Source organism: Enterobacter sp. SGAir0187 (assembly GCF_002952735.2).
GTDB classification, from domain to species: domain Bacteria; phylum Pseudomonadota; class Gammaproteobacteria; order Enterobacterales; family Enterobacteriaceae; genus Enterobacter; species Enterobacter quasiroggenkampii.
The window spans coordinates 2,969,387-3,081,547 of record NZ_CP025034.2 but is presented as its reverse complement, the minus strand read 5'-3'; the positions used below and the strand labels follow the sequence as shown (position 1 = coordinate 3,081,547).

The window sequence follows — 112,161 nt, the reverse complement described above, 5'->3', positions numbered from 1 at the left end:
TAGTCGTCGGCATCGTGATCGGTGCTGTGGCCATGCGTTTCGGTAATCGCAAATTGCGTCAGCAGCAGTCACTGCAGTACGAACTGGAAAAGAACAAAGCCGAGCTGGAAGAGTATCGTGAAGAGCTGGTCAGCCATTTTGCCCGTAGCGCCGAGCTGCTGGACAACATGGCGACCGACTATCGTCAGCTGTATCAGCATATGGCAAAAAGCTCCAGCAGCCTGCTGCCGGAAATGACGGCGGAAACCAACCCGTTCCGCAACCGTCTGGCAGACTCTGAGGCCGGTAACGATCAGGCGCCCGTTCAGATGCCTCGCGACTATTCAGACGGCGCGTCCGGCCTGCTGCGCGGCGGTGTAAAACGCGATTAATCGCACAACCTGAATTTATTTTACGGGCGCAGCGATTGCGCCCGTCCTTTCTTCATGACCCCAGCTATCATTTAGTTAAACACCTCATTGTTCAGCGGTTTAAAATTCAATAACATCAACGTGTTTTTGGGGCCGTTTTTCCTTTATTCCAGGTTACGAGAGTCAACATCGATGAAGAAAAAAAACCAGCTGTTGAGCGCTATCGCGTTAAGTGTCGGGTTATCTCTCTCGGCGTCCGTTCCTGTATTTGCCGCCATTCCCTCCCAGGTGCCTGGCCAGGCGGCCATTCCAAGCCTTGCACCCATGCTGGAAAAAGTGTTGCCTGCGGTCGTCAGCGTTCAGGTTGAAGGCACGGCGGTACAAAGCCAACGCGTCCCTGAAGAACTGAAGAAGTATTTTGGCGATGAGTCTCCCGACCAGCAGGCCCAACCTTTTGAAGGCCTGGGGTCTGGCGTCATTATCGATGCGGCAAAAGGCTATATTCTGACTAACAATCATGTCATCAGCCAGGCCGATAAAATCAGCGTCCAGCTAAACGATGGACGCGAATTTGATGCCAAACTGATTGGCGGCGATGACCAGAGCGACATCGCGCTGCTACAGGTGCAAAACCCGAGCAACCTGACCCAGATTGCCATCGCGGATTCCGACAAACTGCGCGTCGGCGACTTTGCCGTCGCCGTAGGCAACCCCTTTGGCTTAGGGCAAACCGCCACCTCCGGGATCGTCTCCGCGCTGGGACGCAGCGGCCTCAATCTGGAAGGGCTGGAAAACTTTATCCAGACCGATGCCTCAATCAACCGCGGGAACTCCGGCGGGGCATTGCTCAACCTTAACGGTGAGCTGATTGGGATCAACACGGCGATTCTGGCCCCGGGCGGCGGCAGCATTGGGATCGGTTTTGCGATTCCCAGCAATATGGCCAAAACGCTGGCACAGCAGCTCATACAGTTCGGTGAAATCAAACGCGGGCTGCTGGGTATTAAAGGTATGGAGATGAGCGCGGATATCGCAAAAGCGTTCAACATCAACGTACAGCGCGGGGCGTTTGTCAGTGAAGTGCTGCCTAACTCCGGCTCGGCAAAAGCAGGTATCAAATCGGGCGATGTGATCGTCAGCCTCAACGACAAGCCGCTGAGCAGCTTTGCCGAGCTGCGCTCGCGGATAGCCACCACCGAACCCGGCGCCAAAGTGAAGCTGGGTCTGATCCGTGACGGTAAACCGCTGAACGTTGAAGTGACGCTGGATAAGAGCACCTCCTCCTCTGCCAGTGCGGAGCTGATCGCCCCGGCGCTGCAGGGTGCAACGCTGAGCGATGGACAGCTGAAGGACGGTACGAAAGGCATTCGCATCGACACCGTAGAAAAGAGCAGCCCTGCCGCTCAGGCCGGGTTGCATCAGGAAGATATGATCATTGGCGTAAACCGCAATCGCGTGCAGTCCATTGCCGAACTGCGCAAGGTGCTGGAGAGTAAACCGGCGGTTATTGCCCTGCAGGTCATGCGCGGCAATGAGTCCATCTATATACTGTTGCGCTAAGCATTTGCGACCCGGACATCACCGCTGCGTGTGATGTCCGGATAACTCATGTTATGCTGCAAATCGTTCCTTTTTTAACGACACGCGCATCATGCTTTTAAAGCTCTTACGTTCTATTGTCATCGGTTTGATTGTCGCTGGCCTGCTGCTGCTGGCGCTGCCGTCTTTACGTCAGTTCAATAAACTGTCGGCTCCCCAGTTCGATAGCACGGATGAAACACCGGCCACCTATAACCAGGCCGTCCGCCGAGCCGCACCTGCCGTGGTTAACGTCTATAACCGTGGCCTGAATACTTCAGCCCACAACCAGCTGGAGATCCGCACCCTCGGCTCCGGCGTGATCATGGACGAGCGCGGCTACATTATTACCAACAAGCACGTGATAAACGATGCCGACCAGATCATCGTCGCCCTGCAGGATGGCCGCGTGTTTGAGGCATTACTCGTTGGTTCTGACAGCCTGACCGACCTCGCCGTCCTGAAGATTAACGCCACGGGCGGTTTGCCGGTCATCCCGATCAACCGTAAACGTACCCCGCATATAGGCGACGTCGTCCTGGCGATTGGTAACCCTTACAACCTGGGCCAGACCATCACTCAGGGGATCATCAGCGCGACCGGCCGTATTGGTCTGAACCCCTCCGGGCGGCAGAACTTCCTGCAAACCGATGCCTCCATCAACCACGGTAACTCCGGCGGTGCGCTGGTCAACTCGCTGGGCGAACTGATGGGCATCAACACCCTGTCGTTCGATAAGAGTAACGACGGTGAGACGCCGGAAGGGATCGGCTTTGCCATTCCGTTCCAGCTGGCGACCAAAATTATGGATAAGCTGATCCGCGACGGACGCGTGATCCGCGGCTATATCGGTATCGGTGGCCGCGAAATTGCGCCGATGCATACCCAGGGTGGCGGTATCGATCAGATCCAGGGCATCGTGGTGAACGAGGTGGCGCCAGGCGGTCCGGCGGCCAACGCGGGGATTCAGGTCAATGACGTCATTGTGTCGGTCAACGGCACGCCAGCGGTTTCTGCGCTGGAGACGATGGACCAGGTGGCAGAAATTCGCCCGGGCTCTATCATCCCAGTTGAAGTCATGCGCAACGATAAGAAACTGACGCTGCAAGTCACCATTCAGGAATACCCGGCAACGAACTGACAGGCATAAAAAAACGGAGCGATAAGCTCCGTTTTTTTGCCGGGAGACGGTTCGTATTACTTGTTAACGAACTCTTCACCCAGGGTGATATCTTTCTTCAGCGTATCCAGCATGCCTTCCATCGCGTGTTGTTCAAACGCGCTCAGCTTGCCAATGGATTTACGCTCTTCGATACCATTTTTACCCAGCAGCAGCGGCTGAGAGAAGAAGCGAGCGTGTTCGCCATCGCCTTCAACGTAAGCGCATTCAACAACGCCTTTCTCGCCCTGCAGCGCGCGAACCAGTGACAGACCGAAACGTGCAGCCGCCTGGCCCATAGACAAGGTTGCAGAACCGCCACCCGCCTTCGCTTCCACCACTTCGGTGCCCGCGTTCTGGATGCGTTTGGTCAGGTCAGCCACTTCCTGCTCGGTGAAGCTTACGCCTGGGATCTGCGACAGCAGAGGCAGGATGGTGACGCCAGAGTGACCGCCGATGACCGGCACTTCCACTTCTGTTGGCTGTTTGCCCTTCAGCTCAGCAACGAAGGTGTTGGAGCGGATGATATCCAGCGTGGTTACGCCGAACAGTTTGTTTTTGTCGTAAACGCCCGCTTTCTTCAGCACTTCTGCTGCGATAGCAACGGTGGTGTTCACCGGGTTAGTGATGATACCGATGCACGCTTTCGGGCAGATTTCGGCAATCTGCTGCACCAGGTTTTTCACGATGCCCGCGTTGACGTTGAACAGGTCTGAACGATCCATGCCTGGCTTACGCGCCACGCCTGCAGAAATCAGCACCACGTCGGCACCCTGCAGTGCAGGACGCGCATCTTCACCGGAGAAGCCTTTGATTTTTACAGCAGTTGGGATGTGGCTCAGGTCAACCGCCACACCTGGGGTTACTGGAGCAATATCGTACAGGGAGAGTTCTGAGCCTGAAGGCAGTTGGGTTTTCAGTAGTAGGGCAAGCGCCTGGCCGATACCACCAGCAGCGCCGAGGACTGCGACTTTCATCCTAAACTCCTTATTATGGTTAACTTAAGTATCTGTAAATCCGTTGCGGCGACCATAATTCAGCAAGTAAATAATTACAATTTTCGTAGCTAAAGAATTTGAGGTCACGCGACTTTATCTCTCTTCAGAAGGCTATCTGACGACAGACGGCGACGAATTAAGAGGTGGTTACAATACACCCTGCCCCGCCACCAAAACAACATCATTTTGATAACATTTAATTTACTTTTAAGCTTATTTGCGCGGCGTGACCCAGGCATGTTTTCTGATAACGAAATCTGATAAAATCACTCCCTTTCATAACATTATTTCAGCCTGGCGCTGAGTAGATAATTTGCATAAAAATTCATCCACATGCATAATAATGTTGTTTCTATCGTCATATTCCGGGTGACTTATGCGAAGCTCGTCTAAGCAAGAAGAATTAGTCAAGGCGTTTAAAGCGCTACTTAAAGAAGAGAAATTCAGTTCTCAGGGAGAAATTGTTCAGGCGCTGCAGGAACAAGGCTTCGATAACATCAATCAGTCGAAAGTCTCCCGCATGTTAACGAAATTTGGCGCGGTGCGTACCCGTAACGCCAAGATGGAGATGGTCTATTGCCTGCCGGCTGAACTTGGCGTGCCGACCACCTCCAGCCCGCTGAAGAATCTGGTTCTGGATATCGACTACAACGATGCCGTTGTGGTGATCCACACAAGCCCTGGAGCCGCACAGCTGATTGCCCGCATGCTGGACTCGTTGGGTAAAACAGAAGGCATCCTCGGGACTATCGCCGGCGATGACACCATCTTTACCACGCCGGCTAGCGGTTTCTCCGTTAAAGATCTCCACGAAGCGATTCTGGTTCTGTTCGAACAGGAACTCTAATCCCCTTTCCCCGCAGCGCCGCTGCGGGGATCGTTCTGCCCCCACGCCGTTTCCCCCTCTTTTCCACTGCCCCTGACTTTGACAAATAGTGCTTTTTACCGCCCATTAACATTCATCTGGTGAATGCTAAATCAAAAAATCGCACAAAAAATCAAAAGCTGATATCCATATGATTTTATTAGATATAACCAACACAAATGCGCGAAAAACACCCACTATTATGCAATTTGGTTATAAAAAACAGAGTGGTTAACACGTAATAACAACAGAAACCATTAGTCTGGTATTAATTTTTACCGTTATTAGTGTATACTTGATTTTGTGATGAGGGTCACGAAACAAGACCCCACTAAAAAATTCGACGAGGTAAAAATCATGAAAATCAAATCAACTGTAGCGGCGCTGAGCGTCCTGTCTGTCCTGTCATTCGGTGCTTTCGCGGCTGACGCTATCAATGCTGATCAGGCGCAATCACGCGAGACCATCGGTACGGTTTCTGTCGGCGCGGTCGGCACATCGCCAATGGACATGCGTGAGATGCTGAACAAAAAAGCGGAAGAAAAGGGTGCGTCATCCTACCGCATCATCGAAGCGCGTTCTGGTGCTCACTGGCACGCCACCGCTGAGCTGTACAAATAAGTTTGAGCAATAACTGAAAACGTAAATCTCCACTCAACGGCACCAGGCATAAAAATAGCGGTTCAACCCTTCTCGCCGTTGAGCAAAAACCCTATTCAGGAGTAAAGACTATGAAAACCAAATTGATCATCGCAACCCTCGGTCTGGCATCTGTTCTCTCTTTCGGCGCAAGCGCAGCCGTACAGCAGGTGAATGCCGACCAGGCACAAAATCTGCAGCCTATGGGCAGCATCTCCGTGACGTCTGTTACCGGCTCTCCGATGGATATTCGTCACGAACTGGCTGCCAAAGCTGAAAAAGCAGGTGCCAGCAGCTATCGCGTCACCGAACTGAATCAGGGTGACCACTGGCATGCAACTGCAGAACTGTATAAATAAACCCTCGTCGTATCTCATCATACGACTTGCCCCTGGCCTCATGGTCAGGGGCTTTTTTCATTCAGTGACGCGCGTTAAAACGCAGCTGCCCTTCCAGCTCTTCTTCCGCTTCATCGAACAGTAATATCAGTGCGCCAAAGCGTCTGCGCAGCTTATCGGGCAAATGGATGAACTCAATTTCCAGCGGTAGCGGCAGCAGACTCCCGGTCACCACGTCCCACAGCGTATCCAGATTCGTCACGCTTTCCCGTTCAAGATCAAACACCCGGATAAATTCGCGGTAGAAGTCTTCCTGACTGTCGATCTCGTCAAAATCAAACGTATAGGTTTTCATTGCCAGCCACCCAGTCCAGGCGAGCGGCAGATGCCGCCCAGTCTATTATAATCCCCCGATGTGAAGGGTTTTCACTTCCAGGTACTCTTCCAGGCCCAGCACGGAACCCTCACGACCCAGGCCTGACTCTTTTACGCCGCCAAAGGGCCCCAGCTCCGTGGAGACGGCACACTCGTTAATGCCGATCATCCCACTCTCGATGGCCTGGGAAACGCGGAAAACACGTGAGAGATTCTGGGTATAGAAGTAAGCCGCCAGCCCATAGGGCGTGTTGTTGGCGCGCTGGATAACTTCATCTTCCGAGGTGAAACGGAAACATGCCGCAACCGGGCCAAACGTCTCTTCTTCTGCCAGCTTCATGCCTTCATGGCAGTCGCCAAGCACGGTTGGCATCCAGAAGTTCCCGCCAAGCGGATGGGGCTTACCCCCTGCCAGTACGGTTGCCCCCCGTGAAACGGCATCATCGACATGCTCACGCACTTTGTCGACCGCAGCAGATTCAATCAGCGGCCCGACAACAACGCCCTCGTCAAGGCCATTCCCCACCTTGAGCGCCTTCACGGCATCGGCCAGTTTATTCACAAACTTGTCGTAGACGGTTTCCTGAATATAAAAACGGTTTACGCTGACGCAGACCTGCCCGGCATTGCGGAACTTGTTGGCAATCGCCCCCTTCACCGCCGCGTCGATGTCTGCATCCTCAAAAACGATATACGGGGCATTTCCCCCCAACTCCATCGAGACTTTTTTCATGGTTTCGGCAGCATTACGCACCAGCGTTTTGCCGACGGAGGTCGAGCCGGTAAAGGAGATTTTACGCACGTCGCGGCTTGCCATGATCGCATCGCTGATTTCATGCGTATTCCCGGCCACGGCATTGAGCACGCCGTCGGGCACGCCAGCCTGTTTTGCCAGGGTAAGCAGCGCAAAAGCACTGAGCGGCGTGTTATTGGCCGGTTTGATCACACCGGTACACCCTGCAGCCAGCGCCGGGCCTAACTTGCGGGTGAGCATGGCCATCGGGAAGTTCCACGGCGTTATCGCCGCGACCACGCCAACGGGTTCACGGGTCGCCAGAATGCGCGAGCCGGGTTTGATCGGCGGAATAATTTCACCGTTCGCGCGCTTGGCCTCTTCGGCAAACCACTGGATAAAGCTGGCAGCGTACTCCACCTCGCCTTCGGCCTCTTTCAGCGGCTTACCCTGCTCGGTGGTCATTAACTGCCCGAGCCAGCTTTTATTCTCAATGATCAGTTCGTACCAGCGATAAAGAATCGCCGAGCGCTCTTTTGCGGTTTTGGCACGCCAGGCCGGAAAGGCTTTGGTGGCCGCTGCGATAGCGTCTTCGGTTTGTGCTTTACCCGCTTTGGCGACTTTCGCGATGACTTCCCCGGTTGCGGGGTTAAGCACATCGAAGGTCGTGTCCAGCGTTTTCCAGATTCCGTTGACCAGATAACCGGTCTGAAAAAGGATGTGATCCTGAAGCGCCTGGGTCGTCATGTGTCCTCCCTTCCTGAAATGTAAGAACGTGCTGGAATAAGTATAGCCACAAAAAAACCGACGCTTTTGGCGTCGGTTTTTTTACTTCGGTCAGCTATCCGTGAGGGCATTCTGGTAGCGATGCAGCATAAACACCAGCCGTCCTACCGGCTCGGTCACCTGTGGCGGCGCTTCCCAGGTTTTAAGCTTCTCCTGGTAGATATCCAGCTCTTCAAGCAGTTGCGTAAAGTAGCGACGTCGTTTGTCATCACTGCTGGCGGAAAGCACGTGGTCAGCGGTACGACGCAGCTGGCGGTGCCAGGCAGACAGATCGTCGTTGATCGGCACCGGTGCGTTACGCAGACGCTGGTGTGCAATGATCATGGTCAGCGCCAGCCGGAACTTGCCGATATCGCCCGGGAACTTGTTCAGCAGTAAAAACAGCTGCTGGTAGAGCGCGGGCAGATGGTTCTCTTTACGGCGCGCGGTGTTGGTTGTCATCGACGACACGGCGGCCGACACAAACTGGTTCAACAGCACGCGGCCCGTTCTTGCCTGCGAATTATCGCGGACCAGCAGAATCACCATCATTGCCAGGAAACAGCCCACCAGCTGACCTAACGCGCTGTCGAGGAACTGGCTGAAATGGAAGGTCATCGGGTTATCGAGCACGATGATGTTAATCGTACTCGCCAGCGCCCCCAGCGATCCCAGACGTCGCTTTTGCACTTCAATGCCGATAAAGAACGCCATTACCGCCAGGCTAATACAGAGCAGCAGCATGCTCTGCTGCGTCGACGGGATGATGACCAGAAAGTAGAGCGCGCCTATCGGCAGGGCGGCGATGGTGCCGTAAAGGAAATCGATGGCGACCATACGCGGATTAGGCAGACGCATCGCCAGCGCGGTCACGACGGCAATCATCACCATCGCGCCGCTGCCGGACGTCCAGCCTGTCCACAGCCAGAACAGCGTGCCGAGCATACAGGCAAGCGTCGTACGCCAGAAGTTAACCATCGCGTGATGGCGCTCGGCGGATTCCGCCTTGATCACCACTTCGCCCTGCAACACCTCTTCTTCCGCCGCGCTGATTTTGGTATTCCCGATCACGCCGCGTTTCAGCAGCAGGTAGCGCGTCGCGGCGCCGACCCAGGTGTAGATGGTTACCGGCGTGTCGCGCTCCCCTGTCCAGGCGATAACCCTGCGCATACGCTTCAGCTGCTTGTGCACGTCCTGCACCGTTTCCACCGGCTCGGCGAACAGTTCGCGGAAGGTATCGGTGACCGCTTCCGGCCGGGTGTTCTGAATCAGATAGGTTTCACATGCCTGGGTAATCAGCGTTAACGAGACCGTATTAAGGGCTTTCAGACGACGGTTAGCGCGGGCCCAGCGTGACGACTCCATATTAAGATTGCTGCGCATCCCCTCCAGCGCCTGCGTGCGGCGAACCAGCCCGCTCCAGGCTTTATCCACCTCTTCGCTGTCGCCGTGCTTGATGCAGAGCTGCATCAGCTGGTACTGAGCGACAATCAGCGCGTCAAGCTCACGGTCGACTTCCTGCTTGATGGAGCGCGGGGAGAACAGCAGGTCCGCGACAATCGCACTCACGATACCAATGACAATTTCGCTGCATCGCTCCACCGCAAACTGCGGAGCCAGCAGCGGCTCGGACTGGATGGTGATGATAATAATCAGCGCGGTATAGCCCGCCAGCCCCCAGGCGTAGGAGTTCTCCACTTTCACCAGAGACGAGATCCAGGTGCAAAAGCCCGCCCAGATACAGCACACCATCAGCATCAGCAGCGGCGTGCGGATCATCAGAATAATAATGGTGAGCGCCGCAAAACAGCCGATAAACGTCCCGATGATACGCAACATTCCGCGATAGCGGATCGCGCCTGAATAGGGTTCCCCACCCGCAGCAAAGGCCGGGCCCGCCGCGACAATCGCAGCCGTCAGCACTGCCCAGCGAGGGGTTTCAAGCTGGAAGTGAAAGCCAACAAACAGCGCCAGCACAATGGCACACGCCAGCTTCACGGCGAAGCGAATGTGCTGGCTGGCGATGGAAAAGATGCCCATAGCGATTAACCAAACTCGCGCAGACGGTGGGCGATTTTACGGAAGAACGAGTCCTGGCTGGCATCCCGATCTTTTTCACCGGTAATCACCACTGTCGCCGTGGTACCCGCAGGCCACAGGTTGCCCTGCTGTTCGTCCAGATGGATACGGACCGGCACGCGCTGGGCCAGACGCACCCACTCGAGATTGGAATCCACCGTTGCCATCCCTTTTGCATCGTTCGAACTGCTGGAGTTGGTCACCCCTGCGGCGACGCTGTCGACGGTACCTTTAAACACGCGGTTGCTGCCCAGCGGCGTGATTTCTGCCCGGTAGCCCGGACGTACGCCTTCCAGCTTGGTCTCTTCCATATAGGCGAGTACGTAGAAGGAGTTCTGTTTCACCAGCGCCACGGCGGTTGAGCCACGGGTAATAAACTCCCCGGCATAGACGTTAAGGTTGGTCACCCAGCCATCAGACGGCGCGCGGATCACGGTACGCTCCAGATCGAGCTTCGCCAGATCGCGCGTTGCTTGTGCTTTCGCCAGCTGGTGCAGCACGGTTTGCAGCACGTTGTTGGACTGGTCAATCTCTTCACGGGACATTGCCTGAACACCAAGCTGGTTACGACGGCCAGCTTCGCGGCGTTTCTCCGCAGCCAGCGCCTGGTAATAGGCCACGTCCGCTTCCGCCTCTTCCAGTGCTTTCTGGTAACGAGGCTGGTCGATGGTGAACAGAACCTGATCTTTTTTCACCAGTTGGTTATCGTGAACGTTGACCGCCGTGATAAGACCGGCCACGTCAGGGGCGATCGCCACCACATCGGCGCTGAAGCGTGCATCACGCGTCCACGGTGATTCGGTGTAATAGACCCAGGCGCGGAAAATAGCGATGAAGGCGAGGATAACCAGCGCCATGGTGATGGCAGTGCGGGAGATTTTTCTTGTTAGCGTTTTCACATCAACCTCAGACAAACATGCGCGATATCAGGTAGAACAGGCAGCAATACAGCGCGGTATTGAACAATGCAGGGTGCCAGACGAAATCGTAGATCCCGGTAGGGACCAGCACCTTGCGCACCAGCCAGAAGATCGCCAGTGATAAAAGAAGCTCGAAAAATATCGGTGGGAAGGACAAACCGAACACCACGATAACGGGAAACAGACTCATGTTGACCTTGATTAGAGAGAGTGCAGGCTTCAGAATTTTTGAGCGCACGCCATCGCAGGAGAGCAAGAAACGCCGGGCGAGAATGGCGCAGCCGTTATGTAATAAATAATATATTAACGTAACTGTTATGCTGTTATCTATAATATGTGATCTAAATCACTTTTAAGCCAGAGTGAACAATGGAACGTTTAAAACGCATGTCAGTCTTCGCCAAAGTGGTTGAACTGGGCTCCTTTACCGCCGCGGCACGCCAGCTTCAGATGAGCGTCTCATCCATCAGCCAGACGGTGTCTAAACTGGAAGATGAGCTTCAGGTCAAGCTGCTCAACCGCAGTACCCGCAGCATTGGGCTGACGGAAGCGGGCAAAATTTACTATCAGGGCTGTCGCCGTATGCTGCTGGAAGTGCAGGATGTTCACGAACAGCTCTACGCCTTCAACAACACCCCCATCGGCACGCTGCGCATCGGGTGTTCTTCAACTATGGCACAAAATGTTCTCGCTGCCATGACGGCGGATATGCTGAAAGAGTATCCCGGGCTTACCGTTAATCTGGTGACGGGTATCCCTGCGCCGGATCTGATTGCCGACGGTCTGGACGTGGTGATCCGGGTCGGTGCGCTGCAGGATTCCAGCCTGTTTTCGCGTCGACTGGGCAGCATGCCGATGGTCGTCTGCGCTTCGAAGAGCTATCTGGCCCAGTACGGTGTGCCGGAGAAACCCGCCGACCTCACCAACCACTCGTGGCTGGAGTACAGCGTGCGGCCCGACAATGAATTTGAGCTGATTGCCCCGGAGGGGATCTCCACCCGACTGCTGCCGGAGGGTCGGTTTGTCACCAACGATCCGATGACCATTTCGCGCTGGCTGGTGGCCGGAGCCGGGATCGCCTACGTGCCGCTGATGTGGGTGATCAACGAGATCAACAGTGGCGTGCTGGAGATCCTCTTCCCGCGCTACCAGTCCGATCCGCGTCCGGTGTACGCCCTGTATACCGAAAAAGACAAGCTTCCGCTGAAAGTCCAGGTGTGTATCAACTATCTGACCGAGTATTTTGTGGACGTGGCGGAGCTGTTTCAGGGGATGCGGGGAAGAAGGAAGGAATAATCGATTTATCCCTGAAAGTATATGAGCGATGAATATTTCCGGGATAAAACCCCTCTGCATTCTGGAATATTCCTTCGCCACTATCAGGAATAGCTAATTGACACTACCACCGCCCGCCCTTTACTTTATAAACAGTCTGCTGTTCAGACTGTTATTAATTTGTTGCTGATATGAATAATAAAATGTATTCCGCAGGATGACGTTAAACAAGGAAAAGAAATGAATCTATTTGAACAAACACCGCCTTCACGCAGGCGCTATGGACTCGCCGCGTTCATCGGTTTAATTGCAGGGATTGTCTCCGCGTTTGTCAAATGGGGAGCCGAAGTACCGCTTCCGCCACGCAGCCCCTCCGACTTATTCACTGGCGCATGTGGACCAGAGCAATTAATAAGAGCCGCAAGCCAGATTGACTGTTCCCGCAATTTTTTAAACCCTCCCTATGTATTTTTACGCGACTGGCTGGGCGTTGTTGACCCTAACGCAGCAGTTTATACATTTGCCGGACATATATTTAACTGGGTCGGCGTGACGCATATTATTTTCTCAATCGTCTTCGCTGTTGGCTATTGTGTCGTGGCTGAAGTCTTCCCGAAAATTAAACTCTGGCAGGGTTTGCTGGCGGGTGCGTTAGCTCAGCTCTTTGTGCATATGATCTCCTTCCCGCTGATGGGGCTGACGCCACCGCTCTTTGAGCTGCCGTGGTATGAACACGTTTCAGAGATCGTAGGCCATCTGGTCTGGTTCTGGTCGATCGAAATTATTCGTCGTGACTTGCGTAACCGCATCACTCACGAGCCGGATCCGGAGATACCGCTGGGTAACTTACGTTAAAAAAAAGGCGCTACATCAGTAGCGCCATTTTTTTATGCCGATTCAGGTCAGGCTGTACCACCTACCGTCAGGTTGTCCACTTTCAGCGTTGGCTGGCCCACGCCCACCGGCAGGCTCTGGCCCTCTTTACCGCAGACGCCCACGCCGTTATCCAGTTTCAGATCGTTACCGACCATGGAGATCTGCTGCATGGCTTCTATACCGGAGCCAATCAGCGTCGCACCTTTCACCGCTTTGGTCACTTTGCCCTTCTCAATCAGGTACGCTTCTGAGGTAGAGAAGACAAACTTACCGGAGGTGATATCCACCTGCCCGCCGCCAAAGTTTGGCGCAAAGATACCGTAATCAACGGATTCGATAATCTCCTGCGGCGTGGATTTGCCCGGCAGCATATACGTGTTTGTCATGCGCGGCATCGGCAGGTGCGCGTAAGATTCGCGACGTCCGTTGCCCGTCGGCGCGACGCCCATCAGGCGCGCGTTGAGTTTGTCCTGCATGTAGCCTTTCAACACGCCGTTTTCAATCAGCACATTGTACTGACCTGGCGTACCTTCATCGTCGATAGCCACCGAGCCACGACGGTCAAGCATGGTGCCGTCATCCACCACGGTGCACAGCTCAGAGGAGACGAGTTGCCCGATCTGACCGCTGAACACGGACGTCCCGCGACGGTTAAAATCCCCTTCCAGACCGTGGCCCACCGCCTCGTGTAATAGCACGCCAGGCCAGCCGGCACCCAGCACAACCGGGAATGACCCCGCCGGTGCCGCGACGGCATTCAGATTCACCAGCGCCATACGCACGGCTTCTTTTGCCCACGCGTCAGCGCGCGCTTCACCGTCAACGTCGCCCAGGAACCAGTCATAGCCAAAACGACCGCCGCCGCCGCTTGAGCCGCGCTCGCGTTTGCCGTCCTCATCGACCTGCACGCTGATGGAGAGGCGCACCAGCGGACGGACATCAGCCGCCAGGGTACCGTCGGTTGCCGCCACCAGAATCAGTTCATACACACCGCTCAGGCTGGCAGAAACTTCCTGCACGCGTTTATCCGCCGCGCGGGCGACTTTGTCCACGCGACGCAGGATATCCAGCTTCTCTTCACGGCTCATGCTCTGCAGCGGATCGATGCTGGTATAGAGCGCAGAGTGCTGCACTTCTCCCAGCGTTTTCACACGCCCATCGCCGGTATCACGCACAATGGTGCGCGCCGCCTGCGCGCTCTGCTCAAGTGCGGCGAGGCTAATCTGATCCGCATAGGCAAAACCGGTTTTCTCGCCGCTGACGGCGCGGACGCCGACGCCCTGGTCAATGTTGTAAGAGCCATCTTTGATGATGCTGTCTTCTAAAACCCAGGATTCGTGATAGCTCGACTGGAAATAAAGGTCGCCGTAGTCGAGACGGCGTTCGGTCAGTTGACCAAGAATGGAGAACAGGTCCTGATGGCTCAGGCCGTTCGCTGCGAGCAAATGTTCACTTACCAGGTTCAGACTCATCGTATTGCTACTCGTTCGTTGCCGCCCGTGGCGGTATAAAGATCGTATTTATTGAGAGTGAGGCAATTACCTGCCCACGTCAAATCATTGCTGTGCATCTTTGCGCGGCTGGCGCAGCACCTCGTTAATCTGCGGTTTATCCACCGGACCGGTAATGCGGTAGCGCAGAATGGAGACCTTGCTCCAGAGTGGACCCAGCACTTTACTGGCGGCAAATACCGCCGCACCGACTATCGGGTTCACCACAAAGGCCGCCGCAACGCCCACGCTTGCGGAAATTTCCGGCGCCACCACGGCTTCCATATCCAGTTCGCGACGCACGAGGTTAACGGAGCCTTTCATGGCGATATCCGCTTCAAGGCCATCCACCAGCGTGTCGTCCGTGTGCAGAACGCCGTCCTTGATCCACGCCGTACTGCGGATGGAATCGTAGTAGAACCCTTCGCTGAAGGTATCGCTGAAATCGAAGCGCAGCTTGCGCAGCAGCGCATCAAAGCTGAGGAGGCGCAGGATCTGCCCGGCGCGCCCGGTGCTCACGTCGGCGATCTCACCTTTGCCGAAGTGGGTTTTCAGAATGCCGTTAAGCGAGGCCTCATCCGGCTTCCACGGGGCGTCGCGCCAGTGAAGATCGTAATTAACGTCAAATGACGAACCGCGCAGTGGCGTGCTGATGCCAAAGAAATTGGCTGCTGCATCCAGTTTGTTGCCTTTAATGTCGCCCTTGAGGGACGTCCGCTGCTCGCCCGGATTATTCACCCATTCCCCGCCCGCCGTCATGCGGCCGAAGCCGGTATCAACCAGGCCGCCCGAGAGCGTAAGCGTGTTTCCCTGGATGGCAAAATCACCGTCGATGCGGCCATATTTCTGCCCCCACAGCCAGCACTCTGCACAGCGCAGCTGGAGATCGGGCCAGCCGCTAAAATCGACGCGGGAGATTTGACCCAGCGGCGACGTCGCAGCCGGTTTGTCTTTCCCGCTCGCGGCGCTTGCCGGGTTGTAGTAGAGGTAGCGGATCGCCGCCTGCCACGGCGCGTGATTGCGCATGGTCAGCGTACCGTTGATCTCTCGGCCCTGGGCTTCCACCTTCGTACCGTTAGCGCCAGGCTGTGAGACAATGCTCAGGTTGTTCCACTGCTGCCCGCCGAGCATTAGCGACGGCGTGCGTACGGTAATGGCTTGCGGGAACTGGGCGGTTTCATCGACGTTTTGCCCAACGCCTTTCTGGAACAGCGCCAGCCACTCTGCACCGTCCATCGGCGGAAGATTCAGCTCAATGCCCGCCTGCTCCGGCAGCGGTGGCGTGGAGCGGCTATCCGTCGTCCAGATGGCTTTGTCGAGGGTGAGCTTGCGGTTAAGCAGCCAGCGGCTGTTGAAATGGTTCGTCCCGCCCGCGCTGCCGGTCAGCGCGAAGCTGTTCAGGTTGCCATCCACGTTCAGCTTCACCGGCAGCGGCTGTCCGGCCTGTTTATTCAGCGGCGCAGGCAGCTGGCTGTGAAGGTTTTTCAGATCGCCCGTGATGTCGACCTTGTACTGGGCACCCGCGTGATAAGGCAGGTCGATTGCCACTTTACCTTTCCAGGCGACCGCGCCCTCCACGGCCCCCTCAATCGGCTTCGGCAGGACATCCATTCGCGCTGGCTGCCAGTTGCCATCCAGATTGACGGCCACCTGATACGCCTTTTCACCCTCAGTGGTCGTGAAGTCGATATTCACGGGCTGATTAAACCAGCTGGCGGTAAGCGGCTCGCTCTTCAGGTTACCGTTCTCAAAGCTGAACTGCCCGCTGAGATTTTTCAGGGTGCTCTCAAGGGGTTTGATGAACAGACTGTTATTCTTCAGACGGACGTCGCCTTTCGCGGTGGTCATCTCACCGTCCAGCGGGATATCAAGATGTAAGCGAGCATTCACATCGCCATCAAGCTGGAGCTGCTGAAGCGTCGCGGCCAGCGACTCTTTGAGAGGGGTCTCTTCAAAGTACGGTCCCACCGCCTTGCCGGGACCGTTGATGTCGGCATCAATCAGCAGCTTCTCTTTTGAGTAGTCCGGAATGTTGGCCGTCAGGTTGCTGGCCGTCACGCCGCCCAGCGCCACGCTGTCGGACTTCATCCACAGGCCGTCATTGAGGAAATTAAGTTCGATATCCAGGTTTTTCAGCGCGGGCCAGCCCGGCTGGAACGCGAAGGTGGCGTCATGTAGCGGCACCAGAACCTGGAACTGACCTTCATTATGTTTGTACGGGAACAGATGGGGATTACCGCCGTAAACCAGCGTGGCATTATCCGCCTGACCGCCCTGAATCGCACCGCTCAGATAGTCTACCAGCGCTTTCCCCATCAGGTTTTCCGGGAAATAGCGCCAGGCCTGTGAGCCGTCATCGGTACTGATCCCGGCCAGAATCCCCAGCCACGGCTCATCCCCTTCAGGCTGCAAATAGCGGAAATCGCCGCGCGCATGCACCGCTTTCGCTTTGACGTCGATATGCCGCCCATCGAGCTGAAAACCCTTATCGTTACGTAGCCAGTTAAGCACTGCGTTGCCCTGTTCGATTTCCAGCGGCGCGCGGAAGACCGTCTCGTAAGGCATTTTGGCGTCGTGCATATCAACCGTCAGCCTGCCGTTCTCCACACTGCCTTCCAGCTTGCCGCTAAAGTGCTCCGCACCCGGCAGCAGCTTCCACTGCTTCCAGGCAAGATCTTTCCATGTCGCCTGGAAACGGGTTTTTTCCGTCGCCTGAAGCGGAATATCCAGCGCCAGAGAATCAATCTTTCCGCTCGGCTGCGTAGCCAGCCAGATCTCGCCCAGGTCAGGAGAGAGCTTTGCCGCCATCGAGCGCAGCCCTTCAATAGCGGCCAAATCCAGGTTACTGGCACGGATGCGCAGCTCGTCGCTGCGTTTACTGGCCGTGCCGCCAACGTCCTGCTCCGGCATCCAGGCCAGCGTCAGCGCACCGCGCGGCCACGGCTTGCCGTCCATCGTGATGCGCGTATCGGGAATGGCAAACTGCCAGCCCTCTTTCTCCTGCGTCACGTGCGCGGTGAGGTTATCGACGGAAAGCTGATGCTGCTGGTTTTCACCTTTCCAGCTCGCGCCTCCCTGCTTGAGCCAGATATCGCCGCTGGCAAATTCGCCTTTCGTCAGGGTTAACCAGCCTTCAAGGCTGAAGCGGGCCGTTTCCAGCTGCATATTTTGCTGTAGCCAGTCGCCCAGCCACGGCTTGACGTCCACATCGTCGGCCTGCAGCCAGACTTTGCCGTTATTTAACAGGCCGTCATCGTCGCGCAGATCCATGCGCACCTGCATCACGCCGTGCTGTCCGTTCAGGCTTGAGAGATTGACCTGCCCCTCGGCGCGGTGCCGATCCTTACCGTTGAGCCAGGTCAGCTGCGGGATCGCCAGCTCGGCGCGCTGACCGGAAAGGGTAATAAAGCTCACTTCGCTGTCGCGCAGATCGAAATGATCGAACTGGCGGAGGAAAAGATCGCTGAAGCGGTTGGCTTCAAGCCCCTGACCGCTATCGCCGCCAGACAGCGGCGTATTGGTCAGGAACTGGAGCTGATAAAAGGTGAGATCGCGAAACTGCCAGCGCAGATGCAGCAGGCTTTGCCAGACGTCCAGCGCCAGGGTCACGCGTTTGATTTTCAGGTAGCCGCCATCTTTCAGGCGGGCGTTGATATCCCGGACATCGAGCGTCGGGCCAAAATTCTGCCAGTTAGCGCTGACCTGGCTGACGTTCACCGGCACGCCGGTGGTGGATTCGATTTTCGCCAGCAACTGCGGACGCCAGCTGTCCAGATGCGGTAAAACGAGGCGTAGCCCGCTCACGAGCAACGCGACAATCACGACCAGCGTTGCCCCTATAAGCAATAAAATCCCCGGCAATCGCCTCACGCATCTCTCCTTGTCAGCATTCGTCACGCAGCGTACTGCGCTTACATCATCACGACGTCAAACTGCTCCTGGTTATAGAGCGGTTCAATTTGTACTTTTACCTGTTTGCCGACAAAGATTTCCACTTCCGCCAGCGCGTGTGACTCTTCGCCTTTCAGCGCTTCAGCCACCGCAGGGGAAGCATAGACCAGAAAACGGTCGGAGTCGTAGGCATGATGCACACGCACAATTTCACGCATGATCTCGTAACAGACGGTCTCAACCGTCTTTACCGTTCCGCGTCCATGGCAGGTCGGGCATTCATTACACAGCACATGCTCCACGCTCTCGCGGGTACGCTTACGCGTCATTTCCACCAGCCCCAGCTGTGAGAAGCCGTTGATGCTGGTTTTCACGCGATCTTTACTCAGGGCCTGCTCAAGCGAGTGCAGCACGCGGCGGCGATGGTCTTCATTACTCATATCGATGAAGTCGATGATGATAATGCCGCCCAGATTGCGCAGACGGAGCTGGCGCGCAATGGCCTGCGTGGCTTCGATGTTGGTGTTGAAAATGGTGTCATCGAGATTGCGATGGCCGACGAACGCACCGGTGTTGATATCGACGGTGGTCATCGCTTCGGTCTGATCGATGATCAGATAGCCGCCGGACTTCAGCTCAACCTTACGCTCCAGCGCACGCTGGATCTCGTTTTCGACATCATAGAGATCGAAGATCGGCTGACGCCCGGTGTAGTGCTCCAGCAGGCCTGGCATCTCCGGGATATATTCGGCGGTAAACTCCAGCAACGCTTCATACGTCAGGCGAGAGTCCACGCGGATGCGGTCGAGCTGCGCGTCGGCAAAGTCACGCAGAACGCGCTGCGCCAGCGCCAGCTCACCATAGAGCTGATAGCGGGTCTGGTTGCGTTTTTTACGCTCCATCACTTTTGTCCAGACGCGCTTCAGGTAAGCCGCATCCGACGCCAGGTCCTCCTCGCTGATCCCCTCCGCGGCGGTACGGATGATAAATCCGCCCTGTTCATCGCAGTAGGCGCTGACCACTTTTTTCAGACGCTCGCGCTCGCTTTCGCTCTCAATACGCTGTGAGACGCCCACATGCGACGCGCCAGGCATAAAGACCAGATAGCGGGAAGGTAAGGTGATATCGGTGGTCAGACGGGCGCCTTTGGTACCGAGGGGATCTTTCACCACCTGCACCATCAGATCCTGTCCCTGACGCACCAGTTCAGAAATGTCGCGCACGGCAAACTGCTTTTGCTCTTCGCCCGCGACGCACTCGGTGTGCGGCATGATATCGGAGGCATGTAAAAATGCCGCCTTATCGAGTCCAATATCTACAAAAGCCGCCTGCATACCCGGTAGTACACGACTGACACGACCTTTGTAGATATTGCCTACTATTCCGCGCCGCGCTTCACGCTCAATATGAATTTCCTGAAGAATGCCACCATCAATATAGGCCACACGGGTTTCCGATGGCGTTACGTTTACCAACAATTCAGCCGTCATAATTATCCCTTCCCTCACGCAGTGAGTTAAAATTGCTCAGCAACTCATACGTTTCCACCAGCGGTAAGCCGACTACGGCGTGATAGCTGCCATGAATCTTCCTGACAAAACAGCCACCCAGCCCCTGAATACCGTATGCACCTGCTTTATCCATCGGTTCACCGCTGGCAATATAAGCGGCGATGTCGTCGTCGGTAAGTACTCTGAAGGTCACTTCCGTCACCACCAGGCAGTCCAGCACGTGCTGGCGATCGGCCAGCGCGACGGCCGTCATCACCTGATGCGTTTGTCCGGACAGCTTGCGCAGCATGCGCGCTGCATGATCGGCGTCGTGCGGTTTCTCCAGCACTTCACCGTTCAGGATAACGATGGTATCTGCCCCCAGCACAGGGAGATCGCGTGGCACACTGGCCACGCCCGCCTGCGCTTTCTCCCGCGCCAGACGTGACACGTACTGGTTAGCACTTTCGCCCTCAGCACGTTGTTCTTCAATGCCGGTCACGATGCGTTCAAAAGAGACCCCTAGCTGCGTCAGGAGTTCCTGACGGCGCGGGGAGCCGGAAGCGAGATACAAAGACGTCATAGAAACCTTTTATTGCACAGCAAACTGCTGGCGAACCTTACGCATCAGCAGGAACAGCCATGGCCAGAGCACACCGTTTACTACACTACTCCAGAACACTTCCGGTCGGAAAGAGACGTTGATCACTAAAAACTCTGCCCAGAAAACAACGATATCCGCAGCGAGCGACAACAACATCACAACCAGGGCCTGTTGCCAGAGCGCAAGGTTACGGAAGAGCTGGAATTTGAGTGCGACGAGGTACGCAATAATGCTCATGGACAAGGCGCGCACACCCAGCGTTGAGCCGCTAATGAGATCCAGTATGGCACCCATCACAAAACCTGTGCCGACATTTACGCGATGCGGCAGGGCAAGGATCCAGTAGAGCAAAATGAGCAATACCCAGTTTGGCCGGAAAACGAGAATGTCATCCGGCCATGGCATCACTTGCAGCAACAGTGCAATAAGAAACGAGAGCCAGATGACCCAGCGTCCCTGGCTACGATAGCTTGCCACTACTGCCCTCCCGAAGAGAGTTTAGGCGGTGGCGGCGCATCCGGCAGCGGCTGCGTTAACCCGGTTGCCGGCGCCGGGACTGGCGCAGGCGGCCCCATGGAGTCCGCAGGCGGGAGAACCTGCGGCATCATCTGCATCAGACGTTCATTTGCCACACGATGCACCTCTTCAGGCGTCATCGGGTTAGCCCCGTTACGATCGGCGCCCCACAGCAGCAGCAAATAGCGCAGACGCTGCAAACCGGCGGTTGGACGCGCCTGAATCACGGTATAGGCACGCTGCGTATCCAGCTTCACCGAAGAGACCACCGCAACCGGATAGCCTTCAGGGAAGCGGCCACCCAGACCGGAGGTCACCAGCACGTCGCCCACGCGGATATCCGTATTGGCCGGCAGGTGTTCCAGCTGCAGGTCATCCGTACAGCCGTTCCCGGCCGCAATCACACGGATGTCGTTGCGCAGCACCTGGATCGGCAGCGCATGCGTGGCATCACAAATCAGCAGCACGCGGCTGGTCAGTTTGGCCACGGCAACCACCTGGCCCACGACGCCTTTATCACTGATAACAGGCTGACCTTCATACACCCCGTTGACGCTCCCTTTGTCGATCACAACCTGATCGCTGTAAGGGTCGTTCACGGTGGAGATCACCTGAGTGACCATTTTCTGCTCATCCTGACGCAGCGGCGAGCCGAGCAGTTCACGCAGACGCGCATTTTCCTGCTTGTATTGCCCCAGCATCAGCAGTTCGCTGTTTTTCAGCAACAGTTCCTGACGTAATGCCCGGTTTTCGAGTTCGAGTTGGTCACGTGAAGACAGCGTTTGAGAAACGGAGTCGAGCAGTTCACGGGGACCATTGGATATAAAGTAGAAAGGACTGACGGCGGTATCCATGTACGTTCGGATCTGGCTGAACGTACCGAGGCGGCTATCGGCAATAATGACCCCAAGCGCAACCAGAACCGCCAGAATGAGGCGAAACTGTAGCGATGGGCCACGGCTAAAAATTGGCTTCATAGGCTATGCGTATTCTCGCGTCAGAGAGAAAGGGTAGCAAATTGCTACCCTCTCAAACTCGACTACTCTTCGCTGAACAAATCGCCGCCGTGCATGTCGATCATTTCCAGCGCCTTGCCACCACCACGGGCGACGCAAGTCAGTGGATCTTCTGCAACTACGACAGGAATACCTGTCTCTTCCATTAACAGGCGGTCGAGGTTACGCAGCAGCGCACCACCACCGGTCAGAACCATACCGCGCTCGGAGATATCGGACGCCAGCTCTGGTGGGCACTGTTCCAGCGCGACCATTACCGCGCTCACGATACCCGTCAGTGGTTCCTGCAGTGCTTCCAGAATTTCGTTGGAGTTCAGGGTGAAACCGCGTGGCACACCTTCAGCCAGGTTACGGCCACGCACTTCGATCTCACGCACTTCATCGCCCGGATACGCAGAGCCGATTTCGTGTTTGATACGCTCTGCGGTGGCTTCACCGATCAGAGAGCCGTAGTTACGGCGTACATAATTAATGATGGCTTCGTCGAAGCGGTCACCACCGATACGTACGGAAGAGGAGTACACCACGCCATTCAGAGAGATAACGGCCACTTCAGTGGTACCACCACCGATATCCACCACCATGGAACCGGTCGCTTCAGACACTGGCAGACCTGCACCGATTGCCGCCGCCATTGGCTCTTCAATCAGGAATACTTCACGCGCACCAGCACCCTGGGCAGATTCACGAATTGCGCGACGCTCTACCTGGGTTGCGCCAACCGGCACACACACCAGAACACGCGGGCTTGGACGCATGAAGCTGTTGCTGTGAACCTGCTTGATGAAGTGCTGAAGCATTTTTTCAGTCACGAAGAAGTCAGCGATAACGCCGTCTTTCATTGGGCGAATAGCGGCGATGTTGCCAGGGGTACGACCCAGCATCTGCTTCGCGTCATGACCCACAGCGGCCACGCTTTTCGGCGAGCCTGCACGATCCTGACGAATGGCCACAACGGAAGGCTCATTCAATACGATGCCTTGTCCTTTTACATAAATAAGGGTATTCGCAGTACCCAGGTCAATGGACAGGTCATTGGAAAACATGCCACGAAATTTTTTCAACATACTAAGGGATAATCCTGAAAGCTGGGGCGGAAAACAAAATCCGCTTACTTTACCAACCACACGCAGCAGCGACAAGGCGCAAAAATCATCTGCAACGGTGAAAATTTGTGCAGTACGTTTCCTGATGTTACAAAATCATCCCCTGACTCCCTCAGGGCTGAGTAAACAGTAGCGTTCCCCACTGACGTTTGTAACCCGTTAAGGTCGTTCACTGGCTTTTTGCTCGACATACTCAAAGCTACAGGCGCGATATTCTACGTGAAAACAGCGTAAACGGCAGGTCAAACAGAGTATCTTTGCAAATATTTTTTCACGTTGGTGTCAAGCGGTTGAGAGGCAGCAAAAAAATCCCCCTGACCACCCATGACACCGCGCTCTGTTAACATCTGCCATTCCCCTCTGGAGCGCACGCCCGTAGCGAATACTTGTGTTCGCGTTCCCTTGCATGCTTCTACCAGGCTCTGTACCAGCAGCTGGTTTTCCGTACGCTTCTCAATATTCCTTACCAGCCCTGGATGTAGCTTTAATAACTCCACATCCAGCGCCTTAATCCAGTCGGTACTGACCAGCGTTAAACCTGCCTGCGTCACCGCGACACGCGCACCGAGCGCATTGATCAAACGTACCACCGGACGTAACCGGCTGATGTGTTGACCTACATCAGCCTCAGCAAGTTCAAAAATAATGCGTTTGCGTTGCGATTTTTCGCATTGCATTAATGTATCACGCAGCCAGCGCTGAAAACGCGGGCGTATTAATGACTCCACGGTGACCTGCAGCGCCAGGCTCTCTTCAGGCCAGAATGATAAAAACGGAATCAAACGGCTAATTTGCTGGCGGTCATACTCTTCGGACAGACCAAATTGCAGGACCATCGGCAGATATTCCGCAGAAATAACCTCTTCCGTACCGTCAAAAATACGACACATCAGTTCACGGTGATGAACGTTGCCGTTTTTCATGACCGCGGGTTTTTGATAAATACGCGGTCCGCCGCGACTCAGCATTTGCTCAATCAAAGTACGCCAGCGCACGTTACCGCGCCCTTTTTCCGGCAGGGAGTCATCATACACCGCCCATCCGTTCGCGCCCTGCAACACGGCGTTGCGGGTGGCCGCTTCCGCATGCTCCATCACCTGTTCTGTGGATTGTCCGCCACGCCAGGCGCAGATCCCCATGTGGACCATATCGTCCCTGTCGAGCATTTTGCTCTGCGGCAGCGCATCCACCGCCTTCAGCAGCTGGCTGGCGATGCTTTCTGACTCTTTCAGCGTTCGGTGCGGCAGCAACACGGCAAAGTCGCTGCGGTGATAGCGGGCCAGCAGCGCACCCGGGTAGCGCATAATAAAGGTGGAGAGCAGGTTGATCAGCGTAAAGAGATTTTCTTCCGCAGCCCGCTGTCCCCAGGTGTCGCGCAGGAGATCGAAATCAGGCAGGCGAATCATCATTACGACCCCGTGCGTCCCCACTTTTTCCGAATCGTCGAGCAGCGTGGCGAGTTGATTATCAAAGAAGAGGCGGTTGTTCAGGCCAGTTTTATTATCCTGGGCGGCATAGGAGCGGATCAGCGAATCCATACGGCTGCGCTGGTCGCTGGCAAACTGGATTTCCGAGAGCAGCGTATCCAGCGCGCTGCTGGCGCGTGACGGCCATTCGTGGACGGAACCACGCACCTGCGGGCCGCGCTCACCGTTAAGGATCCGCACGGAGCGCATCTCCAGCAGCTCCTGTCCGGAGAGCTGGCGGCGCAGCCAGCGGACCGCGAGAAAGATCAGCAGGACGATGAACGCCACCGCCACGGTGAGCGGCGCGGTGGTCATCATCGAACGGAAATAGCTGGCCATCGGATCGAGGTAGACCATGTGGATGGTCATCCCCGGATTTTTCAGGGAATGCACCGTCACCTCCCGGTACTGGCTCACCACGCCCGCAGGCCGGTAGCTTCCCGGCCGTTCATGGCTTAACACACGATGCTTTCCCTGCTGAATGTCGATTTGAACAATATCAACAGGTACCATCAACTCATCGAGCTCACGGGTGAGCGCCGGTAGCGGCGTCGTCAGCAGACGCGTATCAATCACCGACGCGACGGACTGTACCCGGTTGACCAGTTTGTCCTGAATGGCGTTGTAAAAGCTCAGAGAGCAGCCCAGAAGGGTGACAAAAATGGTAAGCCCCGTCAGCAAGGTGATAAAAGCTGAGAACTTCGTCGTTAATCGCATCCTTGAGATTACTCCGTGGGTTGATGGGGTAGCGAGTAAGCGCTAACTTGCATTTCAAATGCGGCATACTACCAAATCGGGTGTATCTGGCAATTTATTGCGTTAAATCGGCACTGCGTTTCCCTGAGCGAGTATAGTCTTCAGAAATTATTTTCCAATCATATGAGTCGAGAGGACCCCGTATGCAGGCTTTGATCTTAGAACAGCAGGACGGCAAAACGCTTTCCTCAGTGCAGGCGGTAGAAGAGAGTCGTCTGCCGGAAGGCGAAGTAACCGTCGACATCGACTGGTCCAGTTTAAATTATAAAGATGCGCTGGCCATTACCGGTAAGGGTAAAATCATCCGAAATTTCCCTATGGTGCCAGGTATTGATTTCGCAGGCCGGGTTCATACCAGCGAGGATCCGCGCTTCCACCCGGGCCAGCAGGTGCTGCTCACCGGCTGGGGCGTAGGTGAAAATCACTGGGGCGGGCTGGCCACGCAGGCGCGCGTGAAGGGCGACTGGCTGGTGCCGATGCCGAAAGGCATGGATGGCCGCAAGGCGATGATCGTCGGCACGGCAGGCTTTACCGCCATGCTGTGCGTGATGGCGCTGGAAGAGGCGGGTATCCGCCCTGAATCGGGCGAAATTGTCGTCACCGGTGCCAGCGGGGGCGTGGGGAGCACGGCAGTGACGCTACTGCACAAACTGGGCTATCAGGTCGCGGCGGTTTCCGGTCGTGAAAGCACCCACGATTACCTGCGCCAGCTCGGTGCAAACCGCATTCTCAGTCGTGACGAATTCGCTGAAACCCGTCCGCTGGAAAAACAGGTCTGGGCAGGCGCGGTAGATACCGTCGGTGATAAGGTGCTGGCAAAAGTCCTGGCGCAGATGAACTACGGCGGCTGCGTGGCTGCCTGCGGACTCGCGGGCGGATTTGCCCTGCCCACCACCGTGATGCCATTTATTTTGCGTAACGTCCGCCTGCAGGGTGTGGATTCCGTGATGACCCCAGCGGCTCGCCGTGCGCAGGCATGGGAACGTCTGGTACGCGATCTGCCGGAATCTTTCTATACCCAGAGCGCAACGGAGATAACCCTCAGCCAGGCGCCGGAATACGCCAGTAAGATCATGGACAACCAGTTCCACGGTCGTGCGCTGGTGAAAATCGCCTAATCTTCAAATTTTCGTGACATATTCGCGCGAATCCCTCTCCTCCGTCATGCTTAGAAAAACGCATGACGGAGGATGCCATGAAAAACCGAAAACTGACGGAAGCCGACGTAACGTCTGAGTCTGTCTTTATGTTACAGCGCCGCCAGATCCTGAAAATGCTTGGCATCAGCGCCACCGCGCTCTCGCTCTCGCCAGCAGCACACGCCGACCTGCTCGACTGGTTTAAAGGCAACGATCGGCCGAAGGCCCCTTCCGGCGCCCCGCTCACCTTTACGAAACCCGCCCAATGGCAGAACAAACTCGCGCTTACGCCAGAAGATAAAGTCACCGGCTACAACAACTTCTACGAATTTGGTCTCGACAAGGCGGATCCTGCCGCCAACGCCGGTAGCCTCAAAACCGATCCGTGGACGCTGAAGATTGATGGCGAAGTGGCGAAACCTCTGACGCTGGATCATCACGATCTGACCACCCGTTTCCCGCTCGAAGAGCGTATCTACCGTATGCGCTGTGTGGAAGCCTGGTCGATGGTGGTGCCCTGGATTGGCTTCCCGCTGCATAAATTACTGGCGATGGTTGAGCCCACCAGCAACGCAAAATATGTCGCCTTCCAGACGCGCTATGCGCCGGACGAGATGCCTGGACAAAAAGACCGGTTTATTGGCGGCGGGCTTGAGTATCCGTATGTGGAAGGGTTACGCCTCGATGAGGCGATGCACCCGCTTACCCTGCTGACCGTCGGCGTGTACGGCAAGGCGCTTCCACCTCAGAACGGTGCCCCCATTCGTTTAACCGTACCGTGGAAATACGGTTTCAAAGGAATTAAGTCCATCGTCAGCATTAAGCTCACCCGCGAGCGCCCGCCGACCACCTGGAATCTGGCGGCCCCGGACGAATACGGTTTCTTCGCCAACGTGAACCCGCATGTGGATCACCCGCGCTGGTCGCAGGCGACCGAGCGGTTTATCGGTTCCGGCGGTGCGCTGGACGTAAAGCGTCAGCCCACGCTGCTGTTTAACGGTTATGCGGACGAAGTGGCCTCGCTGTACCGTGGCCTCAATTTACGGGAGAACTTCTGAGTGCGTTTAACGGCAAAACAGATTACCTGGCTGAAAGTGCTTCTGCATCTGGCCGGGCTCCTTCCTTTTATATGGCTGTTCTGGGCCGCCAGCCAGGGGCTATTTAGCGCCGATCCGGCCAAGGATATCCAGCATTTTACCGGTCGGATGGCTCTGAAATTTTTGCTGGCCACCTTGCTCGTCTCGCCGCTGGCGCGCTACGCTAAACAGCCACTATTGATACGCACCCGTCGGCTGTTAGGGCTATGGTGTTTTGCCTGGGCGACGCTGCATCTCACCAGCTATGCCCTGCTGGAGCTGGGAATTAACAATCTGGCACTGCTTGGCCGCGAACTGGTGACACGCCCTTATCTGACACTGGGTATTGTGAGCTGGGTGATTTTACTGGCGTTAGCGCTGACCTCCACGCAATATGCACAGCGAAAACTGGGCAGGCGCTGGCAGCTGCTGCACAACTTCGTCTATCTTGTCGCGATCCTCGCCCCTATTCATTACCTGTGGTCGGTGAAGATCCTCTCCCCGCAGCCAGTCCTGTACGCACTGGCCGCCGTGGCGCTTTTAGCATGGCGTTACAAGAAGTTCCGCCAGTGGTTGCGATAGTGCGCGAAACTGTGCGTTTTCCCGCATATTCCCCGTCAACCGCAAATCTTTTTCGGATAGCGGTTGATAATCTTCCCTGATAAGACCAGTATTTAGCTGCTAAATGCTACGAAATCGTTATAATGTGCGACCTTGGTTCGCCTGACAGCGGTTTTAAGCCTCTGAAAAGGTGACATTTGCGTTTCGAAGGTATATTTTGTTTTTTACCCGAAAATCGCAGGAGATAGCGGCATAATGACTGATAAGTTCCATATCTTAGTTTTGAACGGACCGAACCTGAACATGCTCGGAACCCGTGAGCCTGAGAAGTACGGCACGCTGACATTGAGTGAAATTGTTAACCGTCTGGGAACGGAAGCAGCGTCACTGAATGTGGATTTGGATCATTTTCAGTCGAATGCGGAGTACGCAATCATCGACCGTATTCATCAGGCTAAAGACAATGTGGACTATATCCTGATCAATCCGGCCGCGTTTACGCACACCAGTGTTGCTATCCGCGACGCACTGCTCGCGGTGAGTATCCCGTTTATCGAGATCCACCTGAGTAACGTGCACGCCCGAGAGCCGTTCCGCCACCATTCGTATCTGTCAGATATCGCTGCTGGCGTTATCTGTGGACTGGGCGCAGACGGCTATTCATACGCTTTACAGACAGCGGTAAAACGCTTGTCACAATCACACTAAACAAGAGTACGGAACCCACTCATGGATATTCGTAAGATTAAAAAACTGATCGAGCTGGTTGAAGAATCAGGCATCTCCGAACTGGAAATTTCTGAAGGCGAAGAGTCTGTACGCATCAGCCGTGCAGCCCCAGCCGCTAGCTTCCCGGTAATGCAGCAGGCTTATGCTGCGCCAGTGCAGCAGCCTGCGCTCTCCGCAGCCGTTGCGCCAGCAGCAACTGAAGCCGCACCTGCCGCTGCAGCAGAAATCAGTGGTCACATCGTACGTTCCCCAATGGTTGGTACTTTCTACCGCACCCCGAGCCCGGACGCGAAGGCGTTCATCGAAGTGGGTCAGAAAGTCAACGTAGGCGATACCCTGTGCATCGTTGAAGCGATGAAAATGATGAACCAGATCGAAGCAGACAAATCAGGTACTGTGAAAGCGATTCTGGTCGAAAGTGGTCAGCCGGTTGAATTTGACGAGCCGCTGGTCGTCATCGAGTAACGAGGCGAACATGCTGGATAAAATTGTTATCGCCAACCGCGGCGAGATTGCTCTGCGTATTCTTCGTGCCTGTAAAGAACTGGGCATCAAGACTGTCGCGGTGCACTCAAGCGCGGATCGCGATTTAAAACACGTATTGCTGGCGGATGAGACGGTCTGTATTGGCCCGGCTCCGTCCGTAAAAAGCTATCTGAACATCCCGGCTATCATCAGCGCCGCTGAAATCACCGGCGCGGTGGCAATTCATCCGGGTTACGGCTTCCTCTCTGAGAACGCCAACTTTGCTGAGCAGGTTGAACGCTCTGGCTTTATCTTCATCGGCCCGAAAGCCGACACCATCCGCCTGATGGGCGACAAAGTGTCTGCGATCACTGCGATGAAAAAAGCCGGTGTACCAACCGTACCAGGCTCTGACGGCCCTCTGACCGACGACATGGATGCTAACCGTGCTCATGCTAAACGCATTGGCTACCCGGTTATCATCAAGGCGTCCGGCGGCGGCGGCGGTCGCGGTATGCGCGTTGTGCGCAGCGATGCTGAACTGGCGCAGTCCATCTCCATGACCAAAGCAGAAGCGAAAGCCGCTTTCAGCAATGACATGGTGTACATGGAAAAATACCTGGAAAACCCACGCCACATCGAAATTCAGGTTCTGGCTGACGGTCAAGGTAACGCGATCTATCTGGCTGAACGTGACTGCTCTATGCAGCGTCGTCACCAGAAAGTGGTCGAAGAAGCGCCAGCGCCGGGCATTACTCCGGAACTGCGTCGCTACATCGGCGAGCGTTGCGCTAAAGCGTGTGTCGATATCGGCTATCGTGGAGCGGGTACCTTTGAGTTCCTGTTCGAAAACGGCGAGTTCTATTTCATTGAGATGAACACCCGTATTCAGGTTGAACACCCGGTTACCGAAATGATCACCGGCGTTGACCTGATTAAAGAGCAGCTGCGTATCGCAGCCGGTCAGCCTCTGTCCATCAAGCAGGAAGAAGTTGTGGTGAAAGGCCATGCGGTAGAATGCCGTATCAACGCCGAAGACCCGAACACCTTCCTGCCAAGCCCGGGTAAAATCACGCGTTTCCACGCACCGGGTGGCTTTGGCGTGCGCTGGGAGTCTCATATCTACGCCGGTTACACCGTACCGCCGTACTATGACTCAATGATCGGCAAGCTCATCTGCTACGGCGAAAACCGTGACGTGGCGATTGCCCGCATGAAGAACGCCCTGCAGGAGCTGATCATCGACGGTATCAAAACCAACGTTGATCTGCAGATGCGTATCATGAGCGACGAGCACTTCCAGAATGGTGGAACCAACATCCACTATCTCGAGAAGAAACTCGGTCTTAACGAGAAGTAAGACTGCGCGCGCACGAAAAGGCCGGATTATCCGGCCTTTTTTATTTCTGGGGCCTGGAAAGCCTCATCATGTACAATCCCCGCTTTCTTCATCCACAAGGGACAAAAAATGGACAAACGTTTTGTTCAGGCCCATAAAGAAGCGCGCTGGGCGCTGTGGCTGACCCTTCTCTATCTCGCCGCATGGTTAGTAACTGCTTACTTACCGAGCTCAGCCTCCGGTATCACCGGCCTGCCGCACTGGTTTGAATTGGCCTGCCTGCTGGTTCCGCTGGTGTTTATCCTGCTGTGCTGGGCAATGGTGAAATTTATCTACCGGGATATTCCGCTGGAGGACGATGATGCAGCTTGAAGTCATTCTGCCGCTTGTCGCTTACCTGCTGGTCGTATTTGGATTGTCCATTTACGCCATGCGCAAAAGAACGACCGGTGCCTTTCTGAACGAGTATTTTCTCGGCAGCCGTTCGATGGGCGGCGTTGTGCTGGCAATGACGCTGACCGCGACCTATATCAGCGCCAGCTCGTTTATTGGCGGCCCCGGTGCGGCCTACAAATACGGGTTAGGCTGGGTTTTGCTGGCGATGATCCAGCTGCCTGCCGTCTGGCTCTCGTTGGGCATACTGGGTAAAAAATTTGCCATTCTGGCGCGCCGTTACAAAGCCGTAACGCTCAACGATATGCTCTTTGCCCGTTACCAGAGCCGCTTGCTGGTGTGGCTGGCGAGCTTGAGCCTGCTGGTCGCGTTTATCGGTGCAATGACCGTACAGTTTATCGGCGGTGCGCGTCTGCTGGAAACGGCGGCCGGCATCCCTTACGAGACAGGCCTCATCATCTTCGGGGTAAGCATCGCGCTCTATACTGCGTTTGGCGGATTCCGCGCCAGCGTGCTGAACGATACGCTGCAGGGAATGGTGATGCTCATCGGTACGATCGTTCTGCTGGTGGGGATTGTCCATGCGGCGGGTGGACTCACTCACGCGGTGGAAACCCTGGAAGCGATTGACCCGAAACTGGTCTCGCCGCAGGGCGCTGATGATATCCTCTCTCCGACCTTTATGACCTCATTCTGGGTGTTAGTCTGCTTCGGAGTAATTGGTCTGCCGCATACCGCCGTGCGCTGTATCTCCTATAAAGACAGCAAAGCCGTTCACAAGGGCATCATCATCGGGACGATTGTGGTCGCGGTCCTGATGTTTGGTATGCATCTGGCGGGGGCATTAGGGCGCGCGGTAATCCCCGATCTTACCGTGCCGGATCTGGTGATCCCGACGCTGATGGTCAAAGTACTGCCCCCCTTTGCCGCCGGGATTTTCCTCGCTGCGCCAATGGCCGCCATTATGTCGACCATCAACGCTCAGTTACTGCAAAGTTCCGCTACGATCATAAAAGATCTCTATCTGAACCTGCGCCCTGAGCAGGTTGAAAATGAACGTCGCCTGAAGCATATGTCGGCGGCGATTACGCTGGTGCTAGGCGCGTTGCTGTTGTTAGCCGCATGGCGCCCGCCGGAGATGATCATCTGGCTGAACCTGCTGGCGTTTGGTGGGCTTGAAGCGGTATTCCTGTGGCCGCTGGTGTTAGGGCTCTACTGGGAGCGTGCAAACGCGGCGGGCGCGCTGAGCGGCATGATTGTCGGCGGTGTGCTGTACGCCGTCCTCGCAACATTTAAGATTCAGTACCTGGGCTTCCATCCGATTGTGCCTTCGTTACTGCTAAGTTTACTGGCGTTTGTGGTGGGGAACCGTTTTGGTCAGCCCGTCCCACAGCCCGCTATGATTTCTACTGATAAATAAAGAGTTTTGCCATGCCGTGGATCCAACTAAAACTGAATACAACCGGCGCGAACGCCGAAGAGCTGAGCGATGCGCTGATGGAGGCCGGCTCGGTCTCTATCACCTTCCAGGACACGCATGACACGCCGGTCTTTGAACCGTTGCCGGGCGAAACCCGCCTGTGGGGCGATACTGACGTGATTGGCCTGTTCGATGCTGAAACCGACATGAAAGAGGTCGTCGCGATTCTGGAAAACCACCCTCTGCTGGGCGCGGGCTTTGCGCACAAAATCGAACAGCTGGAAGACAAAGACTGGGAACGCGAATGGATGGATAACTTCCACCCGATGCAGTTCGGCAAACGTCTGTGGATCTGCCCAAGCTGGCGCGAGGTTCCTGATGAAAACGCGGTTAACGTCATGCTCGATCCGGGTCTGGCGTTTGGTACCGGCACCCATCCAACGACCTCCCTGTGCCTGCAGTGGCTGGATGGTCTCGATCTGGATGGTAAGACGGTGATCGACTTCGGCTGTGGATCCGGGATCCTTGCGATTGCCGCCCTGAAACTGGGCGCGGCAAAAGCTATCGGGATCGATATCGATCCGCAGGCCATTCAGGCCAGCCGCGACAACGCCGAGCGTAACGGCGTTTCCGATCGTCTGGAGCTGTATCTGCCGGATGCACAGCCAGAAGCCATGAAAGCCGACGTGGTGGTCGCAAACATTCTGGCGGGCCCACTGCGCGAGCTGGCTCCGTTAATCAGCGTGCTGCCCGTTGAGGGCGGTCTGCTGGGACTTTCGGGTATCCTGGCAAGCCAGGCGGACAGCGTGTGTGAAGCCTACGCCGATCTTTTCGCTCTCGACCCGGTGGTGGAGAAAGAAGAGTGGTGCCGCATCACCGGCCATAAAAAATAAGCATTTGGCGTGGTCCTCTGACCACGCCTTTCTCCCACTGATAATCCTCTCTCCCTCTGCCATTCTTCGGTAAAATAACCACACAAATCATGTTGATTTGTATTAAAAAATTCACCGGAAGAATATGATGAAACACATTACAGGCAAGGCAGCGCTGTTTGCGCTGAGCATGGTTTCGGCTTCAGCATTTGCGTCACACTGGAGCTACGAAGGGGAAGGTTCACCGGAACACTGGGGTGAACTGGACGAGGCCTACAAGACCTGCCAGAGCGGGATGAACCAGTCTCCGATAAATATTGATTCGACCGCTAACGCCCATCTCTCCCCGCTGCAAACACACTACATTGATGGTCCTGTAACGCTGACCAATAATGGCCATACCATTCAGGCTAGCGAACAGGCTGACACCCGTGACACCATCACTCTGGACAAGCAAACCTGGACGCTCCAGCAGTTCCACTTCCATGCACCAAGCGAAAACACCGTGCACGGCAAGAAGTACGCGATGGAGATGCATCTGGTACATAAAAACAGCGCGGGTGAGCTGACCGTGGTAGCCGTCATGTTTGATAAAGGGGCTGTGAATCCGGAGCTGGATAAGCTGTGGAGCGTGATGCCGCAGCAGGCTGAACAGAACGTCTCCATTGAGAAGGAACTCAACCTGAACAAGCTGCTGCCGAAGGTGAAAACCTACTGGCGCTTTAGCGGATCTCTGACCACGCCACCGTGTTCTGAAGGGGTCACCTGGATCGTGCTCAAACAGCCGTTAACCGTCTCAGCAGAACAGCTTGAGAAATTTACCCATACCATGCATCACGATAATGACCGTCCGGTACAGTCTCTGCATGGGCGCGTTGTGGTCGAATAATGCCCATCCAGAGGTTTGAGATCATGTACTAAAATGCGACGCAGATCGCAAAGAAGAGGGAAAATCTGCTGCTAAAAACAGCAGATTATCCCGCTGAGGTAAGCCGTTTATTCAGAAATGATGAGAAGTTACGGGAAATTGTAAGCGCCCATAAAATAGCCATTCCCACATAACATAATGATTTAAATAGTGAATAATTCTTAACGGAAAGATTGGGCGGCGATTCCTTGATCTACAACAGTGGATTGTTCAAAGTTTGGCCTTTCATCTCGTGCAAAAAATGCGTAATATACGCCGCCTTGCAGTCACAGTATGGTCATTTCTTAACTCATGCGCATCGGACACCACCAGCTTAGAAATCGCCTGATCGCAGCCCCTATGGCAGGTATTACCGACCGGCCGTTCAGGACGCTGTGCTATGAGATGGGAGCCGGTTTAACCGTATCCGAGATGATGTCGTCTAACCCGCAGGTTTGGGAAAGCGATAAATCCCGCCTTCGGATGGTGCACATTGATGAACCGGGTATTCGCACCGTGCAAATTGCCGGAAGCGTGCCTGAAGAGATGGCAGATGCCGCGCGTATCAACGTGGAAAGTGGTGCCCAGATTATTGATATCAATATGGGGTGCCCGGCCAAAAAAGTGAATCGCAAGCTTGCAGGTTCAGCCCTTCTGCAATACCCCGACCAGGTGAAAGCTATCCTGACGGCGGTTGTCAGCGCAGTGGACGTTCCTGTTACGTTAAAGATTCGCACGGGTTGGTCGCCGGAACACCGTAACTGTGTAGAGATTGCCCAACTGGCCGAAGACTGTGGCATTCAGGCCCTGACCATTCATGGACGCACGCGTGCCTGTTTGTTCAACGGTGAAGCTGAATACGACAGCATTCGGGCAGTTAAGCAGAAAGTTTCCATTCCGATTATCGCGAATGGCGACATAACTGACCCGCTTAAAGCCAGAGCTGTGCTCGACTATACGGGAGCTGATGCTCTGATGATAGGACGTGCCGCTCAGGGAAGACCCTGGATCTTTCGGGAAATCCAGCATTATCTGGACACTGGAGAGCTGCTTGCTCCCCTGCCTCTGGCAGAGGTTAAGCGCTTGCTTTGTTCGCATGTTCGGGAACTGCATGACCACTACGGTCAGGCGAAAGGGTACCGAATTGCGCGTAAACACGTTTCCTGGTATCTCCAGGAGCACGCTCCAGATGACCAGTTTCGGCGCACATTCAACGCCATAGAGGATGCCAGCGAACAGCTGGAGGCGTTGGAGGCATACTTCGAAAATCTTGCGTAATGAAATAAAGAGCTGACAGAACTATGTTCGAACAACGCGTAAATTCTGACGTACTGACCGTTTCTACCGTTAACTCTCAGGACCAGGTAACTCAAAAGCCCCTGCGTGACTCGGTTAAACAGGCACTGAAGAACTATTTTGCTCAACTGAACGGTCAGGATGTTAATGACCTGTATGAGCTGGTACTGGCTGAAGTTGAACAGCCACTGTTGGACATGGTGATGCAATACACCCGCGGTAACCAAACCCGCGCTGCGCTGATGATGGGTATCAACCGTGGTACCCTGCGTAAGAAACTGAAAAAATACGGCATGAACTGATACTAATCAGTTAAATGCTTGTTTAAAAAGGCGCTCTTCGGCATGGGGAAGCGCCTTTTTTATTTCCTGCTTCAGTCCGTCAACGCTTTGTAAACCTTCGCTTATCCCGCTTTAAAACCGCCGCTTTTGGTGTATATTTCCCCCACTCTACTGGCGCTCTTCTCTCGGAATGACACAATGATTCGTAAATACTGGTGGCTGGTTGTCTTTGCAATCTCCGTTCTGATTTTCGATGCACTCCTGATGCAGTGGATTGAACTGATGAGCACCGAAACCGATAAGTGTCGCAATATGAACTCCGTGAATCCCCTGAAACTCGTGAACTGCTCAGAGCTCGACTAATCGCCTGATTGCGCAAATCTCCCCGTTATTACCCACTAAAAACGGGGATTTAAATCCCTTTGAGCCATTACCCGACGGTGATAATGTCTCGCCCTTCTCAACCGCTCTAGCGTAACCTCACACTCGAGTAGAACCGTCCATGCTGGTCAGCCAATACAACCCTATCCTTGTTGTCCTCTCCTTTGTTGTTGCCATTCTTGCCGCATATACCGCACTGAATATGGCGGCACGTGTCGCCGGGAGTCAGGGCGTCGCTGCCCGCGTCTGGCTGGCTGGCGGCGGTATTGCAATGGGCATAGGCGTGTGGGCCATGCATTTTATCGGCATGCTGGCGATGGACCTCTCCATGAGCATGAGCTACAACGCCACCCTGACGGTGTTATCCATGGTCATCGCCGTGGGGTCGTCACTGTTTGCGCTCTGGCTCGTGAGCTGCGATCGGTTACGCTTGCGCCGTCTGCTGCCCGGTGCGCTGGTGATGGGAAGTGGTATTGTTGCCATGCATTACACCGGCATGGCCGCGCTGGAGGTGGTGCCCGGGATTATCTGGGACAAGGTCTGGGTGGCCATTTCGGTCGCCATTGCGCTTGCCGCTTCACTCGCGGCATTATGGCTGACCTTCCGCCTGCGTCACGACGCCGCGCAGGTCGTGCTGATGCGCACGGGCGCCGCCATCACCATGGGCATAGCCATTGCAGGGATGCACTACGCCGGGATGAAAGCCGCACAGTTTCCGATGTCCACAATGGTTCACCAAGAGGGTATCAACGGGAGCTGGCTGGCGGTGCTGGTTAGCGTCGTCGCGCTTTCTATTCTTGGGATTACCCTACTGGTATCAATGCTGGATGCCCGCCTTCAGGCACGTACCGCCCTTCTGGCCTCGTCACTTGCAGAAGCTAACCGGGAACTCGCACAACTGGCCCTGCACGATACCCTGACGCGTCTGCCCAACCGTATCCTGCTGGAAGATCGACTCGATCAGGCCATCAGCAAAGCCGATCGTGAAGGGACCCATTTCGCCCTGATGTTCATGGATCTCGACGGTTTTAAAGCCATCAATGACGCTTACGGCCATGATGTCGGTGACAAGCTGCTGATTGCCGTTACGGAGCGTCTGCTGCATCTCCTGAAGGGCCAGTTCACCCTGGCACGTATCGGCGGTGATGAGTTTGTTCTGCTGGCTGAGGGAGAAGGCCCGGACGATGCGGCATCGCTGGCGAATTCGCTGGTGCGCGCGATCGATAGCCCGTTCAACCTCGACCACTATGAACTGATGGTCACCCTCAGCATTGGGATCGCGCTGTATCCTCACGACGGCAAAACCGAACGTGAGCTCATGTTTAACGCCGACGCGGCGATGTACCATACCAAGCACATGGGCCGGAACGGTTACCACTTTTTCCAGCCCTCGATGAATATGCTGGCGCAGACCCACCTTCAGTTAATGAACGATCTGTGGATGGCGATCGATCGCAATGAGCTCCGCCTGCTGTATCAGCCAAAATTTCACGCCCCCGCCGGCCCTCTCCTTGGATTTGAGGCGTTATTGCGCTGGCAGCATCCTAAGCAGGGGTTACTGACCCCGGACCTTTTCCTGCCGCTGGCGGAAAAAACGGGGCTGATTATCCCTATCGGCAACTGGGTAATTAATGAAGCCTGTCGCCAGCTGCGTGAATGGCATCTTCAGGGACATCAAAGCTGGTCAATGGCGGTAAACCTGTCGACGCTGCAGTTTGAACAGCCTTCGCTGGTCAACACGGTTCTCAACTGCCTGGCACTTCATCATGTGCCACCAGAAATGTTGATCCTGGAAGTGACGGAAACCACGGCAATGAGCAACCCGGATGAAAGTGTACGGGTGCTGACAGAGCTGACGGAAGCGGGCGTAAAGGCCTCCATCGATGATTTTGGTACCGGATATTCGAGCCTGCTGTACCTCAAGCGCTTACCGGCCTGTGAATTGAAAATCGACAGGGCGTTCGTGAAAGAGCTAAGTGGGGAAAGCGAGGATGCCACCATTGTCTCAGCGATTGTGGCCCTCGCCAAAACACTCAACCTGAAAGTCGTGGCTGAAGGTGTAGAAACCGAAGCACAGCAAGCCTTTTTAACCGAGCTGGGTTGCAACACCCTTCAGGGTTATCTGTTAGGTAAACCCGTCAGCGCGCAAACCATTGAGGCACTTTGCGCGCGAGGAGAAATGTTACCTGGCGCTGAGCTGTAAGCATCATCATGAGGCGATACGCGAATGACAGGCAGTGTCGCCAGAATGCTATCGACCAGGGCGGGAGCCTGCTGAAAAAGATTGAAACTGTCGTTATTCATTAACCAGTTTTTAATGATTCCGCTAAAAAAACCGTGGAATACGATCAGGGTCAGATCAACATTTACCTTTGGCGAAATGATGTTACGTGAAATACAGGCCTCCAGAGTGGCACGCAGCGTGTCATAATTGAATCCAATCCGTTTTCTTATCTCACTCTCAGAAATCATATCACTGCTAAATTCACATTTATGATACAGAATTTGTAAAAGGGCACATTGCCGGGGCTCACGCGCAATATACTGCAGCGCTGTAATAAATTGCTCACGAAGTATTAACAATGGGTCATCACCTTCGGAAAGGGAAAGCCGGTCGCGAATAATGTCGCGAAGCGGTAATTGCTGCTCCCAGATGGCATTAAATATTTCGGCTTTACTGGTGAAGTGCCAGTAGATGGCGCCGCGCGTCACCTTTGCGGCATCCGCGATGTCCGTCAGCGTCGTGTTGGCAACGCCACGCGTCGCAAACTGCCCGATAGCCGCCTCAATCAGCTGCTGTCGGGTTTGTTGAGCTTCTTCTTTCTTTTTACGCGCCATAGACAACTACTCGCTACTCACAAGATTTATACGTAACACAGGGGGTCAGGAGAAAGAAAGTATTCACCAAATTCCGTTTTAATTTTGCACAAAAAAAGTCAATCTTCTTAATTTATAGCTTAGCTAAATACATATTTAAGTTTAAATTCACAACATGAATAATTAAATCACGTTAAGCGCCATTTAACTGATTAGCTTGCCGGAAGATGACGGAGAAATAAACCGAGCCTGATTCTGATTTTTCTGCTCAGACCTTGTCATTCGCACTTATAAATTAAAAAACATTAAATACCCTCATTATTATACGCAGCTACATTTTATTTTTTATCCCGCTGCCCCTGCTACCGATTTACGCCAAATATCGGTTTCCGGGTATTTAAAGGACCAGTAATGACGAATCATTTCAGACGCATACCCTTAGCCGGTTTCATTGTCTGCGCTGTACTGCTCTCAGGATGCGATGGCCAGGAAAACCAACCGCAACATCCGCAGGCCCCCCAGGTCAGCGTGCATATTGTGAAAAGCGCACCGCTGGCTGTCACCACTGAACTCCCGGGCAGAACTGATGCGTTCCGCGTGGCAGAGGTTCGTCCGCAGGTTAGCGGTATCATCCTGCGCCGCAACTTCACGGAAGGCAGCGATGTAAAAGCCGGGGATTCGCTTTATCAGATTGATCCTGCAACCTATCAGGCGGCTTACGATAACGCGAAAGGCGAGCTGGCGAAGGCCCAGGCGGCGGCCAATATTGCGCACCTGACGGTGAAACGTTATCTCCCGCTGGTCGGCACACAGTATGTCAGCAAGCAAGAGTATGACCAGGCCGTCGCCACGGCCCAGCAGGCAGATGCCAGCGTCGTCGCCGCCAAAGCGGGCGTTGAAAGTGCACGCATCAATCTTGCCTATACCAAAGTGACGTCTCCCGTCGATGGCCGCATCGGCAAATCCAGCGTGACGGAAGGCGCGCTCGTGACGAACGGACAAACCGCGGCGCTGGCAACGGTCCAGCAGCTTGATCCGATTTACGTCGATGTGACCCAGTCCAGTAATGATTTTATGCGTCTGAAGCAGACGAGCCTGCAAAAAGGCGATACCGCCAGCAGCGTTGAGCTACTGATGGAGAACGGGCAGCCCTATCCATTGAAAGGCACATTGCAGTTCTCGGACGTCACGGTGGATGAAAGTACCGGCTCGATTACCCTGCGCGCCATTTTCCCGAATCCTCAACATTTGCTGTTGCCCGGTATGTTCGTTCGCGCCCGCATTGATGAAGGTACGCAGCCGGATGCGATTCTGGTTCCCCAGCAAGGCGTGACCCGCACACCGCGAGGCGATGCCACCGTGATGGTGGTGAACGATAAAAATCAGGTTGAGCCGCGTACCGTCGTTGCGCCACAGGCGATTGGCGACCGCTGGCTGGTAACGGAAGGGCTGAAAAACGGTGACCGCGTGATTGTCAGCGGACTACAGAAGGTTAGACCGGGCGTAACCGTCGTCGCTACGCCTGATACCACCACCGCTCCGGCCAGTTAAGGGACGACGACATGGCTAATTTCTTTATTCAGAGACCGGTTTTCGCCTGGGTACTTGCCATCATTTTGATGATTGCAGGCGGACTGGCCATTCTCAAACTTCCCGTCGCACAGTATCCGACCATTGCACCTCCCGCCGTGGCGATATCCGCGACCTACCCGGGAGCAGATGCCCAGACGGTACAGGATACCGTGACCCAGGTTATCGAACAGAACATGAACGGTATCGATAACCTGATGTATATGTCCTCCACCAGCGATTCAGCGGGTAACGTCACGATCACCCTGACCTTCGAGTCCGGAACCGATCCGGACATCGCCCAGGTGCAGGTTCAGAACAAGCTGCAGCTCGCCATGCCGCTGCTGCCGCAAGAGGTGCAGCAGCAGGGGATTGGCGTTGAGAAGTCCAGCAGCAGCTTCCTGCTGGTTGCCGGTTTTGTATCAGACAACAAAAACCTGACGCAGGATGACATCTCCGACTATGTCGCCTCGAACGTCAAAGATGCCATCAGCCGAACGTCTGGTGTCGGTGACGTGCAGCTGTTCGGCGCCCAGTATGCGATGCGTATCTGGCTCGACAGCAATGCGATGAACAAATACCAGCTGACGCCGCTGGATATTATCAACCAGCTGAAAACGCAGAACGACCAGATAGCGGCAGGCCAGTTGGGTGGGACGCCGTCCATCCCGGGACAGCAGCTGAATGCCTCGATCATCGCGCAAACCCGCCTGAAATCACCGGAAGAGTTTGGCCGCGTGACGCTCAAGGTGAACCAGGACGGCTCGATGGTGCATCTGAAGGATGTGGCTCGCATTGAGCTGGGTGGCGAAAACTACAACATGGTGACAAAAATCAACGGGCAGGCGGCAACCGGCCTGGGGATTAAGCTGGCAACAGGGGCAAATGCGCTGGATACAGCGGCAGCCATCAAGAGCAAGCTGGCACAACTGCAGCCGTTCTTCCCGCAGGGGCTCAAAGTCGTCTACCCCTATGACACTACACCGTTTGTAAAAATCTCCATCCACGAAGTGGTGAAGACCCTGTTTGAGGCGATCGTTCTCGTCTTCCTGGTTATGTACCTGTTCCTGCAAAACCTGCGGGCAACGCTCATCCCGACTATCGCGGTTCCGGTCGTTCTGCTGGGTACCTTCGCGGTTCTGGCAGCGTTCGGTTTCTCCATCAATACCCTGACAATGTTCGGCATGGTGCTGGCGATAGGCCTGCTGGTTGATGACGCTATTGTCGTCGTCGAGAACGTTGAACGCGTCATGGTTGAGGACAAGCTGCCGCCTAAAGAGGCCACGCAGAAGTCGATGGGGCAGATTCAGGGTGCGCTGGTGGGGATCGCCATGGTGCTCTCGGCGGTCTTTATACCGATGGCCTTTTTTGGCGGCTCGACGGGTGCGATCTATCGCCAGTTTTCGCTGACTATCGTTTCCGCGATGGCGTTGTCCGTGCTGGTTGCGCTAATCCTGACGCCTGCACTCTGTGCAACGTTGCTTAAGCCCGTATCCGCCGATCATCATGAGAAAAAAGGGGGCTTCTTCGGCTGGTTTAATACGCTTTTTGATAAGAGCGTGGAGCACTACAGTCACAGCGTGAGCGGTATCTTGCGCAAAACCGGGCGCTATCTGGTGGTATACGTCATTATTGTCGGTGGGATGGCGGTGCTCTTCCTGCGCTTACCTACCGCCTTCCTCCCCGAAGAGGATCAGGGGGTGTTTATGACGATGGTTCAGTTGCCTGCGGGGGCAACCCAGACGCGTACTCAGCAGGTCCTCGATCAGGTTCAGGACTACTACCTGAATAAAGAGAAGGCGAATGTTGAATCCGTCTTTACCGTAAACGGCTTTAGCTTTAGTGGCCAGGGCCAGAACTCCGGTATTGCCTTCATCAGCCTAAAGCCCTGGGAGGAGCGTCCTGGGGCACAAAATGGGGTCGAGGCGATTGTGGGCCGCGCGACGAAAGCCTTCAGTCAGATTAAAGACGGCCTTGTTTTCCCGTTTAACCTGCCTGCCATTATTGAGCTGGGTACCGCAACCGGCTTCGACTTTGAACTGATCGATCAGGCTAACCTCGGACATACCCAGCTGACGCAGGCGCGTAACCAGCTGCTCGGCATGGTGAAAGAGCACCCCGACCTGCTGGTACGCGTGCGTCCTAACGGTCTGGAGGATACGCCACAGTTCAAGCTGGACGTCGACCAGGAGAAAGCCCAGGCGCTGGGCATCAGTCTTTCCGACGTCAACCAGACGATTTCGACAGCCTTAGGCGGCACCTATGTGAATGACTTTATCGATCATGGGCGCGTGAAAAAGGTCTACGTCCAGGCTGATGCAAAATTCCGTATGTTGCCAGGAGATATTAACAACCTTTACGTGCGCAGTGCGAACGGGGAAATGGTGCCGTTCTCAGCCTTTAGCAACGCTCACTGGGTTTACGGTTCACCTCGTCTGGAGCGCTATAACGGAATGCCCTCTATGGAGATCCTCGGTGAATCAGCCCCGGGTAAAAGTACCGGCGAGGCCATGGCTATGATGGAAAGCCTCGCGGCAAAACTGCCTTCCGGCATCGGTTATGACTGGACGGGAATGTCCTATCAGGAGCGGCTCTCGGGTAACCAGGCGCCTGCACTGTACGCCATTTCGCTGATCGTGGTGTTCCTGTGTCTGGCCGCGCTGTATGAAAGCTGGTCCATTCCGTTCTCCGTCATGCTGGTTGTGCCGCTGGGGGTCATCGGGGCGCTTCTCGCAGCATCGCTGCGCGGGTTAAACAATGACGTCTATTTCCAGGTCGGCCTGCTGACCACGATTGGTCTGTCAGCGAAAAATGCCATTTTGATTGTCGAATTTGCTAAGGACCTGATGGAGAAAGAGGGTAAAGGCATCATTGAGGCCACGCTGGAGGCGTCAAGGATGCGCCTTCGACCGATCCTGATGACGTCTCTGGCCTTTATACTGGGTGTCATGCCGCTGGTGATCAGCTCCGGGGCCGGGAGCGGTGCGCAAAACGCCGTCGGTACGGGCGTGATGGGGGGAATGCTTTCCGCAACGCTGCTGGCGATTTTCTTCGTACCCGTCTTCTTTGTGGTGGTCCGTCGACGCTTTACCCGCCATAAAGATTAACATTTCCCTAAAAAGGCACCTCGCGTGCCTTTTTTATTTTTAACATAAACAATGAATTAGGTATTAAGCAAAACTAATGTTAAAAATACGAAGGTTTGCATTAAGTAAAAACACTCTCTTGCCGCTTCATAATGTCTCCATTAATTCGTCCTGAAACCGACTTTTCTCCACGATTTTTACAAACTACATAATTTGAGATTATTCCTCGTATAACGCGGACTTACCCCGGTGGTAAAATAACCTCCAGTTCGTTAATTGCCCTCCTGGCTTTATAGCGGATGCGAAATAATATTGAGGTAACATCATGAAAAGATTCATTTCCGTTGCACTACTCGCTGCGCTGCTTGCTGGTTGCGCGCACGACTCTCCATGTGTACCGGTTTACGACGACCAGGGCCGACTGGTTCATACCAATACCTGTATGAAAGGCACCACCCAGGATAACTGGGAAACTGCGGGTGCCATCGCCGGCGGTGCTGCCGCAGTGGCAGGTTTGACGCTGGGTATTGTTGCCCTGACGAAGTAACAGCTGTTAAGAAAGCGCGGCTCTGGCCGCGCTTTTGCTTTTAATCAGTGCACTATTTTCAAATAAGTAAAAAAAATAGCCCCGTATTTATTCGCGCTGTTCATTTCATCCTGAAACCAGTCACATCTTTTTCGTATACTCATTTAAATTACCGGTTCTATTGTGATGATTTTCACACATTAATATTATTGACTACCCTGCCAATATTCACGCTGGAAACTATCTTGTCTTTTTCCTGACGCGACTCAAAACTTTTGCTCCAATTTGTGGCACAGGTTGTAATTTCGCACCGTTTCAGGGCGCTCGTTTTATTTAAGCCTGTCTACACTCAGCATTAAGCGTTCACTCATCTCTTATTTTGTCGAACGCAAAACTGGCATTACGTTTGCTTTATAAACGTTGGCCAAAGCCACAGACAGGTAAAGCGTTTAAAAACGCCTCTATAACGATAAATTTCGCCACACAGGATGCATTATGAAAAAGACGATGATAGCCAGCCTGGCCGCTGCAGGCATGATGTTTGCCGTAGCCGGTCAAGCCCATGCGGGAACGACACTGGATGCCGTTAAAAAGAAAGGTTTTGTTCAATGCGGTATCAGTGACGGTTTGCCTGGCTTCTCTTATGCCGATGCGAACGGCAAATTTACCGGTATCGATGTGGACGTCTGCCGTGGCGTTGCTGCCGCCGTTTTTGGTGATGACAGCAAAGTAAAATATACCCCGCTGACGGCGAAAGAACGCTTTACGGCGCTACAGTCCGGTGAGGTTGACATGCTCTCCCGTAATACCACCTGGACTTCCTCCCGCGACGCAGGGATGGGGATGTCATTCACGGGCGTGACCTATTATGACGGTATCGGCTTCCTGACCCACAATAAAGCGGGCCTGAAAAGCGCCAAAGAGCTGGATGGCGCTACCGTTTGTATTCAGGCGGGCACCGATACCGAGCTGAACGTCGCCGATTATTTCAAAGCAAATAACATGAAATACACGCCAGTGACATTCGACCGCTCGGATGAGTCGGCCAAAGCGCTGGAATCCGGCCGTTGCGACACGCTGGCCTCTGACCAGTCACAGCTGTATGCCTTACGCATTAAGCTGAGCAATCCTGCAGAATGGATTGTTCTGCCTGAAGTGATCTCCAAAGAACCTCTCGGACCGGTGGTACGTCGTGGCGATGAAGACTGGTTCTCCATTGTTCGCTGGACGCTGTTTGCCATGCTGAACGCAGAAGAGATGGGTATCAACTCGAAAAACGTGGATGAGAAAGCGGCTAAGCCATCCAACCCGGATATGGCACACCTGCTGGGTACAGAAGGTGATTTCGGCAAGGATCTGAAGCTGGATAACAAATGGGCCTATAACATCATCAAACAGGTGGGCAACTACTCTGAGATCTTTGAACGCAACGTGGGATCGGAAAGCCCGCTGAAGATCAAACGCGGCCAGAACAATCTCTGGAACAACGGCGGTATTCAGTACGCACCACCAGTACGTTAAGTCATAGCTGTAACGGGCACTGCTCCGGCAGTGCCCACTCCAGAGTCATGGTTACTGAGGTTTCTTTATGTCCCATCGCCGCTCAGCCGTAAAAGGATCGCTATCCTTTTCTCATCCCGCGGTCCGCGCCTGGCTATTCCAGATTATTGCTATTGTTGCGGTTGTTCTCATCGCCGTGTATCTCATCCATAACACCATCACCAACCTGAATAATCGCGGTATTACCTCCGGTTTCGCGTTTTTAGACCGCAGCGCGGGGTTTGGCATTGTTCAGCATCTTATTGATTACCAGGAAGGTGACACGTATGGACGCGTGTTCGTGGTCGGTTTACTGAATACGCTGCTGGTATCGGCGCTTTGTATCGTCTTCGCGTCGGTACTGGGCTTCTTTATTGGCCTGGCCCGTCTTTCAGAAAACTGGCTCCTGCGGAAACTGTCGACTGTTTATATTGAAACGTTCCGCAATATCCCCCCGCTCCTGCAGATCTTCTTCTGGTATTTTGCCGTATTGCGTAACCTACCCGGCCCCCGTCAGGCCGTCGACGCGTTTGAGCTTTTTTTCCTGAGCAACCGTGGGCTGTCCATTCCTTCTCCTCTGCCGGGTGAAGGTCTGTACGCTTTTATCGGCGCGATTGCGATCGCGCTTGCTCTCACTACTGGGATATTCCGTTTTAACCGCACGCATCAGATCAAAACCGGCCAGCTGCGCAGAACCTGGCCGACGGCTATCGTCCTGTTCGTTAGCCTGCCCCTGGTGGCTCACTGGCTATTTGGGGCCGCGCTGCACTGGGACATTCCTCATCTGCGGGGCTTTAACTTTCAGGGCGGGATGGTATTAATTCCTGAGCTGGCAGCTCTGACATTGGCGCTGTCGATTTATACGTCCGCGTTTATCGCCGAGATTATCCGTGCCGGGATTCAGGCCGTCCCGCACGGGCAACACGAAGCGGCACGCTCACTAGGATTACCGCATACGGTGACGCTTCGCCAGGTCATTATTCCGCAGGCGTTGCGGGTCATCATTCCGCCGCTGACCAGCCAGTATCTTAATATTGTCAAAAACTCGTCGCTGGCCGCTGCCATTGGTTATCCCGATATGGTGTCACTCTTCGCCGGAACCGTGCTTAACCAGACCGGACAAGCCATTGAAACCATCGCCATCACCATGTCTGTCTATCTCATCATCAGCCTGGTAATTTCACTGCTGATGAACCTCTATAACCGTCGTATAGCACTGGTCGAGCGCTAAGGATTTATGATGACAAAAGCGATACTGTCGCACTCCTCGCGCCCTGCCAACTCGACAGGTGGACGTTTCATTCTCTGGGCGCGCAAGAATCTGTTCTCCAGCTGGAGTAACAGCCTGCTGACGATTGTCTGCCTGTGGCTCATGTGGGAGTTGATTCCTCCCCTGCTGAACTGGGCGTTTTTACAGGCCAACTGGGTCGGTTCAACCCGGGCAGACTGTACAAAAGCCGGCGCCTGCTGGGTGTTTATCCATGAACGCTTCGGTCAGTTCATGTATGGGTTGTATCCGCATGAACAGCGCTGGCGGATTAATCTGGCGCTGGTTATCGGTCTGCTCTCTGTCGCAGTCATGTTCTGGAAAAAGCTGCCTCACCGTGGACGCTATATTGCCGTCTGGGCGGTGGTTTATCCGATTATTGTCTGGGTGCTGCTGTATGGCGGTTTTCTGGGGCTGGAACGCGTTGAAACACGTCAGTGGGGCGGGCTGACGCTGACGTTAATTATCGCATCAGTGGGGATAGCCGGTGCTCTGCCGTGGGGGATTCTACTTGCTCTGGGGCGACGTTCAAAAATGCCGATCGTCCGCATGCTCTCCGTTATCTTCATTGAGTTCTGGCGCGGCGTACCGCTTATCACCGTCCTGTTTATGTCGTCGGTCATGCTGCCGCTGTTTATGGCTGAAGGCACAACGATCGACAAACTGATCCGTGCCCTGGTCGGGGTAATTCTCTTCCAGTCCGCCTATGTTGCTGAAGTTGTGCGCGGTGGTCTGCAGGCGTTGCCTAAAGGCCAGTACGAAGCGGCAGAATCACTGGCGCTCGGCTACTGGAAAACGCAGGGGCTGGTCATTCTTCCCCAGGCACTCAAGCTGGTCATCCCGGGTCTGGTCAACACGATCATTGCCCTCTTCAAGGATACCAGCCTGGTGATCATCATCGGATTGTTCGATCTCTTTAGCAGCGTGCAGCAGGCGACCGTTGACCCTGTCTGGCTTGGTATGTCCACCGAAGGATATGTCTTTGCTGCCCTGATCTACTGGATCTTTTGTTTTAGCATGTCGCGCTACAGCCAGCATCTGGAAAAGCGCTTTAACACCGGGCGTACACCGCACTGAGGAAAATATGAGCCAAATAACTATGACACCCGCCGACGCGATGATTACGCTGGAAAACGTGAACAAATGGTACGGACAGTTTCATGTCCTGAAGGACATTAATCTCAAGGTCAAGCAGGGCGAACGCATTGTCCTGTGCGGCCCTTCCGGCTCCGGGAAATCCACAACCATTCGCTGCATAAACCATCTTGAAGAGCATCAGCAAGGACGTATCGTGGTTGATGGTATCGAGCTGAATGAAGATATCCGCAATATCGAACGCGTGCGTCAGGAAGTGGGAATGGTGTTTCAGCACTTTAATCTGTTTCCGCACCTGACCGTTCTGCAGAACTGTACGCTTGCACCGATTTGGGTACGGAAGATGCCGAAAAAGGAAGCAGAGGCACTTGCAATGCACTACCTGGAGCGCGTACGTATCGCAGAGCATGCGAATAAGTTCCCTGGCCAGATATCGGGTGGCCAGCAGCAGCGTGTGGCTATCGCCCGTTCTTTGTGTATGAAACCGAAAATTATGCTGTTTGATGAACCAACATCTGCCCTCGATCCTGAAATGGTCAAAGAGGTTCTGGACACCATGATTGGGTTGGCACAATCCGGCATGACTATGCTGTGCGTCACGCATGAGATGGGGTTCGCGAGAACCGTGGCTGATCGGGTGATCTTTATGGACCGTGGGGAGATTGTTGAGCAGGCGCCGCCGGATGAGTTCTTTGCGCATCCGAAGTCAGAACGTACGCGAGCATTCCTGTCGCAGGTGATTCATTAATCTGCTGTTTTTGCCCGGTGGCGCTGCGCTTACCGGGCCTACCGTTTTCACGAGAATCATAACGCAAAAAGGCCATCCTTTCGGATGGCCTCTTCACTTGTTTGATGTCTGGCAGTTCCCTACTCTCACATGGGGAGACCCCACACTACCATCGGCGCTACGGCGTTTCACTTCTGAGTTCGGCATGGGGTCAGGTGGGACCACCGCGCTAAAGCCGCCAGACAAATTCTTTTACTTCTTGCCGAACTTTAACCTAAGTATAAAGTGGTGCTGATACCCAGAGTCGAACTGGGGACCTCACCCTTACCAAGGGTGCGCTCTACCAACTGAGCCATATCAGCACGCTAAATTTGATGCCTGGCAGTTCCCTACTCTCACATGGGGAGACCCCACACTACCATCGGCGCTACGGCGTTTCACTTCTGAGTTCGGCATGGGGTCAGGTGGGACCACCGCGCTAAAGCCGCCAGGCAAATTCTGTTTAATCTGTATCAGGCTGAAAATCGTCTCTGTCTCGTCGCCAAAACACCTTCGGCGTTGTAAGGTTAAGCCTCACGGTTCATTAGTATCGGTTAGCTCAACGCATCGCTGCGCTTACACACCCGACCTATCAACGTCGTCGTCTTCAACGTTCCTTCAGGAGACTTATAGTCTCAGGGAGAACTCATCTCGGGGCAAGTTTCGTGCTTAGATGCTTTCAGCACTTATCTTTTCCGCATTTAGCTACCGGGCAGTGCCATTGGCATGACAACCCGAACACCAGTGATGCGTCCACTCCGGTCCTCTCGTACTAGGAGCAGCCCCCCTCAATTCTCCAGCGCCCACGGCAGATAGGGACCGAACTGTCTCACGACGTTCTAAACCCAGCTCGCGTACCACTTTAAATGGCGAACAGCCATACCCTTGGGACCTACTTCAGCCCCAGGATGTGATGAGCCGACATCGAGGTGCCAAACACCGCCGTCGATATGAACTCTTGGGCGGTATCAGCCTGTTATCCCCGGAGTACCTTTTATCCGTTGAGCGATGGCCCTTCCATTCAGAACCACCGGATCACTATGACCTGCTTTCGCACCTGCTCGAGCCGTCACTCTCGCAGTCAAGCTAGCTTATGCCATTGCACTAACCTCCTGATGTCCGACCAGGATTAGCTAACCTTCGTGCTCCTCCGTTACTCTTTGGGAGGAGACCGCCCCAGTCAAACTACCCACCAGACACTGTCCGCAACCCGGATCACGGGTCTACGTTAGAACACCAGCCATTAAAGGGTGGTATTTCAAGGACGGCTCCATGCAGACTGGCGTCCACACTTCAAAGCCTCCCACCTATCCTACACATCAAGGACCAGTGTTCAGTGTCAAGCTATAGTAAAGGTTCACGGGGTCTTTCCGTCTTGCCGCGGGTACACTGCATCTTCACAGCGAGTTCAATTTCACTGAGTCTCGGGTGGAGACAGCCTGGCCATCATTACGCCATTCGTGCAGGTCGGAACTTACCCGACAAGGAATTTCGCTACCTTAGGACCGTTATAGTTACGGCCGCCGTTTACCGGGGCTTCGATCAAGAGCTTCGCGTTGCCGCTAACCCCATCAATTAACCTTCCGGCACCGGGCAGGCGTCACACCGTATACGTCCACTTTCGTGTTTGCACAGTGCTGTGTTTTTAATAAACAGTTGCAGCCAGCTGGTATCTTCGACTGATTTCAGCTCCACCCGCAGGGGCTTCACCTACATATCAGCGTGCCTTCTCCCGAAGTTACGGCACCATTTTGCCTAGTTCCTTCACCCGAGTTCTCTCAAGCGCCTTGGTATTCTCTACCTGACCACCTGTGTCGGTTTGGGGTACGATTTGATGTTACCTGATGCTTAGAGGCTTTTCCTGGAAGCAGGGCATTTGTTACTTCAGCACCGTAGTGCCTCGTCATCACACCTCAGCGTTAAAAGGTACCGGATTTACCTGGAACCTCCGCCTACATGCTTAAACCGGGACAACCGTCGCCCGGCTAACATAGCCTTCTCCGTCCCCCCTTCGCAGTAACACCAAGTACAGGAATATTAACCTGTTTCCCATCGACTACGCCTTTCGGCCTCGCCTTAGGGGTCGACTCACCCTGCCCCGATTAACGTTGGACAGGAACCCTTGGTCTTCCGGCGAGCGGGCTTTTCACCCGCTTTATCGTTACTTATGTCAGCATTCGCACTTCTGATACCTCCAGCATGCCTCACAGCACACCTTCAACGGCTTACAGAACGCTCCCCTACCCAACAACACATAGTGTCGCTGCCGCAGCTTCGGTGCATGGTTTAGCCCCGTTACATCTTCCGCGCAGGCCGACTCGACCAGTGAGCTATTACGCTTTCTTTAAATGATGGCTGCTTCTAAGCCAACATCCTGGCTGTCTGTGCCTTCCCACATCGTTTCCCACTTAACCATGACTTTGGGACCTTAGCTGGCGGTCTGGGTTGTTTCCCTCTTCACGACGGACGTTAGCACCCGCCGTGTGTCTCCCGTGATAACATTCTTCGGTATTCGTAGTTTGCATCGGGTTGGTAAGCCGGGATGGCCCCCTAGCCGAAACAGTGCTCTACCCCCGAAGATGAGTTCACGAGGCGCTACCTAAATAGCTTTCGGGGAGAACCAGCTATCTCCCGGTTTGATTGGCCTTTCACCCCCAGCCACAAGTCATCCGCTAATTTTTCAACATTAGTCGGTTCGGTCCTCCAGTTAGTGTTACCCAACCTTCAACCTGCCCATGGCTAGATCACCGGGTTTCGGGTCTATACCCTGCAACTTAACGCCCAGTTAAGACTCGGTTTCCCTTCGGCTCCCCTATACGGTTAACCTTGCTACAGAATATAAGTCGCTGACCCATTATACAAAAGGTACGCAGTCACACCACGAAGGTGCTCCCACTGCTTGTACGTACACGGTTTCAGGTTCTTTTTCACTCCCCTCGCCGGGGTTCTTTTCGCCTTTCCCTCACGGTACTGGTTCACTATCGGTCAGTCAGGAGTATTTAGCCTTGGAGGATGGTCCCCCCATATTCAGACAGGATACCACGTGTCCCGCCCTACTCTTCGAGTTCACAGCAAGTGTGCTTTCGTGTACGGGACTGTCACCCTGTACCGTGCGACTTTCCAGACGCTTCCACTAACACACAAGCTGATTCAGACTCTGGGCTGCTCCCCGTTCGCTCGCCGCTACTGGGGGAATCTCGGTTGATTTCTTTTCCTCGGGGTACTTAGATGTTTCAGTTCCCCCGGTTCGCCTCGTTAACCTATGTATTCAGTTAACGATAGTGTGACGAATCACACTGGGTTTCCCCATTCGGACATCGCCGGGTCAAAGGTTCATATCACCTCGCCGGCGCTTTTCGCAGATTAGCACGTCCTTCATCGCCTCTGACTGCCAGGGCATCCACCGTGTACGCTTAGTCGCTTAACCTCACAACCCGAAGATGTTTCACTTCTGATTGCGAAAATTTGAGAGACTCGAACACACCATTAAGATGTGTCGTTTCAATTTTCAGCTTGATCCAGATTTTTAAAGAGCAAATATCTCAAACGTGACTCGCAAGTCAGTTTTGAGATATGACGGCAGGTGACTTTCACTCACGAACCAGCAAGTGGCGTCCCCTAGGGGATTCGAACCCCTGTTACCGCCGTGAAAGGGCGGTGTCCTGGGCCTCTAGACGAAGGGGACACTGAAGTCTCAATCGCAAGACGCCTTGCTATTTACTTTTCATCAGACAATCTGTGTGAGCACTGCAAAGGCAGGTTCTTTAAGGTAAGGAGGTGATCCAACCGCAGGTTCCCCTACGGTTACCTTGTTACGACTTCACCCCAGTCATGAATCACAAAGTGGTAAGCGCCCTCCCGAAGGTTAAGCTACCTACTTCTTTTGCAACCCACTCCCATGGTGTGACGGGCGGTGTGTACAAGGCCCGGGAACGTATTCACCGTAGCATTCTGATCTACGATTACTAGCGATTCCGACTTCATGGAGTCGAGTTGCAGACTCCAATCCGGACTACGACGCACTTTATGAGGTCCGCTTGCTCTCGCGAGGTCGCTTCTCTTTGTATGCGCCATTGTAGCACGTGTGTAGCCCTACTCGTAAGGGCCATGATGACTTGACGTCATCCCCACCTTCCTCCAGTTTATCACTGGCAGTCTCCTTTGAGTTCCCGGCCTAACCGCTGGCAACAAAGGATAAGGGTTGCGCTCGTTGCGGGACTTAACCCAACATTTCACAACACGAGCTGACGACAGCCATGCAGCACCTGTCTCAGAGTTCCCGAAGGCACCAAAGCATCTCTGCTAAGTTCTCTGGATGTCAAGAGTAGGTAAGGTTCTTCGCGTTGCATCGAATTAAACCACATGCTCCACCGCTTGTGCGGGCCCCCGTCAATTCATTTGAGTTTTAACCTTGCGGCCGTACTCCCCAGGCGGTCGACTTAACGCGTTAGCTCCGGAAGCCACGCCTCAAGGGCACAACCTCCAAGTCGACATCGTTTACGGCGTGGACTACCAGGGTATCTAATCCTGTTTGCTCCCCACGCTTTCGCACCTGAGCGTCAGTCTTTGTCCAGGGGGCCGCCTTCGCCACCGGTATTCCTCCAGATCTCTACGCATTTCACCGCTACACCTGGAATTCTACCCCCCTCTACAAGACTCTAGCCTGCCAGTTTCGAATGCAGTTCCCAGGTTGAGCCCGGGGATTTCACATCCGACTTGACAGACCGCCTGCGTGCGCTTTACGCCCAGTAATTCCGATTAACGCTTGCACCCTCCGTATTACCGCGGCTGCTGGCACGGAGTTAGCCGGTGCTTCTTCTGCGGGTAACGTCAATTGCTGTGGTTATTAACCACAACACCTTCCTCCCCGCTGAAAGTACTTTACAACCCGAAGGCCTTCTTCATACACGCGGCATGGCTGCATCAGGCTTGCGCCCATTGTGCAATATTCCCCACTGCTGCCTCCCGTAGGAGTCTGGACCGTGTCTCAGTTCCAGTGTGGCTGGTCATCCTCTCAGACCAGCTAGGGATCGTCGCCTAGGTGAGCCATTACCCCACCTACTAGCTAATCCCATCTGGGCACATCTGATGGCAAGAGGCCCGAAGGTCCCCCTCTTTGGTCTTGCGACGTTATGCGGTATTAGCTACCGTTTCCAGTAGTTATCCCCCTCCATCAGGCAGTTTCCCAGACATTACTCACCCGTCCGCCGCTCGCCGGCAAAGTAGCAAGCTACTTTCCGCTGCCGCTCGACTTGCATGTGTTAGGCCTGCCGCCAGCGTTCAATCTGAGCCATGATCAAACTCTTCAATTTAAGTTTGATGCTCGTGAATTAAACTTCGTAATGAATTACGCATGTTCACTCAGAGACTTGGTATTCATTTATTGTCCGAAGACATTAAGAATCCATGTCACTTTGAGTGCCCACACAGATTGTCTGATAAATTGTTAAAGAGCAGTGCAACGCGGCTTTCGCTCACCGTTGCGAGGTGGCGTATATTACGCTTTCCTCTTTCAGAGTCAACCCGTTATTTCAGGATTTTTTCTCTTCAACCGAACCGCTTGTTGTGTGAAGTGATTCACATCCGCCGTGTCGATGGAGGCGCATTATAGGGATCCCAATTTTTAGCACAAGTATTTTTTAGATCTTTTTTTCCGACTGCTGATTTTCCGCGCTTTTCGCTGAAATCCCGCCCGATCTGCTTAAATATTGACGTATTTTGCCTTGCCTCGATCCATTAATACGATCAAAGTCTTCTGTATAGCGCTCATTCTTAGAGGTAGATATGCCAGCAGTATTACGCCCTTATAAAGATCTGTTCCCCCAAAAAGGCGATCGCGTGATGATCGATGCCAGCAGCGTGGTCGTTGGTGATGTGCGAATGGCCGATGATGTCAGCATCTGGCCGCTCGTCGCCATCAGGGGAGATGTTAACTATGTGTCGATTGGTGCACGTACCAACATTCAGGACGGTAGCGTTCTGCATGTCACGCACAAATCCTCCTATAACCCCGAAGGTAATCCCCTCATCATTGGAGAGGATGTTACCGTCGGCCATAAAGTGATGCTCCACGGCTGCACGATCGGAAATCGCGTCCTTGTTGGCATGGGGTCGATTTTACTGGATGGCGTCATAGTAGAAGACGACGTAATGATTGGTGCCGGTAGCCTGGTCCCACAGAACAAACGGCTGGAGAGCGGTTATCTCTATCTGGGAAGTCCGGTAAAACAGATCCGCCCCCTTAAGGAGGCAGAGATCGAAGGATTAAAATACTCGGCGAACAACTACGTAAAATGGAAGAATGACTATTTGAATCAGGATAACCAAACCCAGCCCTGATCGTCTTCCTGCTGTTCGCGGATTAAATCGCTGGCTTCCTCTTCCAGATCCCAGCGATTTTCGCAAAATACGGCTAGCGGGTCTGTGCCGCCAAAACGATGCAACAGCGTTTCTCCATAGATGGCACAAGTAAGTTGCATGCCCTGCACCAGCACCGGAAAACAGACCGCTTGTTTATGCTCATCCCAGCTCTCTCTGTCCGGGAAATGAATAGCCTGATTCACGCCGAAAGCTCCTGCTTTAGCTTTTCAATGACCGGTTCGATCGCAGGCAACACTCCGTGCCAGAGCAGCACCGCATGCGCAGCCTGACCCACCAGCATTCCCATTCCATCGGCTAACTGTTTCGCGCCGTGTTGTTCACACCAGTTCAGGAAAGGCGTTTTCCCTTTCTGATAAAACATGTCATAGAAGTACATATGCGCGCTGACCAGAGAAGTGGGGATTGCCGGGATCTCACCGTTGATGCCGCTGGACGTGGCATTAATGACAAGATCGAACTCACGATCGGCAAGATCGTCAGGCGCTACCGCGCTCACGCTGCCGGTATGGGCAAACAACGCCGCCAGCGCTTCTGCACGGGAAAAGGTTCTGTTGGTGATGGTCACCGCACAGTCCAGTGAAAGCAGAGGCAACAGTACTCCCCGCGATGCGCCGCCCGCACCAATCAGCAGGACCCGGAATCCGGGCTTGATAAAGGAGAGTCTTTCCAGATCGCTGAGTAAACCAATCCCGTCGGTGTTGTCCCCCAGAAGGCGTCCATCCTCAAGCCGTTTTAGGGTATTGACTGCACCCGCAAGTGAAGCGCGTTCGGTCAGCTCATCCGCACGTTCGAAGGCTTCTTCTTTAAACGGGACCGTCACATTCGCGCCTTTGCCCCCCGCGGCTAAAAAGGCCTCAAGCGTAGGGATAAAGGCATCCACTGGCGCCAGTACGCGCCCATAGGGATGATCTATCTGCAACTGCTCCGCGAATTGCTGATGAATCCACGGTGACTTGCTGTGTGCAATCGGATTACCAAAAACAGCATAGGTTTCCATGAGATTACCCCTGGCGAAAACGTTCGCCGGTCAAAGCGTCGCGAATCTCAGACGGATTCAGGCGCCCTCCTGTTTCACCGACAGCAACAGGGAAGTCATTCCCGAACTGCGCCAGCACTTCTTCAGTTGTCCGACAAGGCGGCTGCCCGGTCAGGTTGGCGCTGGTTGAGACCAGTGGTTTACCAAATGCCAGGCACAGCTCCACCACCAGCGGATGGTCAGTGACCCGAACGGCAAGGGAATCAAAGCGTCCGGTTAACCAGCGCGGCGTTGTAGGCTGAGCCGGGAAGACGAAGGTTACTGGTCCAGGCCATGCGGAGAAGATTGTCTCGCGCTGTGCCGGTGTCAGCATAGAGTCATCAATATAGGGTTTAAGCTGCTCGTAATTCGCAGCGATCAAAATCAGCCCTTTCTCGACGGGTCTTTGTTTCAGAGTAAGCAGACGGCTCACAGCCGTTTCGCTGTCAGGATCGCAACCGACCCCAAAAACAGCTTCAGTTGGATAGGCGATGACTTCTTCATTTTTCAGTACGTCCACTGCATGCGCAATGGAGCCTGATGGCAGGTTATTATTCACTATTTTGATCCGCCGTAACCGGCTTTCCACATTGTTTACTGGCGCAGAAGCGTTTCATGCCTTGCGCGGTTTTCTTCTCTATCAGTAGCGGATAATTGCAATGAGGGCAGATTCCCGCTACCGGCTTAAAATTGATAACGAACTGGCAGTCAGGGTAGCGATCGCACGAATGGAAAGTCTTACCATAACGGGAGCGGCGCTGTACCAGTTGGCCTCGCTGACACTGAGGGCACGCGATTGCCGTTTCATCAGGCTTATCAATTTGTTCCGTATGCTCACATTCCGGGTAGCGGCTACATCCAATAAACATGCCGAAACGCCCCTGACGTAGCGCGAGTTCGCCACCGCAGAGAGGACACAGCTGACCCTCCAGAATTTTAACGATATGTCCATCCGCCTGGCTTTTCAGAGGACGAACATAATCGCATTCCGGATAGTGAGAACAACCGAGAAACGGGCCGTGTTTCCCGGACCGAATAACAAGTTCAGCCCCGCACTGCGGGCAGGGCTCGTTTTTGTGCACCGTGAACAGTGCTGATTTGGCCATAACAACTCTTGGTGCTGCACATTGAATTAGTGCAGCATACCTTCATTCACTTCAAAGAGTAATTCTTCCATTTGCTGATAGGCATTTTCACAGCCCGGGATATTAAACAGAACCATCAGGATCACCCACTTGAGATCTTCCAGTTCAAATTCTGCCGTATCCAGCGCCATAACGCGCTCTATCACCATTTCTCTCGTTTCGAGGTTTAGCACCTGAATCTGCTCAAGGAATAAAATGAATCCCCGGCAACTGGCGTCCAGCCGTTCACACTCTTCAGCGGTATAAATGCGTACAGACAATGGGTCAGAAGCAAGCTGCATCGGTTCGGCAAGGCCTTCCTGATAATCAGCCAGTTTTTCCAGCCACATCAACGCATTGTAGATATCTTCCCGCTCAAATCCCGCATCGGTAAGATCCTGTGTCAACTTGTCCTGATCCACTCGCATTTCTGCTTCGTTATGGATGTAAGTCTCAAACAAATACATCAGTACGTCGAACATGGCATGCCCTCCTTAATCGGACATAGCCGCCGGGTACAGCTGCGATCCACCCTGCTAACTCCAGTTCGAGTAGCTGTGCTACCGTTACTGGCACAGGTTGGCCGGCACGTTCAGCGACAACGTCAACAGGTGTTACCTCATCTCCTACGTTAGCCAGGAGCTTGGGAAATGGCAATGCCACCTTTCCCTGATCTGATGAATATTGTCGCTTTTCGGGATCTTCCTGCAGCCATTGCAGCCCATATTGCAAATTTTCAAGAATGTCTCCGACCTCCGTTACCGGTGTTGCCCCCTGCTTAATCAGCCAGTGCGGTCCCTCGCATCCGGGATTACCTATCGGCCCTGGCAAGGCGAAGACTTCTCGCCCCTGTTCGAGCGCGCACCGTGCCGTGACCAGCGAACCGCTTCGCCGCGCGGCTTCAACCACCAGCACGCCTTTGCTAAGGCCGCTGATGATGCGATTACGACGCGGAAAATTTGCCGGTCGGGGCTGCGCGGAAAGCGGAAACTCAGACACTATCGCGCCGTCAGACTCAATAAGCCGTATCGCCAATGCCTGATGCCGGCGTGGGTAAATGCTAAAAAGACCGTTCCCCAGCACCGCAACACTTCGTCCTTTTACTGACAGCGCCGCGCTGTGGGCAACGCCATCAATACCACAGGCCAGCCCGCTGGTGATCGTGAAACCACTTTGTGAAAGTTGTTCGCACAGGATTTTTCCCCATCGCTCGCCGTACCATGACGGCGCACGACTGCCTACCACCGCTAGCTGAACGGTATTAAGCGTCTCAGGGTTACCTTTTATGAATAACGCCCCGGGATAGTCAGGGATCGTGCGGAGTAGAGGGGGATAAAGGTGATGGTTGGCCGTTAATAAATGATGTCCCGGCTGCTCAAGCCATATCAGGCTACGTTCCAGCTCACTCTCATCGAACGCAACGAACCGTTCAGCCTGCTTTGCTGTCAGTCCAGCATTTCTTAAGACAAGCGTATCGATGCCTTCCTGCCTCTGCAGTCGTGTTGCCGCTTCCACCATGACATCACCACACAGAGAACCTGTGTGCATGAGCCGTAGCCAAATCTCGGTAGATGTCATCCTTTCCCCTGCCATAAGCGGTCTCCGCAATCATTGCGATTGGTCACTGATGCTGTCAATCGATGGGGGATTTGTCTAGAATAGAGGGAGTATTCTTATCAACTCCTGAACACGACTCTGGAAATTTATGGCAGTTTTGCAAGTGTTACATATTCCGGACGAGCGCCTTCGCATCGTCGCTGAACCGGTCAAAGAAGTGAATGCAGAAATCCAGCGTATCGTTGATGATATGTTCGATACCATGTACGCCGAAGAAGGCATTGGCCTGGCGGCGACGCAGGTGGACATTCACAAGCGTATTATCGTGATTGATGTTTCGGAAAATCGCGATGGCCGCCTGGTGCTGATCAACCCTGAGCTGCTCGAAAAGAGTGGCGAAACCGGTATTGAGGAAGGCTGTCTGTCTATTCCTGAACAGCGTGCGTTAGTGCCGCGTGCCGAAAAAGTGAAAATTCGCGCCCTGGATCGTGACGGTAATCCGTTCGAACTGGAGGCAGACGACCTGCTGGCAATTTGTATTCAGCATGAGATGGATCACCTGGTCGGTAAACTGTTTATCGATTATCTCTCGCCGCTGAAACAGCAGCGTATTCGTCAGAAAGTAGAGAAACTGGATCGTTTGCGTTCTCGCGCATAACGTCCCCCCGGATACAAGGATCATCGTGTCTAAAACACTACGTATTATCTTCGCGGGAACCCCTGATTTTGCAGCGCGTCATCTTGACGCGCTGTTATCGTCTGGTCACCAGGTTGTTGGCGTCTTTACCCAGCCGGACCGTCCTGCTGGTCGCGGCAAAAAACTGATGCCGAGCCCGGTCAAGGTGCTGGCAGAAGAGCATGGGCTTCCCGTTTTTCAGCCCGCATCGCTGCGCCCGCAGGAAAATCAGCAGCTGGTTGCTGACCTGAATGCCGACGTAATGGTGGTGGTGGCTTACGGTTTAATTCTGCCAAAAGCCGTGCTTGATATGCCGCGCCTGGGTTGCATCAACGTGCATGGGTCTCTGCTCCCACGCTGGCGTGGTGCAGCTCCTATCCAGCGCGCGCTGTGGGCGGGTGATGCCGAAACGGGCGTGACCATCATGAAGATGGACGTAGGTTTAGACACCGGCGACATGCTGTATAAACTGGCCTGCCCCATTACGCCAGACGATACCAGCGCCACGCTGTATGACAAACTGGCAGACCTTGGCCCACAAGGTCTTATCGAAACGCTTCAGCAGCTTGCTGACAATACGGCAATACCGGAAGTTCAGGATGACGCACTGGTAACCTACGCCGAAAAGCTGAGCAAAGAAGAAGCGCGGATCGACTGGTCCCTGTCAGCCGCTCAACTTGAACGCTGCATTCGCGCTTTTAATCCGTGGCCAATGAGCTGGCTGGAAATTGATGAGCAGCCAGTGAAAGTCTGGAAAGCCTCCGTCATTAGCGGTGCGACGACGGCGGAACCCGGTACGATTATCGATGCCAGCAAGAACGGCATCCAGGTGGCGACTGCGCAAGGAATTTTGAATCTTGAATCGCTCCAACCGGCCGGTAAGAAAGCCATGAGCGCTCAGGATCTGTTAAATTCCCGTCGTGAATGGTTTATCCCGGGCAATCGCCTTGCCTGAGCAAATTTATTCTTAAGGCCCGGTGTTTCCGGGCATTTTTATTTTTACGGTTATGAAAAAACAAAATCTACGCAGTATGGCGGCTCAGGCCGTCGAGCAGGTTATCGAGCAGGGCCAGTCATTGAGCAACGTCCTGCCTCCCCTGCAGCAAAAAGTTTCTGATAAAGATAAAGCCCTGCTTCAGGAGCTCTGCTTTGGCGTCCTGCGCACACTCTCTCAGCTTGAGTGGCTGATTAATAAGCTCATGTCCCGCCCAATGACGGGCAAGCAGCGCACCGTACATTATTTGATTATGGTGGGTTTTTATCAGCTTCTTCATACCCGCATCCCACCTCACGCCGCGCTGGCAGAGACGGTGGAAGGTGCCGTTGCGATTAAACGTCCTCAGCTAAAAGGGCTGATCAACGGCGTATTGCGTCAGTTCCAGCGACAGCAGGATGAGCTTCTGGCTGAATTTGCTCAAAACGAAGCGAGCTTCCTGCATCCGGACTGGCTGTTGAAGCGCCTGAAAAAAGCTTATCCGCAGCAGTGGCAGGACATTGCCGATGCCAACAACCAGCGTCCACCAATGTGGTTACGTGTGAATCGTAATCACCACACCCGTGACGCATGGCTGGCATTACTCGAAGAAGCTGGAATGAGCGGTTTCCCCCATGACGCATACCCTGATGCCGTGCGCTTAGCATCGCCTGCACCGGTACATGCATTACCCGGCTTTGAAGAGGGTTGGGTAACGGTACAGGATGCTTCTGCTCAGGGTTGCATGACCTGGCTTGAACCCCAAAACGGTGAGCAGATCCTCGATCTCTGCGCCGCGCCAGGGGGCAAAACGACGCATATTCTTGAAGTGGCTCCGCAGGCCAGCGTGATGGCAGTGGACGTTGATGAGCAGCGTCTTTCACGCGTCTATGACAACCTCAAGCGCCTGGGCATGAAGGCGCAGGTTAAGCAAGGCGATGGACGCAAACCCGCAGAATGGTGTGGTGAAACACAATTCGATCGCATTTTGCTGGATGCCCCCTGCTCTGCAACCGGCGTGATTCGTCGTCATCCAGATATCAAGTGGCTGCGTCGCGATCGTGACATTAACGAACTTGCCCAGCTGCAATCCGACATCCTCGACGCCATCTGGCCGCATCTCAAGCCCGGCGGCACGCTGGTGTATGCAACCTGCTCGGTACTTCCTGAAGAAAACAGTCAGCAAATCGCGGCTTTCCTTAAACGTACCCCGGACGCGGCGCTGCGCGATACGGGAACACCTGAACGCCCGGGTCAGCAGAATCTGCCGGGTGCAGAAGAGGGTGATGGCTTCTTTTACGCTAAGCTAATCAAAGAGTGATGTTGAGAACAGGTCACGAGATATGAAGATTATCATTCTGGGCGCAGGACAGGTTGGCGGAACGCTGGCGGAAAACCTGGTTGGCGAAAACAACGACATCACCATTGTGGATACCAACGGCGATCGCCTGCGTGTTTTGCAGGACAAATTTGACCTGCGCGTTGTGCAGGGCCATGGTTCGCACCCGCGCGTTCTTCGTGAGGCGGGCGCTGACGATGCCGACATGCTGGTTGCGGTAACCAGTTCTGACGAAACCAATATGGTGGCCTGTCAGGTGGCCTACTCGCTTTTCAACACGCCAAACCGAATCGCGCGCATCCGCTCTCCGGACTATGTCCGCGATGCTGAGAAACTGTTTAACTCAGAAGCGGTCCCTATTGATCATCTCATTGCCCCAGAACAGCTGGTTATCGATAATATCTACCGTCTGATCGAATATCCGGGCGCCCTGCAGGTGGTGAATTTTGCCGAAGGTAAAGTGAGCCTGGCCGTCGTTAAGGCCTATTACGGCGGGCCATTGATCGGCAATGCGCTTTCCACCATGCGCGAGCACATGCCGCATATTGATACGCGCGTCGCAGCCATTTTCCGTCACGACAGGCCAATCCGCCCGCAGGGCTCCACGATTGTCGAAGCCGGAGATGAAGTCTTCTTTATTGCAGCTTCACAGCATATTCGTGCGGTAATGAGTGAACTTCAGCGTCTCGAAAAACCCTATAAACGCATTATGCTGGTCGGTGGCGGCAATATCGGTGCAGGTCTGGCACACCGGCTGGAAAAAGATTACAGCGTGAAGTTGATCGAGCGCGATCAGCAGCGTGCTGCTGAACTGGCGGAAAAACTGCAAAATACGATCGTATTTTATGGCGATGCGTCCGATCAGGAATTACTGGCTGAAGAGCATATTGATCAAGTTGATCTCTTTATTGCCGTCACCAACGACGATGAAGCGAATATAATGTCCGCCATGCTCGCCAAACGCATGGGGGCCAAAAAGGTAATGGTGCTTATCCAGCGTCGGGCATACGTTGATCTGGTTCAGGGCAGCGTCATTGATATTGCCATTTCACCTCAGCAGGCGACCATTTCCGCGCTCCTGAGCCATGTGCGTAAAGCGGATATTGTCGGGGTGTCATCGCTCCGCCGCGGTGTCGCGGAAGCCATTGAAGCCGTGGCGCACGGAGATGAAACCACGTCACGCGTCGTGGGCCGTTCGATAGACGAAATTAAGCTGCCACCGGGAACGATTATCGGTGCCGTCGTGCGCGGAAATGATGTCATGATTGCCAATGATAATTTACGTATTGAGCAAGGCGATCACGTTATTATGTTCCTTACCGATAAAAAGTTTATTACCGACGTCGAACGTTTATTCCAGCCAAGCCCATTCTTCCTTTAATGTGTCGGGTGCCTGAAAAAGTGCACCCGCCCTTTATCCTTTTCATTTTTGTGCCTTTTATTTTTCATAACGTTTAATTATCCCGAATGGCAATTAGCTAATCATTTGTTAAACTTATAGTCGTCAGCTGGCACAAGGAGAACAAAATGAGTTTTATTAAAGAATTTCGCGAATTTGCGATGCGCGGAAACGTGGTGGATTTAGCAGTGGGTGTCATTATTGGTGCGGCATTCGGCAAGATTGTTTCATCATTAGTGGCCGACATTATCATGCCACCTTTAGGGTTGCTGATCGGGGGCATTGATTTCAAACAATTCGCTTTCACGCTGCGTGAAGCACAAGGTGATGTTCCGGCAGTCGTTATGCACTACGGCGTATTTATTCAGAACGTATTTGATTTCGTGATTGTGGCATTTGCCATTTTTATGGCTATCAAGCTGATCAACAAGCTGAACCGTAAAAAAGAAGAGCCGGCAGCGGCGCCTGCACCTACAAAAGAAGAAGTGCTGCTGAGTGAGATTCGCGATCTGTTAAAAGAGCAGAACAACCGCGTTTAATCGAAAGCGTAAAGCAGGAAGGCCAGTGGTAAATAAGCGATTCGCTTGTTTGCCACTGGCCTCCCAGTTACCCCGTTTTGCATGCTTGTCTTTACGCAGATAACTCCCTTTCCCTTTTTTATTCTTCTCAACACGCTGTCTGAATAGCGGGTCGTGAAGTAGTGCCTCAATGGCATTGTCTTTTATCTGTCCTTTCGTGTGCTGATAGCGGCTCATAAATTCTCCTGAGCATGGTTTATGACGACGGGAGTCTAGATCCGGATGGACTAAAAATCAACAGTCCTCGGTTTCTCCACTGGCACCCTGTTCAAGGGCTTCCAGTATGGAACAATAAATACTGCTGTGGGCCGTACCGCAGCAGGCATCATTCAGCCTTTGCAGAGAACGCTGCATGGTCTGCAGTTCCTGAATGCGTGCTTCCACTTCATCCAGCCGTGCCTGCACAATGCTTTTAGACTCCTGGCAGGTGTGTTGTGCCGGATCGATGCGGATCGATAACAGCTCGCGGATCGAGTCTAACGTGAAACCGAGCTGGCGCGCATAACGAATAAACCGCAGGCGCTGCAGGTCGTTATCGGTATAAAGTCGAAAGCCGCCTTCAGTACGAACTTCATGGTCGATCATCTGCTGCTTTTCGTAATATCGGATGGTATCCGGCGTGACATTAGCGAGCTTCGCAAGTTCACCGATACGGTACATAACTACTCCTCGTTTATTTTTCGCAACACGCTTTCACCGTATTCGCCGTGCAGAAAGTCAGTGTTCATTCCTGCCTGGCGGAGCTTAAGTTCAAGCAGGGCCAGGCGGCGGCTCAGTTCAGAATGTCGCGGATCGTCCTGACGGATCCCTTTCAGCAGATCGGCCAGTTCGACAGCCTCTCTGCGCTGTTCGAGTTCCGGAGGGAGGCAACCTGCATTTTTGAGTAAACGGTATCCCGCCCGTAATTCAGGCGCAATATGAGAGTCATCGTCAAGCACTAGGGGCTCGCCGCGTCCCGGAAGATCGTCGAATTCACCTTTTTTTTGGGCATCGCGAATATGGCGTTCTGCCCACTGGTCAAGCAACCACATTACCCGCTCCAGGGGATGAACAGAATTGATACAGACATTGTAGAGAAGTGGGGATATTGCGGATATAAAAAAACCCGCCGAAGCGGGTTTTTTTACGTTACTGCAGATTACTCTGCAGCAGCTTCTGCTTTCTCTGAACGATCAACCAGCTCGATGTAAGCCATCGGCGCGTTGTCGCCTGCACGGAAACCACACTTCAGAATGCGAGTGTAACCACCGGCACGGCTCGCGAAACGCGGGCCCAGTTCGTTAAACAGTTTTGCCACGATCTCGTTATCACGAGTACGGGCGAATGCCAGACGACGATTAGCAACGCTGTCAGTCTTGGCAAGAGTAATCAGCGGCTCAACTACGCGACGCAGCTCTTTCGCTTTAGGCAGGGTCGTCTTGATGATCTCATGACGAACCAGTGAACCTGCCATGTTGCGGAACATAGCCTGGCGATGGCTGCTGTTGCGGTTCAGTTGACGACCACTCTTACGATGGCGCATGACCTTATCCTTCTCAGTAAAACCTTAACCTGTGATCCGGTTACTCGTCAGCAATGCTTGCCGGTGGCCAGTTTTCCAGGCGCATGCCCAGAGACAGACCACGTGAAGCCAGCACGTCTTTAATCTCGGTAAGAGATTTTTTACCCAGGTTCGGCGTTTTCAGCAACTCAACCTCGGTACGCTGTACCAGATCACCGATATAGTGGATAGCTTCTGCCTTGAGGCAGTTAGCAGAGCGGACAGTCAATTCGAGATCGTCAACAGGGCGCAGCAGGATCGGATCGAATTCTGGTTTCTCTTCTTTCACTTCTGGCTGACGTACATCACGTAAGTCAACGAAAGCTTCCAGTTGTTCTGCCAGGATGGTTGCCGCACGACGAATCGCCTCTTCAGGATCGATTGTGCCGTTGGTTTCCATTTCGATGACCAGCTTGTCCAGGTCGGTACGCTGTTCTACACGCGCTGCTTCAACATTGTAGGCAATACGCTCTACAGGGCTGTAGCATGCGTCGACCAGCAGACGGCCGATTGGGCGCTCATCTTCTTCCGAATGAATTCGGGCAGAAGCCGGCACATAACCACGACCGCGCTGAACTTTGATACGCATGCTAATAGCTGCGTTCTCATCGGTCAGGTGGCAGATCACGTGCTGCGGCTTGACGATTTCAACATCACCGTCGTGGGTGATGTCGGCTGCAGTCACAGGGCCAATGCCAGATTTATTCAGAGTAAGAATAACTTCATCTTTACCCTGAACTCTCACCGCCAGCCCTTTCAGGTTGAGCAGGATTTCAAGGATATCTTCCTGAACGCCTTCTTTGGTGCTGTACTCATGAAGTACACCATCAATCTCAACCTCGGTCACCGCGCAACCCGGCATCGATGAGAGCAGAATACGGCGCAGTGCGTTACCCAGAGTATGGCCAAAGCCACGCTCTAAAGGCTCAAGGGTCACCTTGGCGTGCGTCGAACTCACTTGCTCGATATCTACCAGGCGCGGTTTTAGAAACTCTGTCACAGAACCCTGCATTGTGTCCTCTCTTTGGTACTAAGCTTTACTTGGAGTAAAGCTCGACGATCAGGTGTTCGTTAATGTCCGCAGACAGATCAGAACGTTCTGGCTGACGCTTGAACGTACCTTCCATCTTGCCAGCATCAACTTCCAGCCAGGTTGGCTTTTCACGCTGCTCAGCCAGCTCCAGAGCGGCCTTCACGCGAGATTGCTTTTTCGCTTTCTCACGAATGCTAACAACGTCATTCGCTTTAACCTGATAAGAAGCGATGTTAACAACACGACCGTTTACCATGATTGCTTTGTGGCTAACCAGCTGACGTGATTCAGCACGAGTAGCGCCGAAGCCCATACGGTATACAACGTTGTCCAGACGACCTTCCAGCAGAGCGAGCAGGTTTTCACCTGTGTTGCCTTTCAGACGTGCTGCTTCTTTATAGTAGTTACGGAACTGACGCTCCAGCACACCGTACATACGGCGAACTTTTTGCTTTTCACGCAACTGCACACCATAGTCAGACAGACGCGGTTTACGCGCACCGTGCTGGCCAGGAGCTTGTTCAATTTTACACTTGGTATCGATCGCGCGAACGCCAGACTTAAGGAATAAGTCGGTGCCCTCACGACGGCTCAGCTTGAGCTTAGGACCCAAATATCTTGCCATTTTCTATCTCCAACTAACCTAAAAAACGGAGCGTTATACGCGACGTTTTTTCGGCGGACGACAACCGTTATGAGGGATCGGAGTCACATCAGTAATATTCGTGATGCGGAAACCAGCGGCGTTCAGAGCGCGAACAGTAGATTCACGACCCGGACCCGGACCTTTAACCATAACTTCCAGATTCTTGATGCCGTATTCTTTTACGGCTTCAGCGCAACGCTCTGCTGCAACCTGAGCTGCGAACGGAGTGGATTTGCGAGAACCACGGAAACCGGAACCACCGGCTGTTGCCCAACCCAATGCGTTACCCTGACGATCAGTAATAGTAACGATGGTGTTGTTGAAAGAAGCATGGATATGAGCCACGCCGTCAGAGACTTGTTTTCTTACACGTTTACGTGCACGAACTGGTGCCTTTGCCATTATTCAATCACCCCGATTATTTCTTGATCGGTTTGCGCGGACCCTTACGGGTACGTGCGTTGGTCTTAGTACGCTGACCGCGCACTGGCAGACCACGACGATGACGCAAACCGCGATAGCAACCAAGATCCATCAGGCGCTTGATGCTCATGCTGATTTCACGGCGCAGATCACCTTCAACGACAAATTTGGCAACTTCGTCACGCAGCGTGTCGATTTGTTCTTCAGACAGCTCACTGATCTTAACATCTTCAGCGATACCCGCTGCAGCCAGAATGGCTTTAGAACGGGTCTTGCCGACGCCGTAGATCGAAGTTAATGCGATCACAGCATGTTTCTGATCAGGAATGTTAATGCCTGCTATACGGGCCACTATGCACTCCTACTATTTAATATGTACGCACCATGCTGAAAAGCCCGTTTTCAGGATACTCAAATGGAAACGTACAGACATACAAAAGATTGGCTGGCTAATCTAGCCAGCTCAACCCAACTTTGCAAGAAAAATATGCGAAATAATCAGCCTTGGCGCTGTTTATGCTTCGGCTCGGCACTGCAAATCACACGGATGACACCATCACGCTTAACGATTTTGCAGTTACGGCATAATTTCTTGACGGAAGCACGAACTTTCATTTTTACTCTCCGTAACTTCTCAGGCGACCAATTAGCGGCCGTAGCCTTTCAGGTTCGCCTTCTTCAATGCAGACTCATACTGACTGGACATCATCAGAGTTTGCACTTGAGCCATAAAGTCCATAATCACGACAACAACGATAAGCAGTGAGGTCCCACCGAAGTAGAACGGTACTTTCATTGCATCACGCATGAACTCCGGGATCAGGCAGATAAAAGTAATATAGAGCGCACCAACCAAAGTCAGGCGGGTCATTACTTTATCGATATACTTCGCCGTTTGCTCTCCCGGACGAATTCCTGGTACAAATGCACCGGACTTCTTCAGGTTATCTGCTGTTTCACGCGGGTTGAAGACCAACGCCGTGTAGAAGAAACAGAAGAAGATGATCGCAGACGCATAGAGTAACACATAAAGTGGTTGCCCAGGCTGCAAATACAGCGAAATTGTTGTCAGCCAGTTCCAACCAGTACCGCCCCCGAACCATGACGCGATGGTCGCCGGGAACAGAATAATACTGGAAGCGAAGATAGCCGGGATAACCCCCGCCATGTTCACTTTCAGCGGTAAATGTGTGCTCTGTGCAGCATAGACACGACGACCTTGCTGACGTTTAGCGTAGTTCACCACAATGCGGCGTTGACCACGTTCAACGAAGACAACAAAGAACGTCACTGCAAATACTAATACTGCAACCAACAGCAACAGGAGGAAGTGCAGGTCGCCTTGACGCGCTTGCTCGATAGTGTGGGCGATGGCTGGCGGGAGGCCCGCAACAATACCGGCGAAGATAATGATTGAGATACCGTTACCGATACCGCGCTCAGTAATCTGTTCGCCGAGCCACATCAGGAACATTGTCCCTGTGACCAGACTTACAACAGCGGTGAAGTAGAATGCAAAGCCCGGGTTTAACACCAGGCCCTGCATACCAGGCATATTCGGAAGACCGGTAGCAATACCGATCGACTGGAATATTGCCAGCACCAGAGTACCGTAACGGGTGTACTGACTAATCTTACGACGTCCAGACTCCCCTTCTTTCTTCAACTCTGCCAGGGCCGGATGAACGACCGTCAGCAGCTGGATAATAATAGATGCCGAAATGTACGGCATAATACCCAATGCGAAGATAGAAGCACGGCTGAGAGCACCACCAGAGAACATGTTGAACATTTCAATGATGGTGCCTCGCTGTTGCTCAAGCAGTTTGGCAAGTACAGCGGCATCGATACCAGGGATCGGAATAAAAGAGCCAATACGGAACACAATCAGCGCGCCGATAACAAACAGCAGTCTGCGTTTCAGCTCGCCAAATCCACCTTTGGCACTTTGAAAATCTAATCCCGGTTGCTTAGCCATCTGCTACTTATTCCTCAATTTTACCGCCAGCAGCTTCGATAGCAGCACGAGCACCTTTAGTAACACGCAGGCCACGAACAGTTACCGGAGTAGAAACTTCACCAGCCAGGATCACTTTCGCGAACTCGATCTGGATACCGATAATGTTTGCTGCTTTCAGCGTGTTCAGGTCTACAACGCCGCCTTCAACTTTCGCCAGGTCAGACAGACGGATTTCCGCTGTGATCGCTGCTTTACGAGAGGTGAAGCCGAACTTCGGCAGACGACGGTACAGTGGCATCTGGCCACCCTCGAAACCGCGACGTACGCCACCGCCAGAACGAGAGTTCTGACCTTTGTGACCACGACCACCGGTTTTGCCGAGGCCAGAACCGATACCACGACCCAGGCGTTTACCCGCCTTTTTAGAGCCTTCGGCCGGAGACAGAGTATTTAAACGCATCTCTTACTCCTCAACTTTAACCATGAAGTAAACCGCGTTGACCATACCACGAACAGCAGGAGTATCCTCGCGCTCAACGGTATGACCAATACGACGCAGACCCAGGCCAAGCAGCGTTGCCTTGTGTTTCGGCAGACGACCGATTGCACTGCGGGTTTGAGTGATTTTAATAGTCTTTGCCATGGTCAATTACCCCAGAATTTCTTCAACGGATTTACCACGCTTGGCAGCGACCATTTCTGGAGAATTCATATTTTCCAGGCCATCAATAGTTGCACGAACCACGTTGATCGGGTTGGTGGAACCATATGCTTTAGCCAGAACGTTATGAACCCCAGCAACTTCCAGAACGGCGCGCATTGCACCACCGGCGATGATACCGGTACCTTCTGAAGCTGGCTGCATGAATACACGAGAACCCGTGTGAACACCTTTAACTGGGTGCTGCAGGGTGCCGTTGTTCAGCGCGACGTTAATCATGTTGCGACGGGCTTTTTCCATCGCTTTCTGGATCGCTGCTGGAACTTCACGCGCTTTACCGTAACCAAAACCAACGCGACCGTTACCATCGCCTACTACAGTCAGAGCTGTGAAGGAGAAAATACGACCACCTTTAACGGTTTTAGATACGCGGTTTACCGCGATCAGCTTTTCCTGCAGTTCGCCAGCCTGTTTTTCGATGTGAGCCATCTTACACCTCTACCTTAGAACTGAAGGCCAGCTTCACGGGCAGCATCTGCCAGTGCCTGGACACGACCATGATATTGGAACCCGGAACGGTCAAAGGAAACATTGCTGATGCCTTTTTCCAGAGCGCGTTCAGCAACAGCTTTACCTACAGCTGCAGCGGCGTCTTTGTTACCGGTGTACTTCAATTGTTCTGAGATAGCTTTTTCTACAGTAGAAGCAGCTACCAGAACTTCAGAACCGTTCGGTGCAATTACCTGTGCGTAAATATGACGCGGGGTACGATGTACCACCAGGCGAGTTGCACCCAGCTCTTTGAGCTTGCGGCGTGCGCGGGTCGCACGACGGATACGAGCAGATTTCTTATCCATAGTGTTACCTTACTTCTTCTTAGCCTCTTTGGTACGCACGACTTCGTCGGCGTAACGAACACCCTTGCCTTTGTAAGGCTCAGGACGACGGTAGGCACGCAGATCTGCTGCAACCTGACCGATCAGCTGTTTATCAGCGCCTTTCAGCACGATTTCAGTTTGAGTCGGGCATTCTGCAGTGATACCGGCCGGCAGCGGATGCTCAACAGGGTGTGAGAAGCCCAGAGACAGGCCTACTGCATTCCCTTTGATAGCTGCACGATAACCTACACCAACCAGCTGAAGCTTTTTAGTGAAGCCTTCGGTAACACCAACAACCATTGAGTTCAGCAGGGCACGCGCGGTACCAGCCTGAGCCCATCCATCCACGAAACCATCACGTGGACCGAAGGTCAGAGCGTTATCTGCATGTTTAACTTCAACAGCTTTGTTGAGGGTACGAGTCAGCTCGCCGTTTTTACCTTTGATCGTAATAACCTGACCGTCGATTTTTACATCAACGCCGGCAGGAATAACGACCGGTGCTTTAGCAACACGAGACATTCTTTCCTCCGATTAGGCTACGTAGCAGATAATTTCGCCACCAAGACCAGCCTGGCGCGCTGCACGATCAGTCATAACACCTTTAGAGGTAGAAACAACTGCGATACCAAGACCAGCCATAACTTTTGGCAGCTCATCTTTTTTCTTATAGATGCGCAGGCCTGGGCGGCTGACACGCTGAATGCTTTCTACAACAGCTTTACCCTGGAAATACTTGAGAGTAAGTTCCAGTTCCGGCTTGGTGTCGCCTTCAACTTTAAAATCTTCGATAAAACCTTCTTCCTTCAGCACGTTGGCAATTGCCACTTTCAGCTTGGCGGAAGGCATGGTGACCGCAACTTTGTTCGCGGCCTGACCGTTACGGATACGGGTCAGCATATCCGCGATCGGATCTTGCATGCTCATCTGTCTTTACTCCCGTGATTCAATTGGTAATTACCAGCTAGCCTTTTTCAAGCCTGGCACTTCACCGCGCATAGCGGCTTCACGCAGTTTGATACGGCTCAACCCAAACTTGCCCACATAACCATGTGGACGACCTGTTTGACGACAGCGGTTACGCTGACGAGACGGGCTGGAATCACGCGGCAGAGACTGCAGCTTGAGAACCGCATTCCAACGATCTTCGTCGGAAGCGTTCACATCAGAAATGATCGCTTTCAGTTCAGCGCGTTTAGCGAAGAATTTATCAGCTAAAGCTACGCGCTTTACTTCGCGTGCTTTCATTGATTGCTTAGCCATTCAGTAACCCTACCTTACTTGCGGAACGGGAAGTCAAAGGCAGCCAGCAGAGCACGGCCTTCTTCGTCAGATTTCGCAGTAGTGGTAATGGTAATATCCAAACCACGCACGCGGTCGACTTTATCGTAGTCGATTTCTGGGAAGATGATCTGCTCACGGACACCCATGCTGTAGTTACCACGACCGTCGAAAGACTTAGCGGACAAGCCACGGAAGTCACGGATACGTGGAACAGCAATAGTGATCAGGCGCTCAAAGAACTCCCACATGCGTTCGCCACGCAGAGTTACTTTACAGCCGATCGGATAGCCCTGACGGATTTTGAAGCCTGCAACAGATTTGCGTGCTTTGGTGATCAGCGGTTTTTGACCGGAGATTGCTGTCAGGTCAGCTGCTGCGTTATCCAGCAGTTTCTTGTCAGCGATCGCTTCACCAACACCCATGTTCAGGGTGATCTTCTCGACCCGAGGGACTTGCATGACAGAATTGTAGTTAAACTCGGTCATGAGTTTCTTAACTACTTCGTCTTTGTAGTAATCATGCAGTTTCGCCATCGTACTACTCCAAATTACTTGATAGTTTCGCTGTTAGACTTGAAGAAACGGACTTTTTTGCCGTCTTCGAATCTAAAGCCTACACGGTCAGCCTTGCCGGTAGCCGCATTGAAGATTGCAACGTTAGAAACCTGAATAGCAGCTTCTTTTTCAACGATGCCACCTGGTTGGTTCAGGGCCGGAACCGGCTTCTGATGTTTCTTAACCAGGTTGATACCTTCAACGACAAGTTTGCCGGAAGACAGAACATTTTTTACTTTACCGCGTTTACCTTTATCTTTACCGGTTAACACGATAACTTCGTCATCACGACGGATTTTCGCTGCCATGATTCGCTCCTTAGAGTACTTCTGGTGCCAGAGAGATAATTTTCATGAACTTTTCAGTACGAAGTTCACGAGTTACCGGCCCAAAGATACGCGTGCCGATAGGCTGCTCGCTGTTATTGTTTAAAATAACGCATGCATTACCATCGAAGCGAATGACAGAACCGTCAGGGCGACGAACACCCTTCTTGGTGCGCACCACTACCGCCTTCAGCACATCACCTTTTTTGACCTTACCACGTGGAATTGCTTCCTTGATGGTGATCTTGATGATGTCGCCTACGCCTGCGTAGCGACGGTGCGAGCCACCCAGAACCTTGATACACATTACGCGACGTGCACCGGAGTTGTCGGCGACGTTCAGCATAGTCTGTTCTTGGATCATTTTAGTGCTCCGCTAATGTCAACTACTACCTGAGACTCTAAAATCAGAGCCGTTAAAAAGCCCCATATCGAGGGCGCGGCATTATAACACCGCTTCTGCAATATGGGTAGAAAAAATAAACGGCTCATCGCTGAGCCGTTTATTCGTATTGAGAAGGCGTACTGTATTACAGAACCGCTTTCTCTACAACGCGAACCAGCGTCCAGGACTTAGTCTTGGACAGTGGACGGCATTCACGGATTTCAACCTTGTCGCCGATACCACATTCGTTGTTCTCGTCATGTACGTGCAGTTTGGTCGTACGCTTGATGAATTTACCGTAGATCGGGTGTTTCACAATACGTTCGATAGCTACAACAATGGATTTCTCCATTTTGTCGCTAACAACACGACCTTGCAGAGTACGGATTTTATCGGTCATTACGCACCCGCCTTCTGAGTCAGTAAAGTCTTAACGCGTGCAACATTGCGACGCACTTGCTTCAGCAGGTGAGTCTGTTGCAGCTGGCCACTTGCAGCCTGCATACGCAGGTTGAACTGCTCACGCAGCAGGTTCAGCAGCTCAGCGTTCAGCTCTTCAACGCTTTTTTCACGCAGCTCTTTTGCTTTCATTACATCACCGTCTTAGTTACAAAGGTGGTTTTGATAGGCAGTTTCGCTGCTGCCAGGCCGAAGGCTTCACGGGCCAGCTCTTCCGGAACACCGTCCATTTCATAAAGGACTTTGCCCGGTTGGATCAAGGCAACCCAGTACTCCACGTTACCTTTACCTTTACCCATACGAACTTCCAGCGGCTTCTCGGTGATCGGTTTGTCCGGGAATACACGGATCCAGATCTTACCTTGACGCTTAACTGCACGGGTCATTGCACGACGTGCTGCTTCGATCTGACGTGCAGTCAGACGACCACGGCCAACAGCTTTCAGACCGAAAGTGCCGAAGCTAACATCCGTACCCTGCGCCAGACCACGGTTGCGGCCTTTGTGCACTTTACGGAATTTTGTACGCTTTGGTTGTAACATCAGCGACGCTCCTTATTTACGGCCTTTACGCTGCTGCTTTTTAGGTTGAGCAGCCGGTTTTTCCGGTTGTTCAACAGCAGCCATACCACCCAGGATCTCACCTTTGAAGATCCATACCTTAACGCCGATTACACCGTAAGTGGTGTGCGCTTCAGAGGTGTTGTAGTCGATGTCAGCACGCAGAGTGTGCAGCGGTACGCGACCTTCACGGTACCATTCGGTACGTGCGATTTCCGCGCCGCCCAGACGGCCGCTAACTTCAACTTTGATACCTTTAGCGCCCAGACGCATTGCGTTCTGTACAGCACGCTTCATAGCACGACGGAACATTACACGACGTTCCAGCTGAGAAGTGATGCTGTCAGCAACCAATTTAGCGTCCAGTTCAGGCTTACGAACTTCAGCGATATTGATCTGTGCAGGAACGCCAGCGATATCCGCTACGACCTTGCGCAGTTTTTCTACGTCTTCGCCTTTCTTACCGATAACGATGCCAGGACGAGCAGTGTGAATAGTCACACGGATGCTCTTCGCTGGACGCTCGATAACGATACGAGATACAGACGCTTTAGCCAGTTCCTTCGTCAGGTACTGACGTACTTTAAAATCGCTGTCCAGGTTGTCAGCGAATTCTTTGGTGTTCGCAAACCAGGTAGAGTTCCATGGTTTTACAATACCCAGGCGAATACCATTAGGATGTACTTTCTGACCCATTGCTAGTCTCCAGAGTCTCAGCGATCGGACACAACCACAGTAATGTGGCTGGTGCGCTTCAGGATGCGATCTGCACGACCTTTCGCACGCGGCATAATGCGCTTCATGCTTGGGCCTTCATCTACGAAAATTTTCGCGACTTTCAGATCGTCGATGTCAGCGCCATCGTTGTGTTCAGCGTTAGCAATGGCAGATTCCAGTACTTTCTTGACCAATACCGCAGCTTTCTTGTTGGTATAGGTCAGGATGTCCAGGGCCTGCGACACTTTCTTACCGCGAATCAGGTCAGCAACAAGGCGAACCTTCTGTGCAGAAGAACGAGCATGGCGATGTTGAGCTAAAGTTTCCATCTCTTCCTCCTACCTTATTTCTTCTTCGCTTTTTTATCAGCAGCGTGGCCGCGATAAGTACGAGTCGGTGCGAATTCACCCAGTTTGTGACCAACCATTTCGTCGGTAACAAAGACTGGAACGTGCTGACGACCATTATGGACAGCGATGGTCAAACCGATCATGTTAGGAAAGATCGTTGAACGACGGGACCAAGTGCGCAGGGGCTTCTTGTCTCCGCTTTCCACCGCTTTCTCTACCTTCTTCAGCAAGTGCAGGTCAATAAAAGGACCTTTCTTGAGAGAACGTGGCATGGCTTATCCTCTAAAATTATTTGCTACGGCGACGTACGATAAATTTATCAGTACGCTTGTTGCTGCGGGTCTTCTTACCTTTGGTCTGAACGCCCCACGGAGATACCGGGTGCTTACCAAAGTTACGACCTTCACCACCACCATGTGGGTGGTCGACTGGGTTCATCGCAGTACCGCGAACGGTAGGACGAACACCACGCCAGCGTGCAGCACCTGCTTTACCCAGAACGCGCAGCATATGCTCAGCATTGCCAACTTCGCCCAGAGTAGCGCGGCAGTCTGCTTCGACTTTACGCATTTCACCAGAACGCAGACGCAGGGTGACATAAGCACCATCACGCGCAACGATCTGAACGTAAGTACCCGCGGAACGCGCCAGCTGACCGCCTTTACCTGGTTTCATTTCTACGTTATGAACGGTAGAACCAACCGGGATATTGCGCATCGGCAGGGTGTTGCCTGCTTTGATTGCAGCATCAACGCCAGACTGAATCTGGTCGCCAGCTTTCAGGCCTTTAGGGGCCAGGATGTAACGGCGTTCGCCATCTTTGTACAGAACCAGCGCGATGTTCGCGGAACGGTTCGGATCGTACTCAAGACGTTCAACAACTGCTGGGATACCGTCTTTGTTGCGTTTGAAGTCAACAATACGATAAGCCTGCTTGTGGCCACCACCGATGTGACGAGTGGTGATACGGCCATTGTTGTTACGACCACCGGATTTGCTGTTTTTTTCCAGCAACGGAGCAAAAGGTTTGCCCTTGTGCAGCTCAGGGTTAACCACTTTAACTACGTGGCGACGACCCGGAGATGTCGGTTTACATTTAACAACTGCCATTGTATTACTCCTCCGACTTACTCAGCGCCGCCAACGAAGTCCAGATTCTGGCCTTCTTTCAGGGTGACGTAAGCTTTTTTCCAGTCGCTACGACGACCGATACGCTGTCCGTGACGTTTAACTTTCCCTTTAACTACCAGGGTGTTAACGACTTCGACTTCGACTTCAAACAGTTTCTGCACAGCAGCTTTGATCTCTGCTTTGGTCGCGTCTTTAGCAACTTTGAGAACGATGGTGTTTGTTTTTTCCATCGCAGTAGACGCTTTTTCAGAAACGTGCGGTGCGCGAAGCACCTTCAGCAGACGTTCTTCACGAATCATGCCAGCATCTCCTCAACTTGCTTAACAGCATCAGCAGTCATTACGACTTTGTCGAAGGCGATCAGGCTAACCGGGTCGATACCAGTCGCATCGCGTACGTCAACCTTGTGCAGGTTACGTGCGGCCAGGAACAGGTTCTCGTCCAGCTCACCGGTGATGATCAGCACATCTTCCAGAGCCATGTCTTTCAGTTTCTGTGCCAGCAGCTTAGTTTTAGGCGCTTCAACAGAGAACTTCTCGACAACGATCAGACGATCCTGACGTACCAGTTCGGACAGGATGCTTTTCAGCGCGCCGCGGTACATCTTTTTGTTAACTTTTTGACTGTGGTCCTGTGGACGCGCAGCGAAGGTCACGCCACCTGAACGCCAGATCGGGCTCTTGATAGAACCTGAACGCGCACGGCCGGTACCTTTCTGGCGCCATGGCTTTTTGCCAGAACCAGTTACTTCAGCACGAGTCTTCTGAGCACGAGTACCCTGACGAGCACCAGCTGCATAAGCAACAACAACCTGGTGAACCAGCGCTTCGTTGAAATCACGACCGAAGGTAGTTTCGGAAACAGTCAGCGCGCTCTGCGCGTCTTTCAATACTAATTCCATTGCTATCCCCTTACGCCTTCACAGCTGGTTTAACGATCAGGTCGCTACCGGTTGCACCCGGGACCGCACCTTTAACCAGCAGCAGGTTGCGCTCAGCGTCAACACGTACTACGTCCAGGCTCTGAACGGTTACACGTTCGTTGCCCAGCTGACCTGCCATTTTCTTGCCTTTGAACACTTTGCCCGGAGTCTGGTTCTGACCGATAGAACCCGGAACGCGGTGAGACAAGGAGTTACCGTGGGTAGCGTCCTGGGTACGGAAGTTCCAGCGCTTAACGGTACCAGCAAAACCTTTACCTTTAGAGGTACCGGTTACGTCAACTTTTTTAACGTCAGCAAACAGCTCAACGCTAATGTCCTGACCTACGGTGAACTCTTCGCCTTCAGCAAGACGGAATTCCCACAGACCACGGCCAGCTTCTACGCCAGCTTTAGCGAAGTGACCCGCTTCTGGTTTGGTTACACGGTTAGCTTTTTTAGCACCAGTGGTAACCTGAATAGCGCGGTAGCCATCGTTAGCCAGATCTTTAACCTGAGTAACGCGGTTTGCTTCAACTTCGATTACGGTTACTGGGATAGAAACGCCATCTTCAGTGAAGATGCGGGTCATACCCACTTTTTTACCGACTAAACCAATCATTGTTTCAACCTCTCAATCGCTCGATGACCTGATTAACCCAGGCTGATCTGCACGTCTACACCGGCAGCCAGATCCAGACGCATCAGAGCATCAACGGTTTTCTCAGTTGGCTCAACGATGTCAACCAGACGCTTGTGAGTGCGGATTTCGTACTGATCGCGCGCGTCTTTGTTAACGTGCGGAGAGATCAGAACGGTGAAGCGCTCTTTGCGGGTCGGCAGCGGGATCGGACCACGGACTTGCGCACCAGTGCGCTTAGCAGTCTCGACGATTTCCGCGGTTGATTGATCGATCAGACGATGATCAAACGCTTTAAGGCGGATACGGATTCTTTGGTTCTGCATGAGACCAGAGCTCCAATTATTTTATAAACGAAAATGATTACTCCTCAAACCCATTACGATTGATGGGAGAGTGTAACCGTTCTTACGTAGCTCCCCAATTGGGAGCATTGTTGAGTAACAAAATGAGCTACTCTGGTTCTGATTGAACCCGCCGTCAATTACGACAAGCCCGCGCATTATACGTAAATCTGGGCAAGACGCAAGTGCCGTTTAGAAATTAAGCGCCAATGTCGCAGGGTGCGTAAGAGCGCGCAACGTTTTATGCAATGTATTCTACGGCGATGCTTTGTTTCGAGCCGCTACGCATCTCCGTTTTTTGTGCATTGCCGGACAGGCCGATTATAACGACTATGCGCTCAAACCCGTTTGAGGCCTTTTACATGCTAACCACCCTCCCCTTTCTGCTGATCTATCTTTCACTGACTGCCTTACTGGTACATGCCGATATTCGCTACGGTCTGCTTCCCGATAAATTTCTCTGCCCGCTGCTATGGGCGGGGCTGCTCTTCCAGCTCTGTATCCAACCTGATTTTCTGCCGAGCGCGGTGGCGGGTGCGATGGCTGGATATATTGGCTTTGCCGTTATTTACTGGGGCTACTGGTTTATCTACCGGCGTGAAGGTATGGGATATGGCGATGTGAAATACCTGGCGGCGCTTGGTGCATGGCACGGCTGGTGCGTACTGCCTACGCTGGCGTTACTCGCGGCACTGATGGCGCTTCTTTGCATTCTTGTCTTTTCGTTCATTCGCCCTGATAAGAAGGCAATAAAAAACCCGCTGCCTTTTGGGCCATTTCTGGCAGCAGCGGGTTTATGCGTAGGCTGGAAGACGTTGCTTATTCTTCCACTTTAATCTGTGACTGAAGATAGTTTTGCAGGCCAATTTTAGCAATGAGATCCAGCTCTGTTTCCAGCCAGTCTATATGCCCTTCTTCATCGGCCAGGATCTGGATCATCATATCGCGGCTGACGTAGTCATGTACGCTGTCAGCATAGGCAATGGCTTCACGGAGATCTTTAGCACCTTCAAGTTCCAGCCTGAGGTCGGAACGCAGCATCTCTTCGACATCCTCTCCGATACCCAGCTTGCCGAGATCCTGCAGGTTTGGAATGCCTTCAAGGAATAAAATACGCTCGATATATTTATCAGCGTGTTTCATCTCATCTATAGATTCATGGTACTCAACGTCGTTTAAACGTTTGAGTCCCCAGTTTTTGAACATTCTCGCGTGAAGAAAATACTGGTTTATTGCGACAAGCTCATTTCCCAATAATTTATTGAGATAACTTATGATTTTAACATCACCTTTCATTATATAGTCCCTCCGCTTCCACTCATTGAAGCGTAGATCGGGCTACAGGGATGTCAAAAAAAAGATGGGCGCTTACGCGATCTCTTTGTATTCCGGGATCTGCATCAGTTCGTCCTGCATGATCTCTCGCGCAGCACGTACACATTTACCGCATTGATTTCCCACCGGAACAAATTTGCGAAGCTGCTGGAATGACTGGGGCTGAAACTGGCGAACGGCCTGACGTATTTTTTTGTCGCTTACACCATTACATAAACAAACGTACATAGAAACTCCCGTTCAAATTATGCGCAAAGTGTAAGTGAGAATGGTTATGATTACAATAGCACAAACGCCAGAATGCGGGGCGGGAGCAGGCAAAAAATGCGAAATTTTGTGACAACGCCTGAGCGGCAGAAAACAAAAAAGGACGCCGAAGCGTCCTTTTTTTATTCGGGGATAATTAATTAGCCCAGAACTTTAGCAACAACGCCCGCGCCAACGGTACGGCCGCCTTCACGGATTGCGAAACGCAGACCGTCGTCCATCGCGATTGGGTGGATCAGAGTCACAACCATCTTGATGTTGTCGCCTGGCATTACCATCTCAACGCCTTCTGGCAGTTCGATGGTACCGGTCACGTCAGTTGTACGGAAGTAGAACTGTGGACGGTAGCCTTTGAAGAACGGAGTATGACGGCCGCCTTCGTCTTTGGACAGGATGTACACTTCAGATTCGAACTTGGTGTGTGGCTTGATTGAGCCTGGCTTAGCCAGAACCTGACCACGTTCGATTTCTTCACGTTTGATACCACGCAGCAGAACACCAACGTTCTCACCAGCACGGCCTTCGTCCAGCAGTTTGCGGAACATTTCAACGCCAGTACAGGTAGACTTCGCAGTCTCTTTGATACCAACGATTTCAACTTCTTCACCAACTTTGATGATACCGCGCTCTACACGACCGGTAACAACGGTACCACGACCGGAGATGGAGAATACGTCTTCGATTGGCAGCAGGAATGGCTTGTCAATCGCACGCTCTGGTTCTGGGATGTAAGAATCCAGGAAGCCAGCCAGTTCGATGATTTTCGCTTCCCACTCAGCTTCGCCTTCCAGCGCTTTCAGAGCAGAACCACGAACGATTGGGGTATCGTCGCCTGGGAAATCGTACTGAGACAGCAGTTCACGAACTTCCATCTCTACCAGTTCCAGCAGCTCTTCGTCATCAACCATGTCGCATTTGTTCAGGAACACGATGATGAAAGGAACGCCTACCTGACGACCCAGCAGGATGTGCTCACGAGTCTGAGGCATTGGGCCGTCAGTCGCAGCAACAACCAGGATCGCGCCGTCCATCTGCGCAGCACCGGTGATCATGTTTTTAACATAGTCGGCGTGGCCTGGGCAGTCTACGTGTGCGTAGTGACGAGTCGGGGTGTCATACTCAACGTGGGAAGTGTTGATGGTGATACCACGAGCTTTTTCTTCTGGTGCGTTATCGATCTGGTCGAATGCACGAGCAGAACCACCGTAGGTTTTAGCCAGAACGGTAGTGATTGCAGCAGTCAGGGTAGTTTTACCATGGTCAACGTGGCCGATAGTACCAACGTTGACGTGCGGTTTTGTACGTTCAAATTTTTCTTTAGACACGGCTATATTCCTTACTATAGTGCTCTCCCCTGTGGAGAGAGCACGGGACTTAGGTTTTAATCCTGTGGATTACTTACCACGGGCTTCAATAACGGCCTGAGCAACGTTGTTAGGCGCATCATCATACTTCAGGAATTCCATGGTGTATGATGCACGACCTTTGGTCAGAGAACGCAGCTGAGTTGCATATCCGAACATTTCAGACAGCGGAACTTCAGCGTGGATCTTAACGCCAGTTACTTCGGATTCCTGACCACGCAGCATACCGCGACGACGGCTCAAGTCACCGATAACGTCACCGGTGTTCTCTTCAGGAGTTTCTACTTCAACCTTCATGATTGGCTCAAGCAGAACTGGTTTTGCTTTCTTAAAGCCTTCTTTAAAGGCAATAGACGCAGCCAGTTTAAACGCCAGTTCAGAGGAGTCAACGTCGTGGTAAGAACCGAAGTGCAGACGAACACCCATGTCAACAACCGGATAGCCAGCCAGAGGGCCCGCTTTCAGCTGTTCCTGGATGCCTTTATCAACGGCTGGGATGTATTCGCCAGGAATTACACCACCTTTGATGTCGTTGATGAACTCGTAACCTTTCGGGTTAGAGCCCGGCTCCAGTGGGTACATGTCGATCACAACGTGACCGTACTGACCGCGACCACCAGACTGCTTAGCGTGTTTACCTTCAATGTCGGTAACTTTCGCGCGAATCGCTTCGCGGTAAGCAACCTGAGGTTTACCCACGTTCGCTTCAACGTTGAATTCACGCTTCATACGGTCAACGATGATGTCCAGGTGCAGTTCACCCATACCAGCGATGATGGTCTGGTTAGATTCTTCATCAGTCCATACGCGGAATGATGGGTCTTCTTTCGCCAGACGGCCCAGAGCCAGACCCATTTTTTCCTGGTCAGCTTTGGTTTTTGGTTCAACTGCGATGGAGATTACCGGCTCTGGGAATTCCATACGCTCCAGAATGATCGGGTGATCCGGGTCACACAGGGTGTCACCAGTGGTCACGTCTTTCAGACCGATAGCTGCAGCGATGTCGCCCGCACGAACTTCTTTGATCTCTTCACGTTTGTTAGCGTGCATCTGTACGATACGGCCAAAACGCTCACGCGCCGCTTTCACGGAGTTCAGGATGGTGTCACCGGAGTTAACCACACCAGAGTAAACGCGGAAGAAGGTCAGGTTACCCACGAATGGGTCGGTAGCAATTTTGAACGCCAGTGCAGAGAATGGCTCTTCGTCGCTTGCGTGACGCTCAGCCGGGGTATCTTTACCGTCGTCCAGGATGCCGTTGATCGCAGGAACGTCAACTGGGGATGGCAGGTAGTCAACTACCGCATCCAGCATCGCCTGAACACCTTTGTTCTTGAACGCAGAACCACAGGTTACCAGGATGATTTCGTTGTTCAGAACGCGCTGACGCAGAGCTTTTTTGATCTCTTCTTCAGTCAGTTCTTCACCACCCAGGTATTTCTCCATCAGCTCTTCAGAAGCTTCAGCAGCGGATTCGATCAGGTTCTGGTGCCATTCGTCAGCCAGGTCCTGCATTGCAGCTGGGATATCTTCGTATTCGAAGGTAACGCCCTGGTCTGCATCGTTCCAGTTGATGGCTTTCATTTTCACCAGGTCGATAACGCCGGTGAAGCCTTCTTCAGCACCAATTGCCAGCTGCAGCGGAACAGGGTTCGCGCCCAGACGGGTTTTGATCTGACCAACAACTTTCAGGAAGTTAGCACCCATACGGTCCATTTTGTTAACGAACGCGATGCGTGGAACTTTATATTTGTTCGCCTGACGCCATACGGTTTCAGACTGTGGCTGAACACCACCAACTGCGCAATAAACCATTACCGCGCCGTCAAGAACACGCATGGAACGTTCTACTTCGATGGTGAAGTCAACGTGCCCTGGGGTGTCGATGATGTTTACGCGATGCGGTTCGTACTGCTTAGCCATACCTGACCAGAATGCAGTAGTCGCTGCGGAGGTGATAGTGATACCACGCTCCTGCTCCTGTTCCATCCAGTCCATGGTGGCTGCGCCGTCATGAACTTCACCGATTTTGTGGTTTACACCGGTGTAGAACAGAATACGTTCGGTAGTAGTGGTTTTACCGGCGTCGATGTGCGCACTGATACCGATGTTACGGTAGCGTGCGATGGGTGTTGTACGAGCCATTTGATTCCTCGTTTATATCTTTAGGCGTTCAGTTAAGTTACCCAGAGCGGGCGGCTTCTCTGAAGCGCCCGCCTGGTGACTAAGACTCCGAAGGGATTACCAACGGTAGTGTGCGAACGCCTTGTTGGCTTCTGCCATACGGTGAACGTCTTCACGTTTCTTAACTGCAGTACCTTTGTTGTCTGCAGCATCAGAAAGTTCGTTCGCCAGACGCAGAGCCATGGATTTATCACCGCGTTTACGAGCAGCTTCAACGATCCAACGCATTGCCAGGGCATTACGACGAACCGGACGAACTTCAACTGGAACCTGATAAGTAGAACCACCAACGCGGCGGGACTTAACTTCTACAGTTGGGCGAACGTTGTCGAGAGCGACTTCGAAAGCTTCCAGTTCATTTTTACCAGAACGCTGAGCCAGGGTCTCAAGCGCGCTGTATACGATTGCTTCTGCAGTAGATTTTTTACCATCTACCATCAGGATATTGACAAATTTTGCCAGCAGTTCTGATCCGAATTTCGGATCTGGAAGAATTTTACGCTGACCAATGACGCGACGACGTGGCATGGGAATACTCCGTTGTTAATTCAGGATTGTCCAAAACTCAAAGAGTTTAGTGTGACATTAAGATAAATCAGTTTGGCCTTACTTAACGGAGAACCATTAAGCCTTAGGACGCTTCACGCCGTACTTGGAGCGAGCCTGCTTACGGTCTTTAACACCTGAGCAGTCCAGCGCACCACGAACGGTGTGGTAACGAACACCCGGAAGGTCTTTAACACGACCGCCACGGATCAGGATCACGGAGTGCTCCTGCAGGTTGTGACCTTCACCACCGATGTAGGAAGTCACTTCGAAACCGTTAGTCAAACGCACACGGCATACTTTACGCAGTGCGGAGTTTGGTTTTTTAGGAGTGGTGGTATATACACGAGTACATACGCCACGTTTCTGCGGGCAGGCTTCCAGCGCAGGCACGTTGCTTTTCGCAACTTTGCGTGCACGTGGTTTGCGTACCAGCTGGTTAACTGTTGCCATTAAATAGCTCCTGGTTTTAGCTTTTGCTTCGTAAACACGTAATAAAACGACCTCATACAATATGAGGACGCGAAATTTTAGGGCTACGTCGAAAAGGTGTCAAGAAATATACAGCGATCTCAAATCACCAGTTCATTTGACTGGCGTGCGTCACAGTAAGATTGACGAAATCAGTATAGCCAACCACGTCAATTTTGGCTGAAATTTGACCAGAAAGACCCCGCGCATCCAGATCGTCTTTCAGCGCAGAGACTGTTATGGGGGCATTCGTGAGAATTTCAACGAAACGACTGCCTTCAAGTGCGGCAAGCACGCCGTCCTGAATCAGCAGCAGATCATCACCGTCGCGCAGCATACTCAGTAACGCGTCGATGTCACATTGCCATGGTGAATGGCTCAGAGTATGGAGCATGGCAGCCTCAGAAAGTCAGAACGGTGTCGTAGTGGGAAAGGTGTTCGCGCAATGCCGCAGAAGACACGACGGTCACATCCAGCACGAAAGGCGTCTTCTCATCCAAACCGCGAGCGGCCAGCGAGTCGGCGCAGACATACAGGGTTTCAATGTCGTACAGCGGCAGCACTTTGAAGGTCGCGATGTAATCCCGCGCCAGAATGGCCTGTGGCCGCTGACCCGCCAGAAGCTGAAACACCCCGTCCCCCAAAAAGAAGACGCCGATATCTTCGGTCAGCGCGGACGTCGCAAGTAACGCATCGAGCCCTTCGCGGCCGGAAGCGCTGCCGTGCGGCGCAGACGTAAACACAAATGCCACGCGCTTCATCAGAATTGCACCACTCTGTCGCAGGTTAACGCCGCCTGTGCCAGCGCACCCAGGCCACTTAACGAAAAACCGGGCTGCAGGTTAGAACCCGATAAACCAAGACGCGCGGCTTCGGTTGCATCTGTCACGCCGCGGCGCAGTGCCGCCGCGACGCAGATATGCAGTTCTACGCCCTGCTTTTCGTTTAGTGCCTGCCAGCCGCGCACCACGTCAAACTCATCGCTCGCCGGTGACGTAAACTGGTTCGCGTTATACACCCCTTCCCGATAGAAGAAGACGCTCGCCAGCTCATGTCCGGCTGCCAGCAGCGCATGCGCAAACTGCAGCGCACTGCTGGCCTGCTGAGTCCCGTACGCCGGGCCGGTCACCATTAACGCAAAACGCATTACTTGTCTTGTCCCAGGAAATCACCGCTTTTGAACTGGCGAATATAGAGATAGACCGTGTGCTTGGAGATGTTCAGACGATCGGCCACCTGGTTGATGGCGTCTTTAATATCAAAAATCCCTTTTTCATAGAGATTGAGCACAATCTGACGATTCTTGGCGTTGTTCGAGACGTTGCGGTCGGCATTCACCTCTTCAATAGTGAACTCCAGCGTCTGCGTCACAAGATCTTCGACGGAAGAGGCAAAGTTAACAGAAGAGCCAACATCCGGCGTTTCGGGTGGAACAAAGGTGCTCATGATCTGCGAGAATGGCACATCAAGGTTCATGTTGATGCACAGCAGCCCAATCACGCGATGCTCGCGGTTTCGAATCGCGATGGTTTCTGATTTCATCAGCACGCCGCTTTTGGCGCGGGTGAAATAGCATTTGGAGACGCTGCTGTCCGCGCCGGTCATGTCATGCAACATACGCAATGCAAGGTCGGTAATTGGCGAACCAATTTTACGGCCAGTATGCTCACCATTCGCAATGCGGATGGCGGAACACTTCAGATCTTGCAGGGAGTGCAATACGATTTCGCAGTGGGAGCCAATGAGCATCGCTAACCCGTCCACTACCGCTTCATAGGATTTCAGAATATCGAAGTCGGTCTGATCGAAAGGACGTTGATCCAGTAAATCAAGTTCACTGGTTTCGTTGGTTAAAAGCGACCTGGACATGAAAAAAACACTCCTTTTCAGGAGCCTGTCGTTAGGTTTTCAGGGCAGGCTCATTATCTACACGGACAACTAAATTAATACAGCGTGCCTAACGCTTTCCAGTGTTAATTATATCTGCCCCACAATAAAAAACCGCCGCCTTAAAGGCGGCGGTTTTTTTTCAGCATTACTTCTTAGCGGCAGCGGCTTTATCGTCAGCCGGTGCATCTGCCTTGGCATCCGCTTTCGGTGCCGGTTTGATGTCCAGCAGCTCTACGTCAAAGACCAGGGTAGAGTTGGCAGGGATACCTGGAACGCCGGTTTTGCCATAGGCCAGATCCGGTGGAATAACCATCTTGATCTTGCCGCCTTTCTTGATGTTTTTCAGGCCTTCAGTCCAGCCAGGGATCACACCATCCAGACGGAAGGAGAGCGGCTCACCGCGGGTGTAAGAGTTATCAAACTCTTTACCGTCGATCAGCGTACCTTTGTAGTTCACAACAACCGTATCGCTGTCTTTAGGCGCATCGCCGGTGCCTTCTTTCTCAACTTTGTACACCAGGCCAGTCGAAGAGGTTTTCACACCCTTCTCTTTAGCAAAGGCATCGCGGTAAGCTTTGCCTTTCGCTTCGTTGTCTTTAGCGTCCGCGTCCATCTTGGTCTGCGCGGCGCCCTTCACACGCGCTTCGAACGCCTGCAGAGTCTGTTCAATTTCCTGGTCAGACAGCTTGCTCTTATCGGCAAATGCGTCCTGAACGCCCGCAATCAGCTGAGCTTTATCCAGTTTGATGCCCAGTTTCTCTTGTTCTTTCAGAGAGTTTTCCATGTAACGACCCAGAGATGCGCCCAGTGCGTAGGCGGATTTCTGGTCGTCATTTTTGAACGCCGCTTTGCTGTCTGCAGTGGCAGCAGGCTTCGCAGCAGTATCAGCAGCGAATGACAGCGGCGCGTTCAGCGCAACAGCCATCGTCGTCGCCAGCAGCGTTACTTTAAACAGTGATTTCATCCATATCTCCAGGGCCTGGGGACTCTCACCCCAGCGTTAAACGTAAATGAGTGACGTACTATAAAACGTTGCAGAAGAAATCTACAGACAGACACGTCCAATTCTCGCCACTTTTCAGACTATTTTTGTTTAAATAAGTTTCTTGCCAGAGGGATGCGAACTGTACTTAAGGATAAACTCAGTTAAACTGCGCCGCCGCTGGGCCATTATGGCGAATCTGAAATAAACGAGGTGAATGATGAAGGATACAACGATAGAAGCGAGAATGGCTGAGCTGGAAAGCCGCCTGGCTTTTCAGGACATCACCATCGAAGAGCTAAACCAGACCGTGACCGCACATGAGCTCGAAATGGCGAAACTGCGGGATCATATGCGCCTGCTGACGGAAAAGCTGAAGGCTACGCAGCCGTCGAACATTGCTTCTCAGTCGGAAGAGACGCCACCTCCTCATTATTGAGGCGTAAAAAAAGCGGGATTATCCCGCTTTTTTTGTGCCCGGTGGCGCGAAGCTTACCGGGCCTACATAACAAATACCCTATGGATTTCGAGTCGCAGGAAGGCGGCAAGCTTGAAAATCCCCGGGAGCATAGATAACTATGTGACCGGGGTTTGAAAGCGCAGCCAACGCACCTGCGGCTTGAAAGACGACGGGTATTAGTGGCAGCCGCAGCCGCCGTTACCGCAACCACCTTTACCGTGGCCGTGGTCATGACCATGGTCGTGGCCGTGACCACCGCAGCAGCCATCGTGGCCGTGATCGTGGTCATGGTCGTGACCGTGCGCACCGTGAACGTGGCCATGAGCCAGCTCTTCTTCGGTCGCTTCACGGATCGCAACAACTTCGACGTTGAACTTCAGGTTCTGGCCAGCCAGCATGTGGTTACCGTCAACCACGACGTGGTCATCTTCCACTTCGGTGATTTCAACAGGAACTGGACCCTGGTCAGTTTCAGCCAGGAAGCGCATGCCAACCTGCAGTTCGTCAACGCCCATGAAGACGTCTTTAGGAACGCGCTGAACCAGGTTGTCGTCATACTGACCGTAAGCGTCGTTCGCGCCTACAGCAACGTCAAATTTGTCGCCAACTTCATGACCTTCCAGCGCGTTTTCCAGGCCGGAAATCAGGGAACCGTGACCATGCAGGTAGTCAAGCGGCGCACTCACCGGAGACTCATCAACCAACACACCGTCTTCTGTACGTACCTGATAGGCCAGGCTGACCACCAGGTCTTTTGCTACTTTCATGATATCTCCTGAGCGTGGGAAAATTGCTGGCGCAGATTGTAGCGGAAATCTGCACCCGTGTACCCTTAAGCTTAAAAAAACTCAGAGCATATCGCTAGTCTGGATGAAAAATGCCGATCACTTGCTCTTCTTTGCGAACGTGATCGCGGGCTTCTTTATCGGCCTCACGCATCTGGTGACCGCACTTAACACACTCAACAACATCAATATTATTTTCCCGCCACATCGCCAGGGTATCTTGCGCCTGGCAGGTCGGGCATTTTGCACCCGCGATAAAGCGTTTACGTACAGCCATCTTTCGTTACCCTTTATTCAAATTCATCCCAGCCATCGAGCTGGCGTCGTTCCTGCTGCATCTCACGCTGGAAGATCTCCTCCAGCTCGCGACGCGCTTCCCGCACGCGGGAGATCTGCGCCGTATCGGTATGTACCGGCATCAGCTCGCGCAGCATCCGCATATCCAGCCGGCGGAAGTGCATCTGGGCACGCTGCGCCTGATGCGGATGCATGCCAAGCGAGATCAGCGCCTTGCGCCCCAGCTCCAGCGCACTGGAGAACGTCTCACGGGAGAAGTGTTTCACACCCGCCTGCAATAATTCGTGAGCTTCAACACGTCCCCGCGCACGCGCCAGAATATGCAGATGCGGGAAATGCTGCTGGCACAGATCCACCAGCTTCATCGTGTCTTCCGGGTCGTTACAGGTAATGACGATGGACTCTGCCGCCTCTGCCCCCGCCGAGCGCAGTAGCTCGAGCTGGGTCGCATCGCCGTAGTAAACCTTGTAGCCGTATTTGCGCATCAGGTTGACCGCGCTGATATCCCGCTCCAGCACCGTAATGCGCATTTTGTTCGCCATCAGCAAACGCCCGATCACCTGTCCAAAGCGGCCAAAGCCCACCACGATCACCTGGGGCTTATCATCCTCCACCCACGGCGCTTCGTCTTCATCGTCTGTCGGGTTCAGGCGGCGCGACAGCAGTTTATCCACCAGCTTCATCAACAGCGGCGTGGTCATCATTGACAGCGTGACCGTCACCAGCAAAAGCGCCATCTGGTCGTCTTTAAACAGCTTCTGGGACGAGGCGGTAGAGAACAGCACAAACGCGAACTCGCCTCCCTGGCTTAACACGCTGGCAAACTGCATGCGTTCCGAACTGCGCAGGCCGTAAATGCGCGCCATGACGTACAGCACCAGCGTTTTCACCGCCACCAGGATGGCCACGCTCACCACAACCCACAGCAGATGGGTATAGAGCACGCCAAGGTTGAGCGCCATCCCCACCGAAATAAAGAACAGGCCTAACAGCAGCCCTTTAAAGGGATCGATGGCAATTTCCAGCTCGTGCCGGTATTCACTTTCCGCCAGCAGCACCCCGGCGATAAAGGTCCCGAGCGCCATCGACAGCCCCAGCGCGTCCATAAACAATGCCGACCCCAGCACCAGCAGCAGCGTCGCGGCGGTAAACACCTCGCGCACGCCGGACGCGGCAATAAAGCGGAACACCGGACGTAACAGGAAACGTCCGCCAATTAGCATCCCCGCGAAGGCCAGCACCTTCATCGCGATTTTCGCCCAGTCGAAGTGGTCGTCGCCGGAGCCCGCCAGCAGCGGCACCAGCGCCAGCGCCGGGATGACCGCCAAATCCTGGAACAGCAGCACCGAAAAACCCAGCTGACCGGCTTCGTTGCGGTTCATCCCCTTGTCGCGCATCAGCTGCAGGGCCATCGCCGTCGACGACATCGCAAGGCCTATCCCCCCTATCACCGCCGCCTGCCAGGAGAAATTCGTCAGCATTAACAGGCCACCCAGAATCGCGGCGCTGAACACCACCTGCGCGGCACCCACGCCAAAGATGGAGCGTCGAAGCTGCCACAATTTAGAAGGGTTGAGCTCAAGGCCGATGATGAACATCAGGAACACCACGCCCAGTTCGGAGAAGTGAAGAATTTCATCTACATCGCTGATGAATCCCAGTCCCCAGGGGCCAATCGCGATCCCCGCCAGCAGATACCCCAGTACCGCACCGATACCAATACGCGCAGCAAGCGGCACCGCGACGACAGCCGCAAATAAAAACAGCACCCCGGCGAGGAGCAAATTCGATCCTTCCATTAACGACCTCCTGCCGGAATCGGTGACGCCAGCCATTCACCATAGGCTCTGGCGTGGCTGGCCAGTTCTTTCGGATCCTGACGTCGGGCCCAGTAGACAATAATCGGGCTCATCCAGTGCATACGGCACATTGCCGCCGTCAGCTCGAAAGGCCGCAGAATGTCGCTCATCGGATAACGGTTCAGCCCGTCGTGGCGGTAAGCGCTTTCGGGTTCACCGGTCGTAATCACGCTACGCCAGTACTTTCCCGCCAGCTGGTTGCCCCCCACCCCGCTGGAGAAGCCCCGGCTCAGCACGCGGTCCAGCCACTCTTTGAGCAGCGCCGGACAGCTGTAGGTATAAAGCGGATGCTGGAACACAATCACGTCATGCTGACGCAGCAGTTCCTGCTCGTAAGGAATATCAATAAAGAAATCAGGATAGTGCGCGTAGAGATCGTGCACCGTCACGTTACTGAGCTGTGTGGCCGGCTTAAGCAGCACCCGGTTTGCCACCGAGTCCTGAGATTCCGGATGGGCATACAGCAGCAGCACTTTTGCTGTCTGAGACATCATTCCCCTCCCGGTCTTGTTTCTGTTTTTGTGTATCGTTGTTGTTTTGGGCTACCATGGCGGCCCGGTGCGGAAAATGGCCCACACCTTACATTATCATAATGACAAATTAACATAGTCGGAACATACGGCGCTTCTATGATTGTTTTCTCCTCGTTACAAATTCGTCGCGGCGTGCGCGTCCTGCTGGATAACGCCACTGCTACCATCAACCCAGGCCAAAAAGTGGGTCTGGTCGGCAAAAACGGCTGTGGTAAATCCACGCTGCTGGCGTTGCTGAAAAACGAGATTAGCGCGGATGGCGGTAACTTTACCTTCCCGGGGAACTGGCAGCTCGCCTGGGTAAACCAGGAGACGCCGGCGCTGAGCGAACCGGCACTCGACTATGTTATCGACGGCGACCGGGAATACCGTAAGCTCGAGGCGGAACTTAACGCCGCTAACGAGCGCAACGACGGCCACGCCATTGCTACCGTTCACGGCAAGCTGGACGCTATCGACGCGTGGACCATTCGCTCCCGCGCCTCCAGCCTGCTGCACGGCCTGGGCTTCAGCAATGAACAGCTGGAACGCCCGGTAAGCGACTTCTCCGGCGGCTGGCGTATGCGCCTCAACCTGGCGCAGGCGCTGATCTGCCGCTCTGACCTGCTGCTGCTCGATGAACCGACTAACCACCTCGATCTCGATGCGGTTATTTGGCTGGAGAAGTGGCTCAAGAGCTATCAGGGCACTCTGATTCTGATCTCCCACGACCGCGACTTCCTCGACCCGGTGGTGGATAAAATCATTCATATCGAACAGCAAACGATGTTCGAGTACACCGGCAACTACAGCTCCTTCGAGCGCCAGCGCGCGACGCGTCTTGCCCAGCAGCAGTCCATGTACGAAAGCCAGCAGCAGCGGGTGGCGCATCTGCAGAGCTTTGTGGATCGCTTCAAGGCCAAAGCGTCAAAAGCAAAGCAGGCCCAGAGCCGCATCAAGATGCTGGAGCGCATGGAGATGATCGCCCCGGCGCACGTCGACAACCCGTTCCACTTCAGCTTCCGCGCCCCGGAAAGCCTGCCAAATCCGCTGCTGAAAATGGAAAAAGTCAGCGCGGGCTATGCCGACCGCATTATTCTCGACTCCATCAAGCTCAACCTGGTGCCGGGTTCACGTATTGGTCTGCTGGGACGCAACGGTGCCGGTAAATCGACGCTGATCAAACTGCTGGCGGGCGAGCTTAACCCGGTCAAGGGTGAAATCGGTCTGGCGAAGGGCATCAAGCTGGGTTACTTCGCCCAGCATCAGCTGGAATTTTTACGCGCGGATGAATCCCCGATTCAGCATCTCGCGCGTCTGGCGCCGCAGGAGATGGAGCAGAAGCTGCGCGACTACCTCGGCGGCTTCGGCTTCCAGGGTGATAAGGTCACCGAAAACACCGAGCGGTTCTCGGGCGGTGAAAAAGCCCGTCTGGTGCTGGCGCTGATCGTCTGGCAGCGCCCGAACCTGCTGCTGCTCGATGAACCGACCAACCACCTGGATCTCGATATGCGTCAGGCGCTGACCGAAGCGCTGATTGAGTTCGAAGGCGCACTGGTGGTGGTTTCGCACGACCGTCACCTGATCCGCTCCACCACGGACGATCTCTACTTAGTGCACGATGGCAAAGTCGAACCGTTCGACGGCGATCTGGAAGACTACCAGCAGTGGCTTACGGACGTGCAGAAGCAGGAGAACCAGCCGGAAGAGTCGGCAAAAGACAACGCCAATAGCGCGCAGGCACGTAAAGACCAGAAGCGCCGTGAAGCGGAGCTGCGCACCCAGACGCAGCCGCTGCGTAAAGAGATTGCCCGTCTCGAAAAAGAGATGGAAAAGCTCAACGCCACGCTGGCTACCGTTGAAGAGAAGCTCGGCGACAGCGGTCTGTATGACCAGAGCCGTAAAGCCGAACTGACGGACTGCCTGCAAACGCAGGCTAAGACCAAATCCAGCCTCGAAGAGTGCGAGATGGCGTGGCTGGACGCGCAGGAACAGCTGGAAGCCATGCTGCAGGCTGACTGATCCACCGGGAGGGCTATGCGTTTCGATACCACGAGCGAGATTACATTCCGCAAGCTCAGCATCTTCATGACGTTTATGGAGAAAGGGAATATCGCGCGTACCGCCGAAACGCTGGGCCTGAGCGGCGTCAGCGTTCACCGTGCGCTACACACGCTGGAAGAGAACGTGCGCTGCCCGCTCTTTACCCACAAGGGGCGCAACCTGATTGCTCTCCCTTCCGCCTGGACGCTGCTGGAGTATTGCCAGGAGGTGATGCAGGTGATGGAGCGCGGGCTTGAAGCGTCGCGCAAAATTGCCGGCATCGGCCAGGGGCGGCTGCGAGTGGGAACGCTCTACTCTCTCACCCTGGAAACTGTGCCGCGTCTGATTATGGGCATGAAGCTGCGTCGTCCGGATCTGGAAATGGATCTGACGATGGGCTCCAACGAAACCCTGCTGCACATGCTGGACGAAGGTTCGCTGGATGCGATTCTTATCTCCATCTCCGAAAGCGACATCGACCGTAACAGCCTCGAAGTGCTGCCCCTGTTCCACGACGATATTTTCCTTGCCGCACCGGCTTCAGCCACGCTGAATAACCGCGGGCCGGCCGATCTGCGCGACTATAAAGATCGGAAATTTGTCTCTCTTGCGGAAGGGTTCGCCACCTATGCAGGCTTCCAGGAGGCGTTTCATATCGCCGGGTTCGAGCCGGAGATTGTTACCCGGGTGAATGACATTTTCTCCATGCTGAGCCTGGTGCAGGCGGGAGTGGGCTTTACCCTGATGCCGGGCAGGATGAAGAAAGTGTATGAGAATTCCGTGCAGCTCCTGAAGCTTGCCGAGCCGTACCAGATGCAACAGCTGATCGCCATCGTCTTTGCCCGCAACCGCGAGCAGGACCCGAGCCTGCGGGCATTAGCCGCCGAAGGGCGGATGTATGCGCGCAGCCTGCAGGAAAGTACGTGATACAAAACAAGGCAACCGAACCCGTAGGCCCGGTAAGGCGCAGCCGCCACCGGGCTAAACCATCACGCACGGAGTCGCTTAGCCAGATGTACCGCCACATCAACTCCGCTGCGCTCCAGTGAAATCGTCTCTCCTTCCCACGCAGCCTGACGCGTCAGGCAGGTCAGTACGCCGCCGGGGGGCATCTCGATCGCCAGCCGGGCTTCGCGTTCATTCGCTGAAATCATCGCCTCCTGCCAGCGCACCGTGCGCGCCATGTTCATCGCCAGATCGTCGGCGATCTTTTCCGGCTGCCACAGCACGCGCCCGGTGCTGCCGCTCAGGTAGGCGCAGCGTGGGCGTGAAAGCGTGACGGACTCAAACGCCGTTGCCAGCTTTTGCGCGGGTACTGCCAGCAGTTCGCAATGGGACGGCACGCTGACCGCCAGCCGTTTGGCCTTGCTCGCCCCTTTCGCCAGCGCGCGCGACGCCGCCTCCACCATCCCTTCATCGGTTCCGGCAATCACGATCTGCGTTTCGGCATTCAGGTTGGCTATGTAGGTCCCGGTGCCCTGGATAAGGTCTTCCACCTGCGGCAGGGTTAAGCCCATGATGGCCGTCAGGCCGTAGCCGTGCGGGTACGCCTGCTCCATCAGATCGCCACGCAGCGCCACCAGCTTCAGCGCATCCGTAAAGTCCAGCGCGCCTGCGATGACCGCCGCCGGATAAGCACCGATGGACAGCCCGCTGACGATATCCGGCGACACGCCGCGACGCTCAAGCTCGCGCGCCCAGGCCACGCCGGCAATTAACAGGCAAAGCTGAACCGCGCGGGTGTGGGTTAACGCGTCTGCGCTATCCAGCGTATCCACTTCGGCGCCAAGCACCTCACGCGCCTGAGCCAGTTCCGTTCCCGGCAGGTTTTGCAGCATGCCTTCGTGCTGCGTGCCCTGTCCCGGAAAGGTAAACACTATTTTCATCACTCCTCCCTGCGCCACGGATCCGCCACCAGGCGCGGTCCACGGCAGGTTTTCAGCAGCGTTTTGCCGTCGCGCAGCCACTCTGCCAGCGCAAAGCCACCCTCGGGGGTATCCACCTGCGTATCCGCCCGACACAGCGCCCGGCTAAGCTGAGACTGCCAGCCAGCAAACGCATCAGGGGAAACGGCGTGCGGGGCGCGGATCAGCAGATCAAGATCGCTGTCGGCATGGATCACCGGGATACCGGTCGCCAGCGCGTAGCCGGTGCTGCCGGTAATGCCCCACGTCCACGGCCACGCCTGCTGAGAAAGCTGAAGCGCCACCTGAACGGGTGGCTGAGTCACAAAGGGCGAGCGCAGCAGTTCGGCCGCAACGCTCAGGTCTTCCGGTGAAACCACGCGTAACACGTTTTCGGGCTTCACCCATCCGGCCGCCCGCTGGTCGCGACGTAAACCGCGTACGCCAACGGGGATCCGGCCTTCGCTATCCACATCACGCCGCACCACCACCGGCAGGCCGGTATGCCAGGCGGCCTCCACCCAGGATTCAGTGATGCCTTCCAGCGCATCGCGGGCAGTAAGCCAGATAAGGTCGTGCGGGCGTAATGGGGTGGTCATGGTTACATTCCTGAAGTTAGCGAGATAAACAGCGGCAGCGACAGGATACACAGGACGGAGCTTAACAGCAGCACGGCTTCTGCATCCGGCGACTGCACGCCAAAGCGGTTACCGAACACGACGCCGAAGAAGCCCGCAGACAGCGCAATCATCAGGATAGCGGTGATCGCCACGGAGCCGTGCAGACCGAAGATCAAGACGATACCCCAGGCGATGGCTGGCTGAATCAGCAGCTTAGCGATCGTGGAGGTGATCACCATGGTATTAATCTGCAGCTTACGGGCAGAGAGGATCACCCCGGTCAGGAACAGCGCCGCAGCGGTCGCGGACAGTCCCAGCGGTTTGATCGCCGCCAGCACCAGCTCCGGCATTTTGATGCCGATGGCGGACAAAATCACGCCCAGCAGCGGGCCCATCACGATCGGTTTTTTAATGGAGCGCCACATCAGCACCGGCAGCATCGAGAGCGTTGAGCCGGAGCTATTGCCCTCAGCGCGCGCTTTTTCACGCTCCAGAATGAGCAGGCAGAACGGGGTCATCAGCACCGAACCGCAGGCGATGGAGACCGCGACGGAGAGCGACGTAGAGGATCCTTCGCCCAGCACGCTGCCAAGAATCGGCAGACCCAGCGCTGCATAGTTGGGCAACGCGACGGTGAGCGTCAGCACGGCCGCATCCTGTGGCGATTTCTTAAAGACGCCGGTGGCGAGGAAGTAGATGACCGCATAGGTGATCCACATCGCCAGCGTCAGCACCAGAATCAGGGGCGACTGGGCAACGATGCCGGTCCACGGGGTTTGCACGGTGGCGCTGAACAGCGCTGCAGGGAGTGCAAAATCCATTACGAAGATATTAAGCAGGGAAACATTTTTGTTATCGACCATCTTTGCCTTGCCGGCCCAGAATCCCAGCAGCATGATGACGAAAATCGGTGCAAGAGCATGAACAATTACGTAAGTCATAAATCACCTGTAGTAAAAAAGTTTTAGCACTGGCGCGATGATTGTTATTTTCAGGATGCAGGTTCCCGCGTGGGCGCTGTCACGCGCCCACGGGTTGATGCATCTGGCAGGTCTCTTTTTTACTTACCAGCTGGCTCGCATACGTTCGCGTACGAGCGCCGAGCTGCGGCGATTGTCAGCACCCAGACGGTTTTTCAACGTGGTGTCCTGACGAGCGTCACTGATGGCCTGTTGCAGGGTGGATTTCACCAGCGTCAGATCGTTATCGGAGGGGGCATCCGGGTTGCTGATATCCAGCAGGTTAGAGAGCAGCCCCAGCGTGGCGTAGTTGCTGATGTCGTAGGCCATTGGCGGAATGGTCGCCGCCAGTTTTTCCAGCGCGTCGACGGTACGCAGCGTGATGCGCGCGGCGGACTCTTTGCCCATCGCGTGGATCAGCACGCCCTTGTCGTTGAAGGCGATCAGACGGTTGGCCTGGTAGCCGTGCGCCAGGAACGCGCCGGACATCGCCTTGCCGACGATAAGCCCGATCACCGGGTGACCGGCCAGGCGGGCATTTGCATAGGCTGCTGCCGCACCGGCCAGCGCCTGGTGAATACCAAACGCCTCTTCGCGTCGGCCATAGGCCTGGCTTGGGACGTCGATCACCGCCACAATCGGGCGCTTCACGGGTTTGTCAGCATCCGCCGCGACGGTTTCACTGACCACTTTCGCCAGGGTCCAGCCTTCCAGCAGACCGACTTCCCCTTTCGCCGCGCGCGGGAAGTGGTTGTTGGCATCCGGCACCACGGCAACAAAGCGCACCGCCTCGCCGTTTAGCTCGCCGTCTGCCGCCTGCACGGACGGGCATAGCCCTTCGATACGTTTAGCGTTCGGGGCGAGGATGTCCAGCCAGCGTTCGCCACGGCTCATTGCGTTACTCATCATTTCACCTCCCGGGCAAAAAGCGCGTTAATCTGTTCGGCATCGGCCTGTTTGCGGGTGTCGAAATGGGTCAGACGGGTCAGGTAATCATCGTAGTTATCGGTGCGATGTTTCGCGGGAACGCCTTTAGCAATCGCCTCGTTCATCGCCTGTTTCACCGCGTTGATACCGTCGCCGACGAGCGCATCCACCAGCCCGCTTTGATAGCGCACTTCGCCGCCGGTCATGCTCCAGATAAATGGACGATCGCGGGAGTCGTACTCCTCAATGCCCGCCTCCTGCTCGATAACCTGCGGGCCGTTGAGGCCAAGACGCGCTTCGCGGGTCACGATCAGGTAGCTGCACAGCGCCGCCGCGATGGACATCCCGCCGAAGCAGCCCACGGTTCCGGCCACAATGCCAATAACCGGCGTGTAGCGACGCAGGTCAACAATCGCCGCGTGGATATCGGCAATCGCCGCCAGGCCGAGGTTCGCCTCCTGCAGACGCACGCCGCCGGTTTCGAGGCACAGTACCGCCTGAGTCGGAATGCCGTTTCGGTTATCTTCCGCCGCCAGCTCCAGCGCCGCCGCCATTTTGGCACCGGACACTTCGCCCATGCTGCCGCCCTGGAACGCGCCTTCAATCGCCACGACGACGGCAGGCTTGCCGTTGATGGTGCCCTTCGCCACCACCATGCCGTCGTCCGCCTGCGGCACAATGCCCTGTGGCCCAAGCCACGGAGAGATAATGCCTTCAAACGGATCCAGCAGTTCGCGGTAGCTGCCCTCGTCGAGCAGGGCCTGCGCGCGCTGGCGCGCTTTCAGTTCGATAAAGCTGCTGTCATCACGCATGGCTCACCCCCTCAAAAACCTGTTCGATGCGAATGCGCGCCACGCCCGGCGTCGCGCCGAAGTCGTGGATGGTCAGCTTCCCTGCGGGCAGGCTACTGACGGTTTGCAGACGGTTGAACAGCGCCTCCCAGCGCCCCCGGCTGTTGTCCACGGAGGTGGTGATATCAATGGTTAACGTCTGGCCCGGTTCGGCGGTGAAGAGCACCTCCATATCCCCGGAGCCGACTACCCCTGCCAGCGCCCTGCCGCTTAACGTGCGGCTGGCTGGCACGGTCAATGTGATTTTTTCCATAACATCCTCTTAATGCTTTGAATTTGGCGTTTCGACGCGGTCGAGAAACAGCGTGGCGGCAAGCAGGTCGGCAGCGCCGCCCGGTGAGGCGTTGAGCGCCAGCATCTGACGGTCTAACCTCGCCAGCGCCTGCTGGCCCGCAGGCGTTGCGCTGCCGCCGGCATTCAGCACCGCACGGGCGCCGTCCTGCATGGCTTCAAGCCCTTCCATTCCGGCACGTGACAGCACGCAGGTGTCGGTGAGTGAGGTCATGATAGCCATCAGCGCGTCGAGCCTGGCGTGCGTTTCACTGCTACCGTTGAGGCGGCTCAGACGAAGCTGCGGCAGCGCGCGCTGCATAACGTGCGGGAACGCCTGCTGCGCTTCTTCACGCGCGCCCGGCACGCGGTAACGGTGCGTGGCGCGCAGGCCTTTACTGAACACCTTCGGCGCCGCGTCGTCCGGCAGTCTCGCCAGTTGCGCGGCGGTGCGGGCGACGTCTTGCGCCCTCGCATCACCGCCGAGCATCGCCACCGCGCTGACCAGCAGCCCCAGCGCCCAAATCGCGCCGCGATGGGTGTTTACGCCACCGGTTGCGACCATCATCTGCTGCTCGCCTTCGCGACCGAGTCGCCCGACGGTTTGCCGAAGTGCGATATCTGCCGGGCGCTGCCAGCTTTGCAGCGCCAGCGCCTGAAACGTGGAGGTCAGGCTGTGCGCGGAGCGCTCCATCAGCGCAAGGGATAAATCGTGGTGCGCGCCGTTCCCCCGACTGTCCACCAGACCGGGTTTCGGGCTTAAACGTGCTTCGTCAATCAGACACTGCGTGGCGGTTCGCGCCAGCCATTCGGCACCGCCTTCAACCTGAATCTGGGGGAGAAGTTTCATTACCAGCTCCGGAATTTCGCAGGTGGGTTATACAGGCCACCGGACCACTCAACGAGGTCAGCCACGCTGCCCGCAGCCAGCAGAGAGCGGGTGGCGTCGGTGCGGCGAATACCCATATCTTCCGGATAGAGCACCTTTCCGCTCTGGCGCAGTTCCGCCACGCGTTTGGCGTCAACGCCCAGACCGATATCGGTGATACCCGCCACGGCGGCGACCATGGCGCGACGCTCTTCCAGATCTTTCGCCCGGTAGAGGTAAGCAATCCCCTCTTCCGTCAGCACGTGGGTGACGTCATCGCCGTAGATCATCACCGGCGCCAGCGGCATACCGGAGGCTTTCGCCACGTCAACGGCATCGAGTTTTTCCACGAAGGTCGGCTTCACGCCCGCCTGGAAGGTTTCCACCATCTGCACGACGAGTTTTTTGCCGCGCTGCATTGGGTCAGGTTCGGTGATCATGTTCAGCCAGGCCGGTGTGGCATGGCGGCGACCGTGCGGATCGTGACCCATGTTTGGCGCACCGCCGAAGCCGGACAGACGACCACGGGTCACGGTTGAGGAGTTGGCGTAGCCGTCCACCTGCAGCGTAGAGCCGATGAACATATCCACCGCGTACTGACCTGCCAGCTGGCAGAACGCGCGGTTGGAGCGCATGGAGCCGTCCGCACCGGTAAAGAAGACGTCCGGACGCGCGCGGATGTACTCTTCCATCCCCAGCTCGCCGCCGAAGCAGTGCACGCTCTCGACCCAGCCGCTTTCGATGGCCGGGATCAGCGTCGGATGCGGGTTCAGCGTCCAGTGTTTACAGATTTTGCCTTTGAGCCCGAGCTGTTCACCGTAGGTAGGCAGCAGCAGCTCGATCGCCGCGGTGTTAAAGCCGATCCCGTGGTTCAGGGACTGCACCTGGTGTTCCGCATAAATCCCCTTGATGGCCATCATCGCCATCAGGATGTGTTCCTGTTTAATCAGGCGCGGGTCGCGAGTAAACAGCGGTTCGATAAAGAACGGCTTATCGGCAACCACCACGAAGTCAATCCACGAGCCCGGAATATCCACGCGCGGCAGGTCACACTCGTCATCCACCAGCTCGTTCACCTGCGCGATGACGATGCCGTCATGGAACGCGGCGGCTTCCACCAGCGCCGGGGTATCTTCGGTGCTCGCCCCGGTATAGAGGTTGCCTTTGCGGTCGGCTTTAAAGCCGGCAATCAGCGCCACGTTGGGCGACAGGTCGACGTAGAGACGGGAATAGAGTTCGATATAGGTGTGAATCGCGCCGATTTCGAGCTGACCATCCTCCAGCAGTTGGGAGATACGCAGGCTCTGCGTCCCGGAGAAGGAGAAATCGAGCTTGCGGGCGATGCCTTTCTCAAAGATATCCAGATGTTCGCTACGGCCAACGCTCGGCATGATCATATGCAGGTCGTGGACGATCTGCGGGTTCACTTCGGCCAGCGAGCGGGAAAGGAAATCGGCCTGCTTCTGGTTGTTACCTTCCAGCACGACCTTGTCGCCTGGCGCGATCAGTTTTTCCAGCATGGCGACGAGATCGCCGGTTGGCAGTACCTTGCCCTGCACCGGTACGGAGGCCAGACGACGCGCTTTTTCGCTGCGTCGCGTGTTCCATTGCCGGGTGGGTGTTTGCCCAGTTAACATTATTAACCTCCTGATTCAGCTAATCATTTTGATTTGCTTAACGTTGAGTAAAGTGTGCGCTCTGGTGAGAAAGGCATCAATTAAGCGTAGAGTGGAATCATTAGCCTGAGAGTAATAATCAAGGTAAATATTTGTGATCGGGATCAGTTCATGTTTCGGAAAACCAGGCTAAACGGGGTACAATTCGGAAAGTATCGTTAATTTCCGACAAGAATCAGCATCGCGCTTATGACCCAAATCATTCCATCAGGCTTCGAGATTGCCGCCGAAGACAGCACTGAGTTCGTGCCTATGCGCGGCGTCGCCAATCGCCATTTGCAGACCATGCTGCCGCGGCTGATCCGCCGCAAGGTGAAATTCACCCCACACTGGCAGCGGCTAGACCTGCCAGACGGTGACTTTCTGGATCTCGCCTGGAGCGAAGCGCCGGAACAGGCTCGCCATAAGCCGCGGCTGGTGGTTTTTCACGGTCTGGAAGGCAGCCTGCACAGCCCGTATGCGCACGGGTTAATTGAGGCGGCCAAAGCGCGCGGCTGGCTCGGCGTGGTGATGCATTTTCGCGGCTGCAGCGGCGAACCGAATCGCCAGAAACGCATTTATCACTCGGGTGAAACCGAAGACGGCACGTGGTTTTTACACTGGCTGCGGGACAATTTTGGCACAGTGCCCACCGCGGCGGTGGGCTACTCGCTGGGCGGCAATATGCTGGCCTGCCTGCTGGCTAAAGAGGGGGAAAGCGTCCCGCTGGATGCCGCCGTCATCGTCTCCGCCCCGTTCATGCTTGAGCAGTGCAGCTACCACATGGATAAAGGCTTTTCCCGCGTCTATCAGCGCTACCTGCTCAACCTGCTGAAGGCCAACGCGGCGCGTAAGCTGAAGGCCTACCCGGACACCCTCCCGGTCAGCCTGCGCCAGCTGAAAAAGGTACGCCGCATTCGCGAATTCGACGATCTGATCACCGCGAAAATTCACGGCTTCGCCGATGCGATTGACTATTATCGTCAGTGCAGCGCCATGCCGTTGCTCAGCAAGATCACGCAGCCGACGCTGATCATCCATGCCAAAGATGACCCATTTATGGATCATCACTCGATTCCCGCTCAGGAATTCCTGCCCGACAACGTTCACTATCAGTTGACCGAGCACGGCGGCCACGTCGGTTTTATCGGCGGCACGCTGCGCCGCCCGAAAATGTGGCTTGAGACGCGTATTCCTGACTGGCTAACCCCTTATCTGGACGGTGCAACATGATTATTCCCTGGCAGGATCTGGCTCCCGAAACGCTCGATAATCTGATTGAAAGCTTTGTATTACGCGAAGGCACCGATTATGGTGAACAGGAACGCTCGCTTGAGCAAAAGGTCAACGATGTAAAGCGCCAGCTGAAAAGCGGCGACGTGGTGCTGGTGTGGTCAGAACTGCATGAGACGGTCAATATCATGCCCCGCAACGCGTTTCACGGCTGATCTTCCACCCTTTTCAGTCAGGGAGTTGTTATGTCTGCCAGACATCCGGTTATTGCCGTTACGGGGTCGAGTGGTGCGGGAACCACCACCACCAGCCTCGCATTTCGCAAGATTTTCGCCCAGCTGAATCTTCGTGCGGCGGAGGTCGAAGGCGACAGCTTTCATCGCTACACGCGTCCGGAGATGGACATGGCCATCCGTAAGGCGCGCGATCTGGGTAAACACATCAGCTACTTCGGCCCGGAAGCCAATGACTTCGGCCTGCTGGAACAAACCTTTATCGAGTACGGCCAGAGCGGTAAAGGGCAATCCCGCAAGTATCTGCATACCTATGATGAAGCCGTTCCCTGGAATCAGGTGCCGGGTACCTTTACCCCCTGGCAGCCCCTGCCGGAACCCACCGATGTGCTGTTTTACGAAGGATTACACGGCGGCGTGGTCACGCCGCAACACGACGTGGCGCGCCATGTGGACCTGCTGGTTGGCGTGGTGCCTATCGTTAACCTGGAGTGGATCCAGAAGCTGACGCGTGACATGAGCGAACGCGGCCATTCGCGAGAGGCGGTGATGGACTCGGTGGTGCGCTCCATGGAAGATTACATCAACTTCCTGACGCCGCAGTTCTCCCGCACCCATATCAACTTCCAGCGCGTGCCGACGGTGGATACCTCCAACCCGTTCGCGGCCAAAAGTATCCCTTCCCTGGATGAGAGCTTTGTGGTGATTCATTTCCGCAATCTCGAAGGCATTGATTACCCCTGGCTGCTGGCGATGCTGCAGGGCTCGTTTATTTCGCACATGAATACGTTAGTCGTGCCGGGCGGAAAAATGGGGCTGGCGATGGAGCTCATCATGACGCCGCTGGTGGAGCGGTTGATGGAAGGGAAGCAGATTGCGTGAGTTGTTTTGCCCGGTGGCGCTACGCTTACCGGGCCTACGGTCGTGCTTTTGTAGGGCGGGTTAGCGAAGCGCCACCCGCCAAAAGATTAAGCCTCGATCACTTCATACGAATGGGTGATTTTTACCGCTTTCTCCAGCATTAACGCCACAGAGCAGTACTTCTCGGCAGACAGGTCCACCGCACGTGAAACCGCCGCGTCTTTCAGCGCTTTACCGGTGACCACAAAGTGCAGATTAATGTGGGTGAACAGGCGTGGCGCCTCTTCGCGACGTTCTGACGTCAGTTTCACCTCACAATCTGTCACGTCATGACGGCCTTTTTGCAGAATCGACACCACGTCAATGGCGCTGCATCCCCCTGCCGCCATCAGCACCATTTCCATTGGGCTGGGCGCTTTATCGCCGGAGTTTCCGTCCATCAAAATCTGGTGCCCTGACGCGGATTCGCCCAGGAACGTTAAACCTTCAACCCACTTCACGCGCGCTTGCATATTCTTAAACTCCAACGTTGCATTTTTGGTGACAGATTACGCGTGCGTTACATTTCTCGCAATGGAAGGCGACCTGCATCATGCTGAAGCGAGACACCAGGAGACACGCGGCGAAAGCTATGCTAAAACACTCTGGATGCTACAGTAATACATTGACGTTACACATGTATGCAGAGGACATCAAACTTTACTGGCTGCGAAACGTTACGGTAGCCGACTTCCCAGGGTATGGGTAAGAATTCGATTGCAACCCCAGAGTCCGGATGCATCTGATGACTCTGGTGACAGCTTATAACAGAGGATAACAGCGCATGGTGCTTGGCAAACCGCAAACAGACCCGACTCTCGAATGGTTCTTGTCTCATTGCCACATTCATAAGTACCCATCGAAGAGCACGCTGATTCACCAGGGTGAAAAAGCGGAAACGTTGTATTACATCGTTAAAGGCTCGGTGGCAGTGCTGATCAAAGATGAAGAAGGGAAAGAGATGATCCTTTCTTATCTGAACCAGGGCGATTTCATCGGTGAACTGGGCCTGTTTGAAGAGGGCCAGGAACGTAGCGCCTGGGTTCGTGCAAAGACAGCATGTGAAGTGGCTGAAATTTCTTACAAGAAGTTCCGTCAGCTGATTCAGGTTAACCCTGACATCCTGATGCGTCTTTCTTCCCAGATGGCGCGCCGCCTGCAGGTCACCTCTGAGAAAGTGGGCAACCTCGCCTTCCTGGACGTGACGGGCCGTATCGCACAGACCCTGCTGAACCTGGCGAAACAGCCAGACGCCATGACCCACCCGGACGGCATGCAAATTAAAATTACCCGTCAGGAAATTGGTCAGATCGTCGGTTGCTCCCGTGAAACAGTGGGCCGTATCCTGAAAATGCTGGAAGATCAAAACCTGATCTCCGCCCACGGTAAAACCATCGTGGTCTACGGAACGCGTTAATTCCGCTTAAACGGCGTGCCATCGCAAGGTGTCACGCCGTTTTTGTCTCTACTCCTCATGTGGCGCAGGCTGATCTATCACCCGGAAGTTAACTACGCACTTCGACAAACGCTGGTGTTGTGTCTTCCCGTGGCCATCGGCCTGATCCTCGGACACCTTCAGCAAGGCCTGCTCTTTTCCCTCGTGCCCGCCTGCTGCAACATTGCTGGCCTGGACACACCGCATAAGCGCTTTTTCAAACGCCTGATTATTGGTGGCTGTCTGTTTGCCGGCTGTAGCCTTGCCGTACAGCTGTTACTGGCTCGTGATATCCCGCTGCCGCTGATCCTGACCGTGCTGGCGATGACGCTCGGCGTCACGGCGGAAATCAGCTCGCTGCACGCCCGGCTGCTTCCCGCGTCACTCATTGCGGCCATCTTCACGCTAAGCCTCGCCGGGAATATGCCGGTGTGGGAGCCGCTGCTGATCTACGCCCTGGGGACACTATGGTACGGGCTGTTCAACTGGTTCTGGTTCTGGCTGTGGCGGGAACAGCCGCTGCGCGAATCCCTGAGCCTGCTCTATGTGCAGTTGGCGGAATACTGCGAAGCCAAATACACCCTGCTCACCCAGCATACCGATCCGGAAAAAGCCTTACCGCCGCTGCTGACGCGCCAGCAGAAGGTGGTGGATCTGATAAGCCAGTGCTATCAGCAGCTGCATATGCTCGCCGCCAACAAGAACCACGAATACAAACGGCTGCTGCGCACCTTCCAGGTCGGGCTGGATCTGCAGGAGCATATCTCCGTGAGCCTGCACCATCCGCAGGAGGTGCAAAAGCTGGTCGAGCGCAGCCACGCCGAAGCGGTGATCCGCTGGAACGCGCAGACCGTCTCGGCACGCCTGCGCGTGCTGGCTGACGATATTCTCTACCACCGCTATCCCACGCGCTTTAACATGGAAAAACAGCTCGGCGCGCTGGAGAAAATCGCCCGTCAGCATCCGGATAACCCGGTCGGCCAGTTTGCCGCCTGGCACTTCAGCCGCATCGCCCGCGTGCTGCGCACCCAGCGCCCGCTCTATCCGCGCGATCTGATGGCGGATAAGCAAAAACGGCTGCCGTTATTGCCCGCGCTCAAAAGCTATCTTTCTCTTAAATCGTCCGCCCTGCGCAACGCCGCACGAATTAGCGTGATGCTCAGTACCGCCAGCCTGATGGGCATGGCGCTGCACCTGCCGAAACCCTACTGGATCTTAATGACCGTGCTGTTTGTCACCCAGAACGGCTACGGCGCCACGCGGGTGCGTATTCTGCATAGGGCTGGCGGAACGATGGCCGGGCTGATCATCGCGGGCGTGACGCTGCATTTCCACGTGCCGGAAGGCTACACCCTGGCAGGGATGCTGGCGATAACGCTGGTGAGCTACCTGATTATCCGCAAAAACTACGGCTGGGCGATGGTGGGCTTCACGGTGACGGCGGTATACACCCTGCAGCTACTCACGCTCAATGGCGAACAGTTTATTGTCGCCAGGCTGATCGATACCCTGATCGGCTGCCTGATTGCCTTCGGCGGTATGGTCTGGCTCTGGCCGCAGTGGCAAAGCGGACTGCTGCGCCAGAACGCCCACGACGCGCTGGAAGCCGACCAGCAGGCCATTCGCCTGATCCTGAGCGACGACCCGCAACCCTCCCCGCTGGCGTATCAGCGCATGAAGGTCAACCAGGCGCACAACGCCCTGTTCAACTCACTCAACCAGGCAATGCAGGAGCCGGGCTTTAATTCGCACTATCTGGCAGACATGAAGCTCTGGGTGACGCACAGCCAGTTTATCGTCGAGCATATTAACGCCATGACCACGCTGGCGCGCGAGCACACGATGCTGACGCCGGATCTGGCGCAGCGCTATTTGCAGTCGTGTGAAATTGCGTTGCAGCGGTGTCAGCAGCGTCTGGAATATGACTCGCCGGGTGAGTCGGGAGATTCGAACATTCTGGAAGCGCCGGAAACGTTAACCCACGGGCCAATGAGCACCCTGGAGCAGCATTTGCAGCGCGTACTGGGACATCTGAACACCATGCACACCATTTCGTCGGTGGCATGGCGTCAGCGTCCGCATCACGGGATTTGGCTAACCCGCAGGTTGAAGCGGACGGCGTATTAACCTTTTACGATCTTCGCGACCGCGGCGGCAAACCGGGTTAACCCGTCTTCAATGTCTTTGTCTTCCACCACCAGCGAAGGTGCGAAACGCATTACGTCCGGCCCGGCGTTCAGCACCATCACCCCTTCGCGAGCGGCGGCGTGCAGGAAGTCGCGCGCGCGGCCCTTATACTGCGGCTTCAGCTCGGCACCAATCAATAACCCCATCCCGCGGATCTCGCTGAACACATCGTACTGCTCGTCAATCTTTTGCAGGTGTTTTACGAACAGCTCGCGCTTCGCGCTGACGCCGTTCAACACCTCTGGCGTGTTGATGATGTCGAACGCGGCACCCGCCACGGCGCTCGCCAGCGGGTTACCGCCGTAGGTGGAGCCGTGAGAGCCAACGTGGAACGCGGAGGCGATCTCCTGCGTCGTCAGTACCGCACTCACCGGGAAACCGCCGCCGAGCGCTTTCGCGCTGGTCAGAATATCCGGCGTCACGCCGTAGTGCATATACGCGAACAGATCGCCGGTACGTCCCATTCCGCACTGCACTTCATCAAAGACCAGCAGCGCCTGATGTTCGTCGCACAGCGCGCGCAGCCCTTTCAGGAATTCCGGGGTTGCCGCCGTCACGCCGCCTTCACCCTGGATCGGCTCAACGACTACCGCGCAGGTATGGTCGTCCATCACCGCTTTCACCGCGTGCAGATCGTTAAACGGCACGTGGACGATGTCGGCCGGCTTCGGGCCAAACCCGTCGGAATACTTCGGCTGGCCGCCAACGGAGACGGTAAAGAAGGAGCGTCCGTGGAAGGCATTGTGGAAGGCGATGATTTTGGTTTTATACGGGCTGTGGCGCGTTGTCGCGTAGTAGCGCGCCAGCTTGAAGGCGGTTTCGTTGGCTTCGGTGCCGGAGTTCATAAACAGCACGCGCTCGGCAAACGTGGCATCAATGATCTTACGCCCCAGGCGCAGCGCCGGCTCGTTGGTAAAGACGTTGCTGGTGTGCCACAGGGTTTCACCCTGTGTTTTCAGCGCCTCCACCAGCGCGGGATGGCAATGACCCAGCGCCGTGACCGCAATACCGCCCGCGAAATCCACATACTCTTTACCCTGCTGATCCCAGACGCGGCTGCCTTTCCCCTTCACCGGGATAAACTCAGCCGGTGCATAAATCGGCAGGATCACTTCATCAAATGTTGCGCGGGTAATTGCTGGTTGTTCAGTTGCCATGTCATGCCCATCCATTTTATGTCACATTGATTGTGAAAATATAATCACAAAATATGCATAAAAAATCACAGCAAGGCAACAGATATTCAGCGATGGAGGAAATTTGCCAGCAGCGCGTGCCCCTGCTCGCTGAGGATACTTTCCGGGTGGAACTGCACGCCTTCGAGGTCCCATTCACGGTGACGAATCCCCATGATCTCCTGCGTATCGCTCCAGGCGGTCACCTCAAAGCAGGCGGGCAGCGTCGGCGGGTCAATCACCAGCGAATGGTAGCGCGTCACGGTCAACGGATTATTGAGCCCCGTGAACACTCCGGTGCCCGTGTGGGTGATCGGCGAGGTTTTACCGTGCATCACTTTGGCAGCGCGCACGATGGTGGCACCAAACGCCTGGGCAATCGCCTGATGGCCCAGACAGACGCCCAGGATCGGCAGCCTGCCAGCATAGTGCTGGATCACATCCAGAGAAATACCCGACTCCGACGGCGTACACGGCCCCGGAGAAATCACGATTTTCTGTGGAGCCAGCGTCTCGATATCGGCGAGATCGATCTCGTCGTTGCGACGAACAACCACCTCTGCACCCAGTTCGCAAAAATACTGGTAAAGGTTCCAGGTGAAGGAATCGTAGTTATCAATCAGCAGAATCATGGCGGCTCCCGAAAAAAATGCCGCCCTATTCTACTCAGATTCCCGCGCTTCGCTCACTACTTTGGCAAAGATAGCGTTTAGCGCGGTTAAATCCCCCGTTGCGCCGCTGCGGTTAGCGGTCACCCACTGCTCGGGATCGATATCGCGCCAGTCCAGCGCGTAACCCGCGTGAAGCGCCAGTTGCTCGAAGAACACGCGTTGGGCAATGCCATTGCCGCGCATAAACGGGTGCAGCATGTTGATTTCGCAGTAATAGTGGCTAACCCGGTCAACAAACGCCGCTTTCTCAAGACCCACAAGATATTTTTCGCTTTCCAGCGCCGCCATCAGCTCGTTGCCCATCTTCTCGATATACTCAAAATGGCAGAAGGGAATGTCACCCTTGAAAATATCGTCGGTACGGAGTTCGCCTGCCCGCTTCATCTCGCTGCGGTACAGATGACGATGAATAAGGCACAGATGGGGCAACCCAGGCGCGGAAGGCCCAAGATCCAGCGTCTCAATGTGGGGTTCCGAGGGACCATTACCTTTCTCAAGGAGACAACTGGCCTGAAAGTTGACGCTACGCTGCTGCTCCCAGAGACGGGATTTTTGCTTGTCGGTGAGTTTTTTCACTTAACGCCTCCCTGAATAGTCCGTTTGCCACAAGTATAAGCAGCAAAACGCGCTTTCGCAGGGAGGGCGACATCACGCGGGCAGGAGAAGCCCGCGTTCAGAAGAATTACGGCAGAACTTTTGCGGAGAGGATCACGACAGGTTTTGACGGCACATTCTGATACGGACCGACGTCGTGAGTAGGCACCTGAGAAATCTTGTCAGCCACGTCCATCCCTTTCACGATTTTACCGAACACCGCATAGCCGAAGTCACGCTGACCGTGGTCGAGGAAGGCGTTATCCGCCACGTTGAGGAAAAACTGGCTGGTCGCGCTGTCTTTGTCCGCGGTACGCGCCATGGAGATGGTGCCGCGCTTGTTCAGCAGGCCGTTATCCGCTTCGTTTTTGATTGGCGGGTTCGGCTGTTTCTGCTGCATCTGCTCGTTGAAGCCGCCGCCCTGAATCATGAAGCCCGGGATCACGCGGTGGAAGGTGGTGTTGTTGTAGAAGCCGCTGTTCACGTAGTCGAGGAAGTTTTTCACAGAAACCGGAGCTTTCTGGCTATTCAGTTCCAGCTCAATATTCCCGGCGGAGGTGGTCAGCAGAACGTGAGGGTCCCCTTTTGCTGCCAGCGCAGCAGGGGAAACGGCAGAAAGAGCAAACACAGCTGCGACAGCCGCCAGTGTTGATTTGAGCATGAGAATTCCTTAACAAAGCGCAGTATAAAAAGCGAATGGCTTGATTCTAAAGAGCAGTATGAACGGAGACCAGCCTTTTACCTAATTTTACGAAATTGAAACAGTTGTAACCACGCAAACGATTGGTTTTATCGCCTTTTTATGTGATCGTGATCACATAAAAACCTGCAATGAACTTCTAATTTCTCTTAAAAGATATGAATAGATCACTTTAATGTCTAAAATCTGCCCGCTCTCAGCGCCCGATGGGCGCTTTTCTTTTTCTGAACAGGCCAGACATGACTAACAGCAATCGCATCAAGCTCACATGGATCAGCTTCTTCTCCTACGCCCTGACCGGTGCGTTGGTGATCGTCACCGGGATGGTGATGGGGAATATCGCAGACTACTTCCAGCTGCCCGTTTCCAGCATGAGTAACACCTTCACCTTCCTCAACGCGGGGATCCTGATCTCTATCTTCCTGAATGCCTGGCTGATGGAAATCGTGCCGCTGAAAACGCAGCTGCGCTTCGGCTTTGTGCTGATGGTCGCCGCCGTGGCGGGCCTGATGCTGAGCCACAGCATCGCCCTGTTCTCTGCCGCCATGTTCGTGCTCGGCCTGGTTAGCGGGATCACCATGTCGATCGGTACGTTCCTGATTACCCATATGTATGAAGGCCGCCAGCGCGGCGCGCGCCTGCTGTTTACCGACTCCTTCTTCAGCATGGCCGGAATGATTTTCCCGATGGTCGCGGCCGTTCTGCTGGCGCGCAGCATCGAGTGGTACTGGGTCTATGCCTGCATTGGTCTCGTCTACGTGGCGATCTTTATTCTGACCTTCGGCTGCGAGTTCCCGGTACTGGGCAAGAAAGCGCAAACCACGGCAGAGCCTGTGGCGAAAGAGAAATGGGGTATCGGCGTGCTGTTCCTCTCCATCGCCGCCCTGTGCTACATCCTGGGCCAGCTGGGCTTTATCTCCTGGGTACCGGAATACGCCAAAGGTCTGGGCATGAGCCTGAACGATGCGGGTAAACTGGTGAGCGATTTCTGGATGTCTTACATGTTCGGTATGTGGGCGTTTAGCTTCATCCTGCGCTTCTTCGACCTGCAGCGCATTCTGACCGTGCTGGCAGGTCTGGCGACCGTGCTGATGTATCTGTTCATCAACGGCTCCCCGGAACATATGCCGTGGTTCATTCTGACCCTGGGCTTCTTCTCCAGCGCGATCTACACCTCGATCATCACCCTGGGCTCCCTGCAGACCAAAGTGGCCTCGCCGAAGCTGGTTAACTTCGTTCTGACCTGCGGCACCATCGGCACCATGCTGACCTTCGTGGTGACGGGCCCGATCGTTGCCCACAGCGGCCCGCTGGCCGCGCTGC

125 protein-coding genes, 2 tRNA genes and 4 rRNA genes (2 of these 131 only partly in view) are annotated in these 112,161 nt (G+C 54.4%); 45 read left to right on the top strand and 86 right to left on the bottom strand.

Annotated features, from left to right (window positions below; all coding sequences use genetic code 11):
- The 3 genes from zapG to degS all read left to right on the top strand — a co-directional run.
- A protein-coding gene (gene zapG, locus CWR52_RS14830) for a Z-ring associated protein ZapG (RefSeq protein WP_008502832.1) crosses the window boundary here: on the top strand, positions 1-371 show its 3' portion. 28 nt of this gene lie to the left of the window's left edge; only the last 371 of its 399 coding nucleotides appear in the window; its start codon lies off the left edge, out of view; its stop codon occupies positions 369-371.
- A gap of 171 nt (positions 372-542) precedes the next feature.
- Positions 543-1,910, top strand: coding sequence for a serine endoprotease DegQ (degQ, locus tag CWR52_RS14825; RefSeq protein ID WP_104950002.1), 1,368 nt, complete (start codon positions 543-545; stop codon positions 1,908-1,910).
- 91 nt (positions 1,911-2,001) lie between these two features.
- On the top strand, positions 2,002-3,069 hold the full coding sequence (gene degS / locus CWR52_RS14820) for an outer membrane-stress sensor serine endopeptidase DegS (RefSeq protein WP_008502834.1): 1,068 nt from the start codon (positions 2,002-2,004) through the stop codon (positions 3,067-3,069).
- Positions 3,070-3,125: 56 nt separating this feature from the next.
- On the opposite strand, the gene mdh is transcribed toward degS, so the two are convergent.
- Entirely contained in the window at positions 3,126-4,064 is a 939-nt protein-coding gene (mdh, locus tag CWR52_RS14815; RefSeq protein WP_045910129.1) for a malate dehydrogenase, read from the bottom strand.
- Between the two features lie 397 nt (positions 4,065-4,461).
- On the opposite strand from mdh, the gene argR reads away from it, so the two are divergent.
- The 3 genes from argR (at position 4,462) to yhcN (CWR52_RS14800) (ending at position 5,948) form a co-directional block, all read left to right on the top strand.
- Positions 4,462-4,932 (top strand): transcriptional regulator ArgR, encoded by a 471-nt coding sequence (gene argR, locus CWR52_RS14810; RefSeq protein WP_008502836.1) that lies wholly within the window; start codon positions 4,462-4,464, stop codon positions 4,930-4,932.
- A gap of 375 nt (positions 4,933-5,307) precedes the next feature.
- Positions 5,308-5,571, top strand: coding sequence for a peroxide/acid stress response protein YhcN (gene yhcN, locus CWR52_RS14805; protein ID WP_045910130.1), 264 nt, complete (start codon positions 5,308-5,310; stop codon positions 5,569-5,571).
- 110 nt (positions 5,572-5,681) lie between these two features.
- Positions 5,682-5,948: a peroxide/acid stress response protein YhcN gene (gene yhcN / locus CWR52_RS14800; protein WP_008502838.1), complete on the top strand. Its 267-nt coding sequence runs from the start codon at positions 5,682-5,684 to the stop codon at positions 5,946-5,948.
- Between the two features lie 61 nt (positions 5,949-6,009).
- On the opposite strand, the gene CWR52_RS14795 is transcribed toward yhcN (CWR52_RS14800), so the two are convergent.
- The 5 genes from CWR52_RS14795 to aaeX form a co-directional block, all read right to left on the bottom strand.
- Positions 6,010-6,282 carry a barstar family protein gene (locus tag CWR52_RS14795; protein ID WP_008502839.1) on the bottom strand — a complete coding sequence of 91 codons (273 nt, stop codon included), beginning with the start codon at positions 6,280-6,282 and terminating at the stop codon, positions 6,010-6,012.
- A gap of 45 nt (positions 6,283-6,327) precedes the next feature.
- Positions 6,328-7,782: an NAD-dependent succinate-semialdehyde dehydrogenase gene (locus CWR52_RS14790; RefSeq protein WP_104950001.1), complete on the bottom strand. Its 1,455-nt coding sequence runs from the start codon at positions 7,780-7,782 to the stop codon at positions 6,328-6,330.
- A gap of 90 nt (positions 7,783-7,872) precedes the next feature.
- Positions 7,873-9,840: a p-hydroxybenzoic acid efflux pump subunit AaeB gene (gene aaeB, locus CWR52_RS14785; protein WP_045910132.1), complete on the bottom strand. Its 1,968-nt coding sequence runs from the start codon at positions 9,838-9,840 to the stop codon at positions 7,873-7,875.
- Positions 9,841-9,845: 5 nt separating this feature from the next.
- The gene (gene aaeA / locus CWR52_RS14780; protein ID WP_023309394.1) at positions 9,846-10,778 is read right to left on the bottom strand and encodes a p-hydroxybenzoic acid efflux pump subunit AaeA; all 933 of its coding nucleotides are present in this window, start codon (positions 10,776-10,778) and stop codon (positions 9,846-9,848) included.
- Positions 10,779-10,785: 7 nt separating this feature from the next.
- On the bottom strand, positions 10,786-10,989 hold the full coding sequence (aaeX, locus tag CWR52_RS14775; RefSeq protein WP_003860416.1) for a p-hydroxybenzoic acid efflux pump operon protein AaeX: 204 nt from the start codon (positions 10,987-10,989) through the stop codon (positions 10,786-10,788).
- Between the two features lie 179 nt (positions 10,990-11,168).
- On the opposite strand from aaeX, the gene aaeR reads away from it, so the two are divergent.
- Positions 11,169-12,095 carry an HTH-type transcriptional activator AaeR gene (gene aaeR, locus CWR52_RS14770; protein ID WP_023309395.1) on the top strand — a complete coding sequence of 309 codons (927 nt, stop codon included), beginning with the start codon at positions 11,169-11,171 and terminating at the stop codon, positions 12,093-12,095.
- Between the two features lie 219 nt (positions 12,096-12,314).
- Positions 12,315-12,929 carry a YagU family protein gene (locus tag CWR52_RS14765; RefSeq protein ID WP_023331418.1) on the top strand — a complete coding sequence of 205 codons (615 nt, stop codon included), beginning with the start codon at positions 12,315-12,317 and terminating at the stop codon, positions 12,927-12,929.
- A gap of 47 nt (positions 12,930-12,976) precedes the next feature.
- On the opposite strand, the gene tldD is transcribed toward CWR52_RS14765, so the two are convergent.
- The 8 genes from tldD to csrD all read right to left on the bottom strand — a co-directional run bounded on the left by tldD (position 12,977) and on the right by csrD (position 25,246).
- Positions 12,977-14,422, bottom strand: a complete 1,446-nt coding sequence (gene tldD, locus CWR52_RS14760; protein ID WP_045910133.1) for a metalloprotease TldD — start codon at positions 14,420-14,422, stop codon at positions 12,977-12,979.
- 84 nt (positions 14,423-14,506) lie between these two features.
- Positions 14,507-18,310, bottom strand: a complete 3,804-nt coding sequence (gene yhdP, locus CWR52_RS14755) for an AsmA2 domain-containing protein YhdP (RefSeq protein ID WP_104950000.1) — start codon at positions 18,308-18,310, stop codon at positions 14,507-14,509.
- Positions 18,311-18,351: 41 nt separating this feature from the next.
- On the bottom strand, positions 18,352-19,821 hold the full coding sequence (gene rng, locus CWR52_RS14750; protein ID WP_008502847.1) for a ribonuclease G: 1,470 nt from the start codon (positions 19,819-19,821) through the stop codon (positions 18,352-18,354).
- Positions 19,811-20,404, bottom strand: coding sequence for a Maf family protein (locus CWR52_RS14745; RefSeq protein ID WP_104949999.1), 594 nt, complete (start codon positions 20,402-20,404; stop codon positions 19,811-19,813). Before CWR52_RS14745 ends, rng begins: the two co-directional genes overlap by 11 nt.
- A 9-nt stretch (positions 20,405-20,413) precedes the next feature.
- Positions 20,414-20,902, bottom strand: coding sequence for a rod shape-determining protein MreD (mreD, locus tag CWR52_RS14740; RefSeq protein ID WP_023309399.1), 489 nt, complete (start codon positions 20,900-20,902; stop codon positions 20,414-20,416).
- Positions 20,902-21,918, bottom strand: coding sequence for a rod shape-determining protein MreC (mreC, locus tag CWR52_RS14735; protein WP_032650442.1), 1,017 nt, complete (start codon positions 21,916-21,918; stop codon positions 20,902-20,904). Before mreC ends, mreD begins: the two co-directional genes overlap by 1 nt.
- A 62-nt stretch (positions 21,919-21,980) precedes the next feature.
- Positions 21,981-23,024, bottom strand: a complete 1,044-nt coding sequence (mreB, locus tag CWR52_RS14730) for a rod shape-determining protein MreB (RefSeq protein ID WP_000913396.1) — start codon at positions 23,022-23,024, stop codon at positions 21,981-21,983.
- Between the two features lie 281 nt (positions 23,025-23,305).
- Entirely contained in the window at positions 23,306-25,246 is a 1,941-nt protein-coding gene (csrD, locus tag CWR52_RS14725; RefSeq protein WP_104949998.1) for an RNase E specificity factor CsrD, read from the bottom strand.
- 182 nt (positions 25,247-25,428) lie between these two features.
- On the opposite strand from csrD, the gene CWR52_RS14720 reads away from it, so the two are divergent.
- The 14 genes from CWR52_RS14720 (at position 25,429) to CWR52_RS14655 (ending at position 38,347) form a co-directional block, all read left to right on the top strand.
- Complete coding sequence (locus tag CWR52_RS14720) at positions 25,429-26,403, top strand: MDR family oxidoreductase (protein ID WP_104949997.1); 975 nt, start codon at positions 25,429-25,431, stop codon at positions 26,401-26,403.
- Between the two features lie 77 nt (positions 26,404-26,480).
- Complete coding sequence (gene msrP / locus CWR52_RS14715) at positions 26,481-27,482, top strand: protein-methionine-sulfoxide reductase catalytic subunit MsrP (RefSeq protein ID WP_045910138.1); 1,002 nt, start codon at positions 26,481-26,483, stop codon at positions 27,480-27,482.
- The gene (gene msrQ, locus CWR52_RS14710; protein WP_024906321.1) at positions 27,483-28,082 is read left to right on the top strand and encodes a protein-methionine-sulfoxide reductase heme-binding subunit MsrQ; all 600 of its coding nucleotides are present in this window, start codon (positions 27,483-27,485) and stop codon (positions 28,080-28,082) included.
- Between the two features lie 234 nt (positions 28,083-28,316).
- Entirely contained in the window at positions 28,317-28,769 is a 453-nt protein-coding gene (gene aroQ / locus CWR52_RS14705) for a type II 3-dehydroquinate dehydratase (protein WP_024906320.1), read from the top strand.
- A 21-nt stretch (positions 28,770-28,790) separates the two neighbouring features.
- On the top strand, positions 28,791-29,255 hold the full coding sequence (gene accB / locus CWR52_RS14700; RefSeq protein WP_013098992.1) for an acetyl-CoA carboxylase biotin carboxyl carrier protein: 465 nt from the start codon (positions 28,791-28,793) through the stop codon (positions 29,253-29,255).
- 10 nt (positions 29,256-29,265) lie between these two features.
- Positions 29,266-30,615, top strand: coding sequence for an acetyl-CoA carboxylase biotin carboxylase subunit (gene accC / locus CWR52_RS14695; protein WP_003860388.1), 1,350 nt, complete (start codon positions 29,266-29,268; stop codon positions 30,613-30,615).
- Positions 30,616-30,723: 108 nt separating this feature from the next.
- A complete protein-coding gene (locus CWR52_RS14690) occupies positions 30,724-30,966 on the top strand; it encodes a YhdT family protein (protein ID WP_104949996.1) in 243 nt (80 codons plus the stop codon).
- Positions 30,956-32,407, top strand: coding sequence for a sodium/pantothenate symporter (gene panF, locus CWR52_RS14685; protein ID WP_104949995.1), 1,452 nt, complete (start codon positions 30,956-30,958; stop codon positions 32,405-32,407). Before CWR52_RS14690 ends, panF begins: the two co-directional genes overlap by 11 nt.
- A gap of 11 nt (positions 32,408-32,418) precedes the next feature.
- Positions 32,419-33,300, top strand: coding sequence for a 50S ribosomal protein L11 methyltransferase (gene prmA / locus CWR52_RS14680; protein WP_023617982.1), 882 nt, complete (start codon positions 32,419-32,421; stop codon positions 33,298-33,300).
- Positions 33,301-33,427: 127 nt separating this feature from the next.
- Positions 33,428-34,168, top strand: a complete 741-nt coding sequence (locus CWR52_RS14675) for a carbonic anhydrase (RefSeq protein ID WP_104949994.1) — start codon at positions 33,428-33,430, stop codon at positions 34,166-34,168.
- Positions 34,169-34,498: 330 nt separating this feature from the next.
- Positions 34,499-35,464 carry a tRNA dihydrouridine synthase DusB gene (gene dusB, locus CWR52_RS14670; RefSeq protein WP_008502861.1) on the top strand — a complete coding sequence of 322 codons (966 nt, stop codon included), beginning with the start codon at positions 34,499-34,501 and terminating at the stop codon, positions 35,462-35,464.
- Positions 35,465-35,487: 23 nt separating this feature from the next.
- Entirely contained in the window at positions 35,488-35,784 is a 297-nt protein-coding gene (fis, locus tag CWR52_RS14665) for a DNA-binding transcriptional regulator Fis (RefSeq protein ID WP_000462905.1), read from the top strand.
- Between the two features lie 177 nt (positions 35,785-35,961).
- Positions 35,962-36,126 (top strand): DUF2556 family protein, encoded by a 165-nt coding sequence (locus CWR52_RS14660; RefSeq protein ID WP_008502862.1) that lies wholly within the window; start codon positions 35,962-35,964, stop codon positions 36,124-36,126.
- A gap of 139 nt (positions 36,127-36,265) precedes the next feature.
- Positions 36,266-38,347: a putative bifunctional diguanylate cyclase/phosphodiesterase gene (locus tag CWR52_RS14655; protein ID WP_104949993.1), complete on the top strand. Its 2,082-nt coding sequence runs from the start codon at positions 36,266-36,268 to the stop codon at positions 38,345-38,347.
- Here CWR52_RS14655 and envR read toward each other — a convergent pair.
- A complete protein-coding gene (envR, locus tag CWR52_RS14650) occupies positions 38,263-38,982 on the bottom strand; it encodes an acrEF/envCD operon transcriptional regulator (RefSeq protein ID WP_045910143.1) in 720 nt (239 codons plus the stop codon). The two genes, CWR52_RS14655 and envR, sit on opposite strands and share 85 nt — an antisense overlap.
- Positions 38,983-39,372: 390 nt before the next feature.
- On the opposite strand from envR, the gene CWR52_RS14645 reads away from it, so the two are divergent.
- From CWR52_RS14645 to CWR52_RS14615, 7 genes are all read left to right on the top strand, one after another.
- A complete protein-coding gene (locus CWR52_RS14645; RefSeq protein ID WP_104949992.1) occupies positions 39,373-40,512 on the top strand; it encodes an efflux RND transporter periplasmic adaptor subunit in 1,140 nt (379 codons plus the stop codon).
- 11 nt (positions 40,513-40,523) lie between these two features.
- Entirely contained in the window at positions 40,524-43,637 is a 3,114-nt protein-coding gene (locus CWR52_RS14640) for an efflux RND transporter permease subunit (protein ID WP_104949991.1), read from the top strand.
- A gap of 304 nt (positions 43,638-43,941) precedes the next feature.
- Positions 43,942-44,163, top strand: coding sequence for a lipoprotein (locus CWR52_RS14635; protein WP_008502867.1), 222 nt, complete (start codon positions 43,942-43,944; stop codon positions 44,161-44,163).
- Between the two features lie 474 nt (positions 44,164-44,637).
- The gene (locus CWR52_RS14630) at positions 44,638-45,663 is read left to right on the top strand and encodes an amino acid ABC transporter substrate-binding protein (RefSeq protein ID WP_047071242.1); all 1,026 of its coding nucleotides are present in this window, start codon (positions 44,638-44,640) and stop codon (positions 45,661-45,663) included.
- A gap of 67 nt (positions 45,664-45,730) precedes the next feature.
- Entirely contained in the window at positions 45,731-46,912 is a 1,182-nt protein-coding gene (locus CWR52_RS14625) for an amino acid ABC transporter permease (RefSeq protein WP_104949990.1), read from the top strand.
- A 9-nt stretch (positions 46,913-46,921) separates the two neighbouring features.
- The gene (locus CWR52_RS14620; RefSeq protein ID WP_104949989.1) at positions 46,922-48,025 is read left to right on the top strand and encodes an amino acid ABC transporter permease; all 1,104 of its coding nucleotides are present in this window, start codon (positions 46,922-46,924) and stop codon (positions 48,023-48,025) included.
- A 7-nt stretch (positions 48,026-48,032) separates the two neighbouring features.
- Complete coding sequence (locus CWR52_RS14615; protein WP_014171880.1) at positions 48,033-48,791, top strand: amino acid ABC transporter ATP-binding protein; 759 nt, start codon at positions 48,033-48,035, stop codon at positions 48,789-48,791.
- Positions 48,792-48,897: 106 nt separating this feature from the next.
- Here the strand turns inward: CWR52_RS14615 and rrf (CWR52_RS14610) are convergent.
- The 6 genes from rrf (CWR52_RS14610) to CWR52_RS14585 all read right to left on the bottom strand — a co-directional run bounded on the left by rrf (CWR52_RS14610) (position 48,898) and on the right by CWR52_RS14585 (position 54,121).
- Positions 48,898-49,013 (bottom strand): 5S ribosomal RNA (rrf, locus tag CWR52_RS14610).
- Positions 49,014-49,056: 43 nt separating this feature from the next.
- Positions 49,057-49,132: transfer RNA gene (locus CWR52_RS14605), tRNA-Thr, on the bottom strand.
- A 14-nt stretch (positions 49,133-49,146) separates the two neighbouring features.
- A 5S ribosomal RNA gene (gene rrf, locus CWR52_RS14600) occupies positions 49,147-49,262 on the bottom strand.
- A 70-nt stretch (positions 49,263-49,332) separates the two neighbouring features.
- Positions 49,333-52,236: ribosomal RNA gene (locus CWR52_RS14595) — 23S ribosomal RNA — on the bottom strand.
- A 182-nt stretch (positions 52,237-52,418) separates the two neighbouring features.
- Positions 52,419-52,494, bottom strand: a tRNA-Glu gene (locus CWR52_RS14590).
- An 85-nt stretch (positions 52,495-52,579) separates the two neighbouring features.
- Positions 52,580-54,121 (bottom strand): 16S ribosomal RNA (locus CWR52_RS14585).
- The 16S, 23S and 5S rRNA genes sit together here with 2 tRNA genes alongside, the layout of an rRNA operon.
- Before the next feature lie 472 nt (positions 54,122-54,593).
- Here CWR52_RS14585 and CWR52_RS14580 point away from each other — a divergent pair.
- The gene (locus CWR52_RS14580) at positions 54,594-55,148 is read left to right on the top strand and encodes a gamma carbonic anhydrase family protein (RefSeq protein WP_104949988.1); all 555 of its coding nucleotides are present in this window, start codon (positions 54,594-54,596) and stop codon (positions 55,146-55,148) included.
- On the opposite strand, the gene CWR52_RS14575 is transcribed toward CWR52_RS14580, so the two are convergent.
- From CWR52_RS14575 to dprA, 6 genes are read right to left on the bottom strand one after another with little or no spacing between them, the layout of a single operon-like run.
- Positions 55,124-55,372 carry a DUF1488 domain-containing protein gene (locus tag CWR52_RS14575; protein ID WP_104949987.1) on the bottom strand — a complete coding sequence of 83 codons (249 nt, stop codon included), beginning with the start codon at positions 55,370-55,372 and terminating at the stop codon, positions 55,124-55,126. The genes CWR52_RS14580 and CWR52_RS14575 overlap by 25 nt on opposite strands.
- The gene (gene aroE / locus CWR52_RS14570; protein ID WP_104949986.1) at positions 55,369-56,187 is read right to left on the bottom strand and encodes a shikimate dehydrogenase; all 819 of its coding nucleotides are present in this window, start codon (positions 56,185-56,187) and stop codon (positions 55,369-55,371) included. Before aroE ends, CWR52_RS14575 begins: the two co-directional genes overlap by 4 nt.
- A 4-nt stretch (positions 56,188-56,191) precedes the next feature.
- On the bottom strand, positions 56,192-56,764 hold the full coding sequence (gene tsaC, locus CWR52_RS14565; RefSeq protein WP_008503475.1) for an L-threonylcarbamoyladenylate synthase type 1 TsaC: 573 nt from the start codon (positions 56,762-56,764) through the stop codon (positions 56,192-56,194).
- Entirely contained in the window at positions 56,757-57,311 is a 555-nt protein-coding gene (locus CWR52_RS14560; protein ID WP_032667390.1) for a DNA topoisomerase family protein, read from the bottom strand. Before CWR52_RS14560 ends, tsaC begins: the two co-directional genes overlap by 8 nt.
- Positions 57,312-57,337: 26 nt before the next feature.
- Positions 57,338-57,811 (bottom strand): DUF494 family protein Smg, encoded by a 474-nt coding sequence (smg, locus tag CWR52_RS14555; RefSeq protein WP_008503477.1) that lies wholly within the window; start codon positions 57,809-57,811, stop codon positions 57,338-57,340.
- Positions 57,783-58,907, bottom strand: a complete 1,125-nt coding sequence (dprA, locus tag CWR52_RS14550) for a DNA-protecting protein DprA (protein WP_167467783.1) — start codon at positions 58,905-58,907, stop codon at positions 57,783-57,785. The genes smg and dprA overlap by 29 nt, the downstream gene beginning before the upstream one ends.
- Before the next feature lie 127 nt (positions 58,908-59,034).
- On the opposite strand from dprA, the gene def reads away from it, so the two are divergent.
- The 5 genes from def (at position 59,035) to mscL (ending at position 63,812) form a co-directional block, all read left to right on the top strand.
- Positions 59,035-59,544: a peptide deformylase gene (gene def / locus CWR52_RS14545; protein ID WP_008503479.1), complete on the top strand. Its 510-nt coding sequence runs from the start codon at positions 59,035-59,037 to the stop codon at positions 59,542-59,544.
- A gap of 25 nt (positions 59,545-59,569) precedes the next feature.
- Complete coding sequence (gene fmt / locus CWR52_RS14540) at positions 59,570-60,517, top strand: methionyl-tRNA formyltransferase (RefSeq protein WP_104949984.1); 948 nt, start codon at positions 59,570-59,572, stop codon at positions 60,515-60,517.
- Between the two features lie 52 nt (positions 60,518-60,569).
- Positions 60,570-61,856 (top strand): 16S rRNA (cytosine(967)-C(5))-methyltransferase RsmB, encoded by a 1,287-nt coding sequence (gene rsmB, locus CWR52_RS14535; protein WP_104950925.1) that lies wholly within the window; start codon positions 60,570-60,572, stop codon positions 61,854-61,856.
- Positions 61,857-61,878: 22 nt separating this feature from the next.
- Complete coding sequence (gene trkA, locus CWR52_RS14530) at positions 61,879-63,255, top strand: Trk system potassium transporter TrkA (RefSeq protein WP_025759209.1); 1,377 nt, start codon at positions 61,879-61,881, stop codon at positions 63,253-63,255.
- A 146-nt stretch (positions 63,256-63,401) separates the two neighbouring features.
- Positions 63,402-63,812, top strand: a complete 411-nt coding sequence (gene mscL / locus CWR52_RS14525) for a large-conductance mechanosensitive channel protein MscL (RefSeq protein WP_025759210.1) — start codon at positions 63,402-63,404, stop codon at positions 63,810-63,812.
- On the opposite strand, the gene CWR52_RS14520 is transcribed toward mscL, so the two are convergent.
- The 31 genes from CWR52_RS14520 to rpsJ form a co-directional block, all read right to left on the bottom strand.
- Positions 63,786-64,028 (bottom strand): alternative ribosome-rescue factor A, encoded by a 243-nt coding sequence (locus CWR52_RS14520; protein WP_104949983.1) that lies wholly within the window; start codon positions 64,026-64,028, stop codon positions 63,786-63,788. The two genes, mscL and CWR52_RS14520, sit on opposite strands and share 27 nt — an antisense overlap.
- A gap of 57 nt (positions 64,029-64,085) precedes the next feature.
- A complete protein-coding gene (zntR, locus tag CWR52_RS14515; protein WP_104949982.1) occupies positions 64,086-64,511 on the bottom strand; it encodes a Zn(2+)-responsive transcriptional regulator in 426 nt (141 codons plus the stop codon).
- A gap of 2 nt (positions 64,512-64,513) precedes the next feature.
- Complete coding sequence (locus CWR52_RS14510) at positions 64,514-64,882, bottom strand: DUF1992 domain-containing protein (protein WP_104949981.1); 369 nt, start codon at positions 64,880-64,882, stop codon at positions 64,514-64,516.
- 107 nt (positions 64,883-64,989) lie between these two features.
- Positions 64,990-65,373 (bottom strand): 50S ribosomal protein L17, encoded by a 384-nt coding sequence (gene rplQ, locus CWR52_RS14505; protein WP_001216368.1) that lies wholly within the window; start codon positions 65,371-65,373, stop codon positions 64,990-64,992.
- A gap of 40 nt (positions 65,374-65,413) precedes the next feature.
- Positions 65,414-66,403, bottom strand: coding sequence for a DNA-directed RNA polymerase subunit alpha (locus CWR52_RS14500; RefSeq protein ID WP_002919219.1), 990 nt, complete (start codon positions 66,401-66,403; stop codon positions 65,414-65,416).
- A 25-nt stretch (positions 66,404-66,428) separates the two neighbouring features.
- Entirely contained in the window at positions 66,429-67,049 is a 621-nt protein-coding gene (gene rpsD, locus CWR52_RS14495) for a 30S ribosomal protein S4 (protein WP_004868345.1), read from the bottom strand.
- 33 nt (positions 67,050-67,082) lie between these two features.
- Complete coding sequence (gene rpsK, locus CWR52_RS14490; protein WP_003863312.1) at positions 67,083-67,472, bottom strand: 30S ribosomal protein S11; 390 nt, start codon at positions 67,470-67,472, stop codon at positions 67,083-67,085.
- Positions 67,473-67,488: 16 nt separating this feature from the next.
- Positions 67,489-67,845 (bottom strand): 30S ribosomal protein S13, encoded by a 357-nt coding sequence (gene rpsM / locus CWR52_RS14485; protein ID WP_003863308.1) that lies wholly within the window; start codon positions 67,843-67,845, stop codon positions 67,489-67,491.
- A gap of 146 nt (positions 67,846-67,991) precedes the next feature.
- Positions 67,992-68,108: a 50S ribosomal protein L36 gene (gene rpmJ, locus CWR52_RS14480; protein ID WP_000868187.1), complete on the bottom strand. Its 117-nt coding sequence runs from the start codon at positions 68,106-68,108 to the stop codon at positions 67,992-67,994.
- Between the two features lie 31 nt (positions 68,109-68,139).
- Positions 68,140-69,471 (bottom strand): preprotein translocase subunit SecY, encoded by a 1,332-nt coding sequence (gene secY, locus CWR52_RS14475; protein ID WP_003863305.1) that lies wholly within the window; start codon positions 69,469-69,471, stop codon positions 68,140-68,142.
- A gap of 7 nt (positions 69,472-69,478) precedes the next feature.
- The gene (gene rplO / locus CWR52_RS14470; protein ID WP_003863304.1) at positions 69,479-69,913 is read right to left on the bottom strand and encodes a 50S ribosomal protein L15; all 435 of its coding nucleotides are present in this window, start codon (positions 69,911-69,913) and stop codon (positions 69,479-69,481) included.
- A 3-nt stretch (positions 69,914-69,916) separates the two neighbouring features.
- Entirely contained in the window at positions 69,917-70,096 is a 180-nt protein-coding gene (gene rpmD / locus CWR52_RS14465; protein WP_003863301.1) for a 50S ribosomal protein L30, read from the bottom strand.
- A gap of 6 nt (positions 70,097-70,102) precedes the next feature.
- Complete coding sequence (gene rpsE, locus CWR52_RS14460; RefSeq protein ID WP_003863299.1) at positions 70,103-70,603, bottom strand: 30S ribosomal protein S5; 501 nt, start codon at positions 70,601-70,603, stop codon at positions 70,103-70,105.
- 14 nt (positions 70,604-70,617) lie between these two features.
- On the bottom strand, positions 70,618-70,971 hold the full coding sequence (gene rplR, locus CWR52_RS14455; RefSeq protein WP_003863297.1) for a 50S ribosomal protein L18: 354 nt from the start codon (positions 70,969-70,971) through the stop codon (positions 70,618-70,620).
- 9 nt (positions 70,972-70,980) lie between these two features.
- Positions 70,981-71,514, bottom strand: a complete 534-nt coding sequence (rplF, locus tag CWR52_RS14450; RefSeq protein ID WP_003863296.1) for a 50S ribosomal protein L6 — start codon at positions 71,512-71,514, stop codon at positions 70,981-70,983.
- A 12-nt stretch (positions 71,515-71,526) separates the two neighbouring features.
- Positions 71,527-71,919 carry a 30S ribosomal protein S8 gene (gene rpsH, locus CWR52_RS14445; RefSeq protein WP_006178918.1) on the bottom strand — a complete coding sequence of 131 codons (393 nt, stop codon included), beginning with the start codon at positions 71,917-71,919 and terminating at the stop codon, positions 71,527-71,529.
- Between the two features lie 30 nt (positions 71,920-71,949).
- On the bottom strand, positions 71,950-72,255 hold the full coding sequence (gene rpsN / locus CWR52_RS14440; protein WP_003863291.1) for a 30S ribosomal protein S14: 306 nt from the start codon (positions 72,253-72,255) through the stop codon (positions 71,950-71,952).
- Between the two features lie 14 nt (positions 72,256-72,269).
- Positions 72,270-72,809 (bottom strand): 50S ribosomal protein L5, encoded by a 540-nt coding sequence (rplE, locus tag CWR52_RS14435; protein WP_001096202.1) that lies wholly within the window; start codon positions 72,807-72,809, stop codon positions 72,270-72,272.
- 14 nt (positions 72,810-72,823) lie between these two features.
- Positions 72,824-73,138, bottom strand: a complete 315-nt coding sequence (gene rplX, locus CWR52_RS14430; RefSeq protein WP_003863287.1) for a 50S ribosomal protein L24 — start codon at positions 73,136-73,138, stop codon at positions 72,824-72,826.
- A gap of 10 nt (positions 73,139-73,148) precedes the next feature.
- Positions 73,149-73,520: a 50S ribosomal protein L14 gene (gene rplN, locus CWR52_RS14425; RefSeq protein ID WP_002919748.1), complete on the bottom strand. Its 372-nt coding sequence runs from the start codon at positions 73,518-73,520 to the stop codon at positions 73,149-73,151.
- A 166-nt stretch (positions 73,521-73,686) separates the two neighbouring features.
- Complete coding sequence (gene rpsQ / locus CWR52_RS14420; RefSeq protein WP_008503489.1) at positions 73,687-73,941, bottom strand: 30S ribosomal protein S17; 255 nt, start codon at positions 73,939-73,941, stop codon at positions 73,687-73,689.
- The gene (gene rpmC, locus CWR52_RS14415) at positions 73,941-74,132 is read right to left on the bottom strand and encodes a 50S ribosomal protein L29 (protein WP_003863282.1); all 192 of its coding nucleotides are present in this window, start codon (positions 74,130-74,132) and stop codon (positions 73,941-73,943) included. Before rpmC ends, rpsQ begins: the two co-directional genes overlap by 1 nt.
- On the bottom strand, positions 74,132-74,542 hold the full coding sequence (gene rplP, locus CWR52_RS14410; protein ID WP_002919759.1) for a 50S ribosomal protein L16: 411 nt from the start codon (positions 74,540-74,542) through the stop codon (positions 74,132-74,134). Before rplP ends, rpmC begins: the two co-directional genes overlap by 1 nt.
- A gap of 12 nt (positions 74,543-74,554) precedes the next feature.
- Positions 74,555-75,256, bottom strand: a complete 702-nt coding sequence (gene rpsC / locus CWR52_RS14405) for a 30S ribosomal protein S3 (protein ID WP_000529945.1) — start codon at positions 75,254-75,256, stop codon at positions 74,555-74,557.
- 17 nt (positions 75,257-75,273) lie between these two features.
- Positions 75,274-75,606, bottom strand: a complete 333-nt coding sequence (rplV, locus tag CWR52_RS14400) for a 50S ribosomal protein L22 (RefSeq protein WP_002919773.1) — start codon at positions 75,604-75,606, stop codon at positions 75,274-75,276.
- A 14-nt stretch (positions 75,607-75,620) separates the two neighbouring features.
- A complete protein-coding gene (gene rpsS, locus CWR52_RS14395; protein WP_001138117.1) occupies positions 75,621-75,899 on the bottom strand; it encodes a 30S ribosomal protein S19 in 279 nt (92 codons plus the stop codon).
- Between the two features lie 16 nt (positions 75,900-75,915).
- The gene (rplB, locus tag CWR52_RS14390) at positions 75,916-76,737 is read right to left on the bottom strand and encodes a 50S ribosomal protein L2 (protein WP_008457150.1); all 822 of its coding nucleotides are present in this window, start codon (positions 76,735-76,737) and stop codon (positions 75,916-75,918) included.
- Positions 76,738-76,754: 17 nt separating this feature from the next.
- Positions 76,755-77,057 carry a 50S ribosomal protein L23 gene (gene rplW, locus CWR52_RS14385; protein WP_000617546.1) on the bottom strand — a complete coding sequence of 101 codons (303 nt, stop codon included), beginning with the start codon at positions 77,055-77,057 and terminating at the stop codon, positions 76,755-76,757.
- A complete protein-coding gene (gene rplD, locus CWR52_RS14380; RefSeq protein ID WP_000424395.1) occupies positions 77,054-77,659 on the bottom strand; it encodes a 50S ribosomal protein L4 in 606 nt (201 codons plus the stop codon). The genes rplW and rplD overlap by 4 nt, the downstream gene beginning before the upstream one ends.
- 10 nt (positions 77,660-77,669) lie before the next feature.
- Positions 77,670-78,299 (bottom strand): 50S ribosomal protein L3, encoded by a 630-nt coding sequence (gene rplC, locus CWR52_RS14375; RefSeq protein ID WP_003863274.1) that lies wholly within the window; start codon positions 78,297-78,299, stop codon positions 77,670-77,672.
- 32 nt (positions 78,300-78,331) lie between these two features.
- On the bottom strand, positions 78,332-78,643 hold the full coding sequence (gene rpsJ, locus CWR52_RS14370) for a 30S ribosomal protein S10 (RefSeq protein ID WP_001181005.1): 312 nt from the start codon (positions 78,641-78,643) through the stop codon (positions 78,332-78,334).
- Positions 78,644-79,023: 380 nt separating this feature from the next.
- Between rpsJ and CWR52_RS14365 the strand changes: the two genes are divergently transcribed.
- A complete protein-coding gene (locus CWR52_RS14365; protein ID WP_104950924.1) occupies positions 79,024-79,497 on the top strand; it encodes a prepilin peptidase in 474 nt (157 codons plus the stop codon).
- Here CWR52_RS14365 and bfr read toward each other — a convergent pair.
- The 11 genes from bfr to fkpA all read right to left on the bottom strand — a co-directional run bounded on the left by bfr (position 79,481) and on the right by fkpA (position 87,682).
- Positions 79,481-79,957, bottom strand: coding sequence for a bacterioferritin (bfr, locus tag CWR52_RS14360; protein ID WP_008503492.1), 477 nt, complete (start codon positions 79,955-79,957; stop codon positions 79,481-79,483). The genes CWR52_RS14365 and bfr overlap by 17 nt on opposite strands.
- A gap of 72 nt (positions 79,958-80,029) precedes the next feature.
- Positions 80,030-80,224 (bottom strand): bacterioferritin-associated ferredoxin, encoded by a 195-nt coding sequence (gene bfd, locus CWR52_RS14355; RefSeq protein ID WP_008503493.1) that lies wholly within the window; start codon positions 80,222-80,224, stop codon positions 80,030-80,032.
- A gap of 179 nt (positions 80,225-80,403) precedes the next feature.
- The gene (gene tuf / locus CWR52_RS14350; protein ID WP_014068448.1) at positions 80,404-81,588 is read right to left on the bottom strand and encodes an elongation factor Tu; all 1,185 of its coding nucleotides are present in this window, start codon (positions 81,586-81,588) and stop codon (positions 80,404-80,406) included.
- Positions 81,589-81,657: 69 nt separating this feature from the next.
- Positions 81,658-83,772: an elongation factor G gene (gene fusA, locus CWR52_RS14345; protein ID WP_008503004.1), complete on the bottom strand. Its 2,115-nt coding sequence runs from the start codon at positions 83,770-83,772 to the stop codon at positions 81,658-81,660.
- A 96-nt stretch (positions 83,773-83,868) separates the two neighbouring features.
- Entirely contained in the window at positions 83,869-84,339 is a 471-nt protein-coding gene (rpsG, locus tag CWR52_RS14340; RefSeq protein WP_004106370.1) for a 30S ribosomal protein S7, read from the bottom strand.
- A gap of 96 nt (positions 84,340-84,435) precedes the next feature.
- Positions 84,436-84,810, bottom strand: a complete 375-nt coding sequence (gene rpsL / locus CWR52_RS14335; protein WP_000246815.1) for a 30S ribosomal protein S12 — start codon at positions 84,808-84,810, stop codon at positions 84,436-84,438.
- A 124-nt stretch (positions 84,811-84,934) separates the two neighbouring features.
- Entirely contained in the window at positions 84,935-85,222 is a 288-nt protein-coding gene (gene tusB / locus CWR52_RS14330) for a sulfurtransferase complex subunit TusB (RefSeq protein WP_045909310.1), read from the bottom strand.
- A gap of 7 nt (positions 85,223-85,229) precedes the next feature.
- On the bottom strand, positions 85,230-85,589 hold the full coding sequence (gene tusC, locus CWR52_RS14325) for a sulfurtransferase complex subunit TusC (RefSeq protein ID WP_104949980.1): 360 nt from the start codon (positions 85,587-85,589) through the stop codon (positions 85,230-85,232).
- Positions 85,589-85,975 carry a sulfurtransferase complex subunit TusD gene (gene tusD / locus CWR52_RS14320; protein WP_023294706.1) on the bottom strand — a complete coding sequence of 129 codons (387 nt, stop codon included), beginning with the start codon at positions 85,973-85,975 and terminating at the stop codon, positions 85,589-85,591. The genes tusC and tusD overlap by 1 nt, the downstream gene beginning before the upstream one ends.
- Complete coding sequence (locus tag CWR52_RS14315) at positions 85,975-86,697, bottom strand: helix-turn-helix transcriptional regulator (RefSeq protein WP_045330517.1); 723 nt, start codon at positions 86,695-86,697, stop codon at positions 85,975-85,977. The genes tusD and CWR52_RS14315 overlap by 1 nt, the downstream gene beginning before the upstream one ends.
- A gap of 166 nt (positions 86,698-86,863) precedes the next feature.
- A complete protein-coding gene (gene fkpA / locus CWR52_RS14310; RefSeq protein ID WP_008503008.1) occupies positions 86,864-87,682 on the bottom strand; it encodes an FKBP-type peptidyl-prolyl cis-trans isomerase in 819 nt (272 codons plus the stop codon).
- 238 nt (positions 87,683-87,920) lie between these two features.
- On the opposite strand from fkpA, the gene CWR52_RS14305 reads away from it, so the two are divergent.
- Complete coding sequence (locus tag CWR52_RS14305; protein WP_008503009.1) at positions 87,921-88,139, top strand: protein SlyX; 219 nt, start codon at positions 87,921-87,923, stop codon at positions 88,137-88,139.
- Between the two features lie 197 nt (positions 88,140-88,336).
- Here CWR52_RS14305 and slyD read toward each other — a convergent pair whose 3' ends face one another.
- The 4 genes from slyD to kefG form a co-directional block, all read right to left on the bottom strand.
- A complete protein-coding gene (gene slyD, locus CWR52_RS14300) occupies positions 88,337-88,927 on the bottom strand; it encodes a peptidylprolyl isomerase (RefSeq protein WP_008503010.1) in 591 nt (196 codons plus the stop codon).
- Positions 88,928-89,021: 94 nt separating this feature from the next.
- Complete coding sequence (locus tag CWR52_RS14295) at positions 89,022-89,222, bottom strand: YheV family putative zinc ribbon protein (protein WP_010436300.1); 201 nt, start codon at positions 89,220-89,222, stop codon at positions 89,022-89,024.
- A 13-nt stretch (positions 89,223-89,235) separates the two neighbouring features.
- The gene (kefB, locus tag CWR52_RS14290; RefSeq protein ID WP_045909312.1) at positions 89,236-91,041 is read right to left on the bottom strand and encodes a glutathione-regulated potassium-efflux system protein KefB; all 1,806 of its coding nucleotides are present in this window, start codon (positions 91,039-91,041) and stop codon (positions 89,236-89,238) included.
- Positions 91,041-91,595, bottom strand: a complete 555-nt coding sequence (gene kefG, locus CWR52_RS14285) for a glutathione-regulated potassium-efflux system ancillary protein KefG (protein WP_021242220.1) — start codon at positions 91,593-91,595, stop codon at positions 91,041-91,043. Before kefG ends, kefB begins: the two co-directional genes overlap by 1 nt.
- A 135-nt stretch (positions 91,596-91,730) precedes the next feature.
- Here kefG and CWR52_RS14280 point away from each other — a divergent pair, with 135 nt between their 5' ends.
- Positions 91,731-93,635, top strand: coding sequence for an ABC transporter ATP-binding protein (locus tag CWR52_RS14280; protein WP_021242219.1), 1,905 nt, complete (start codon positions 91,731-91,733; stop codon positions 93,633-93,635).
- Positions 93,636-93,650: 15 nt separating this feature from the next.
- On the top strand, positions 93,651-94,583 hold the full coding sequence (locus CWR52_RS14275; protein ID WP_104949979.1) for a LysR family transcriptional regulator: 933 nt from the start codon (positions 93,651-93,653) through the stop codon (positions 94,581-94,583).
- Between the two features lie 62 nt (positions 94,584-94,645).
- On the opposite strand, the gene mdcH is transcribed toward CWR52_RS14275, so the two are convergent.
- The 8 genes from mdcH to mdcA all read right to left on the bottom strand — a co-directional run bounded on the left by mdcH (position 94,646) and on the right by mdcA (position 101,692).
- On the bottom strand, positions 94,646-95,542 hold the full coding sequence (gene mdcH, locus CWR52_RS14270; RefSeq protein WP_104949978.1) for a malonate decarboxylase subunit epsilon: 897 nt from the start codon (positions 95,540-95,542) through the stop codon (positions 94,646-94,648).
- Positions 95,542-96,159 carry a malonate decarboxylase holo-ACP synthase gene (locus CWR52_RS14265; protein WP_104949977.1) on the bottom strand — a complete coding sequence of 206 codons (618 nt, stop codon included), beginning with the start codon at positions 96,157-96,159 and terminating at the stop codon, positions 95,542-95,544. Before CWR52_RS14265 ends, mdcH begins: the two co-directional genes overlap by 1 nt.
- A 2-nt stretch (positions 96,160-96,161) precedes the next feature.
- Entirely contained in the window at positions 96,162-97,121 is a 960-nt protein-coding gene (locus tag CWR52_RS14260; RefSeq protein ID WP_021242215.1) for an AEC family transporter, read from the bottom strand.
- A gap of 123 nt (positions 97,122-97,244) precedes the next feature.
- Positions 97,245-98,045 (bottom strand): biotin-independent malonate decarboxylase subunit gamma, encoded by an 801-nt coding sequence (gene mdcE / locus CWR52_RS14255; RefSeq protein ID WP_104949976.1) that lies wholly within the window; start codon positions 98,043-98,045, stop codon positions 97,245-97,247.
- On the bottom strand, positions 98,045-98,878 hold the full coding sequence (locus CWR52_RS14250; RefSeq protein WP_104949975.1) for a biotin-independent malonate decarboxylase subunit beta: 834 nt from the start codon (positions 98,876-98,878) through the stop codon (positions 98,045-98,047). Before CWR52_RS14250 ends, mdcE begins: the two co-directional genes overlap by 1 nt.
- Positions 98,871-99,170: a malonate decarboxylase acyl carrier protein gene (gene mdcC / locus CWR52_RS14245; RefSeq protein ID WP_023294711.1), complete on the bottom strand. Its 300-nt coding sequence runs from the start codon at positions 99,168-99,170 to the stop codon at positions 98,871-98,873. Before mdcC ends, CWR52_RS14250 begins: the two co-directional genes overlap by 8 nt.
- A 9-nt stretch (positions 99,171-99,179) precedes the next feature.
- Positions 99,180-100,037 (bottom strand): triphosphoribosyl-dephospho-CoA synthase, encoded by an 858-nt coding sequence (locus CWR52_RS14240; RefSeq protein ID WP_104949974.1) that lies wholly within the window; start codon positions 100,035-100,037, stop codon positions 99,180-99,182.
- Positions 100,037-101,692 carry a malonate decarboxylase subunit alpha gene (gene mdcA, locus CWR52_RS14235; RefSeq protein ID WP_104949973.1) on the bottom strand — a complete coding sequence of 552 codons (1,656 nt, stop codon included), beginning with the start codon at positions 101,690-101,692 and terminating at the stop codon, positions 100,037-100,039. The genes CWR52_RS14240 and mdcA overlap by 1 nt, the downstream gene beginning before the upstream one ends.
- Before the next feature lie 228 nt (positions 101,693-101,920).
- Between mdcA and CWR52_RS14230 the strand changes: the two genes are divergently transcribed.
- Genes CWR52_RS14230 through CWR52_RS14220 form a run of 3 tightly spaced genes read left to right on the top strand, consistent with a single transcriptional unit; the run spans position 101,921 to position 104,058 of the window.
- Positions 101,921-102,943 carry a hydrolase gene (locus tag CWR52_RS14230; protein WP_104949972.1) on the top strand — a complete coding sequence of 341 codons (1,023 nt, stop codon included), beginning with the start codon at positions 101,921-101,923 and terminating at the stop codon, positions 102,941-102,943.
- On the top strand, positions 102,940-103,158 hold the full coding sequence (locus CWR52_RS14225) for a YheU family protein (protein WP_008503016.1): 219 nt from the start codon (positions 102,940-102,942) through the stop codon (positions 103,156-103,158). The genes CWR52_RS14230 and CWR52_RS14225 overlap by 4 nt, the downstream gene beginning before the upstream one ends.
- Positions 103,159-103,188: 30 nt before the next feature.
- Positions 103,189-104,058 (top strand): phosphoribulokinase, encoded by an 870-nt coding sequence (locus tag CWR52_RS14220; protein WP_008503017.1) that lies wholly within the window; start codon positions 103,189-103,191, stop codon positions 104,056-104,058.
- 86 nt (positions 104,059-104,144) lie between these two features.
- Here CWR52_RS14220 and CWR52_RS14215 read toward each other — a convergent pair whose 3' ends face one another.
- Positions 104,145-104,549, bottom strand: a complete 405-nt coding sequence (locus tag CWR52_RS14215; protein ID WP_014885509.1) for an OsmC family protein — start codon at positions 104,547-104,549, stop codon at positions 104,145-104,147.
- 311 nt (positions 104,550-104,860) lie between these two features.
- Between CWR52_RS14215 and crp the strand changes: the two genes are divergently transcribed.
- Both crp and CWR52_RS14205 read left to right on the top strand, forming a co-directional pair.
- Positions 104,861-105,493 (top strand): cAMP-activated global transcriptional regulator CRP, encoded by a 633-nt coding sequence (gene crp / locus CWR52_RS14210; protein ID WP_000242758.1) that lies wholly within the window; start codon positions 104,861-104,863, stop codon positions 105,491-105,493.
- A gap of 57 nt (positions 105,494-105,550) precedes the next feature.
- The gene (locus CWR52_RS14205; protein WP_104949971.1) at positions 105,551-107,638 is read left to right on the top strand and encodes a YccS/YhfK family putative transporter; all 2,088 of its coding nucleotides are present in this window, start codon (positions 105,551-105,553) and stop codon (positions 107,636-107,638) included.
- Here CWR52_RS14205 and argD read toward each other — a convergent pair.
- The 4 genes from argD to ppiA form a co-directional block, all read right to left on the bottom strand.
- Positions 107,635-108,855 carry a bifunctional acetylornithine/succinyldiaminopimelate transaminase gene (argD, locus tag CWR52_RS14200; RefSeq protein ID WP_198313984.1) on the bottom strand — a complete coding sequence of 407 codons (1,221 nt, stop codon included), beginning with the start codon at positions 108,853-108,855 and terminating at the stop codon, positions 107,635-107,637. The genes CWR52_RS14205 and argD overlap by 4 nt on opposite strands.
- An 86-nt stretch (positions 108,856-108,941) precedes the next feature.
- Complete coding sequence (gene pabA / locus CWR52_RS14195) at positions 108,942-109,505, bottom strand: aminodeoxychorismate synthase component 2 (RefSeq protein WP_104949969.1); 564 nt, start codon at positions 109,503-109,505, stop codon at positions 108,942-108,944.
- Between the two features lie 30 nt (positions 109,506-109,535).
- Positions 109,536-110,120 carry a putative adenosine monophosphate-protein transferase Fic gene (locus CWR52_RS14190; RefSeq protein ID WP_104949968.1) on the bottom strand — a complete coding sequence of 195 codons (585 nt, stop codon included), beginning with the start codon at positions 110,118-110,120 and terminating at the stop codon, positions 109,536-109,538.
- A gap of 106 nt (positions 110,121-110,226) precedes the next feature.
- Positions 110,227-110,799 carry a peptidylprolyl isomerase A gene (ppiA, locus tag CWR52_RS14185; RefSeq protein ID WP_014885514.1) on the bottom strand — a complete coding sequence of 191 codons (573 nt, stop codon included), beginning with the start codon at positions 110,797-110,799 and terminating at the stop codon, positions 110,227-110,229.
- Between the two features lie 278 nt (positions 110,800-111,077).
- On the opposite strand from ppiA, the gene tsgA reads away from it, so the two are divergent.
- Positions 111,078-112,161, top strand: the 5' portion of a protein-coding gene (gene tsgA / locus CWR52_RS14180; RefSeq protein WP_021242206.1) for an MFS transporter TsgA. It continues 101 nt past the right edge of the window; the window shows 1,084 of its 1,185 coding nt (coding positions 1-1,084); the start codon lies at positions 111,078-111,080; its stop codon lies beyond the right edge, outside the window.

Coding starts and splice junctions, on each gene's coding strand:
- degQ (WP_104950002.1), top strand. CDS start 543: ATGAAGAAAAAAAACCAGCTGTTGAGCGCTATCGCGTTAAGTGTCGGG.
- degS (WP_008502834.1), top strand. CDS start 2,002: ATGCTTTTAAAGCTCTTACGTTCTATTGTCATCGGTTTGATTGTCGCT.
- mdh (WP_045910129.1), bottom strand. CDS start 4,064: ATGAAAGTCGCAGTCCTCGGCGCTGCTGGTGGTATCGGCCAGGCGCTT.
- argR (WP_008502836.1), top strand. CDS start 4,462: ATGCGAAGCTCGTCTAAGCAAGAAGAATTAGTCAAGGCGTTTAAAGCG.
- yhcN (WP_045910130.1), top strand. CDS start 5,308: ATGAAAATCAAATCAACTGTAGCGGCGCTGAGCGTCCTGTCTGTCCTG.
- yhcN (WP_008502838.1), top strand. CDS start 5,682: ATGAAAACCAAATTGATCATCGCAACCCTCGGTCTGGCATCTGTTCTC.
- CWR52_RS14795 (WP_008502839.1), bottom strand. CDS start 6,282: ATGAAAACCTATACGTTTGATTTTGACGAGATCGACAGTCAGGAAGAC.
- CWR52_RS14790 (WP_104950001.1), bottom strand. CDS start 7,782: ATGACGACCCAGGCGCTTCAGGATCACATCCTTTTTCAGACCGGTTAT.
- aaeB (WP_045910132.1), bottom strand. CDS start 9,840: ATGGGCATCTTTTCCATCGCCAGCCAGCACATTCGCTTCGCCGTGAAG.
- aaeX (WP_003860416.1), bottom strand. CDS start 10,989: ATGAGTCTGTTTCCCGTTATCGTGGTGTTCGGTTTGTCCTTCCCACCG.
- aaeR (WP_023309395.1), top strand. CDS start 11,169: ATGGAACGTTTAAAACGCATGTCAGTCTTCGCCAAAGTGGTTGAACTG.
- CWR52_RS14765 (WP_023331418.1), top strand. CDS start 12,315: ATGAATCTATTTGAACAAACACCGCCTTCACGCAGGCGCTATGGACTC.
- tldD (WP_045910133.1), bottom strand. CDS start 14,422: ATGAGTCTGAACCTGGTAAGTGAACATTTGCTCGCAGCGAACGGCCTG.
- rng (WP_008502847.1), bottom strand. CDS start 19,821: ATGACGGCTGAATTGTTGGTAAACGTAACGCCATCGGAAACCCGTGTG.
- CWR52_RS14745 (WP_104949999.1), bottom strand. CDS start 20,404: ATGACGTCTTTGTATCTCGCTTCCGGCTCCCCGCGCCGTCAGGAACTC.
- mreC (WP_032650442.1), bottom strand. CDS start 21,918: ATGAAGCCAATTTTTAGCCGTGGCCCATCGCTACAGTTTCGCCTCATT.
- mreB (WP_000913396.1), bottom strand. CDS start 23,024: ATGTTGAAAAAATTTCGTGGCATGTTTTCCAATGACCTGTCCATTGAC.
- csrD (WP_104949998.1), bottom strand. CDS start 25,246: ATGCGATTAACGACGAAGTTCTCAGCTTTTATCACCTTGCTGACGGGG.
- CWR52_RS14720 (WP_104949997.1), top strand. CDS start 25,429: ATGCAGGCTTTGATCTTAGAACAGCAGGACGGCAAAACGCTTTCCTCA.
- msrP (WP_045910138.1), top strand. CDS start 26,481: ATGAAAAACCGAAAACTGACGGAAGCCGACGTAACGTCTGAGTCTGTC.
- aroQ (WP_024906320.1), top strand. CDS start 28,317: ATGACTGATAAGTTCCATATCTTAGTTTTGAACGGACCGAACCTGAAC.
- accB (WP_013098992.1), top strand. CDS start 28,791: ATGGATATTCGTAAGATTAAAAAACTGATCGAGCTGGTTGAAGAATCA.
- accC (WP_003860388.1), top strand. CDS start 29,266: ATGCTGGATAAAATTGTTATCGCCAACCGCGGCGAGATTGCTCTGCGT.
- CWR52_RS14690 (WP_104949996.1), top strand. CDS start 30,724: ATGGACAAACGTTTTGTTCAGGCCCATAAAGAAGCGCGCTGGGCGCTG.
- panF (WP_104949995.1), top strand. CDS start 30,956: ATGCAGCTTGAAGTCATTCTGCCGCTTGTCGCTTACCTGCTGGTCGTA.
- prmA (WP_023617982.1), top strand. CDS start 32,419: ATGCCGTGGATCCAACTAAAACTGAATACAACCGGCGCGAACGCCGAA.
- CWR52_RS14675 (WP_104949994.1), top strand. CDS start 33,428: ATGAAACACATTACAGGCAAGGCAGCGCTGTTTGCGCTGAGCATGGTT.
- dusB (WP_008502861.1), top strand. CDS start 34,499: ATGCGCATCGGACACCACCAGCTTAGAAATCGCCTGATCGCAGCCCCT.
- fis (WP_000462905.1), top strand. CDS start 35,488: ATGTTCGAACAACGCGTAAATTCTGACGTACTGACCGTTTCTACCGTT.
- CWR52_RS14660 (WP_008502862.1), top strand. CDS start 35,962: ATGATTCGTAAATACTGGTGGCTGGTTGTCTTTGCAATCTCCGTTCTG.
- CWR52_RS14655 (WP_104949993.1), top strand. CDS start 36,266: ATGCTGGTCAGCCAATACAACCCTATCCTTGTTGTCCTCTCCTTTGTT.
- envR (WP_045910143.1), bottom strand. CDS start 38,982: ATGGCGCGTAAAAAGAAAGAAGAAGCTCAACAAACCCGACAGCAGCTG.
- CWR52_RS14645 (WP_104949992.1), top strand. CDS start 39,373: ATGACGAATCATTTCAGACGCATACCCTTAGCCGGTTTCATTGTCTGC.
- CWR52_RS14640 (WP_104949991.1), top strand. CDS start 40,524: ATGGCTAATTTCTTTATTCAGAGACCGGTTTTCGCCTGGGTACTTGCC.
- CWR52_RS14635 (WP_008502867.1), top strand. CDS start 43,942: ATGAAAAGATTCATTTCCGTTGCACTACTCGCTGCGCTGCTTGCTGGT.
- CWR52_RS14630 (WP_047071242.1), top strand. CDS start 44,638: ATGAAAAAGACGATGATAGCCAGCCTGGCCGCTGCAGGCATGATGTTT.
- CWR52_RS14625 (WP_104949990.1), top strand. CDS start 45,731: ATGTCCCATCGCCGCTCAGCCGTAAAAGGATCGCTATCCTTTTCTCAT.
- CWR52_RS14620 (WP_104949989.1), top strand. CDS start 46,922: ATGACAAAAGCGATACTGTCGCACTCCTCGCGCCCTGCCAACTCGACA.
- CWR52_RS14615 (WP_014171880.1), top strand. CDS start 48,033: ATGAGCCAAATAACTATGACACCCGCCGACGCGATGATTACGCTGGAA.
- CWR52_RS14580 (WP_104949988.1), top strand. CDS start 54,594: ATGCCAGCAGTATTACGCCCTTATAAAGATCTGTTCCCCCAAAAAGGC.
- aroE (WP_104949986.1), bottom strand. CDS start 56,187: ATGGAAACCTATGCTGTTTTTGGTAATCCGATTGCACACAGCAAGTCA.
- CWR52_RS14560 (WP_032667390.1), bottom strand. CDS start 57,311: ATGGCCAAATCAGCACTGTTCACGGTGCACAAAAACGAGCCCTGCCCG.
- smg (WP_008503477.1), bottom strand. CDS start 57,811: ATGTTCGACGTACTGATGTATTTGTTTGAGACTTACATCCATAACGAA.
- dprA (WP_167467783.1), bottom strand. CDS start 58,907: ATGACATCTACCGAGATTTGGCTACGGCTCATGCACACAGGTTCTCTG.
- def (WP_008503479.1), top strand. CDS start 59,035: ATGGCAGTTTTGCAAGTGTTACATATTCCGGACGAGCGCCTTCGCATC.
- rsmB (WP_104950925.1), top strand. CDS start 60,570: ATGAAAAAACAAAATCTACGCAGTATGGCGGCTCAGGCCGTCGAGCAG.
- trkA (WP_025759209.1), top strand. CDS start 61,879: ATGAAGATTATCATTCTGGGCGCAGGACAGGTTGGCGGAACGCTGGCG.
- mscL (WP_025759210.1), top strand. CDS start 63,402: ATGAGTTTTATTAAAGAATTTCGCGAATTTGCGATGCGCGGAAACGTG.
- CWR52_RS14520 (WP_104949983.1), bottom strand. CDS start 64,028: ATGAGCCGCTATCAGCACACGAAAGGACAGATAAAAGACAATGCCATT.
- zntR (WP_104949982.1), bottom strand. CDS start 64,511: ATGTACCGTATCGGTGAACTTGCGAAGCTCGCTAATGTCACGCCGGAT.
- CWR52_RS14510 (WP_104949981.1), bottom strand. CDS start 64,882: ATGTGGTTGCTTGACCAGTGGGCAGAACGCCATATTCGCGATGCCCAA.
- rplQ (WP_001216368.1), bottom strand. CDS start 65,373: ATGCGCCATCGTAAGAGTGGTCGTCAACTGAACCGCAACAGCAGCCAT.
- CWR52_RS14500 (WP_002919219.1), bottom strand. CDS start 66,403: ATGCAGGGTTCTGTGACAGAGTTTCTAAAACCGCGCCTGGTAGATATC.
- rpsD (WP_004868345.1), bottom strand. CDS start 67,049: ATGGCAAGATATTTGGGTCCTAAGCTCAAGCTGAGCCGTCGTGAGGGC.
- rpsK (WP_003863312.1), bottom strand. CDS start 67,472: ATGGCAAAGGCACCAGTTCGTGCACGTAAACGTGTAAGAAAACAAGTC.
- rpmJ (WP_000868187.1), bottom strand. CDS start 68,108: ATGAAAGTTCGTGCTTCCGTCAAGAAATTATGCCGTAACTGCAAAATC.
- secY (WP_003863305.1), bottom strand. CDS start 69,471: ATGGCTAAGCAACCGGGATTAGATTTTCAAAGTGCCAAAGGTGGATTT.
- rplO (WP_003863304.1), bottom strand. CDS start 69,913: ATGCGTTTAAATACTCTGTCTCCGGCCGAAGGCTCTAAAAAGGCGGGT.
- rpmD (WP_003863301.1), bottom strand. CDS start 70,096: ATGGCAAAGACTATTAAAATCACTCAAACCCGCAGTGCAATCGGTCGT.
- rpsE (WP_003863299.1), bottom strand. CDS start 70,603: ATGGCTCACATCGAAAAACAGGCTGGCGAACTGCAGGAAAAGCTGATC.
- rplR (WP_003863297.1), bottom strand. CDS start 70,971: ATGGATAAGAAATCTGCTCGTATCCGTCGTGCGACCCGCGCACGCCGC.
- rplF (WP_003863296.1), bottom strand. CDS start 71,514: ATGTCTCGTGTTGCTAAAGCACCGGTCGTTATTCCTGCCGGCGTTGAT.
- rpsH (WP_006178918.1), bottom strand. CDS start 71,919: ATGAGCATGCAAGATCCGATCGCGGATATGCTGACCCGTATCCGTAAC.
- rpsN (WP_003863291.1), bottom strand. CDS start 72,255: ATGGCTAAGCAATCAATGAAAGCACGCGAAGTAAAGCGCGTAGCTTTA.
- rplE (WP_001096202.1), bottom strand. CDS start 72,809: ATGGCGAAACTGCATGATTACTACAAAGACGAAGTAGTTAAGAAACTC.
- rplX (WP_003863287.1), bottom strand. CDS start 73,138: ATGGCAGCGAAAATCCGTCGTGATGACGAAGTTATCGTGTTAACCGGT.
- rplN (WP_002919748.1), bottom strand. CDS start 73,520: ATGATCCAAGAACAGACTATGCTGAACGTCGCCGACAACTCCGGTGCA.
- rpsQ (WP_008503489.1), bottom strand. CDS start 73,941: ATGACCGATAAAATCCGTACTCTGCAAGGTCGTGTTGTTAGCGACAAA.
- rpmC (WP_003863282.1), bottom strand. CDS start 74,132: ATGAAAGCAAAAGAGCTGCGTGAAAAAAGCGTTGAAGAGCTGAACGCT.
- rplP (WP_002919759.1), bottom strand. CDS start 74,542: ATGTTACAACCAAAGCGTACAAAATTCCGTAAAGTGCACAAAGGCCGC.
- rpsC (WP_000529945.1), bottom strand. CDS start 75,256: ATGGGTCAGAAAGTACATCCTAATGGTATTCGCCTGGGTATTGTAAAA.
- rplV (WP_002919773.1), bottom strand. CDS start 75,606: ATGGAAACTTTAGCTCAACATCGCCATGCTCGTTCTTCTGCACAGAAG.
- rpsS (WP_001138117.1), bottom strand. CDS start 75,899: ATGCCACGTTCTCTCAAGAAAGGTCCTTTTATTGACCTGCACTTGCTG.
- rplB (WP_008457150.1), bottom strand. CDS start 76,737: ATGGCAGTTGTTAAATGTAAACCGACATCTCCGGGTCGTCGCCACGTA.
- rplW (WP_000617546.1), bottom strand. CDS start 77,057: ATGATTCGTGAAGAACGTCTGCTGAAGGTGCTTCGCGCACCGCACGTT.
- rplD (WP_000424395.1), bottom strand. CDS start 77,659: ATGGAATTAGTATTGAAAGACGCGCAGAGCGCGCTGACTGTTTCCGAA.
- rplC (WP_003863274.1), bottom strand. CDS start 78,299: ATGATTGGTTTAGTCGGTAAAAAAGTGGGTATGACCCGCATCTTCACT.
- rpsJ (WP_001181005.1), bottom strand. CDS start 78,643: ATGCAGAACCAAAGAATCCGTATCCGCCTTAAAGCGTTTGATCATCGT.
- CWR52_RS14365 (WP_104950924.1), top strand. CDS start 79,024: ATGCTAACCACCCTCCCCTTTCTGCTGATCTATCTTTCACTGACTGCC.
- bfr (WP_008503492.1), bottom strand. CDS start 79,957: ATGAAAGGTGATGTTAAAATCATAAGTTATCTCAATAAATTATTGGGA.
- bfd (WP_008503493.1), bottom strand. CDS start 80,224: ATGTACGTTTGTTTATGTAATGGTGTAAGCGACAAAAAAATACGTCAG.
- fusA (WP_008503004.1), bottom strand. CDS start 83,772: ATGGCTCGTACAACACCCATCGCACGCTACCGTAACATCGGTATCAGT.
- rpsG (WP_004106370.1), bottom strand. CDS start 84,339: ATGCCACGTCGTCGCGTCATTGGTCAGCGTAAAATTCTTCCAGATCCG.
- rpsL (WP_000246815.1), bottom strand. CDS start 84,810: ATGGCAACAGTTAACCAGCTGGTACGCAAACCACGTGCACGCAAAGTT.
- tusB (WP_045909310.1), bottom strand. CDS start 85,222: ATGCTCCATACTCTGAGCCATTCACCATGGCAATGTGACATCGACGCG.
- tusC (WP_104949980.1), bottom strand. CDS start 85,589: ATGAAGCGCGTGGCATTTGTGTTTACGTCTGCGCCGCACGGCAGCGCT.
- tusD (WP_023294706.1), bottom strand. CDS start 85,975: ATGCGTTTTGCGTTAATGGTGACCGGCCCGGCGTACGGGACTCAGCAG.
- CWR52_RS14315 (WP_045330517.1), bottom strand. CDS start 86,697: ATGTCCAGGTCGCTTTTAACCAACGAAACCAGTGAACTTGATTTACTG.
- fkpA (WP_008503008.1), bottom strand. CDS start 87,682: ATGAAATCACTGTTTAAAGTAACGCTGCTGGCGACGACGATGGCTGTT.
- CWR52_RS14305 (WP_008503009.1), top strand. CDS start 87,921: ATGAAGGATACAACGATAGAAGCGAGAATGGCTGAGCTGGAAAGCCGC.
- slyD (WP_008503010.1), bottom strand. CDS start 88,927: ATGAAAGTAGCAAAAGACCTGGTGGTCAGCCTGGCCTATCAGGTACGT.
- CWR52_RS14295 (WP_010436300.1), bottom strand. CDS start 89,222: ATGGCTGTACGTAAACGCTTTATCGCGGGTGCAAAATGCCCGACCTGC.
- kefB (WP_045909312.1), bottom strand. CDS start 91,041: ATGGAAGGATCGAATTTGCTCCTCGCCGGGGTGCTGTTTTTATTTGCG.
- kefG (WP_021242220.1), bottom strand. CDS start 91,595: ATGATGTCTCAGACAGCAAAAGTGCTGCTGCTGTATGCCCATCCGGAA.
- CWR52_RS14280 (WP_021242219.1), top strand. CDS start 91,731: ATGATTGTTTTCTCCTCGTTACAAATTCGTCGCGGCGTGCGCGTCCTG.
- CWR52_RS14275 (WP_104949979.1), top strand. CDS start 93,651: ATGCGTTTCGATACCACGAGCGAGATTACATTCCGCAAGCTCAGCATC.
- mdcH (WP_104949978.1), bottom strand. CDS start 95,542: ATGAAAATAGTGTTTACCTTTCCGGGACAGGGCACGCAGCACGAAGGC.
- CWR52_RS14265 (WP_104949977.1), bottom strand. CDS start 96,159: ATGACCACCCCATTACGCCCGCACGACCTTATCTGGCTTACTGCCCGC.
- CWR52_RS14260 (WP_021242215.1), bottom strand. CDS start 97,121: ATGACTTACGTAATTGTTCATGCTCTTGCACCGATTTTCGTCATCATG.
- mdcE (WP_104949976.1), bottom strand. CDS start 98,045: ATGAGTAACGCAATGAGCCGTGGCGAACGCTGGCTGGACATCCTCGCC.
- CWR52_RS14250 (WP_104949975.1), bottom strand. CDS start 98,878: ATGCGTGATGACAGCAGCTTTATCGAACTGAAAGCGCGCCAGCGCGCG.
- mdcC (WP_023294711.1), bottom strand. CDS start 99,170: ATGGAAAAAATCACATTGACCGTGCCAGCCAGCCGCACGTTAAGCGGC.
- CWR52_RS14240 (WP_104949974.1), bottom strand. CDS start 100,037: ATGAAACTTCTCCCCCAGATTCAGGTTGAAGGCGGTGCCGAATGGCTG.
- mdcA (WP_104949973.1), bottom strand. CDS start 101,692: ATGTTAACTGGGCAAACACCCACCCGGCAATGGAACACGCGACGCAGC.
- CWR52_RS14230 (WP_104949972.1), top strand. CDS start 101,921: ATGACCCAAATCATTCCATCAGGCTTCGAGATTGCCGCCGAAGACAGC.
- CWR52_RS14225 (WP_008503016.1), top strand. CDS start 102,940: ATGATTATTCCCTGGCAGGATCTGGCTCCCGAAACGCTCGATAATCTG.
- CWR52_RS14220 (WP_008503017.1), top strand. CDS start 103,189: ATGTCTGCCAGACATCCGGTTATTGCCGTTACGGGGTCGAGTGGTGCG.
- CWR52_RS14215 (WP_014885509.1), bottom strand. CDS start 104,549: ATGCAAGCGCGCGTGAAGTGGGTTGAAGGTTTAACGTTCCTGGGCGAA.
- crp (WP_000242758.1), top strand. CDS start 104,861: ATGGTGCTTGGCAAACCGCAAACAGACCCGACTCTCGAATGGTTCTTG.
- CWR52_RS14205 (WP_104949971.1), top strand. CDS start 105,551: ATGTGGCGCAGGCTGATCTATCACCCGGAAGTTAACTACGCACTTCGA.
- argD (WP_198313984.1), bottom strand. CDS start 108,855: ATGGCAACTGAACAACCAGCAATTACCCGCGCAACATTTGATGAAGTG.
- pabA (WP_104949969.1), bottom strand. CDS start 109,505: ATGATTCTGCTGATTGATAACTACGATTCCTTCACCTGGAACCTTTAC.
- ppiA (WP_014885514.1), bottom strand. CDS start 110,799: ATGCTCAAATCAACACTGGCGGCTGTCGCAGCTGTGTTTGCTCTTTCT.